Raw genomic sequence first — 115,343 nt, 5'->3', positions numbered from 1 at the left:
TGAACGGTGGATGAATTAGTTGAAAAAAACTAAATTTCATCTGCTATTTTTACCTGTTTACTCACCTGAGACTATTACCTGAAATCATACATTACCAATATACGTAGCAATAATTGGAAAAAGTGAATCAATTTATATCCGCCGCTTCACCCTTCTCAGGAAGACAAGTAAACAGTGAAAATGTAGCGGCATTATGAAAAGTTATTTTCTCAATACCAACATTAATAACTACTGGAGAAAGGTATATACCCTTCATCTTTCAAGCTGCTGCTTTGTTGGCTGCTTTCACGCCCCCCAGTCACAGAGTTATCTATGCTCCCGGGGATTCGTTCACTTGCCGCCGCGCTGCAACTCGAAATCTATTGGGTATAAATATTTGTCAATTTTTTATAATAAATATCACAAATTTAATATTAAAATATAAATATACCCGTCATCTTTCAAGTTGCCTCTTTGTTGGCTGCACTCACTCACCCCAGTCACATAGTTATCTATGCTCCTGGGGATTCGCTCCCTGGCCGTCGCGATGCATCTTGAAATCCATAGGGTATAAATTAATAAAAACATTCACAAATAAAACTTAGAAATAGTTTCCCGAATAAAAATTCAAAAAAATGGCCCACATTTCTGTGAGCCATTTTTATTTTTATGGCAGCTAATTACAGTGAATTAATTACGCAAATTTCCCCTTACCAATGGTTACATCCGTCCATGCTGTGGTAACCGCCATTCTCGCTTTACTATCCAGACTCCCAATAAAGCCATTATCACCCGCAGCCGGAGAAAAACTACTCATTGCCTGAACCAATGAATCAACTGCATTGTCAGAAAGTGCCGTAAATTCACGCTCGCCTGATTTGTCTTTATCCCCCATCTGCGTCACCAATTTGGCCCGATGGCCATTAAAGTAATCATTAAAGGTAACGGTACCCACCGATTCAAAAAGTCCCTGAGCGGTGTAAACGCTGTTGTCTTGAGTATGACGGTTCACTGACAGCACCAAATCATATCCACTGCGTTGGAACCACAGATTTTTCCAGTCAACACCGTTAAACAGGATCATATCTTCCGCGTTGATATCATTAACCTGGTTATCAATCACCTCTCCGCTGATTACAAAGCTATCTACACCTGCTCCGCCTTGGAAACTGTTCTGATAACCTCCCAACACCAACAAATCCTGACCATCACCGCCGTCAAACTGGCTGAACTTCGAAATCGCAGCGGCTATCAGGTGATCATCACCGTCTCCGCCATTAATCACCGCATGGTAGCCCATCAGTTTAATCGTATCATTGCCGGAATGACCGTCGATCCGGTTCTCATTACCAAACACTCTGGCAAAGTCATTGCCTTCACCTAAATCAACCCGATTGTTATTGCCGATGGTCACCGCATAGTCCTGATCGGCCCCAGTATCCACCCGGTTGTAGTTACCGGAAGTGACGACGTAATCCTGCCCGTTACCGGCACCAATGAAGCCGCCTTCACCAAAGACAAACATCTGGTCATTACCTTCACCCATAAACACACGGTTAATACGTCCGGCCACCACAGCGGTATCATCACCCTTACCGCCAAACATCCAGTTTTCACGCCCCATCAGAACACCCATATCATTGCCGTCACCACCGGCAAAGATGTTGGATGTTCCTAGTGAGTAATAAACATCATCACCGCGACCACCCCAGAAGTTGTTGTTATCGCCCAGATAGGCACCGAGATCTTTACCATCTCCGCCCCAGTTGAAGTTATAGTTCCCCAGTGACACATGAACATCACCATCTTTTTGCAAATGACCACTGTTACGCAGGAAATCAAACGTTTTCTGCTTCATATTAAGCAGATCCGCTGTCAGGTTCTCTTTTAGGTTAGTCACTAACAACTTCATCTCTTGTTGCTTATCGACGCTAAACATCGTTGCAAACAGGTTAGGTAAATTCAGTGAGTTAAAACCAAATGCACGTTCTGCTTTGCTATTAGCCTGAGCACTCTCTCCGTTGATGCTACCCACTGCGTTTTGTTCCTGATTTTCATCAGGCGCTTTCTCTATCAAGCCATGACTTTCCGCAAATGTACGAACCCCATCTTCTCCCGCGTTGATACCGGCTTCTAAACTATCCAGCAACTTCTCTGGATTAGTGAAAGCTTCCAGTTGATCACCGCCAAATTCGCTAATCACTTCCAGCATCTCGCGCAAAATCGCCTTACCATCAACAAGTTCGCCTGTACGGGAAGTAATTTTCCCCTCCGCGGTATAATCCACACCAAAGATATCCCCTAAGGTGGTATCTGCACTCACTCCCGCTAATCGGCCAAGCAGCTTATTCTGAAGCTGACGCGGCAAATCCTGCGGGGTATAGGTGAAAGTTGTACTCGCCATACCCGTTGTCGAGTATTGCTGAGTCATCAGACCAAACAGTGAACCCAGGTTGGTGTCTAAAATTGACTGGATATTATCACCGAACGTAAAGTTCCAGTTACCGGCCGTAACCTGAATATCAGCTCCTCGCCCGCCAACCGCAAAGTTGAAAGCCAGCTTCTCATTAGCCTGACGGAATTTATCTGCCCGGCTTATTTTGCTTGTATCGACACTATTATCATTTTCGCCTAGCCACTGGTTAAGTTTCTTATTCAGTGCTAATTCCGCATCATATTTTAAACCGCGGCTACTCCGCTCATGCTGAGAATCCAGCTCAATCAGTGTGTTATAGTCCACGCTGCTGGTTTGATCCAAGCCAGAAATATCCCGCACAAACTTTTTCGCGCCTGCAATTGTCCACTGCCTATCTTGTGCTGCTAACCAATCCTGCTCGTCACCGGAACGGGCAATACCTTGCAAGACACCAGCAACCCGGGCAGCACCATCAAATGGATTGACCAACGGCGGCGTTGGGATGGATTTATCCATCATCACAATCAGGTCATTACTGCGTCCTTGGTTGAAGCTGACATTACGATTACCAATAAACATCTGCGCCCCTTCAAGCGCCTGATAGCCATCAAGATCAAAGCTATGTTTGCTATCACCATCACCAATGTGAACCATCACATTGTTGTCACCGTAAGCCAGCGATTTAAAACCACCGGTTCCCACTTTAATGCCTACATTCGATGTTCCCCAATTGAGCGCAGTAAACTCACCGTCACCGACATTCACCTGGATATTTCCGGAGTAACTGAGCTGATTATGCGAACTATCGTTGGTATTAACCTTTTCACGTCTCTGTGGCTTAATGAAAACTTCGGCGTTATCGGCAATCGCGCCTTTAATCGCCATATCAGCCTCTGTGTGCCCCACTCTGGAAAGGTTGATATCACTTTCAGCAATACCGCGACGAACCTGTTCTGTATGAGTTATCAATTTATTCTCAGCATCCCAACTCAATACGATTTTGTTATCAGGCAAGTTGTTGACCCATTGGTTATTTTTGTCACGGGTAAATTTACGGCCTGTTGCGTCAACCGCAACTTCGCTACTACGGGCTGAAACATCACTGCGAATACCTTGTTTATCCAACTCGGTAATAAAATGACGGGCAAAACCATCCCGCTTATCATCACTAATCAGTGAACAGCCCACCAAACTAATGTGTTCGGGTTTGCTGATAGCCTGCTCGCCCAGCTTAGCCTCCTGATAAAACTGCTTTAGTTTCGTCGCCAATTCATCCGCGCTGTAACCACTCAGACGAATGTTATTCTGCTCTGACGTCTCACGACCATGACCGACAACCTGCCAGCGTAATTTGTTTGATAATTTAGACAGATCGCCATAAACAACACGATATTTACCGTTGGCGTCGAGTTGAATAACCACGCTGGAATCCGGGTGTTTACCCGCCAGATTAGCGGCTGCTCTGGCTGCTATCGGGTCATCCTCCATTTGAAGAATGATCTGACCCTCAAAGCGGGTTTCACGGCCATCAATCTGTGGCGTCACGTCCACCGTTTGCCAGCCATCAACTGGCTTGTTCAGATGACTGTCGTCGATAATCGTCGGCTCTACCTCTTTATTTTTGCCAGATAACCCATCTAAGTCTTCCATCGCAGGGCGGTTTTGCGGTTTTACCACCGCATACTTCTGATAAAACTCCTGAGTTTCTTTAAAAGCATTATCCAGCGCCTGATTTACCCACACCTTGCCATTTTCCCCGGCAATTTCTGCCAGATCCTGATAATTGGCGGTGTAGCTGTTCAGTTTCTTCTGACGCTCATCACCGGTTGCCTGTAATGCTTGGTAAACCGCCAGACTTTCGTTGACAGAGTGACCACCATCAAATACCAAAAATGCCAGCGTATTGAGATAGCTCTGCCCGGTTGGGAAATTAGGTTGCTTGCTGGCAATATAATTATTGAGGTGAACCATGATATTGGTCGAGCCAGACGCGCCTGTCACCACAGAGTGACCTTGCGCTAACGCATTACGCTCAAATTCAGTTTCCCGTCCAGGGACCAAAATTCGACCTGCCGCAACTTTTCTGCCATACAAAAAGTCGTCATGTTTGTTATTCGCCGGTTGGTAGGGCAATGCCGTACCATAATCATTGGTCTGCTTTTCCGTGATAACGACTTTGTGCGTCACATCCGTCCCGGTAGTCAGTTCAGTACTGGTTGAACGGGCTTTAGTGATCACATCCTGATAGAAAATATCCCCTTTTCTCTTCCAGTCAGCACTATCCATCCCCATTCCCGGAGTGGTCGCCATTTTTACCGCCAAAAACGGTACCTTAATCACCGAAAAACCATCATCAACCTTGGTCATCATGGTCTTGAAATTGGCAAAAGTTGGATCATCCAAGAATGTCGTTACCTCAGGCACTCGGCTGAACCAAGGGCGAAAATCCTTATCAATAGCCTTGGCAAAAGTTTGCATCTTGCCGGCAATTTTTTGGTCACGTTCCACGCCTTCAGGGTAAAAACGACTTATCCACTGCTCAAAGTCCTGTACCAAGAAGTTACCAGTTCGTTCAGCGGTATCTTTCGCCTCCGGTGATGCCGTTTTCACCAATTCATAAGCCAGTTCAGAATCAAAATGACGGCCAAACACGTTATCAATATATTGTCCGGTGGCCTTCTGTTTGTTGGCATCCGCCAATAGCTGCTGAGCCAACGTGTGCAATTCAGGATGCGTTTGCAACTGGGTAACAGCATCCTTAAATAATTCTTTGGTTTTTTCATTTGTTACTTGCCCGGTAAGCCAAAGTTCTCTGGCGCGTTCAATCAATGGCTTACCTTCTGGGATAGCTTCCTGTTGTAATCGGCTGACGAAAACGATAAGGCTTTCGCTTTCGGTCTTAGGGGCTTCCCGTTCCGCAGTAGAATTAATCTGGGTTAATGGCTTAATTTGTAAATCAATGAGACGATTAATTTCGCTTTGCGCAATATCACCTTTCAGGCCCACCACACGCCCGAAACCGTCGAAAGATACCTCCTGACCAAACTGTGTCACTTGCTCAGGGGCCACAGCGATTCCCAAAATTCCGGCTGACTCAGCTCTTTGAGCCTGAAGATGAGCAACCAACTCCCCCATCTCAAAACGCAGGCTTTTCACCAGCTTGCTACGTTGAGCAAATTCCTTGGGATCATGCTGCTGCCAATGAGCCAGCGCTTGTTCAAGCTGCAATACATGCTGTTCATCGGGCTGTTTGACGGTGCTGTTAAAAACTTCACGCACGGCCACCAGCGCCTTACTAGGCCGATCGGTATTTATCGCACCAAGACGTCTTTTAGTAGAATCAATAAACCGTTTGTCTCCCTTATTCAGTAAGACAAGCTCTAATTCTTTGAGTACAGAAGAACGAGAGTTAGGGTTATTTCCCCCTAATCCTTGCAGATCAATACCCGAAATCGTCGGCACTTTTCTGGTTAACTCTCTGGACTGATTTAAGGTTGATTCCACCGTGCCACCGGATGATGTCTCGGTAAACATGGAAGTAACCGAAGCCCCGGTATTTTTTGAACGGATGCCCTTGTTGAGCTGTAGCCGATTAACTGCCTGTTGTGCATCATTCAAAGCAGCCAAATCTTCTGCTGTTAATGTTAAATCTTCACTAATCCAACCGTCAGCTTCAGTTTTCGATGCAGGATCGATATGACTCTTCGATTTTTCCACTGCAAGCGGTGTATAAGCTTCCCCAGATAAACCGCTACCCGTTGCCCCGACCCGCTCTGGTTTGGCATCATCAGCCTGTTTCACGCTTTTGGCATTCTTCTGCGCCTGAGCCGCTTTATTTTCCGCCGCTGTACTGTCTCTTTCACCACGCTGTTTTGCCTTTTCATACGCGGTATTTGCATCACTCTCAGCTTTTTCGGCCCGCTGTTTTTGTAATAATGCCTCTTCTTTTCTCTGCTCTGCTTTTTGCTTAGCATCTGCAATATCTTCGTCTGCATTATCTATATTTTCGAGACTTTTTCCTAAACCTGCCTCTGATTTCTCCAGGGCTGTTTTTATTACGTCTCGTTTATTAATAAAATGCTGCCGTGCATCAGCTAATTTTTCCTGTGCCGTAAGTTTGACATCATTTAATTTATTCTGGGTGTTATCCAGATATCCAACAGCAAACCGATTACGCCACTCATCACCTGATTTGCCATCATAGTTCCCATAGTTATTAAGCGCATCCATCCCTTTAGTCATGGAGAATAGTTCTTTTGTGACCATTCTAGACTCTTCACTGATTGCATCACGCTGTACTTGACCATTGGTATTTAGCGCATCTTGATTGGTTGATTCTAGTTGGAATTGTGACTTTGAAATCGCTTTAAACTGTTTATCTTTCTCTTGTTCCAAGAGCTGACGGTTCATCTCAGCGTTTTCTTTATCGCTTAACACATTTTGCGCGGCTTTATCCTGCTTCGCATGTTTGATAACCGTATCAGCTTGCGGGGATGTCTGATCCTGAGCTGAACCAACATTATCTCCAATCTGCAAGGCATTCTGAATAACCTCAGAATCAGGCGTTTCTACCGGGGTTATTGTGCCACGCAAGTTATTAGCCAAATCGGAGCTAACTTCATCAATCTTATCCATCTGGAAGCCATCAAGGGCAGAAACTTCAGTTAAGTTAATCGCCTTCCGGCCTTTACTGACACCAGAAGTATTAGCCTCATCACCATGGATTAGATAATTAATCGCATGGCTACCTTCCACATTTAATACAGTTTGTTTAATATTTTTAAACAGATAAGGGAGATTGTTGCTTTGCGTGTTACTTTCTGCAATAGAAAGACTGTAAAAATCACCATTACCAATCTTAATCGCCACATTATTGCGAGCATAAGAGGCATTGAAACCCAGACCATCACCAATATGAATATTGGCATTACCTTTGCCTTTCATGATCGCAACATTAAGACCATCGCCAACTTTGGTATTGACGTTATATTCACCCCATACTGCATTGACTGAAACGCCATTACCCACCTTAGTATTCACATTCAGGTTGCCATGCGTCGCAGTTACGCTCAAACCATCCCCCACCGTGGTGGTGATATTCGCTTTGCCTTTCGCCGCAGTCACCTGCGTACCGTCACCCACTTTAGTCACGATATTGCCTTCACTCCACAAGGCATTAAAGCTGTCACCATTACCGACTTGAGTCACAATGTTGGCATCAGCTTTGGCAAGTACCACATTATTTCCATCGCCGACCTTCGTAATGATGTTAGCTTTACCCCAAGCTCCCGTGTAATCATCACCGTTACCCACATGGGTGATAATGTTGGCATCGCCCTGCACTACCGTGACTTCTCGCATTCCTCCCACTTTGGTAATGATATTGGCTTGACCTTTGGCGAAATTGTAGCGGTCGCCATTACCGACCTGAGTCAGGACATTAGCCTCACCCCAGACGGCGTTAATCCCTGTACCTTCCCCCACTTTAGTAATGATATTGGCTTGACCTTTCGCGAAACCAACTGTTGTGCCATCACCAACGTGTGTCATGATATTACCCACATCGGAAATAAGCAGACCGACCGCGGTCCCTTTACCTACTTTGGTCAGAATATTGCCTTTACCGAGTAGCACGGCGGCAGTCGTTGATGCTCCCACATGAGTAACAACATTAGCCTCCGCCGCTGCCACAACCCCCATAAAACCATCACCCACTTTGGTGACAATATTCGCCTCACCCAGTGCCAGTACGCCTGTTAAGCCTTTACCAGAATGCGTCATGATATTAGCCTGACCAAACATTGCCGCCAGCGTTGTACCATCACCCACTCTGGTCATCACGTTCAACTCACCAGCAAACAAACCAATACTTGCCCCACCACCATCGTGAGTGTAGATATTGGCATCACCAACCATTAAGCCGATAGTCAAATCATTACCCACTTTGGTCAGAATATTGGCTTCCCCGATCATAGCGGCAAATGTTTGACCATTACCGACATGGGTCATGACATTGGCCTCACCTATCATCGCGGCCAAGGTCATACCATTACCCACTTTGGTCGCAACATTACCTTCCGCCAGCATCAGAGCAACACTCATCCCATCCCCAATATGGGTAAACACATTGCCGGCAGCTATCATCAATGCCAGCGCCTTGCCATCCCCTACTTTGGTAAAGACATTACCCAGACCACCCATCAACGCCCATGCATCACCCTTACCAACGTGGGTAAAGATATTGCCAGCACCGATCATGGCCGCAATTGCGGTTCCATCTCCCACTTTAGTAAAGATGTTACCAGCTGCTGCCATAACCCCCAGTGTCTGACCGTCACCGACATGGGTCAGCACATTACCAATCCCAAACATAATGCCCGTGGTGTCATCATCACCTACTTTGGTCAGGATATTGGCGCCACCCAACATCACTCCTGTGGTACTCCCGCTACCAATGTGAGTCAGAACGTTTGCGCCACCGCCCATCAGCGCAACGGTATCACCTCTTCCTTTTTTGGTCAGGATATTGGCGCCACCCAACGCAATTGCCGTCGTGTTTGATATATCATTATCACTACTAATATGCGTGATAATGTTGGCTCCCCCGAGCATGCCGGAAACCAAATTACCTCGACTAAGCTTGGTCAATACATTAGCGCCGCCTACCAGTACCGAGGACAAACTCCCCTTACCCGTTTGAGTCATGACGTTAAAACCACCGGCACCTAACCAATTCGCGCTGCCATTACCTATTTGGGTATGGGTGTTGTAACCCCCTAACATCATCACCCGGCTGTCGCCATTGCCTTGATGGATTGAGATATTGCCAACCGCCAGAAGATGAGCCAGATACCGCCCATCACCAACACGCACCAGCACATTTGCTGCACCCGCGGCGTAAACATCCATTTCCCCATTCCGGCCCTGGTGAACAAGTACATTCGCCAAACCTGCACCACGGAATGTCAGCTTGCCATCTTTACCACTTTTCTCAATGATATTGGCAGCACCAGCGCCTGCAAAATGCGTATTACCGAATCTCGAACTATGAAGAATGATGTTAGCAACCCCATCACCTTCAAAATTAACATCGCCATTTATTACACTGGATTTAATAACGTTTCCGCCACCTATACCGCTAAAATTAACATCACCGGAGCTATCACCAATATTCGTAGATGATTGCACCAGTTCCTGATGACTATATTCTTCAGTATGTTCTAAATGTTCAGAGATACGGCGTACGGTATTGACTTGATATTGAAGCTTAGTCAGCGAGTATCCCCCCGCCTCCATCGAACGATAATCATTTTCGAGTGAAAAATCTTCATTGGCCAAATCACCGGTATGGTCGCCTGCTTTGTACCACGCACTGGCATAATATTTCAGCTCTCCGGTTTTAGCATCATTCGCCAGCTCCACCATGACCACTTTGGTGTATGACTCGACATATTTGGCGTAAACATAAGTATTTGGCCGACGATTCGATTTCACTGCCGAAACATCTAATATCAAACCATCAGAGTGGATTGAACGCCCATGCATTTTTGCATCAATTAATGTGACATCTTCTGCTTTAGCGGTAGTCCCGCTGGCATAAGTCACCCACTGATTTTCCTGCAAATCCTCTTCAACCGTATGCTGAATAATAACCGGTTGATGATGTTCAAAGATTAAATTGAAAAGACGGTAATCATCATCATTGCTTATATCATCAAATCCATTCTCTAAAGAGATATATTCCGTAGCCAGATTTTTGAGTTGATCACCATTTTTACACCATGAAGTGGCGTAATAATTAAGTTTACCGGTTTCAGGATCATTTCTCAGCTGAACCTTGCTGATCTTAGTAGATTTTTCGTCAGCAAACGCAAACAGATAAGTATTAGGCTCAATTGTTGATTTAATACCTGTCACTTGCTGAGGTTTATTGGCTCCCATCTTCGCCGTTGCTAATACAATTTCTTCCGCTTTAGCATATTCCAAAGCTTTATCATACGAATCGCTATCTTCACCTATTCTTGATATTTCATTGTAACCACCGGCACCAAAGAAACTAATATCACCATGCGCTATATCAGAATAAATTTGGTTATAACCACCTGCTCCTTCAAATTCAATATTACCGCTAGTCTGTTCGTATTTGTCTTTACTTTCTCGCAAGCGTTCAATACGGTTTGATGCTCCTGCACCATGCAAGATAATATTGCCTTCTCTCCCTTTACGAATAATGTGGTTATCAATCCCCGCACCTGTAAACTCAATATTACCGCTTTCAACCCGCGAGCTGATGCTATTTGCTGCCCCTGCACCAACAAATATCACATCTCCGTGGCTTGCTTCATAACGGTCATACCAAGTACGGTCAATTTTATTACCTGCTCCTGCGGCATCAAAGTTTAAATTCCCCTGATTAGTTTCGTGCCATAATTCGTTATAACCGCCGATACCTTTAAACGCCACATCACCGGATTGACCTTTACGACTCAGGCTATTATAAGCAGCCGCTCCAGAGAAATTTAGATTACCACGGCTTCCTCGGTGATCCATAGAAACACCCCCCGCCGCACCAGCAAATGAAATATTACCATTACCGTTTTTATCAATACTTGCGTAACCTGCGGCACCATGTACATTCAGATCACCGTCAATATTCACTATTTTTAAATATCCAGCACCACCATCTACGGTCTTATCACCAGAACTGGCATAGATTGTTGCCCCTAGCGAACCAACGATAATATGATCATTCCCTCCTTTGGCATAAATCTCCCCTCCCACTCCAATGGCAACAATATTATTCCCATCATCATCATCGTAATATTTTCCAGTGAAGAAATACTCTGTACTACGGTTTGATGACTTCCCCATAAACAATCCCTTAATTTAGTTGAGGTTAAATAGAAAACCACTGCATCGGACAGATACAGCAGTTGTTTTGAAAATCCAATTTCCCGCGGACGATACAAATCCTCTGACCTTCCCACGGCAAAAAAGCAATCAATTAGTTATCCCCTTCATCCTTCAAGTTGCTGCTTTGTTGGCTGCACTCACTCACCCCAGTCACAGAGTTCTCTATGCTCCCGGGGATTCGTTCACTTGCCGCCGCGCTGCGGCTCGAAATCTATTGGGTATATGCTTTATATAATCAAAGAATATAAGAGAGAAAATGCTTTTGTTATCACGAGTATCAAAGGTGACTTGTTCTAATTTTTTAAACATATTCCCCCCAAAAAAAGAAATTTATTCACAAAGACAACACAATATATCAGGAAATAAAAACATTAAGCCCAGAGATATAATGGGTTTATATATCTAAAATATGGTCAAATGAATAAGTAAAATAAAATAATATAGAGCAAAAACTCAAAATCAATATTTGTCCATCAGAAAGTCTGTTTACCCCCCATATATTGCCCCATATCCCCACATTGATGCAAAAAACGCAAATAAAATAATAAAAACAAAATTAGATCATAATACAAATTATAATATAACTAATTGTTTACGTTGATATTATTAAATAATTTCTTCATAAATCAAATTAATAACGTTAAATTATTAACATTGCTGCATTAGGAATATACAAAAATTTCACTTATTTCATTGAAATAAAGTATCTACAGTAAATAAAATAACAAATCATCTGCAAAAATATTGTCTAGCAATAATAGCCTAATTTTTTTATAAAAAAAATGAAATAAAGATAAATCATTAAAACATAATATTAACAAAGGAAATACAAAAATGTATCATAAATAAAAATTTATAGAAAATAGAATTAAAAACAAATTAACTGCTTATCCAGCGTTCCCCAAGCAGTGAAAGCTATCAGTTTACTTGCCATAGCATCGCAAAAGTCTGATGAATTATTGTACTTATGCTACTCAATAGATTTTAAGTTGCAGCGCAGCAGTAAGTGAACGCCACCAACAAAGCAGCAACTTGAAAGATGAAGGGGATAACAGATATCAACCCACTTTATATCAAGCAGGCACGAAAGTGGAAAAGTGCAAACTGTCATTTTCTATTCGAATATTTCCACTGCTCCGAGATATCGCACAGCTCTTGATAAAAATACCGCGATCATTTGCGATTCAAATAAAAATTCTGCTTTCTGGATGTAAGAATCTTTCTGGTACATAGAGATCAAAATCATTCAGGCGACAATATTCTTTCAATTGTTGCCCAGAGCTAATACCAATCTTTTTATATATCCATGCCGTATAGTTCTCAACTGTACGATGGGAAATATTCAATATTCGGCCAATTTGCTTACTGGTATAATGGTGCAAAGAGAGGAAAATAATATCCCATTCCCGTTGGGTAAATAAATCAGTAGGTGGCTGGAATATAATAGAGGCAGGGAGTTTTCCATGGTATAGACGGGTCAATGAATAATCTTGAGCTTTCCATAAGTGATATATGATCCCAATGCAATCACCATTTTCATGGTAAAGAGGGGCTTTTTCACAGAAATAAGACGATAAGGTTTTTACTTCACCCCAAATATGAGTTTCGAGCGAAACATATGATTTCTCTTCTCGCATTACCTTTCTATCATGAGCAATATATTCCTTTGCAAACTCAGCACCATCCCAAGGAAGTTCATCATCATAAAGTCCTTCAAAATCAAATGAATCAGAAAAATTTTTAATCGCATTCAATGCTTTATTGCCGTAAATGAAGCATGAGTTTTTATCTTTTATTCCCCAAGGATCATGACTTGCTGCTAATGTATTAATTATTTGAGGTGAAATAATCACTTTTTTACTCATATTATCGTCCCTTTATTTTCTTAATCTAAATCATATAATAAGTTAGTCAAAGGATATATATATTTGTCAATTTAATTATAAACATAAAAAAATAAAAATGCCAAATATTATTTTTTATAGAAATTATTTAAATGGTTCATTTGATTCACTAAAGATTGAACATATACAACATGACTATATGGGCTATATATTGGTATTGAAAACATAGAATGTGACATATACCCAATAGATTTCGAGTTGCAGCGCGGCGGCAAGTGAACGAATCCCCGGGAGCATAGATAACTATGTGACTGGGGTGAGTGAAAGCAGCCAACAAAGCAGCAACTTGAAAGATGAAGGGTATAAAGATTTTCACATTCGGTATTACATTGGAACTCGATTTGACTTGTCGATTTAATCGGCACTATCATTCCTGTTCTCACTCATTAGACCAGCGGAGCTTTTTAAGACGTCCATTAAAGTATTTCATACGCTTCCAATATTTCTAAAAATAACTAAACTTTTGAACGTCGTAGCGACCAAAAAACGCTTTTATGAATATTTGCAGTTCATATCTGAACTAATATGATTCTTTAGTGAACTTTTGGTCATTAGATGTAACATTTCAAACAATAATCATCTCTCTTCCTATCGGAGAATTTGCTGTGTTTAGAGAGGATTGACATCTCAGCACAGCCATTTTTTAGTATTCCGCATTAATGCGGACCCAGGGGAAAAGCTGTATACCCAATAGATTTCGAGTTGCAGCGCGGCGGCAAGTGAACGCAGCCAACAAAGCAGCAGCTTGAAAGATGAAGAGTATAACAATATAAAAACATTAGTCTGATAGACAGGAAGCAGATATGAGCATAGTACCTTGAATAACTAACCTGAGGAGGGAAGCAGGAATGATCGAAAGATCTGATTGGCATAAAGCTGATATTATTGCAGCACTTAAAAAACGAGGAACGTCTTTGTCTGCAATTTCAAGAGAAGCGGGGCTAGCATCATCCACTTTATCAAACGCTTTACATCGCCCATGGCCAAAGGGTGAACGGATCATTGCCACTTTTTTAAATTGTGAACCTTCTGAAATATGGCCAAGCAGATATTTTAAATAAATTATTATCCTCAAAAATTGGCCTTAACTTCTCGCAATAAAATCCGAAAAGGGAACTCATCGCCTGAGGTTTTAACAAATGTAAATTCTGTTTGTACCTCAGGCATAATTATTTATGGTGTTAACTGAGTTAAACCGGAAATCACCTTTTCAAGATACTGACGCGGGCAACCCAAATTTACCCGAATAAACCCTTTGCCCTTCTCGCCAAAGCTCCGCCCCATCGAAACCGCGATTTTAGCTTTCTGTAACAAAGCAAACTGGAGAGCATCATCATCCAGACCTAAAGCACGACAATCTAACCAAGCAAGATATGTGCCTTCTGCTTTAGTCATTCGGCACCAAGGAACAGTATGCATTATAGTTTGCTCGAACCAACGACGATTCTCCGCCAGATAGTTTTGTAGCCCATCAAGCCATAGATCGCCATGTTGATATGCTGCGGTAGCTGCGGTCATCGATAGTGCATTAAATACATCTAATCCATGGGCATTTAATCGATCATTAAAGGCACGCCGAAGCTCAGGATCAGGAATGAGAAAGTTAGATATCCGAAGCGACGAGAGTCCAAATGCCTTACTCGCTGAGGTAGCGACAATGACATTGCTATGCCATTCGCTCCCCAGATGCAAGACCGATGTAAATGTTTTCCCAGGTAAAACCAAATCAGCCCAAATTTCGTCAGAAATAACGGTTGTACTGTATTGCTTACAGAGTATTAATAGCCGAGTCAACTCGTCACGATCCCAGCATCGGCCAGTAGGATTATGTGGATTACATAACAACAGCAAAGGTGGTCTGTGTTGCTCTAACATTTGCTCTAAATGACCGTAGTCAATTTTATAACCCGCCGGGCTTTCAAGTAGAGGATTTTCAACAACTACCCTGTCGTTCATGGTGATAATTTTAGCAAATGAGCCATAATAAGGCCCTTGTACAATGACCCCCTCACCCGGCTTACTCAACATTTGTATCAGTAAAGCCAACCCAGGTACGACACCTTCTATTGAAGTGAACCAATCTCGGTATAAGGTCAATTGATGGCGTCTTGAAAACCAGTCTATCGCAGCCTGGTAATAGTGATCGTCGCGTTCGCTATAACCGAAAATACCGTGGCCTACTCGTGTGCGTAATGCTTGCAAGACTTCTTCCGGGCATTGGAAATCAAAATCAGAAATCCACATCGGGAGAAGATCTGTCTGGTCCAATTGTAAGTAACGACCTAAAAAGTCCCACTTAACAGATCCCGTATTGTGGCGATCGATTATTTGATTGAAATCATGCAGTTTCACGTTGTGTTTCCTCATTTTTTAAGGGACTTTCCGGAGCCACTCTTGCAATACCGAATCCCGTAAAACCATAAATAAGCGCAAAAAAGACAGCGGCGTAGCACTGAATAGCCCAAGGCAGAAGATCAAGCGTACTGACCCCCAGCGTAGTCGCCATGTAAATACCGGCAGCAGTCCAAGGGATCAACGGTTCTATGACGGTACAACCATCTTCTATGGTCCGTGACAGATTTTTATTATCCAGTCCCATACGATGATAAGCCCCTTTGAACAGCTCTGCCGGGATGAGGAGAGCCAACTTTCCGTTGCAGGTTGCGCCCGTTACCAGAATAGTTGTTGCCAAAGTTGCAGCGATAAGTTGCCCGGTGGTGTGAACAACTTGTAGAAGTCGGTTAATGATGACGGTCAAGGCACCAGTGAGTGCTAAAGCACCGGCGAACGCAAATGCACAAAATGCAAGCAGGACGGTACTCATCATCGAAGACATGCCCCCCCGATTGAGCAAACGTGGGACGTCGCTAACAACCCCGGTGATGTTGTATCCCTGATCAGAGAACATCGAGAGATTGAAACCACCTATCAACGCATTAAATCCCTGTTTAAGGGTGAGTCCTTGAACACCGATGCCAAGCACAATAGCCAATGCACAGGCAGCAAGCATGACGGGTATTACTGGACGTTTTGTTATTGCTCCCCACAAAACCAGTATCGGTGGCAAAATCAGCAATAAATTGAAGTGATACAGGCTTTCAAGAGATTGAACAATTTCCATGACTTTTTCAGGTGTTGCCACACTACCTACTGAGCTTGTGTGACCTGCGATGAGATAAACCACTGCCGCTAAAACAAAGCCTGGGATAGTGGTATACATCAGGTGTTGAATATGGCTGTAGAGATCGGTATCGGCGACAATGGCCGCAAAGTTAGTTGAATCAGATAACGGTGAAATTTTATCGCCGAAATACGCGCCTGAAACAACCGCACCAGCGGCGGCGGCCAAAGGCACATCAAGACCCGCGGCAACACCCATTAGAGCAACACCGACTGTTCCTGCCGCCCCCCATGATGTGCCAGTGCAAACTGAGATAACACTTGTGATAAAGAAAGCAGCAATGAGTATATATTGAGGACTTATCAGCTTTAACCCCCAATACACCATGTAAGGAATGGTTCCGCTGAACATCCAAGTCCCAATTAACCCACCTACGCAAATCAGTATCATCATCACCGGCATCGCTTTGGCTAGCTTTGCCACAATAGCATCGATAACGTCATTCCAACGGTAACCTTGCCAATACGCTAAAGCAGCCGCTATTCCTGCTGATACAAGCAATAAGGACTCAATGCGCAGTCCCAATTGACCATAGCCAATAATCAAAAGTAAGAGCATTGCTACAATCGGCAATATAGCAAGCCCTAAATTAAGCTGTTTCTTGTTATCCATTTAAAATCCCTGTTGAGGATAGGTTATTGAGATAGAATAATAAATTTGTTCCGAATGAGATGTGAGGGGTGTTACTCGTTCATGTAATTAGTTTCATGAAGTATGAATATGTGATCTGTGTTCCACTTTTTACTCTTATTTCGTCTGGCACGCTTTCTTACTTTATCGAAAAAACAGAATCTCTAATGACAAGTTTGGCTGAAAACATATTCATTTGTGGAGCCACTTCTTTTTTGGCATTGAGCTGTAATGCTAAATTAGCGGCCCTCTGAGCCATTCGTTCTATTGGATTGTGTACCGTCGTTAAAGGTGGATAAAGATATCGGGCTGGGACAATATCATCAAATCCAACAATCGACAGTTGTTCTGGTAAATTGACTTTTCGTTGATGTAGATATCTCATCATACCGGCAGCCATAACATCATTGAACGTGACTACCGCAGTAAAACCAATACCGCTCTCTAAGAGCTTTTCTGCTGCCAGTTCCCCACCTTTTTCGTTGAATGGAGCGCTAATAACCCAACTACCAGGGACTGTGATACCCGCATTAGTCATTGCAGCACGATACCCTTCCAGGCGGAGCCTTCTATTATCGATCGGTAGATCTGCTGTGACACAAGCAATTTTGCGATGACCATTTTGCAGCAGATGGTTAGTCGCGGCTTGAGAAGCGCTGACATTATCTAACCAGATGCACCGGTTGGCGATAGCAGGAAAATATCGATTGATAATCACTAATCCTGGCGTATGAGCGGCATAACGTAATACATCTATATCACTCATTCCACTAACATGAGCGACTATTGCTTCACACCCTTGGTTAATTAAAAAATCTAAGGCAGATTTCTCAAGTCCGGCTTGATATCCACCACTACAAACCATCAGTTTTACCCCTTCCTTTCGAGCAACTTCTTCAACACCGCGCGCTAAAAGGGAAAAAAAAGGATCGGCCAAATTACCGGTGAGTAAGCCCAACATATTCCCGCATCTTTTTGCTAGTGCAAGCGCTGCAAAATTTCTGTGGTAGTTAAATTCACGCATTGCTCTCTCTACACGTTCACGCGTACCTGGTTCAACGTAAGCAGTGTTATTGATAACTCGGCTTACAGTGGCGACGGATACTCCAGCTTTATGTGCTACGTCTTTCATTGTAGCCATATTTCCTTCCTCAACAGCTATGCATGATAAATGTGGAACGGCATCATATCCCAATTTATTCAGATTATCTTGAAAGGATTGATATTTCTCATTTCAAGTGAGTAATATTTATCAGACTCGCCTGAATAATCTGTTTTTAACATGATTCAAAATCACTCATTCTCCCTGTCACTTTATCAAGGAAGGCTGATAAAGTGACAGAATGTCTGGAAACACAAGCATCATCCTTTATAGTAAAAAATGTCCTATAGATTGAAAGTATTTAGGCGGGACATAGAGATCATAACTATTTTTTTTGCACAATTGTCTTAATTCAATAATTGAATTGATTGATAACTTTTCATAGATATTTTTAAAATACCTTTCCAAGGTACGACATGAAATATTCATTTCATCAGCAATACATTTATTGCTAACACCACGACAAAATAAAAAAATTATTATCCATTCTTTCTCTGTCAATATATCATTAGGAGGTCTCAGTTTAACCGAGACAGAACTATCATTTTTAATGTAATTATATACTGAAAAATGGTTTATTTCTCTGGTGTGACAAATTATTCCAATACATTGATTATTTTCACCCATTAGTGGATATTTTTCACAATGATAGGATTTAAGTTGCTGACTATTGTCTTGAAGATAAGCCCCAATAGATGATATTTTCTGCATAGATTGTAAGACCTTACGATCATGCTCTTCAAAAAAATGAGTAAGATGATTAAACGGTGTAGGTAATTCTTTATCAGTATATCCTGTAACATCAAAGTTTTCAGGTAACTTATTTACTTTAATAAACACTGGGTTTGCATACATAAACCGAAATTCTTTATCTTTTACAAACCATGACTCATGACTTTTATCCCACATATGTGTTAACTGAGGGGTAATTTGACTCATATATAACCTTCAAAAAATTATCAAATATAAATAAAAAAATATTACAATAGTAATGAACAAAAACAGTGATTCGCTCTATGATGAATTACCCAATAATCAAAAGTAATAACATTGCTACGATTAGCAGTATATCTAGTGCCAGAATTAGTCACCCATTTTATTTAAACTTCAGTTTCATCTGAATCATTGCAATAAGATAATGAATTTGTTTCGCATAGAATGTGAGGAAAGTTTGCCATTCATGTAATCGGTTTCATGAAGCATGAATATGTGATCTATGTAACAATTTTTGCTCTTACTTTATGTACGATGCCCTTCTCTACGCTATAGAGGTAGGCTCTACTGGGAAGGAAAATTTATGTCCCGAGATTATGTAACTCTGACACCACTGATCTGGGAACCCATCAATCCATATAGGCGGTTACATTTCCAACCAATACGACTGGTTATTTGATTTTATTATCTGGCATTTATCTATTCTTATTTAAAGCCCCAAATCAGATTATGAAATCATATATACCCTATGGATTTCAAGATGCATCGCGACGGCAAGGGAGTGAATCCCCGAGAGCATAAATAACTCTGTGACCAGGGTGAGTGAGGGCAGCCAACAAAGAGATAACGTGAAAGATAACGGGTATAGAAATGGAGGTTTTATTTTATTACATTAATTCCGCATGACCCTATCATTTTTATTTTTGCTGCTTACGGTTATCTCCCGCTTTAATTGTGAATGACGCAATTTGTTTAAAACGCAAATTGCGCCATTAGCAATGTACTTTATTGGATATTACTTGCAAATTTAATGTTGAAGTCTGGTTGTATATACCCAATAGATTTCGAGTTGCAGCGCGGTGGCAAGTGAACAAATCCCCAGGAGCATAGATAACTCTGTGACTGGGGTGAGTGAAAGCAGCCAACAAAGAGGCAACTAAGGATGAAGGGTATATGTAAATTAAGCTGTGCTTATATTGGACTAAATCTACCAAGAGATAGGACTGTGCCATGAATAAAGAAGAGATTATCAATACCTGGCTGACAGGTTTGTCTGGTGGGCAGTGGCAGTTGCTGAATAATGAGTGCAACCTGATTGGCGAAGACAGTTTGCATTATGCTTCCATCATCAATTACCCAAAACGTATGGTAGCAATGTTTCCGCTTCCCCCTTCATCACAACCAGGATCGGCTTCTCTGCATACCAGACTCTTGCAGCTGAATGCACATCCTGATGTAGTCGGTATCGCCTCTTTTTCTCTGGCCGCAGACAACGCGACTGTAGTTCTGAACCTGTCACTTCCCGATCATGCGTTATTCAACTGTGATCTGGATGAGTTCTGGCAAAGCGCGCTGAGTTTACGAAACGCGCTGTTTCAAGCCATTAGCGAGTAGGGGGAAATATGTTTAGGGCTAATCAATCACACACGACTTCCCAGCGGCCAGCCGCAAGCATTGTAACGCAGATGGAACAGGTACCTTCGGTTACCACTTCACGGGGCAGTAACCAGCCGACTCTCATTAACCAACCAGCAAAAATGCCACCGTTGCAGCAGGCTATCGAAGAGTTTAACAAAGCCGTGATGCGGGCGGCTAAATATGAAGGCAGTGTCGAAAATATTATCCGCGATAAGGTCAATCGCCTTTTCCCAACAGCAGACAAAGCGCTGAAAGAAAAAGTGGTCGCTCAATCGGTTGAAAAAGTGGCGGAAGCCAATCAGGCATTCGAGTTTAACCATCTCGGTAACGATTTGCTTGAGTTCCCGGCGGTGGAATATATGTCCAGATCTTTTGTCCGCCGAGTTTTGGAGCATCTGGCAATAGCCCAGGCTAAAGATCCGTCTCTGACAGTTCCCAAGACCAATGAAGATGCCGGGATCGGTTTTCTACAAGGGTGGAGCAATGACGATGTAGCATGGGCAAAGCAGCTGAACGCGGTGTTGAACGAAAGCAAAATCAATGCCCGCGTGCTGACCACGCTGGCTTACAGTCACATCAGGCCATTTCGCGATCCCGCTCTCCTGCGCAAGATGGGAGACGCTATCAATCAGCAGTTGTTGACCGATAAAGAATCACACCCACGGCTGGATATCTTTCAGGGACACTCAGCTAATTCTGAGCCCAAGTTTGCAAAACCGATAACCACCCAGCCTCACGGTTGGCCCTGGCTAAAATACGCCGACTGGAATACAGCGGAAGCATTGGGTAATAAAACCCACATTGATCTTATCGGCAGCAGGCAAAATGGCGATCCGCATAAGGGAACCGGTTTCAAGTTTCAGGGGATGCAGCAGGCGATCAAACCAACACCGTATCGCCGGAATTCGTTTTCACTCAGTGAACGGTCTGAGCATGAATCTGGCTATGGCGGTTTTGTTATCAATGACAAATCCTTGACCTCGATAGACACCGATCAGCCGATATCTGTGAACTGGCGTCAGCAGAATATGGATAAAAAACTGCCGATGTTCTCCGGCCCGTCGAGCACTACCTCTTATATGTATGAAATTGCTCGGTTACTGAATCTGCCCGCTTATGAAGCTCAGTTATTCAGGGCACTTTTGCTGGGCTGGATGATCCAGGCGAGGGATCACAGTTTTACCGAGATCATGGGAGCGCTGGATGCGTATGCCATGGAATCTAATCAGCATGGACCCGCTGTAGTGGACAGCGATGAGAAAATGGCCTGGCATGCGAGGCAGACCGGCGACTGGTTGAGCGCCTACGAAAGTTTGGTAACCGAGGATATCAATCTTCCCGCCATGGAAGCCAAGACCATCATCCTCAATGGGCAAGAGATCCATCTGCCAGCACTGGAGCCGGTTAAAATTGATCAGAAAACATTTGACCAGTTTATTACTCAGGGCAAGGGCTATCCGTCTCAATATGGCTCAGACGACTCTCTGCTGAAGCTAGGGCAGGCGATACAACTCGGTCAGGAAGCGGAAGATGAGGCTGGGCTAGCTTCAGAAAAAATCCTGTATGCACCACAAGATATGGAAACCCTAAAACTCTACAATCCCCAAAAGCGGGTATTACCCGTGCGGCCTGAGCGCACTGAACCCGGCACACCCTTGCTTGACGCAACCAAAGATGAGAAGGTTACGAAATGGCTCGATGAGCTGCCACCAGAAAGACGCGCATTCCTGTTGAACAGCGCTGCCTCTTTGCTGGCTGAATCAACCCAGCAAGATTCACTCAGTAATGTGTTCCATTATGGCGGCCGTAATGACGTGTGGGAGACGTTCCTGACAGTAAAAGAGACCAATATGCTGGCCGAAAAGCTGAAGCTGGATTCGCTGCAAAGCGGCGAGAAGCCGTTTATTCATCTGCTCGATTTGGCGGCAGCGAAAAATACACCTCAAGAGCGCAAAGCAACGATCCTAACGGCTATTGGTGGCCTCAAAGACAACCAGGATGTGTTAATCAAAGGAATGATGCTGGCGGTGACTCGCTTCTATACTGCCAATGGAGCCAACGTGATCAACCCAGGTTATGGCGACTTTGCGCCTCCAAAAAATGATGAAGAGAGGGAGATCCGGTTACAATCCTTACTCAAGAGAAATCAGTACCGCACTTCTACCCAGCGTACTCAGGCTAAAAATGAATATAACCAGACGGTCGAACTGCTGCGGTCGGCACTTGAGTCGCCTATGTTTGAGCGCTATTCCGGCAAGGTCTGGCATGGCTCTCACGTTGCAGTGGCGGACGCCATACTGGAGAAGAGAACCGGCGCCAAGTTTCCGGGCTTTATGAGTACCACTTACGATCCCAATGTTGCGCAAAGTTATATGGACAAAGGGGCGCTGCTTGTGGTGAAAGCCGCTGAAGTAAACGGCTCTATTGTAGAAGGGATCAGTAATGCCCCCAATGAAAAGGAGGTCCTGTTTCCAGCCGACACATCGTTCAAGGTCGAACAGAGTTATACCATGCATCTTAAAAAAGATTACCCGCCGACCCACCAGTCAATGATGAAACGGAGGATGTTTGATCTTGAGGTTGCCAAGGGCCAGCGTCAGCCTTATGTCACGATGCGAGTAACAACGCCGGAGATGGACCAATTAGGCCAGACTGACCGGAGTAACCTTGCGGGAGGGCGTGAGTTGAAAGAGCTAATCGCACATATCGAAAAGAACGGCCCCAGCATGGATACCGACAAAATAAAAGTAGTAGTGATGATCCCGGAAAACAGGACTGAGCCGCAGAAAAAACGGGTTTCTGACAGAGCAATTCACGCCGGGTTTGATTACCAAGAGAAAGGGTTAGCAGTAGAAGAGAATGAGAAACAGGCAAAAAGGGTGACCAAGAAGCCGCAGGCTCTACTGGCCGCCCGCTAACAGGGTAAACACCCCATGAAAATCCATGAAGATCTTTTTTGATTTTAAATATGATGACTAGAACCTGCCCCTGCCTTACGCCGGGGTAGTTGTTTTTACCCTACTCCGTCTGCATCAGACCACCCGGATAATACTTTCTCCAATCAATAGCAGCACTGAGGTTAAATGGCTCAATGCTCAGTCCTTCCAGACACAGCTAAAGAATCGCGCTGAGATTCAGCATACCCAGGACCTTGCTCCAAGTGCTGTCAAAATGCTCCATGGCCGTCTGTTGGCGGCGGTATAACAGGATATCGCGATCCAATTGCTACTTGTAGGCGTTGAATAAATAATGACGAATTTCAGGCCGGTTATTTATTAGCGAATGGTTATATCTGATTATTTTAGATTTGATATTTCAGGTGGTTGGGGTTTAACAGCACTGCGAAATGCTCTCCCCTAAATTATTATTGAGAACAGGTGGAAACAAGTCACTATTGTTTTAGCTTCATGAAAAAGGCAGCATTAGAGGGATGTAAAGTTGATCCGATAATAATTACCTAAAAACTATATCACTAACGGTCTCAGGTAATAGACGAGGGTAGAAAGCCAGGGAAGACACTTAACAATACGACATCCGGTAGCTAATTAAGTAGTGATGTTTTTGAGAATTCGAGTAATCTATTATCCTAACTACTGCACTAAAATAACACCCAAACGTTAACAATTTTACCGAAATATTGTCTAAAATTGCTCTTTACTTACACACAGAAGTAAATAAAACAAATTAATAAAATAAACCATTAATCATTAGAACAAATAATTATTCATAAATTAATAACAAAGAAAATACTAAATTTCTGATATAATTTACGCTTATCTACTATTGATTATACACATTTTCTCACCCCAAGATGTTCCATATCAGGAACAACAATGAGTGCAACAACCGCTCCTAGCTATTTTTTCAACAGACCATTAAAATAATTTTCATACAAAATAGTCATTTTGGTTATATTCATTTCCGTTTAAAATTTCACTGTTGAATAGTAAAAAATAAATTAATAAATATATGATTTTTGACGAGCAAGTTATTATATTCTATTATACAACCAGATCACTTGAAGTATAATCGGCCAACTAACCATTCAGATAATGACTTAAATAAAAACGCAGGAGTTGTTATGTCAAATATAAAAAACCAACCCAATAACATCACCCCACAGTTCATTCTCATGTGGGAAAGAAGTGATGAACCTTGGGGAGCCAAAGATCTCCAGTCAAGATTTATCTATGCCAATCCCGCTTTTTATCAATTACTTAACCTACCTAAAGATTTCGATATTGCCGGGCTTTCAACCGGGGAATTACCCTCACCGATTGCAGAATATGCTGAAGAATTCCACCATCAGGATCAAAAAGCCATTCAAACGATGCAACGAGTCACTTCACTGGAAACTCATCAATTTGCAGAAAATAATGTTAAACAAACTTACCTCTGCGACAAATACCCACTTTGTGACGACGACGGTAACTGTATCGGAATCATTTTGCATATGTACAAAACTCAAGATTTTTCTGTTTCTTACTATTATGAAAAGAGATCTCCAAAAACGCTAGAATTCACACCGCCTAACGATATATTAACGCAAACTGAGTGGGAAATTCTCTTCCTCACCCTTCGTTCACTGGATGAAGAGAGCATTAGTAAAGAACTAATGATCAGTACAGAAGATGTCGTAAATTATATTCAATCAATTTACCAAAAATTCAATTTACCACGACATATAGAATTAGCCGATTTCTGCAAAGAAAATAAATTTGATCGCTATGTTCCTGAAAGATTTGTCACTATTGGTAGCAGAGAATTATAAATTTATTACTAATCATCAACTATACAATAGGGTTTAATCATGGATAAATTCAATATGTCGACAATACATCCTCAAGTCATTAACACAATGCAGCAAAGTAATGACCCTTGGGGAATCAAAGATAAAAATTCACGCTTTATTTATGGCAATCTGGCACTTAAACATCTAGAAAATGTTCCAGATTCATTTGATTATGAAGGACTTTTTGACGATGAAATTCCTTGGGACGGCGCTGAGTTTGCAAAAGAATTCGTTATTCATGACAACAGTGTCATGGAAAAAGGAGAAAGAATATGTTCACTGGAAACACATGTGTTTGGGAGAGAAAAAATCTTAAGTTCCTATTTCCAGGAAAAACATCCACTATATAATGATGAAAATGAATGTATCGGCATCATTTTCCATGCATGGAAAGCTCAGGATTTCTCATTAACCCGTTTATACCATGGTAAACTCCCTGCATCTATTTTATTCCAACCACCTACTGATTTATTTACTCAACGGGAATGGGATGTTATTTTCCTTTCACTACAAAAATATACCAGTAAACAAATGGGTAGGATATTAGATATTTCCTATCGGACTGTCGAAGTCCACATGTCACGAATATATAAAAAAGTGGGTGTTAACTCTATTTATCAATTAGAAGAATATTGTCGCCTGAATGATTTTGATCTATACGTACCAGAAAGATTTGTACACCCAGAAAGCAGAATGTTTATTTAAAATCCCAAATCACAATGGAGTTATTATGAAGAAAAATTTCACAATATCGCCTCAAATTATCAATACAATAGAAATCAGTAATGAACCCTGGGGAATAAAAGATAAAAATTCATGCTGGATTCATGGTAATATGGTATTTAAATCCATTCAGAATTTTCCACATTCATTTAATTATGAAGGGCTGTATGACAATGAGCTCCCTTGGGGTGGAGCCGAGTTTGCAAAAGAATTTATTAACCAAGATAAAAGAGTGATGGAAAAAGGAGAAAGAACATGCTCACTTGAAACACATACATTTGGAAAAGAGAAAGTTATGTCATCTTATTTTTCAGAAAAATCCCCACTATATAATGATGAAAATGAATGCGTCGGTATTCTTTTACATGCCTGGAAAGCGCCAAATTACTCATTAACCAGCCTACATCAATATTATGATGAGCTACCTGCATCCATTATTCTCTATCCACCAACAGCTCTGTTTACTCAACGGAAATGGGATATTATTTTCCTCTTTTTGCAGAAATACAGCAAAAAACGGATTGGGAAGATATTGAACATTGCTTATCATACGGTTGAAACACATATGGCTAAGATATATTACAAGATAGGTATTAATTCCAGTCAACAATTGGAAGAATACTGTATAGCTAATAAATTTCACCACTATGTACCAGAAAAGTTTTTATTGTCCTGAAACGATATTATTTTATGCATCGTAAAACCCGGTCCTTTAGCAATTATCGCAAAAGACCGGGGAGAGGGTATTGTGATCATAGGATAAAATATGATCTTCATTTTTACTCATTAAAACTGGATTTATCTAATATTTCAGTTGAAACCTTCTCAAAAGAAGTAAAACAGGTTTCAAAATCGTGAAGCTGCTCATTATAAACCATAGGGGCTACATATGCTTCGAAACGTTGGACGTATTTTTCATGATTTTTTATCAGTGACAACGCATATCTCATTTCATCAAGTGGATTGTCAATAAATTCCGGCTGTTTATTGCCATATCTAGCGACATCTTCATATATACCTGTTATCTTTCAAGTTGCCTCTTTGTTGGCTGCACTCACTCACCCCGGTCACATAGTTATCTATGCTCCTGGGAATTCGTTCACTTGCCGCCGCGCTGTAACTCGAAATCTATTGGGTATATATATCTGTGTTCATCACGTTTAATAACCTCACCAGCAATACTAAAAACCCCATCAGCAACAATAAGAGAAAGAAGTTGTTCATGAAAACATTTTCGTATTCTTTTCCGTTCTGAACGGCTAACAGATTGCCAGTCAAGGTCGCTGTAAGGTATGACCTTAAGATCAACATCTTCAGACATTCTCATGATTTTAACTTGTGATTTAGATAATGCTGTGCCCCCACTAAAAACGATAGCAAACACGTCAAATTCAGCATTTTTTTTGCCAGACAGTCGTACAGAGAGGGATTTTTTCATCTTTTCCTTCGAAAAGGTACTTCCCGCCAGCACAAAACGGGAAGGGAATCCCGACGGGGCGTTAGCCCCGTATCGTGTTTCGTAACGTCGAGCATCATCACACAAACTCGCAAAATGAAAATGAGATCCAAGAACGGACGGGTTGTCTGCCTCTCGCATGGGTCAAACCGCAGCCAGTCAGCAGCAGTAACACCGCGGCGATCACCAACACGATTTTAAAATCGATAGTTGACATAACGTCCTTCTTTGTTTTCATTACTATCTACCGTAATGCCTTGATAATTCCCCAAATTCACGGTGATATTGTCAGGTACTGTCGTTGGATGACTTTCAACCTTAAGCCCTAAGACCCCGGTTAGCCCCAGCTGAACAGGCATACCACCCAACACTGGTGGCGGTAGTATCCGGGTCGGCAAGGTCAGTTGTAATCTAGCCAGGTAACGCCAGCCAAGATAAACCCGCAACAACACCTGAAAATCCGTGTGCAACTGCCCGCCCGGCAGCCAACCTCGCGCTTCTTCCGGGCAATCCGTATGCAATGCCACTAATAGCTGACTGTTAATATCAGTGCCCGTTCTGCCCAGCACGGTACGCTGCGACAGAGAAACCGGATGCGTATCTGAAAACTCTGCTGGGTGCGTCAGGTGGACTTGCCGGCGACAACAGGCAGTCACCACCGTTCGGGTCCGCGGTGCCAACAACGCGACCAGCGCAGAGATACCTTCAGCGGTACGGGTCGGCAGACGCATAACGCTAAGTAACGCCAGAAAACGGGACATCGGCGTGGCTATATTCTGTCGGCTGCCCGATATACCTAAACCAATCAGCCCCAGTAAACACTGAGATGTCCCATCCGTTCCCCCGGCTGCAAACGTGGCGGGATAGGAAGAATATTTACGCCAGATACGGTAAAACTGGGTGAATATCCGGTGGTTAAAGATATCCAGAAAGGTTTCCATCGCGTCATACCCTTCCCGACGCTGGGCAATATCATCCAGATAAGCGGTCGGCAGCGGTGAATCCACCCCGTACAAACCAAGAAATGTAGTTCTGGCCGTCGGTGGGCGTTCCGGGTGTTCGCGGTCAGTTACCAACGCTTTCAACTCACTGACCGGGAAGCCCATGCCCGGATGAGGCCGGAAACGTATCGCATCATCGGCAGGATTCGCTGTACTCCCCAAAGGGGGCCCGTCGGGAACGGCCCGTTCAATTATCTGACAGAATGAATAAAAATCGAGTGTCGATATATTGGCCTTCAGGGCGGCCATCAGCCGGGAATGTGCGGACAGTGGAGTTCTTCCCATAACAGTCGTTCCCCCGTAGGTTGCAAAATTAAAGTGAGCCGGTTAAACAGATGAATATCGGTGTAGAGAGCAAAGAAACGGCTGAGCATTTCTCCAAACAGGCAGATATCACCGGTACCGGAAAACCCATTGCGATCCAAGGTCACTTCAATGTGTACCCCTCGGCGCAGACACCCCTGCTCGAACCGCTCGATAAGCGAATGTTTCACCGCCACAATCGCCGCAAGACGGCGAGCGTTCATCTCATTGTCAGCCCAGTCATACAAAGCCAACGTGCCGCGCAACACTTCCGGGTTGTCCATCATACTGAGAAAGTTGGAGCCAAGATGACTGAGTATCCGCCAATGGAAGCGATCCTGATTCGGCGGATAACAAGGCAGCGTCGGTTCACACAAATTACGCACAGTCAGACCCGCCAATGGGGGATTAACCGGCGTATCCAGTAACGTATCCTGCAAGGCCTGACGAGGGAGTTGCCCGTTGGTGCCGGTCAGTGTCAGTGATAAGTTTTCCTCTTCATATGGTTTATCATCATCAAAATCCTCCCCGCCCAGAATCAGCCAGGTGTCATATAAACCTGATGGTCCCCGTTTTACCCGCGTATGGTAATAACGCTCCGGCGCATCATGCCGCATCATACCGCCTTTATGACGGAAACTACTGAACGGCACATACCCCTGTTGACCGCCGCGTTCCGAAGAGACCACCGCATCCACCGAATAAATCTCAGTGTGTCCGTCTTGAACACGCATCGGACGCAGCAAATACTCGGTTTGCAACGGGGACAATCGCAGCGGGTCGGATTCCAGCGGAAACAGGTTAATCACCGGTGTACAGTGCAAACGGATATGTTCCGCCGAAAACGGCAGATCACCGGGCCAGCTTTCACCCAGTACCACATCCAACTCAAACCACGGCGTACTCTCAGGGATAGTCAGTGTTTCCAACCCACAGAGCGCCACAAACATAAATTTTTCCCGAAAAGTAAAATATTCCAATAGCAATTGATAGCCACTGAACGCACTTTCCCCTTTCGGCCATAACCTCTCCGTATCCCCAAATCCCAACGGCGAGAATCCACCGGCAAATGGCTGGCGGTCAGGCTGGCCCGGCAAACGCAGATAAAGTTGTTGTGTCTGAAGCGTGAATGCCTGATGCAATGCACAGGCTAGCGGACTATCGGCACTCAGGTATAGCGGCAAACGGCGTAAATCAACTTGGCGCCAGTCTACCAGCGTCCCACAATCAAAACGCAGGCGGATAACAGAACGCCCGTCCGGTTCAGCCTGTAGCGAGGCAACTGTCAGCGCCAACGGCAACAGTTGAACAGCCTGAGTTGTGGTATAACGGCAGCGGGTCCGGTGTGGGCCAATCGGCTGCGATAGCACCTCAAACCCCTTTTGCACCGGCACTGACTTTTTCATCTGTGCCCAATCCGGGTTCAGTTCAATAATCGACAGCGAAGGAATAGTACGCAAGTAATGCGGCCACAACAGACTAACCAGCCCTTCCGTCAACTCTGGGAGGTCATCATCCAGTTTCTCGCGTAAACGCCCCATCAAAAAGGCAAAGCCTTCAAGCAAACGTTCTACATAGGGGTCACGGATGCCAACCTTATCCAGATTCAGCATCGCAGCCCGATCAGGGTAAGCCTCAGCAAACTCTTTACCTGCTTCACGCAAGTAGCGCATTTCTGCCTCATAATAGCGCAGGGTTAAATCATCCATAGGATTGTTCTCATGGTTGTCAAAAAATAGAGTTACCGGTTCTGCTCGAACCGAAAAGTGATAAAACATCTTAAGAAGGAATATGATCTTGGCCGACTCGACCAGTAACATCAGCCACATCCCCTACTTTTCCAAACTAGAGCTATCTGCCTTTATTCCGCCGCCCAGTCCTCATCAGTCGTCTCGGCTGGCCTCTCTTGACCCGGTGCCACCTCAAAAATCGCCTTCGGCAACTGAAAGCCCCGCAGTTTCAGCAACGCCAGCGGGCCACTCCCCATTTCCGTGCGTAAAATCCACCTCAGCGGCAAACCATCCGGGGCCATAAACGTTAACCGATAACGACTCTCATCCAGCCTCTCCACTTTCGCCTGCGCCAGCCAGCGAATTAGCCCCCAGTTCCCCTGATAATCCCCAAATAAACGGGACCCCGCATTCACACTCATCCAGCTCAGCATCACCCCCGGTCGGTAAGTCTCCCCCGGCCAGCGAAAACGCTGCCAGCTTTCCATCTGGTTAAAGTAACGCAGCGGCTGGCCGTCTATCGTCAGGTCAGTTTCCGCCACATCCCGCACCGCTCTCGCCCGCAGCTCAAACCGTAACCCCTGACTGCCATCCGCAAACAGCACATCCGATAACTGACTCAGCTGATTCACCGCCTGCAAAAACCGCGGGTTAATCCGCAACCCCTGACTGTTCACCTCATCCACCCTCCAACGGTTGCCCGCTTTATGCAGTATCCCGCCTAGCTGACGGTTCAGAAACTGCTCTATCCGCCCCGAATCCGACCGGATAAACTGCCCCAGCATCGGTAACGACACTTCACTCTCCCCGCCAGCAAACGGATAACGCCCCGCAAACGCCCTGTTCCAGCTGGCCACTATCGCCGTCTGCCACTGCGTATTCAGATTCGCCGCCGCCGGGTTCAGTACCCCCTGCCACGCCTGCGTTAACGGCTGCACGAACAGCGTCTGACCCAACCCCTGCCATTGTTCCCCCAGACTGGCCGCTATCAGACGCCCATAACCCTGCGTCTCTGTCAACGCCGTGCTTTTCCCGGTAAATACCGCCCGGGCCAGCGTATTCGCCATGGCCGGCGGGTCATCACTGGTGTTCATCTGTTGCAGTGTCAGTCGCACCTGTGTGACCCGCGTCAGAAAGGTCTGTAAATTCAGGCTGCTATCCGCCTTCATTCCCCCGTCCGTCTGACTGTCTCCCATCAATGCCCGCAGTGGCCCAAAGGTCGCCGCCATTGGTCCCGGCGTGCCTGCCGCCTGCGGGACAATCCCCGGGGGCGTTTTTTTATTCCACAGCGCCTTCGCCGATTTCACCAGTGAATCCGATAACGTGGCGCCTTGCTGACCCGTTTGCCCCTGATACGCCACCGTGTTCATCAACGCTATCAGCGGGGACTGACGCGCATCCGCCATCAGGGTTAACTGGTCGACCACCGCCGACAGACTCTGGGCTGTATTCCAGCGCAGGCTGTTCAGAAACGTCTGCCACGCCCCGGCAAAATCCGTAAAGTAACGTTCGGTCAGCCGGGCTTTCAGCTCCGCCGGTGACACCGCCGCCGGGACGGTCTGATGGCGGTCACTCAGCACCCAGTCAATCGCGTCGCGTCGCGAAGCCACCGCCTTATCAATCGCTGTCTGTATCTGCCCTTCCCATGCCTGACGGGTAAACATCCCCGGCACCACTTTATCCGTGGTAAACAACCGCGCCGCTTCCGTGTCGCCGGTCATCTGCCTCAGCGTCAAATCCGCATAATCCTTCGCCACCGATTGCAGCATCTGCTGGTAGAGCGTGGCATCCGCATTGTGACGGCTTAACTGGGTCAACAGTTTCTGACGCACCTGCCGGATTAAATCCGTATCCGGGGTGATTTTCCATGCCGGATGGGCCGCCAGATTGTGCGCGTAAAAATCCCATAAATCCGGCGCCACACTCAGCCAGATACCCGACGCAATCCCGGCCCGGGCCGGCTCATTTTCACTGAGTATCCGGGTTAAAAATGCCCCCTCCGCTTTCTCCGGACGGGCCATCATCAGGTAGGCCTTTAACAGGTCATGACCGGCTGTCGCCCGATTCGCCCACAGCGGACTGTTCGGTGGTAAATTCACCAGCGCTCTCAGTTTCGCCTGCAACACCGCCGCGGCTTTATCCCGTATCAGCCGGTTATTCACTTCGGTGTAATCCGGCATCACCCTCGCCAGCAGCGTCTCATTCTGATTCAGACCAAAACGCTGATACCAGGGCGCCCCGTGTTCCACCCGGGACTGCAACCGGCCCACTTCATTGCGCAGCGTGTTTAACGCCATCAGTTCAGCCCCGGATGCGGCCGGGTGCGTTTTCAGGTCCGCCACCGCCGCCTGGACGACCATTATCTGGTCGCGGTTGCTGAAAAATGACAGCACCATACCCGCCCCCCACAACAACGCCAACGCCATCAGGCCGTGATAAACCTGCCGTTTTTGAACCCATCCCAGCCGTCTGCCGGGGGCCTGTCGGCAGTCACTGAGTACCCCCTGCCATACCGGGTCCGGCAGCCAGCTCTGGGGCGCGCCATCTTGATTGACTCTGACCGGCAGACTGAACATCAGCCCCCGCAACAACACAACATCCGCATATTCCTGCAATACCGGCGTCAGCACATCACGCCAGTGAGCCATTCCCTGCTTCTCCAAAGTAGACGACAGGCGATACAGAAAATCATGGGCATTTTTTGCCAGCAGTTGCTGCATGCCCTGCCGGCGCATCGGGTCAATCAGCCGCTGTAATTGTGCCGCCACCGCTTCCGGTGTCGTGCGTTCCGGGAAAAAGCAGCCCACCGGCTGAGTGACACGGTCTTCCTGCGACCAGACACTGTGACACACCTGCCACAGATAAACCGGTGCCTGCCAGCGTAACTGCTGGGCCTGTTTCTGTAACATCCGCAGCGCCTTGTCCATCAGGACCGGCTGGGCACTCTGGGTTTCGGTCAGCGCCCAAACCACCCCATTCAGTGGCCGGAAACGGCGCAACCGACGCAGGGCCGTCAACTGGGCAGCATCCGGCTCACTCTGCACACTACCGCCGTACACCAACAGCGTGCGATGGCCCTCCAGCCAGTGTCCGGCAGTCAGCCCCGGCGCAATCGCCTCCACCTGTTCCCCCTCGCCCATCACCAGCAAAATACGCACTTTGAACCACCAGAACCGACCGTAACGGCGGTGCAGGCGGGCACCTAATTCACTGTAATTATACGGTTTGCTGACCGGCAAAAGTGGCCGGGTATCTGGCTTCGCATCAGTCACTTTGCTTTTGACAAACAATGTGACCGTGATAAAACCCAGCATACTCACCACCACCATAAACCCCCAGGCTATTCCACAAACCCGTAACAAATGATTAAACGTCTCGGCATCCGTGGTTTGGTGCTCTCCCCAAAACCACCATCCCAGACCCGCTAACGACACCAGCAGGGTAATGGTTCCCACCAGTAAGATGAGCGTATTCACCACCGAAATCGGTTGTAATTTATTCTCTTGCAGTTTCATAAGATTTCACTATTCCAAACACTAAAGTATGTTGAGGATCGCGGGCTAACCAGCCACACGGCTGGCCGGTGTTTTCTGCCGAGATAGCCGCCAAAGTTTGCACCACCACCGCTTCCATTCCACCAATATTGCCCCAATTGAGATCCTGTACATGTTGAGTGACATTCCAGCCGGTCTTTTCCAGTGCAAGCTCGTCCGGCTGAGAAAACAGAAAACAGGGTTCCGGGGGCTGCGGGATATCTGCCTGTACCAGCGCCCGGTCAGCGACTTCAACCACCTGTTCGTCATCCTGAGCCTGAAAATATTCCCCGCGGGTCAACACCACGTTGCCGGTTTTTTTCAGTAACCAGATAAAAGCCGCTTCACCGGCAGGCAAGGCTGATTCCGCTTCACTGGCAACACATTGACAACCGGCGCACAAAATAGTCGCCTGACTGCCCGTTGCCGCATTCAGCCGGTCAATCATCTCATCCAGGGTATCAATGCCGCGCCAGTATTCCGGTTGTTCGGGTAACTCCACATCAGGAAACTGCACCGCCATCTGGGCGGCAAACCCTTGCCAGGCCACGGCAGAGCCGAGCCAGTAACAGTGCAACGGCGTACACTTCAGCGGTTCCTGATGTTGGCTCTGCCACTGATTCACCGCCATTTTCGCCAGTTGGATTTCCCGTTGTTCGATGTCAACGACCCCGGAACGCCGAAGACGGACCGCTTGACCCTGCGCCTCCGTGATCGGTTCTGGGCGACGATGACTATCGGACTGATTCGTCACTCTCAGCCACTGCGCCGGTGTGGTACCCAGCGCACCTACCAGCACATATTCAGCCAACGCGACCTGTTGGCGATGTTTACGCCACCAATGTTGCTGCACCCACTCAACCTGTTGCTGATAAATCCAGGCGTTATGCCGGGCAAAACGGTAAAACAGCCAGCGGAATAGCAGACATAACAGCCATAACGCCGCCAGTCCGGGGATCATGGCATACCAGGCTAACGGGTCCGCCACATCCGGTCTTATCAGCGCGACCAGATTACTGACCAATAAGGCCAAACCTGCCCCCACGCCCAGCCAGCGTTTAACTCGGGGCGGTGAAGCCTGACGATACGGCGGAAAAGTAGGACACGCTTTCATGACACCACCTGATAATCGGGACCGGAACTGACCAGCGTGCAGCCACATGCACAACGATGACCGTCTAAGGCCACAGGCTTGCCATCAATCAGGCAAGCGGCACTGCCTTGCGCAATGGTGGTCATGCCGTGATGGTTGCACTGAACAGGATCGCCTTGACAGGCGATCGGTTGACCAAAACAGAGATAGTGGCCGGATAATACCTTTCCACCGTACTCGCGCAGGCTGTCGCCCTGACGGATAACCTGCTTCATTGCTCAGGCCCCCCTGGCGGGGTCAGTTCCAGCGTCCGGCCGGCCCAACGCGCTTTGAGCTTATCTTTGACGATTTGCATTCGCCGCTCTTCGATAAACTGTCTCTGTTGACGGCTCACCTTTCCCACATGATGGGTGAATGCCTTCGTCTGCTCCGCGTCCGGTAACATGGGGATCAATTCCTCGGTGGATAAATCGTGTACGCTCACTTCCAGCTGGGTGGCGTGCACTTCGCCGATGGCATCCGCCAACATGTTGCCAACTTTTTTCCGTTTAAAGATAAGCAAGGCACTGCCAACCGGGGATGTGGCACCAATCACATTGCCGCCCACCGTCAAAAGCGACAGCGGTTTATTACATATTTCGCCGCAGTAAATCACCCGGTAACGGAAATACCCCCCCTCCGGCTCTCGCGTATCCAGCGTGGAGTACATAAACCAGGCGCGGGAATCATGTACCTGATTGTCATACAGGGCCACCAGTAATGACTCCGGAGTGGCCTGTTGGCTGGTTTTCCTTGCCGGCTCGGGCGGGAAAAGCCGTTCGACCAACGCCTCTCCCGCCGCTTTCATTTGCTGATATTCCCTGTCCTCATTATCACTGTTCAGCAGATAAAGGGCGTTGCCCAGAATGTCTTCGACCACAAATTGCTCCACACTGTGTATTCCACGCCGTTCTCCCCGGTAATCACTGCTAAATTCCGCTGCGGCTTCCCGCAACTGTTTTTGCGCGATTTCTGGGTCAAAATCTGGTACCCCTGGCACCAGCACCGGGGGTTCCTTACCGCCTCTAATAATGTATTCAAGCTGCTGGGCCTGGCGTTTCTTTGACACGGCCGCCTTCTCGGCTTTCTGCGCCTGCTCACTCTTCGCATAATGCGCCTTATCGGCATCACGGTTAGGGGCAGCAAGAAAAAACGGCGTACTGAGTAGCGTCCCGCCGGCGTAACGGTTGATTCGCCAGGCCGTCAGCCAGTCCATCTGGGTTTCCATCGCCTGCTCCAGCGCCACAGCTGACCGTACCGGTTCAAAACGGGCGGCCTCTTCGGCGGACAACGGTTGCTCGGGCATATCAAGCTCCAAAGTGACTTTGCGCCAAGCGTTGAAGCGCTCAGATAATGTTGCTGAAACAAAAAATTCGGAACCAAGATCAAGCGGCATTGAACGCCAAATATCTTGAGACAATTCTGGTGGCAGAGCATTTTTTGGAACTTTCAGCGGCGCACCAACTTCAAACGCGGCTGCATACATCTCATGCAAAGCAATCTGGGATAAAAGGAGACCATCGTTTTCCCCTATCGCCTTACCTTGATCTCCCGGTGGATAGCCCCCACCTAAATCAGAATGTACACCGGGATAAATCACCTCGGTACTGCCGGTCGGGTAGGTTCCGTCTGACCGCCGAATGGAATCCATCGGGAAACTCAGCCGTTGCTCATGAGTCGAGACCAGATGCACACAGCGTTTCACCAACCCACCATAGGTATCCTCCGCCGGCAGTTCCTGTGTGCCGTCCGCCCAGGCCATATGGCCCTCAACAACAGGAACCATATGGCTCATCCCGACCGACGCCACCGTGTCAAACAATCCAAGAAACTCCACACTGATCGGCAGGTTACAATCCGGGTCGGTTTCACCTTTATGTTGCAGACACTGAGCGGGTTTCTGGTTATCCCCTGTTGGCGGCGGTAACAGTTCGGTCAGCCAGTTAACAAACGTCCGTGCCTCCGCTGCCCCACGGGAAAAACCATATACATACAACTTCATCCCCAGCAATTTAGATTTACCCCGTCCCGGCTGGCTGCGCGCTATTTTTAGTTCACGTTTAAGGCGAGCAAACTGCTGATAAAACTCGCTATAACGATTAGGCCCGCCCCCCAAGCCCAGCGTGTGCCATGTCGTCGCCATCGCCTCAAGGGATTTTTGACTTTCACTGTTGGTCATCTGTTTTTGTGTCAGGCTAAAACCAAGGACATCAATCAGCCTCAGCAACGCCCAGTTGATCCGGTCCTCACCCCGGTCAGCAAAAGCCAGTCCCCACGTGCTGTAATCCAGATCATTAATCTCCGGGAAAGGGGTACCCACACCGGGAATATAATATTTAAAGTACTTGCCGCCAGTGCTGTTAATATCATCCAGCAATGGCTTACCTGCCGCACCACCGGCATAACCGGCCCCAATCGTCGCCTGAAACAGCCGAACAATATTAGTTGGATGATGAGGAACCGCCTGATAAAGGTCGTTATACAAATTATTGCCGGTGCCATCAAAAAACAGGCTGACATGTAATGTCTTACAACAAGGTGGTACCACCCGGCGCTCTGCCGCCAGACACAGTTCCTGATAGTAGGCTCTTTCCTGACTGGTCTGCTGGCGACAATTTTTCCAGACTAGATAGCTCTCGTTAGGCAGCCGCCCCTGAGTCGGAAAAGGGGCAGGCAACCAGACTGTATCTTTATGATTTATTTCGGACATACTTTCGGCTCCTTCATTTCTAAAGGTTCTTTTATCGGGTAGTTCGGGCTACCGTAGGCGTCACAAGAGGTCGTGACTTTTATCTGATCACAAGGCAAGAAGTGCACCGTAATCCCGCAGGTATCTCCCCCATTCTGATAATAGGGTACCGGTACTATCCGGCTATGCTGGCGTTTATAAGTGTCCATTTTCTTTTGCCAAGCTAAATATTTCTCATCATCTCCAAAACCAGGAAAACCATCCATTTCCCCCACTCCAGTTTCCCAATCCACCCGAACCGTCATCCCCGGTTTCCATTTCGCTGGCACACTATAGCAACAGCCCCCACCCCCACCCTGATACGGCCCGATAATATCGATACCCGGCGTATCATCCACACTGAACCGATTAATTGCCCATTGGGTATGGTTAATCGCGATAATCACGCCGGCCTGCGCCGGAAACTGGCTACACGCTGCCAGTAACAGGCATAAAACCCACCACTTAAACCGATGTTTTTTCATTTTCCTCTCCTTCAATAAGGAATAATTTGGCTTTGAGAGAGCTGTCTGTTTTATTTCGGACATACTTTCGGCTCCTTCATTTCTAAAGGTTCTTTTATCGGGTAGTTCGGGCTACCGTAGGCGTCACAAGAGGTCGTGACTTTTATCTGATCACAAGGCAAGAAGTGCACCGTAATCCCGCAGGTATCTCCCCCATTCTGATAATAGGGTACCGGTACTATCCGGCTATGCTGGCGTTTCTGGGCATCGATTTTTCTCTCCCATTCCAAATATTTCTCCCAATTTGCATATCCGGGAAAATCGTCGGAGAAAGCGACACCAGTTTCCCAATCCACCCGGACCGTCATCCCCGGTTTCCATTTCGCTGGCACGCTATAGCAACAGCCTCCGCCACCACCCTGATACGGCCCGATAATATCGATACCCGGTGTATCATCCACACTGAACCGATTAATTGCCCATTGGGTATGGTTAATCGCGATAATCACGCCGGCCTGCGCCGGAAACTGGCTACACGCTGCCAGTAACAGGCATAAAACCCACCACTTAAACCAGTGTTTTTTCATTTTCCTCTCCTTCATTAGGGAATAATCTGGCTTTGAGGTGCTTAAGCACAAATGATGCCCGGTCGTCATCCAGTAAGACCTGAACATCTGATGCTTCGACCATCAGGGCATAGCAGTGGTTAAACAGGTGTTCACATGTCGTTTCCGAGTAGTCGCCCGGATTCAGTTGTGGCATCAGCAGGTGCGCATCAGAAACGCATAAGAGATGCTCCAGTTGCTTATCCGTCAGATCGATTTTCGCTAGGGTTGTCTTAACTGACCCTGAATCCCCCACCCCTAAATTAAACTGCGGGTTCCCATCCCTATCCAGCCAGCTCCAAAACAACGCAGGCCGAAGAAATTGCTGACGCTGTTCCTCATCCAAAACATGGGACAACAGCACCGGAAAAATACGGGGGTCAAAAAAGCGTAAAATCCCTGCCTGCCCCGCGTAAGCTGCGTCCACACACTGGATTAGGTGTTGCGACAACAGGTCAAATGACCAACGGGAGCACAAAAATAACAATAACGGTTGACGACCCAACGATAGAATCACCTCCTGCATCCATTGCCGCTGATCGGGTTGGGTCAAATCGATCCGAAGCAATATCGGGGCTTCATCCTTCTCCCCTTCTTCCGGCAACCCCTGAAATAGTGAGCACCACTTAATCTCAGGTGAAAAACTTTGCAACGCCGGGATCAGGGAGAATCCGCCTCCGGACTGATCCACAATCATATCGAGATAATGCATCCCGCTATCCTTTGCCGACGCCTCCAGGATGGCATGCCAGTCGGTTATTTGATCATCATTCATTGGTTATTTCCTCAAAACAAACCCTTGTGCCATCTCCTGCGCTTTTTTTAAGCACTCTTTACACACAGATTCCGGCAGGTCAGGTAACGGAAAATCCTGTTTTGCCGGGGCGTCCATTTTGTGCTGCCCTTTCAGGCTTAGCAGGCCAGGCCCATGAATTTCAATTTCTCCTGCCGGAGTAAGACGGATATACGCGCCCCCACACGCCAGTGTCAGGCCATTTTTAGCGATAACCTGTACTTGCCCCTGCGTTGACTTGACGGTGACATCCTTTAACGCGGTGAGACCTAACACATCCCCGTGGGATTCCATCGTGAGCGGCCCTTTCCCCGAGACCAGACGCATGCCCTCGGTTTGCGCCAGCAAAGAGATGGCCTGAGTGGCATTCATTCCAATGCGACAGGCACTGGCAATATGCACATCGCCCGCACTTTGGGCATAGAGCGCCTGACCACTGTGCACCATCACAGTCTGCGGACTGACAACCCCGATACCCTCTGGTGCACTCAACAGCATCGCCGCCGTTTTTAGACCATCCGCACTCTGTAGATAAGCCTTAAGGCTGTCGGTATCCGGCTGAGGATTCAGATGGGTTTGGGTGAGCGTGCCCCATTCCATCACCTGATTCACCGCCCCTTTGACCAGACTAATTGCCGCCTGCATCTCCAGCACCGGTCCCCCGGCAGTGGCTTGTTTATCCGCACTGATAAACAACCCCTTACCGGCGCGGATTGCGCCCCAGTCATCGGTACGCAGCTCAAAGCCTTCGCCCCGTTTATTCGGGTGTGGACGCTGGCTGTCCACCAGATGCCCCAGATTGAGCTGGCTCTTGCCACCGTATTCAGTACTGAGTTTGATGTGCTCCTTCCCGCGCTCGTCATCCATCCGCAATTTGTTATTCGCCGGCGTGCGCAGGACGTTACGTTTGTAGTTGTACAGCGTGACGGGGTCGGGGTGTTTCGAGTCATGCAGTGCGTGAGCAATATAAGGCCGGTCCGGGTCGCCCCCTTCAAACGCAATCGCCACTTCCGTGCCAATCAGCAACGGCCAGTGAAAACCGTAGGTGTCACCCGCGTAGGGCCGGGCTAATCGCACCCACAGGCTCTCCCCCCCCTGCGGCCAAGTCGCCCGGTCAAAGTCAAATGACACCCGATACAACCCGTCTTTGTCGATATCCCCGTACCGGTCATTCACGGTGGTACTGCTTACCCGCGCCGGCAGCGTGCCCGCCATCACCGGCTTCGGAATTAATGCCGGACGAAAACACACGGTTTCTGAATAGGGGATGGCGGTAAACGCCATGACAAAACTTGCATCCCGGCGGGCGCTGCTGGTTATCTCGGTGATAATCACCCCTTGACGAAACACTTCAGGGGCCTCACCCTGCACTTTCAACTCCTGCCCCGGTACCAGCGTGGCCGAGGTGGTTAATCCCCGCAGCCGGGTCTGTTGATTCAGGTAGCGCTCATGGTGCAGCCGGGCATAAAACACCCCGCTTTCCGCTTCCGGTTCAATGGCGTAACGGTTTCCCAGCACCCGGTAGTGATTGATGTAATGGTACGCTTCCCCGTAAACCGTCGGGTCTCCCCGCGTCACATCCGCCTCCACATCCATCCCGTATTGCGGTTGCGCGTCGCGGTAGTTGTAATCCCGGGTCAAGATTTTCCCTTCCACTACCTGATGCGCGGTTTCCATACCCCACACCGCATCTGTGTCCCGGCCATGCATGCCTGACGGGTCCAGGGCCGGCAGGTAGACGTTAAACTGGTAGTGACGCTGTTTGTCGTAAAACTCCACCACGTCAATTTTCAGCCGTTCGTCCGCCGTCAGTTTGTACCAGATACCCACTTCCGCCAGCAGCCGCTGCACAAATCGCAGGTCATCCTCGCCGTACTGCATCACCTGCTCCCGCTTCGGGTAAGTGCGCGCCAGCGTGAACAGAAAATCCTGTCCCCGGAAGCCGTGCCGCTCCCGCAGGATTTTTTCTACGATTTCTGGCACCGACATATTCTGGTAAATCGCCGACTGATGACTGTTCGCCAACAGCGCCAGCCGGGGCACCAGTGTCACTTCATACCGGCTTTCGTCATGCGAGGTAGACAGCAATCTGAAACGGCTAATCACACCGTAAAGGGTACGCAATGGCATGGGCGGGATTATCGGCATGCCCCGGATACCGGGATTCACCCGCGGCGAGTGCAGGGTAAACGCCGCTTTATGCATCAGCATCTGCCCCGGCTCAATCGTTTTCACCGGGCTGGTGAATTCAATGGTGTAACAAAAAGGCTGGCTTAACGCTTCCCGTCCGGTAAAGGCCAGGATATCCAGCGGCGCGGTGTTCTTCCGCACATCGAGTTTGTAGCGACTGTGCTCAAAGATAAGCGCCGGGGTTGAAACAGTCATGGCTGGCTCTCCGTTTCAGTGAAGATCAGAGTGATTTCACTCTGTGCCCATGTCTGGCAGAGTGCCGCTGCCGCGTTCAATGCCCGCGCACAATAGGGATTTAAGCGACACAATAATAATGAAGTCGATACCGTATCCATATAAAAGTTCCAGTGTTGATAAGAGGTCAGGCCGCATTCAAGGAGTAAGCCGTTTTGCCATAGCTACCGCACGGCTGAAGCTCATCCGTGATTTTTTGCTCAGAATGTGCCCGTCCTCGGGTAAAAATTATCTGTCTGGCGGGATTCTTCCGCCCAGTTCTGCGTTTAACCGGCGCGGCAATAACGCCGCACCGATTGAGTTAAATGGCTGCCATTCCTCCGATATAGCAGCCGGTCAAAGTATTACGCCTGATTACGCTCATTCCACGCATCCGAGTGAATGATGTTGCCGTCTTTGTACGTCCAGGTGATTTTTTCGTAGCGGAACTCAATTTGTTCCAGATGGTTGTGTTTCTCTTTGGCAGGATCTTTGATGTCATGCATCAGCGGCGCCACTTTCACCACCTTCACGTTGTCCAGTCGGGTGTTGAAATATTCTTTCTCCTGACCCGCATCATCAATTGTGTACCACTTGATTTCTGCGGATTTCAGGGTTTGGCCAGAGGTGACCGCTTTATACAAATAAGGGGTTGAAGCATCGACTTCTTTCGTGAACACTAGCGGGGCGTGCACGCGGGTTCCGGTCAGCTTGCCAGTATTGTTGTCCGTCGGAATATGCAATGCATGTTCCAACGCCACAATTTCGATGCTGCCTTCACGGTTCTGTACATCGACAGAACCTTTGATGTCCGCACCACCGTCATCTTTCAACCACAAATAAGCGGGGATAGCCATAATATTACTCCTGTTTTTGAGTGTGTGATGTCGCCTGCACCGGCGACGTTATTGTTGATAAAGAGCCTGACACGGGTTGCAGTCGCTGGCAGGCGACTGCGTTAGGTACCAGACGGATTTCAACTCTGCGGTTGGCAGCTCGCCCCGCAGCCGTTGAATTGGTGGCGACTGGCCGCGTTGCACCTTCGCCAATAACAGCACGCCACAATAGTGGTCATTCCACAACCGTTACACCTGACCGGATCGCCCTGACGGATAACCTGCTTCATTGCTCAGGCTCCCCTGGCGGGGTCAGTTCCAGCGTCCGGCCGGCCCAACGCGCTTTGAGCTTATCTTTGACGATTTGCATTCTCCGCTCTTCGATAAACTGTCTCTGTTGACGGCTCACCTTTCCCACATGATGGGTGAATGCCTTCGTCTGCTCCGCGTCCGGTAACATGGGGATCAATTCCTCGGTGGATAAATCGTGTACACTCACTTCCAGCTGGGTGGCGTGCACTTCGCCGATGGCATCCGCCAACATGTTGCCAACTTTTTTCCGTTTAAAGATAAGCAAGGCACTGCCAACCGGGGAGGCGGCACCAATCACATTGCCGCCCACCGTCAAAAGCGACAGCGGTTTATTACATATTTCGCCGCAGTAAATCACCCGGTAACGGAAATACCCCCCCTCCGGCTCTCGCGTATCCAGCGTGGAGTACATAAACCAGGCGCGGGAATCATGTACCTGATTGTCATACAGGGCCACCAGTAATGACTCCGGAGTGGCCTGTTGGCTGGTTTTCCTTGCCGGCTCGGGCGGGAAAAGCCGTTCGACCAACGCCTCTCCCGCCGCTTTCATTTGCTGATATTCCCTGTCCTCATTATCACTGTTCAGCAGATAAAGGGCGTTGCCCAGAATGTCTTCGACCACAAATTGCTCCACACTGTGTATTCCACGCCGTTCTCCCCGGTAATCACTGCTAAATTCCGCTGCGGCTTCCCGCAACTGTTTTTGCGCGATTTCTGGGTCAAAATCTGGTACCCCTGGCACCAGCACCGGAGGTTCCTTACCGCCTCTAATAATGTATTCAAGCTGCTGGGCCTGGCGTTTCTTTGACACGGCCGCCTTCTCGGCTTTCTGCGCCTGCTCACTCTTCGCATAATGCGCCTTATCGGCATCACGGTTAGGGGCAGCAAGAAAAAACGGCGTACTGAGTAGCGTACCGCCGGCGTAACGGTTGATGCGCCAAGCCGTCAGCCAGGCCATCTGGATTTCCATCGCCTGCTCCAGCGCAACCGATGATCGTACTGGCGCAAAGCAGGCAGCCTCTTCAGCGGACAGCAGTTGTTCGGGCATATCAAGCTCCAAAGTGACTTTGCGCCAAGCGTTGAAGCGGTTGACTAGTTCAGGTGCAATTGCAAATTCGTCACCAACATCAGGTGACATAGAACGCCAAGTATCACTGATTAAATCTACAGGCAAGACATCTTCAGGTACTTTCAAAGGTGCACCAGAATCAAACGCCGCGGCATACATTTCATGCAAGGCAATCTGTGATAACAAAAAGCTATCCCCTTTTCCTATCGCCTTACCCTGGTCTCCCGGGGGATAACCGCCCCCCAAATCAGAATGTACACCGGGATAAATCACCTCGGTGCTGCCGGTCGGGTAGGTCCCGTCGGAACGACGAATCGAATCCATCGGGAAACTCAGCCGTTGCTCATGGGTCGAGACCAGATGCACACAGCGTTTCACCAACCCGCCATAAGTTTCCTCCGCCGGCAGTTCCTGCGTGCCATCTGCCCAGGCCATATGGCCTTCAACAACAGGAACCATATGGCTCATCCCGACCGACGCCACCGTGTCAAACAATCCAAGAAACTCCACACTGATCGGCAGGTTACAATCCGGGTCAGTTTCGTTTCTCGCTTGCAAACACTGCGACGGCTTCTGATTTTCCCCTTCGGGGAGCGGCAACAGTTCAGCTAGCCAGTTAACAAACGTCCGCGCCTCCGCTGCTCCACGGGAAAAACCATACACATACAACTTCATCCCCAGCAATTTAGATTTACCCCGTCCCGGCTGGCTACGGGCTATTTTTAGCTCACGTTTTAAACGGGCAAACTGCTGATAAAACTCGCCATAACGGTTATGCGCGCCCCCCAAGCCCAGCGTGTGCCATGTCGTCGCCATCGCCTCAAGGGATTTTTGACTTTCACTGTTGGTCATCTGTTTTTGTGTCAGGCTAAAACCAAGGACATCAATCAGCCGCAGCAACGCCCAGTTGATCCGGTCCTCACCCCGGTCAGCAAAAGCCAGTCCCCACGTGCTGTAATCCAGATCATTAATCTCCGGGAAAGGGGTCCCGACACCGGGAATATAATATTTAAAGTACTTGCCGCCAGTGCTGTTAATATCATCCAGCAATGGCTTACCTGCCGCACCACCGGCATAACCGGCCCCAATTGTCGCCTGAAACAGCCGAACAATATTAGTTGGATGATGAGGAACCGCCTGATAAAGGTCGTTATACAAATTATTGCCGGTGCCATCAAAAAACAGGCTGACATGTAATGTCTTACAACAAGGTGGTACCACCCGGCGCTCTGCCGCCAGACACAATTCCTGATAGTAGGCTCTTTCCTGACTGGTCTGCTGGCGACAATTTTTCCCGACCAGAGAGTGCTGGGTAGGCAGCCGACCATCAATGGGGAAAGGGGCGGGTAACCAGACTGTATCTTTATGCTTTATTTCGGACATACTTTCGGCTCCTTCATTTCTAAAGGTTCTTTTATCGGGTAGTTCGGGCTACCGTAGGCGTCACAAGAGGTCGTGACTTTAATCTGATCACAAGGCAAGAAGTGCACCGTAATCCCGCAGGTATCTCCCCCATTCTGATAATAGGGTACCGGCACTACCCGGCTATGCTGACGTTTTTGAGCATTGATTTTTTCCCTCCACACCAAATATTCGTCCCATTTGCCGAAACCGGGAAACCCTTTCATAGTTCCTACTCCGGTTTCCCAATCCACCTTGACCGTCATCCCCGGTTTCCATTTCGCTGGCACGCTATAGCAACAGCCCCCACCCCCACCCTGATACGGCCCGATACTATCGATACCCGGAGTATCATCCACACTGAACCGATTAATCGCCCACTGGGTATGGTTAATCGCGATAATCACGCCAGCCTGCGCCGGAAACTGGCTACACGCCGCCAGTAACAGGCATAAAACCGACCACTTAAACCGGTGTTTTTTCATCTTTCGCTCCTTCAATAAGGAATAATTTGGCTTTAAAAGACCTGTCTGCTTTATTTCGGACATACTTTCGGCTCCTTCATTTCTAAAGGTTCTTTTATCGGGTAGTTCGGACTACCGTAGGCGTCACAAGAGGTCGTGACTTTTATCTGATCACAAGGCAAAAAGTGCACCGTAATCCCGCAGGTATCACCGCCATTCTGATAATAGGGCACTGGCACTACCTGGCTATGCCGGCGTTTTTGAGCATCGATTTTATTTTTCCATGCATAATATTTTTCTCTATCCGCAAAACCAGGAAAACCATCCATTTCTCCCACTCCTGTCTCCCAATCCACCTTGACCGTCATCCCCGGTTTCCATTTCGCTGGCACGCTATAGCAACAGCCCCCACCCCCACCCTGATACGGCCCGATACTATCGATACCCGGAGTATCATCCACACTGAACCGATTAATCGCCCACTGGGTATGGTTAATCGCGATAATCACGCCAGCCTGCGCCGGAAACTGGCTACACGCCGCCAGTAACAGGCATAAAACCGACCACTTAAACCGGTGTTTTTTCATCTTTCGCTCCTTCAATAAGGAATAATTTGGCTTTAAAAGACCTGTCTGCTTTATTTCGGACATACTTTCGGCTCCTTCATTTCTAAAGGTTCTTTTATCGGGTAGTTCGGACTACCGTAGGCGTCACAAGAGGTCGTGACTTTTATCTGATCACAAGGCAAGAAGTGCACCGTAATCCCGCAGGTATCTCCCCCATTCTGATAATAGGGTACCGGCACTACCTGGCTATGTTGGCGTTTCTGGGCATTGATTTTTTCCCTCCAAGCCAAATATTCATCCCATTTGCCGAAACCGGGAAACCCTTCCGTAGTTCCCACTCCAGTTTCCCAATCCACCCGGACCGTCATCCCCGGTTTCCATTTCGCTGGCACGCTATAGCAACAGCCCCCACCCCCACCCTGATACGGTCCGATACTATCGATACCGGGATTACCATCCACACTGAACCGATTAATCGCCCACTGGGTATGGTTAATCGCGATAATCACGCCAGCCTGCGCCGGAAACTGGCTACACGCCGCCAGTAACAGGCATAAAACCGACCACTTAAACCGGTGTTTTTTCATCTTTCGCTCCTTCAATAAGGAATAATTTGGCTTTGAGAGAGCTGTCTGTTTTATTTCGGACATCATTTTCAACGGTTCTTTAATTAGTCTGGCGAGACTATCCCGCCCAGTTTTGCGTTTAACAGGCGCGGCAATAACGCCGCGCCTGTTGAGTTAAATGGCTGCTATCCCTCCAACATAGCAGCCAGTCAGGGCATTACGCCTGATTACGCTCATTCCATGCATCCGAGTGAATGATGTTGCCGTCTTTGTACGTCCAGGTGATTTTTTCGTAGCGGAACTCAATTTGTTCCAGATGGTTGTGTTTCTCTTTGGCAGGATCTTTGATGTCATGCATCAGCGGTGCCACTTTCACCACCTTCACGTTGTCCAGTCGGGTGTTGAAATATTCTTTCTCCTGACCCGCATCATCAATTTTGTACCACTTGATTTCCGCGGATTTCAGGGTTTGGCCAGAAGTGACCGCTTTATACAAATAAGGGGTTGAAGCATCGACTTCTTTCGTGAACACTAGCGGGGCGTGCACGCGGGTTCCGGTCAGCTTGCCAGTATTGTTGTCCGTCGGAATATGCAATGCATGTTCCAACGCCACAATTTCGATGCTGCCTTCACGGTTCTGTACATCGACAGAACCTTTGATGTCCGCACCACCGTCATCTTTCAACCACAAATAAGCGGGGATAGCCATAATATTACTCCTGTTTTTGAGTGTGTGATGTCGCCTGCACCGGCGACGTTGTTGTTGATAAAAGGCCCGGCACTTGTTGCAGCCGCTGGCAGGCGGCTGCGTTGGGTACCAGACGGATTTCAACTCTGCGGTTGGCTGCTCGTCCCGCAGCCGTTGAATTGGTGGCGACTGGCCGCGTTGCACCTTCTCCCTGTACAGCAAAGCAAGCGAGCGGAATATCGCTGGTTTGTAGTAACCAGTCGCGTACCGCTTCTGCCCGCGCCAGTGACAGTGCCCGGTTTTTCGCGGCATCGCCGGTAGAATCGGTATAGCCAGTGATCGCTATTAACCAACCTGGCTTAGCGCGAATGTTTATTAGCGCGTTAACTAATACTTTGGTCGAGCCAACTTTCAGTTTCGCCTGACCAACATCAAACAGCGCCAAACTGTTCAGGCTGATGGTCTGCGGGACGGCTGTCGTTACTGGCTTTTTCTCCGACGGTTCAGCGACATCACTGGCAATAGCCGCCTGCAACCTCGGACGTAACCGTTCGCCCTGATACAATCCCAGTCCCAGACGCCACGGCACCCCATCGCGGTAATATGCCTCAAGCAATTTGTCATCCGCCCGCAGTACCGCAACCGCCTGTGCTCGGTGGCCCTTTTCCGTGATAGCAAGAGATTGATAATGCAACAGATCCCCCTCCACCTGACGCAATAACTGTCGGTTATGCCAAGCTGAACAGCTCAGCGCGGTAATCCCGGCCAGCAAAAAGAGTCCTAATGCCATGCACTGCGCCCGCTGTACCGGTGTCAACCCTGTCCCTGTTGGCAACAGGCGCAGTGCCCAGTCCGGGAAAGGCAGTACCGAGATAGCTTTCGTCGTATCTGACCGGCTGGACGGGTTGCCCGCCCCTTTTAGTGCCGTTCTGCTTTGCCACCATTGTTGCCAGACATGGTCGGTTAACCGATGAGGTAACACCGGCACAAATGTCAGCATCATGGCCTGTGGCGGACAAGGTGGCAGACCATCCTCTGGGGTCACACAAGCCGGCAGTATGTATTCTTTCATCCAGTCAGCCCAACCGGTCAGTTCGACCCCGCGCTGAAAACGCGCCATCTGTTCTGTTAACGTGCCTTGTCTCAGCCAGTTCGCTAACGACTGAAAAGCGGTTTTCTCCTGCCAGACCGTAACGTTGGACTGTCCCGCCAGCCACTCAAACCACGTTGGATCAGGTTGCTGCAAGGCATCAGCTAAATAACCGGTCAACAGTAAAGGAAGCGGGATGCCATGCCGCTGGCGCACCTGAGAAAGCTGCCAACGCAGTTCCCGTACCCGACCGGCCAACATTGCCGCATCGCGGTATTGCTGCGGATTGAACACTGCCATCACGCTCAACTGCCCACCCCAGGATGGCCGGGCAGCCAGCAAAGTTTCTACTCCATCAGACAGCGACATTCCAGATGGCAAGCACAACCAGCAGCCCTGTGGCGTCTGACGTAGCCACTCCTCACCAAATAGGCCGTCTAGAATGTCACTGCATACCAGCACCACCGGTTGACGGTCACTTTCTGGTGGCAGCAATGTTGACAGATCATCATGCTGTTGCCGCCGCCGGGATCGTTCGGTATAAATTCCCCCAGTCAGGGTGATAAGCACGATGATGACCACCCCCATCCACTGACCTGTGGGTGATAAGGGCAGCCAGATCAAGCAAAGCAACAGCGCTAGTCCCGCCCCCCATGCCCACAGACCCCGTTGCAGCAAGAGACTCATCGTATCGCCTCCGGTAACAGCGTTGCCAGATACTGGCTTAGCCCCCACCAGACACCGGTCAGCACTACCGCCGTCACAACCATCCGACGAGCAACGGCATACCGCCAATCACCAGACCGAGACGCACAATCCAGTAGGGGCGAAGACTGAACAGACCCGAAAGGGATAACCTGCTCATTTAAGCGAGTTATCAATTGTTCCCGAACCTGAGGGGTATCTTCCCGACCATCGCCTTCGAACCCCAACATCAACACCCGATGAAAACAGGTCAGCACCGTCTTATCAGGAGCCGGTTCATGCAAAACGGTGCGTATCCGCTCATACAATTGGTTGCCCGCCTCCGCAGTATCAAAGAAATAAGCCTGTAACGAGGCAGCACGCCAGGCCGTATACCCCGCATCCTTCGCCCGTTTTAGGATGGTTTCATCCAGCAGGGCACACTGGGCATAACTGATATGCTCAATTGCGGACTCGCTGACGTCCGCATCACGCAGTTCCTGCCGAACCCGTTCTATCTCGCCGGTACAGTGTTGCCATACCGTGTCCCCCTGCTTTACCGGTACGTCCTGACACAAGGCTGTTACCAGCAGGTAGCTGTTTTGCAACAAGGCATCAATATCCGGTTGCCGTTTTTTTTGAGTCGATAAATGTGATGAATTCATGTCCGCAGTACCGCAAACAGTTCAAGTTGAATCTCACCCAAGATACTGGGCACGTAAAAGGCGCAGGTTCCTGCCGCCAGCATCGCTTTAGCCGCCGGATGGCTCAGATCGAAAGCAAAATATTGGTTTTCCAGCCGCAACGGAACCGCCGCCGGCACATGGCTTAATGCCACCAGCGGGATTCCGGTCAGTGCCCGGTTAATCATCCGATCAACATCATCCGGCGCACCGGCTTTACACAATAGAGGAAACCGAGTTTGCAATTGATGGGCTGGCATTGATGAGCGGACCGAAAGATAAAAATCTGCCGCTTCGCACAAGCGAGCATCATGCAAGGTTCCCAGCCATTGCTGTTCTCCCTGTTTTCTCAGCTCAATCGCCACCATGCGCGATGGCAAGCTGGTTTCCAGCAATTGGCTCAGCAAGTCAAACAACGGGGGAAACACTACGGTCAGGTTATCGTGCTGATAACGAGGGATCACTCCAGCATCATGGTCCAGCGAAAAGGTCAACAGACTGCCAACCAATTTGACCATTTCACGGTAGAACAGCTCCGGATGCACATCCGCGTGGAGCAGAAAATCACTCAGCACCGGTTCATAACTGTTCAGCGCATTGAGCAACCAAAATAATGAGACATCCGCCACGGCAAAATCCGCCATCCGTTCGTTACTCTCACGGCGCATTCCCATCAAGCGAGCCTGTTTGGCCCTTAGCTGGGTCAGCAACCGATCAAGCCGATTTATCAGTTCGGCATTCGCCCCGACACGCAGTAATGGCGGCACAAACTGCGTATCAAAGGCCCAGTTACCCTGAGCGTCACGCAACAGACGAGCGACCGGGCAGGTGAGATATTGTCCATTTTCCATGCTGTCAAAACGTAGCGACAGGGCATAACGAGCCGCTGCCATCGATTCACTACAGTCACCGAATTCATCCTGTACCGACACCCATTCCTGCCGGTAACGTACCGGACGGTCAGCCTGTTCATCTGGCTTAAGACAATTGCCTCCATTAGCATAAGTGTGCGGCAGTGCCAACAACACGGTAACCTGTTGCGTATCAGCTGGCAGGACCGCCGCCAATGTTAGTACCGGCGGTAACCTGTCAGCCTGATCGGTATCAATCAACGATCCATCAGCAAAACGTACACACAGGTGATCGGCCTTCAGCTGTCCCAGCGACAGAGCATCTTTATCAAACCCAGCCGTTTGCACACCCCAAGGATGCACCCACCCCAGACGGGCAATACGATCGTTAGTGTAAGCTTCCCAACGGGCCTGCTGCTGAAACTGTTGTGGCGACAAAATGGTCCCCGTCACCCAGAGCGGACGATCAATTTTCATGCGGTTCCTCCTTTAGCCTTTCGCTTTTGGCATCTGAGAAACCAGCGACAGATTGACGTCAAGCCCTTCTACTTGGAAGTGCGGTACCGTATATAACTTGACCCGGAAAAATCCCGGATTGTCGTCAATATCCTCAACGATTACCCGTGCTTCACGCAGTGGATGGGATGCCTGCAAATCGTCAGACGGATCGGTCATCTCTGTCACCAACGTGTTGATCCAATTGTTCAGTTCAACTTCCAGCAAACGTCGATCCTTAGTGGTGCCAATGTTCTCCCGCTGGATCAACTTTAGATAATGGGCAATGCGAGACAACAGGAAGATATACGGCAGACGCGCATTGATGCGGCTGTTAGCCGTCGCTTCATTGGTGTCATATAATGCCGGTTTTTGCGTTGAGTTAGCTGAGAAGAAGCAGGCGTAATCGCGGTTTTTATAGTAAGAGAGTGGAATAAAACCCAAATTGGCAAATTCAAACTCACGGGTTTCCGGGATCATCACTTCTGAAGGAATTTTAACCTGACTACCGGTCCCTAAATCGTAAAGGTGGATTGGCAAATCAGGGACCGCCCCACCCGCCTGTGGCCCACGGATTTGCACACACCAACCGTTTCCGACAAAGCTTTTCACCATGTTAGCGGCAAAGGCAAAAGCGGCATTGGTCCACAAATATTTATTGTGGTCCGGCCCTTTAACGTGTTCGATGTAATTAAAGGTTCTTACCGGTACCGTATCCGGGCCGTAGGGCAGACGCCCCAATACCCTCGGTAATGTCAAGCCGATATAACGGGCATCGTCGCTGTCACGGAAGGATTTCCATTTGATATATTCAGCGCGGTCAAAGTAGCTACCAATGTCTTTAATGGACGCGACCTCTTCCATAGTTTCCTTGCCGAAAAAGGCCGGGCCAGCAGAAGCGATAAAGGGCATATGCGCCGCTGCCGCCACTTTAGCAATATTGCGCAACAGAGCAATATCTTGCGATCCGGCATCAAATTCATAGTTGGCAATCACCGATCCGATAGGTTCACCGCCCGGGGTATCGTATTCCTCAATGTAGGTATGGCAATAGAAACCACTTTGAACAATTTCCGGCGCATCATCAAAATCTTGCCGCAAATCGTCCTTAGTCACATCCAGCACTTCAATTTTGACGTTCTGACGGAAATCCGTCCGGTCAACCAGAAATTTCAGGCCCCGCCAAGCCGCTTCCACCTGTTGGAATGCCGGATGATGCATGACAACATCCAGTTGACGACTAATTTGACTATCCAGTGCATCGATATGCTGATCCAGCAACGTTTTATCCAGCCGCTTAACTTTTTGCGCTGACTCTTTCAACAGTGTGAGAAAAACGCTGACCGCCGCGGTGACCCGCTCATCCGCCGTCACATCGGCCAGTGCATCGTTATTCTGAAAACGGTCGATATCACTCAGTCGTTCAACTGGCTGTAAATGGATTTTTTCAAATAAAGATTGATAAATGCCACCTTGACCGTGGGTCGTCGTCGCCACAGCAGATGTCATCTGTTCTTGTACCGCCATTAATTTATCCTTAACTTAAATTTCGGAAAAATGAGATGATTAAAAAAATAGTGTGATAATCAGTCTTCCTGCGGCGCCAATGCCGCCAGTTCCGCTCGCAGTTCATCGCTCAGCTGGTCATCTTGGAGAATATGCTCCAGCTCGCGGCGAAACGTGGCATTGTCGAGCAGGTTGGATTTCAGGTCGCGCAATAGATTGCGCATAGCAAGCAGCGCCCGCAGGTGCGGAATTTGGCGAGCTACCTGCTCAGGTTCAAAGTCTTTTATTTGCCGGAAAGCCAGCGCGATATTCGCCTCACTTCCGTCACCAGCCAGGGTATTTTCAACCGTCAGGTTAAGAGCTGGACTGAATTCAGCCAGTACGCTGTCAAAATTGTTTTTGTTAATAGAAACCTTTTCCCTTTCCGAAAGAGGACGTTGTTCCTGTCCGTTGCTGTAATCGCCCATCACCAATAATTTCAGGGGCAATTCCACTTTTTTCTGTGCACCGCCCGTATGCAAATCTAATTTGATATTAATACGCGCTTTGGGGATCTCATTTTGAAAACTTTGTGCCACAAGCCACTCCTCAATAATAAAATGAAATGAAAGACATGATGGACATGCCATAACAGATTTCAGAAATAGAAAACCGGATTCAGATATTTCAAGACAGGTCGTCAACCAAGAAGTAAAAAATAAGAGAACACCGACATTGCTCACTGGGATAAATAAAAGCATTAACCCAACAAGCTATTTCTTGCATAAGGCAATTCTGTGAACAGACTTAAATTAAATCAAGCTAATTTTTATCAAAAAGCACTTTTTGTTTAAAACCAATAATATGTAAATTCCAGTAAAGAAGGTAAAAGAAATATAATTTATAAACTGAACATAAACGAGATTTAATTTGTTTTAATAAAATATTGCCTTTATTTTAATAATGTGAATCAGATTATTTTCTCTATTATAACAAGATGATTTATGGACAACGATAATATAATCACTTGATTTTATGAGTAAATACAGCCAACAAAGCAGAAACTTGAAAGATGAAGGTTATATAAACATTCCATTTTAAACCTGGCAATTTAATAGCAAAATAGGAGTAAAAAAGAATGATTATCAGTTATATTATGCAAGTGAGAATATTATTACGATATCGTCTAAATTTTTTTACTATGAGCGCTACTCTTATTTATTTGCACTTCGATAATCAGACAAATAAGTATGAAAATGTTGTAAATTAACACCACCGCAAAGTGAACTCTCTTTCAATTCAAGGTTGTCACTGTGCAGATTATTTATTTCATAAGCTATAATTAAAAGAGAATAAACGTATTTTAGGAAGTTAATTCGAAGACTATACCCTATGGATTTCAAGATGCAGCGCGACGGCAAATGAACGAATCCCCAGGAGCATAGATAACTATGTGACTGGGGTGAGTGAAAGCAGCCAACAAAGCAGCAACTTGAAGGATGAAGGGTATATATATTTTCAAACTAAATTTGTTGCATTATTGATCAGCCATTAACGAGTTAGTGGTAAAAACATCATGATGATTTCGGTTATCTCTACTCTTTATTCTGCAAGCCAATGGAGCAGTGGTAACACGCCTCAAGCCGGCAAGTGGATGTGTGAAGAAATGATTGACCCGATAAGCCATCAGATCAGCTACGCGTTTTCCTGGGTTAGTGAGCAAACGGGAAAAATCGTGACCTGGACTGAGAATGAGATAAAAGCCCAGTGGCAGACCGTACAACAGGGTTCAGATCTCACCCTGGAAGAGCTAAAAAACATCAGCTGGAGGCAAATATTGAAAAAAGTCAGCGAGGAAATGCTGGAAGTAGTTTTGATTATTGCCGAAGTCACCGTTGTTATCCTGGTCACCGTTGCCGTCGCTGCCGCGCTGATTGCGTTGATAGAAATTTTAACTGCCGCCGCCGCAGTCAGCGCCACCGCGTTAGCCGCCGTCCTGGCAATATTGGCGAATGCAACATTCACCTCCGCTTCATAATTAACGGAGAAAATCATGGAAACTTCAGATTACTTTGCCCAACTGAGATCACAACTGACCACTTTTCTTTTTCTCAATGCCGATGGACTGACTGTTTCCCGTCTGGATCTCTCAATTACCCTGTTTTTTAAACAGGGCTACACTCAGGAGAAAAAACAACGCATTCTGACCTGTTATCGCCATTTTCGCGAAGAATTTTGCTAAAAAACCGAGCTTGAATTTACGGGATTGTGATATCACTATTTTTAAACGAAGCTGAGGTTACATTACAAAATAGTGATGTAATAACATAGAAATTTAAATAATTAATTCAACAAGATAAAAGATGGGCGGATTTTCCCTGTGCAGAAAGTAACTTTACAGCCTTCTTATCGAAAGAGACGAAAATTTCTCCTCCGAGCCAACTACCATCATATGCAATTACTCCATCTGCAAAGTCACCGCCACAATCAAGGACCATAAGGCCCGCTTCAACAGCAGGTCGATTAAGAACAACGTTCTCTATGTTCAGTAAGGCTCGGATCGCAGCAGAAAGATCCTCGCGTGAGGTTTGGTATTGACGGTCCAAAACCCAAACAAACTCACACAAGGATTGCAAACTCACGGCTACGATCTCTGCATTGCACAACAGTTCAACAGCAGCACTAGCCTGCTCTACATCATCGGCCACATAAGCCCGAAGCAGCACATTCGTATCTGCCGTAATCTTCATTCCTTACCGCTCCCTGCTACCTTACCCGCATCTGCTATTGCATCATTAATTTCTTCAATGGTAAGAATCCGACCATTCGTCTTCCCTTTCAAGAATCCGTGAAGACTCCGAAATGAACCTTTCGGGCGAGTGGCCTTTAATTCCACCCGTCCATCGGGCAATAAATCCAGCTCTATTTTTTCGCCTGGCCCAATCCCTAGATGCTGGAGCACGTCCTTCCTAAACGTGACCTGCCCCCGCGCCGTTACAGTAAGTGTTGCCATAGTCTGCTCCTCATAATAGGTAGATACACTAGAAAAGTAATGCAATAATTCATTACTGTCAATCCACGATCCTTTATTCAGTCAAGTTCACTACTAGAATACAGGGCGTTGGAGTTATATAAATTGTTTATACCCGTTATCTTTCAAGTTGCCTCTTTGTTGGCTGCACTCACTCACCCCGGTCACAGAGTTCTCTATGCTCCCGGGGATTCGCTCCCTGGCCGTCGCGATGCATCTTGAAATCTATTGGGTTTATAACTGGAAACAGCCAGAGAATGTGCTAGATCTCGGTATCGAAAAAAGGCTTCTTTGTACAATAAATGCCAAAATCAGCACCGAAGGGATCAATATTTCCAAACCTAATTAAAGCGATAACATAAGGCTATCTTAGTCTTTTACTTGCCAGTTCATACGCTTCATTCCGTTCGCGTTTACCCACTGCGACAACAGCAATAATCAACACATCATCTATGACCTCATAAACCAAGCGAAAACCAGAAGCGCGTAATTTTATTTTATAGCAATTCGGCATGCCGCGAAGTTTAGCTGATGGAATATGAGGCTCAACACAACACTTCTTTAACTTTTTAGCAAATTGTTGCTGGATTGATTTATCAAGCCGGTTCCACTCCTTAAATGCATCTTCCCTGAATTTCACGTTATAGGTCATAGATAATGATCCAAATCTACATCGACCAATACCTGTTCTCTACGCTCATTTACGAGTCGAACAAGTTCTTGATCGTCCAAAGCATCAAGTATCTGTTCGTAAAGTTCTGCAGGAATGCAATAAAATGCTGGCTGGTTACGATTCAGGATCGCAACTGGGTATCCAGCCCCAGAGTTAACGGTTGCCATCGGGTTCTTTTTAAGTTCACTAATGCTTGCACTAGTATCTGACAAAATTATGTTAGCCATATAAACACTCCAAAAGACTTGTTAATAGGTCTTAAACTAGCTCTTTTTGTTGAAAAAAACAACAACAAAGACCATTTAACCGCTCTTTTTAATGAGTACAGAACGATGATCCAAAATCAGCACCGAAGTCATCAACATTCGGTGCTGTTTATTCAGAATTCAGAATAAAGTGTTCGGCTGCTATAAGAATCTTTCACCGAACAACTTTACCATCAGCAGATAACGATCAATATCGCACCCTGTTCCGGCAATATCACTGACATTACAACGCTTCTGCCTCACAATTTATTGCCAACGCCCTGCTTAAGGTTTTAGCCAAAATCGTTTTATTTTCACTATCTTCCATCAAACTAAAATGGTCACCCGGTACAGAAGTGAGTTGTAGCGAAGAATCGGGCACTATTTGTTCCCAACCTAACGATGGCTCGATATTTAAGGACTGTAGTGCAACATCAGTAACGAAAGGTATCTGTGGATAAGATTCCATTGCATAGAATTGATGTAGCTTTATCGCTAATGCTTGTGGTTCATAATCTTTGACCATTTGTACATAATTTCCCATCTGTTCCCACCGTTTTGCAATTAAGTCAGGACGCAGATTTGACGGATACAATTCCAGTTCCTGCGCGGCTGCAATAAATTGCACCAAGTCCAGTTCATCCATTTTCTGGTGCAACGCCTCAATCTTCTGGGGATGTTCATCCACTGATTGCCTTGCCAATTCCGCAAGGAATTGAAGTTTCGGTTGAACAACACGCGTCTTGAAGCGGTGAGGCGCTGGCGTGTCAATCAAACCTAAGAAATTCACCGTTTCACCCGCATTCAGAAGCTGCTGAGCAATGGCATAAGCTAATACGCCACCAGAAGAGTAACCATATATTCGGTACGGCCCTTGCTGTTGAACCGCCTTCATAAAGGTGATCATTCTGGTAGCTAGTGCCTCAATAGTCGATGCTGGTTCTTCATTAATCGACGGCCAAGGTAACGCATAAATCGGGTAATCCGACTGTATATGCTGAGCCAGTCCGAAAACATAGGAATAATCATCCATCCCGCTAGGAACAAAGAATAGCGGCGGTTGAGTTCCGTCAGGTCGCACCGGTATCGCACTTCGTTGCGATGGAGATAGCGATTCTGATGTGATTTCTGCTACCAGTTCAGCCAACACAGGGAATTGGAACAGATTATTCAATGTGCAAATCAAACCTCGCTCCGCAGCAAGGTTTATCATCCGCATAGCAAGCAGCGAATGTCCACCCAGCGTAAAGAAATTGTCGTATCGGCCTATCTGCTTAACCCCCAGTAACTTACTCCAGACATCTGCCAGCACGATTTCAACTTCACCTCGCGGCGCTTCATAGATTTGACGAGCAAAAGCAGTCTGATCAGGCACGGGTAACGCCCGGCGATCCAACTTGCCGTTAGGTGTTAAAGGGAATGCATCCAGACGCACAAAAGCTGTCGGCACCATGTAGTCAGGCAACAGCGTTCTCAGGTGACTATGTAAATGGGTTGCCAATCCGTTATCTGCTTCTGCCACCACATAAGCAACCAGCCGTTTGTCCTGTCCATCACCCTGAGCCAAAACAATAGCCTCACGCACCGCAGGATATTCAGTCAACCGGGCTTCGATTTCACCCGGTTCAATCCGGAAACCGCGAATTTTCACTTGCTGATCGTTACGGCCCACAAACACCAGATTGCCATCCGGTAAGTAACGTGCCAAATCGCCAGTTCGGTACATGCGGGCATCCGGTATGTCACTAAACGGATCAGTCAGGAAACGTTCCGCAGTCAAGTCAGAGCGATTGAGATAACCACGCGCCACACCGATACCACCGAGATACAATTCCCCCACCGCTCCCAGCGGTACTGGCTGGCCGTAAGTGTCCAACAAATAAACACAGGTGTTGGCTGTTGGGCGTCCAATCGGGATTAATGCCTCGGTATAATCAGACGGGCAACGCCAGGTAGTGGCGCACACGGTAATTTCTGTCGGACCATAAGCATTGAACAAGGTTGCTCGACTACGCAGCGCCTGAAGCAGCGCTGTACCCGGTGCTTCACCACCTAATATCAAGGTCGGTTTGATAGTTATCTCCGGTAAATCAGCACCATCCCGCAGCAGAGCCGGTGTCAGACAAGCGTGAGTCACCGCCTGTTGCTCCAGATAATGCCAGAGACGGAGTGGGTCCTGACGAACGGTATCGGCAGGAATGTCCAGCGTGGCACCACCGCACAACGCCATCATGATTTCCCAGACGCTGGCATCGAAACCAAATGAGGCAAACTGCAACATCCGACTATTGGCACGAATACCAAATTGGGTGATTTTATCCCGGATGAGGTTAACCAACCCGCGATGTTCAACCATCACCCCTTTTGGTGTGCCCGTCGAGCCAGAAGTGTAAATCACATAGGCCAGATGCCGCGAGGTTAGCGTAGGGACTTGCGGGTTGTTGTCTGGCTGGTCAGGCAGAGTATTCGGATCAAGTACAGTGAGTTCTGCAAGCGCTTGTTCGCCCAATGCAACACGTCCAATATTATCCGCCAGTACCACTGACGGGGCCGCATCATTCAGCATATAAGCCAGACGATCGCCCGGATAAGTTGGGTCTAACGGCACATAGGCTCCACCAGCCTTTAGCACCGCAAGCAATCCTACCACTCTTGCTGATGAACGGGTCACACAAATTGCCACCCGCTGATCCGGTGTTATCCCCAATGCGATTAATTGATAGGCCAATCGGTTAGCACAGGCATTCAATTGCGCATAGCTGAGGGTTTGTTCTTCATACACCAGCGCCGTCGCATCCGGTTTTTTCTCCGCCTGCTGTTCAAACAGTTGATGAATACATAATTGGTCAGGACACGTGATTTCCGTCGCATTCCAAGTTTTCAGCAACAAATTCCTCTCTGCTACTGGCAAAATTTCCAGCGCCCTAACTGGCGTTTCCGGGGCTTGTTCAAGTGCCGCCACCAAACTTTCCAGCGCCTGTTGCATATAGCCGCACACACGTTCCGCATCAAATGGCTGGGCAATTTGAGCTGTCAGTCCCAACGATTCACCAAAATCTTCTACTGACAGGGTAAACGGGTAGTTGGTCCGCTCCTTCGCACCAAGGAATTCAACACCATTCATAATTTCATTCGAAGCCGCCAGCAATGCATTATGCCGATAGTTCAACAGGGTGCTAAAAAGTGGGGTTCCACCTTGTACACCACTGCAACGCTGGGCCAGTGCCAGTGATGCATGTTCATGCTCCAATAATCCAGCCAACCGACTATGAGCGGCCTGTACACTATCTCGAACCGAAGTATCATTTATGTTCAATCGTAGCGGTAGGGTATTGATAAACAGTCCCATGCCGCTATCAGCCCCTTCACCTGCCGCCATGCGCCCAAACAGCACGGTGCCGAACACCACCTGTTCCTGTCCGCTGGTACGCGATAATACTTGTGCCCAAGCCAGATGACATAAAGCCGCCAGACTGACGCCAAGACGCCGGGCCTGACCACGTAAGCGGCCATTCAGCTCAGCTGTCAGCATCCGGTGTGATTCGGTTATCTGCGAACCATCATGACGTACCTCCGTCAATCCGAATGGCAGCGTGGGTTCGTCCACCCCAGCCAACATGTCGGTAAAGAAGCGAGTGTGTTCTTCCTGACTCATCCCCAACCGGGCCTGAGCCACCAGATTGCGGAAAGGTGCCGGAGCCGGCAGGTTATTCTCCTGCCCAGCGAGATACACCCGAACTTCGCTGTCCATCACATCCAGCGCTGTATGGTCACCAATCAGGTGGTGCATCAGTTGCAATACAATCCAGCGGCCATCAGTCTCTTGCGCTACCACAAAGCGTAAAAGCGGAGCCTGACTTAAATCAATACGATACTGACGTGGATCAAAAAGTTGGGCTAACTGATCGCTGATCGGCCCATCAGTCGGATTCAACGCCAGTTCAGTCACTTGCAATTGAGCCTGACGATAGACCACTTGAGCCGGAACAGAGATTCCTTCCCAAATAAAGGCCGTGCGCAGGATATCATGGCGATCAACCACCTTTTGAACCGCAATCAGGTAACGATCCAACAAAGCGCGGTCAGCAAAGGCCATTTGCCCCGCCAACAGATACGGGTCACCCTCATTTGCTAGTAAATGGTGGAACAAAATGCCGTCCTGTAACGGCGACAAGGCATAGATATCCTGAATATTGGTGATCCCGCCCGGCACTTGCTCGACAATGTGATCAATTTCTGACTGGGTGAGATCAATCAGCGGTAATATCTCCGGCGTCAACGCTGTCGTGGCCGACGTAATAACATTAGCAGGAACGACCTTAGCCTGATTCCGCTTCAAGGTTTGAGCCAGTTCAGATAACACCGGAAATTGAAACAGATCACGCACTGCCAGCGACAATCCAACGTTACGCAGACGTTCAACCATCCGCACCGCGAGTAATGAATGACCGCCCAGAGCAAAGAAGCTGTCGTGCCGGCTGATCTGCTCAATCCCCAATAATTCACGCCAAATAGTCGCCAGTGTCGTTTCGGTCTCCCCTTGCGGCGCGGCATAAATCTGACGGGCAAAATCATTATGATCAGGCTCCGGCAATGCCCGGCGATCCAGCTTGCCGTTAGGCGTTAGCGGGAATGCATCCAAGCGTACAAAGGCTGCGGGTACCATGTAATCAGGTAAAACTATGCTTAAGTGAGTACGCAAGCGGTTAACTAACTCGTCATTCTCTGTTGCTACTACATAGGCAACCAGACGTTTTTCTTGTCCATCCCCGAATGCCAATACCAGCGCTTCGCATACTGCTGGATGTTCTGTCAGACGGGCTTCAATTTCACCCGGTTCAATCCGGAAACCACGGATTTTAATCTGCTGATCATTACGACCAACAAACACCAGATTGCCGTCCGGCAGATAGCGAACCAAATCCCCGGTTCGGTACATCCGTGCATCAGCTGCATCACTAAATGGATCAGTCAGGAAACGTTCATCAGTTAGTTCAGGACGATTGAGATAACCACGCGCCACACCCACACCACCAATGTACAATTCACCTACTGCTCCCAGTGGTACCGGTTGGCCATAGTCATCCAACAGATAAACACGCGTATTGGCTGTCGGACGCCCAATCGGAATAGCCCCTTCTATATAGTTTGCAGGACAGCGCCAGGCAGTGGCACAAACGGTTATCTCGGTCGGACCATAGGCATTGAACAACGTTGCCCGACCACACAGCGCCTGAAGCAGCGTCACGCTGGGCGCTTCGCCACCCAGTATCAATGTTGGTTTTATCGTCATCACTGGCAAATCAGCCCCATCCCGGAGCAGAGCCGGTGTCAGGCAAGCGTGGGTCACTGTCTGTTCTTCCAGATAACGCCAGAGATTACTCGGATCTTGACGCACTGCGTCAGCAGGAATAGCCAAACTTGCACCACCCCCTAACACCATCATGATTTCCCAGACACTGGCATCAAAACCAAATGAAGCAAACTGTAACACCCGGCTATTGGGGTGAATATCGAACTGAGCGATTTTATCTTGGATAAGATTGACTAACCCACGATGCTCAACCATTACTCCTTTCGGTGTGCCAGTAGAACCCGAGGTGTAAATCACATAGGCCAGATGACGAGCAGTCAATGCGGATACCTGTGGGTTGCTGTCCAACTGATCAGGTAGCAAATTCGGATCAAGTACCATTAATCCCGAAAGCATCGGGTCATCTAACGCGGTACGTCCAACATGATCCGCCAGCAAAATAACCGGCTCCGCATCGGTCAAAATATGTGACAAACGTTCGCCCGGATAAGCTGGGTCCAACGGCACATAAGCGCCACCCGCTTTCAACACGGCCAATAATCCCACTACGCGCGCCGGAGAGCTGGCTACACAAATCGCCACTCGCTGATCGGGTGATACGCCTAATTCAATAAGCTGATGTGCTAACCGGTTAGCACGTGAGTTCAATTCGGCATAGCTGAGAGTTTGGTTGTCATAGATCAGCGCCGTCGCATCGGGGTTTCTCTCCACTTGCTGCTCAAACAGTTGATGAATGCACAATTGGTCAGGATATGATGCTTCGGTTGCATTCCAAGTTTTCAGCAACAATGTACGTTCAGTTTCAGGCAAGATTTCCAGCGTCTGTACCGGCGTTTCTCCGGCCTGTTCAAGCGCACCCACCAGACTTTCTAACGCCTGTTGCATATAACCGCATATCCGTTCTGGATCAAACGGCTGTACCACCTGAGCCGTTAGCCCCAGATCGGAACCGCCATCCTCTACCGACAAGACAAACGGGTAGTTAGTCCGCTCCTGAGCGCCCAAGAATTCAATTCCGCTCATGATTTCATCTGGCGTCACTGGCTGCGTATTATGCCGATAGTTCAACAGCGCATTGAAAAGCGGTGTACCACTGGCTACTCCGCTGCAACGTTGAGCTAGCGCCAAAGAGGCGTGTTCATGCTCCAACAATCCAGCCAATCGGGTATGTGCGGTGCGGACGCTGTCTCGCACCGGGGTATCATCCATATCCAGCCGCAACGGTAACGTATTGATAAACAATCCCATACCGCTATCAGAACCTTCACCTGCCTGCATACGTCCAAACAATACGGTGCCGAACACCACTTGCGCCTGCCCGCTGGTACGCGACAATACCTGTGCCCAAGCCAAATGACACAAAGCCGCCACACTGACGCCCAAACGCCGAGCCTGATCACGTAAGCGATCATTCAGCCCAGCAGTTAGCATTCGATGCGACTCCACCACTTGGGTACCGTCATGGTGTATTTCCGTCAGCCCGAATGGCAGTGTTGGTTCATCCACTTCAGATAACATGTCGGTAAAGAAACGAGTATGCTCTTCCTGACTGATCCCAAACCGGGCCTGAGCCACCAAATTGCGGAAAGGAACCGGCGCAGGCAAGCTGTCTTGCTGTCCGGTAAGATATGCCTGCACTTCGCTGTTCATCACTTCCAGCGTGGTATGATCACCAATTAAGTGATGCAGCAATTGCAGTAGAATCCAGCGACCATCGGGCTGCTGCGCGACCACAAAACGCAGCAACGGCACCTGACTCAAGTCGATACGATGCCGACGTGGGTCAAAACGTTGGGACAGTTGATCACTGATAAGCCCGTCAGCCGGATCAAGTGTCAACTCAATCACAGATAAAGGGGCCTGACGGCAGACCACTTGAGCCGGAACGGACAATCCCTGCCAAACAAAAGCCGTGCGCAGAATATCATGGCGGTCAACAACCTGCTGAACGGCTGCCAGATAACGGTCCAGCAACTGCCTGTCGGCAAAAGCTTGTTGGGTGATTAGCAGATAAGGGTCGCCCTCGTTTGCCAGCAAATGGTGGAACAAGATGCCATCCTGTAACGGTGATAAGGCATAGATATCCTGAATGTTGGTTATTCCTCCCGGCACCTGCTCAACGATGCGGTCAATTTCAGGCTGAGTCAAATCAATCAACGGTAACATCGCCGGCGTCAGTACAACCGTATCCAGTGTAATGCTGTTGTCAGGCACCCTGATTTCACGATGTTGCTCTAAGGACTGAGCCAGTACACTCAATGTCGGATACTGGAATAGTGCCTGTACTGATACTCCCAGTCCGATACGTCGCAAACGTTCAATCATTCTCACCGCAAGCAACGAGTGACCACCCAAGGCAAAAAAGCTGTCATGCCGGCTGATTTGCTCAACTTCCAGTAATTCGCTCCAGATAGTCGCCAAGGCTGTCTCAATTTCTCCTTGCGGTGCCTGATAAACCTGACGAGCAAGGGCATTCTGATCAGGTACTGGCAGAGCCCGACGATCCAATTTGCCATTCGGCGTCAGCGGGAAGGCATCCAGACGCACAAAGGCTGCTGGCACCATATAGTCAGGCAAAATTGCACTTAGATGTTCACGCAACCTCATTGCCAACCCATCGTCTGCTTCTGCTACTACATAGGCAACTAATCGCTTATCCTGCCCATCACCCAATGCCAATACCAGCGCTTCACTCACCGCTGGGTATTCGGTCAGCCGGGCCTCAATTTCTCCCGGCTCAATGCGGAAACCACGGATTTTAACCTGCTGGTCATTACGGCCCACAAACACTAAATTGCCATCCGGCAAGTAACGGGCCAAATCCCCAGTTCGGTACATCTGTGCACCTGTTTTATTACTGAACGGATCAGTCAGGAAACGTTCAGCCGTTAATTCTGGGCGATTGAGGTAACCACGTGCCACTCCCGCACCACCAATATATAACTCACCGACCGCTCCCAACGGTACCGGCTGACCGTGTTTATCCAACAGGTAGAGTCGTTTATTGGCCGTTGGGCGCCCAATCGGCGTTAACCGCCCCATATAGTCTGGCGGGCAATCCCAGGTGGTAGCACAAACGGTTGTTTCCGTTGGTCCATAAGCATTGAACAGATCAGCTTGGTTACACAATGCTTGAAACAGTGTCAAACCAGGCGCTTCTCCGGCAAATATTATCGTGGGCCTGATGGTTATCGCCGGTAAACCAGTACCATCATGGAACATAGCCGGTGTCAGACAAGCATGCGTCACGGTCTGTTCTTCCAGATAATGCCACAGGCGACCTGGGTCCTGACGGACTGTCTCAGTAGGTATAACCAAGATGGCCCCACTGCTCAACGCCATCATGATTTCCCAGACACTGGCATCGAAACCAAATGAGGCAAATTGCAACATCCGACTGGCCGCATCAACGTTAAATTGCGCGTTCTGAGTCAATGTCAGGTTAACCACACCATGATGTTCAACCATTACCCCTTTCGGCCTGCCGGTAGAGCCAGACGTATAAATCACATACGCCAGATGCCGGGAAGTCAGCTCAGGTACCTGTGGGTTGCTGTCCGGCTGATCTGGCTGGATATTCGGATCAAGCACCGTCAGCGTTGCCATCACCTCTTCCGACAACGCTGTTTGTCCGGCATTATCCGCCAACAAAATAGCCGGGGCTGCATCAGTGAGCATATAAGTCAGACGTTCACCGGGATGAGTTGGGTCCAACGGCACATAAGCGCCTCCCGCTTTCAATACGGCTAACAAACCGACTACCCGGGCAAGTGAGCGTGCCGCACAAATCGCTACCCGATGATCCGGTTTTACTCCGAGTACAATAAGCTGATGAGCCAGCCGATTAGCGCGAGCATTGAGTTCCGCATAGCTCAGCGTCTGATTTTCATATTTCACCGCTATGGCATCTGGGGTTTTCTCTGCTTGTTGTTCAAATAATTGGTGAACACACAACTGTTCAGGATACGGCTCTTCGGTCGCATTCCAGCTTTCCAGCAATAACGTCCGCTCAGTGGATGACAAAATATCAACAGCGGTGACACATTGCTGAGGATTGCTCACCATTGCTCGCAATATGGCCTGCAAATAACCAACCTGTCTTTCAATCGTTTTTGGGTCGAACAACGCAGCAGAATAGGTTAATTCCCCCATCACTTCGCCATCCTTCTCCGCCAATTCCAGTTGCAGATCGAATTCAGAGATACCGTATTCCTGACCCATCGGCGTCACTGACAATCCTGGCAGTTGCCATTCCGCAGTTTCCTCTTCCTGCCAGGTAAACATGACTTGAAACAACGGTGTATGTTCTGTGCTACGTGGCGGTTGTACGATCTCAACAACTTGTTCAAAGGGCAGATCTTGATGATCTTGTGCTGCCAGCGTCGTTTGTCGCACACGTTGGAGCAGCGTTATCATATCCGGCATACCTGATAAATCGATGCGCAACGCCAATGTATTGATAAAGAACCCAATTAGCGACTCAATTTCCCGCCGGTTACGATTGGTACTCGGTATGCCGATCACCAGATCATCCTGTCCGGACAGACGCGACAACAATGCAGCCCAGGCGGTCAACAGTGTCATAAACAGTGTCGTGCCATGTTGTTGTCCCAGATGTTTCAGAGCTTGTACCAACGAGGCATCAAAATGCACGGGTATCCGGCCTCCGGTAAATGACTGCTGGGATGGTCGTGGTCGATCGATCGGCAATTCAAGCAATACCGGCGCATCTGCCAAAACACGGAGCCAGTAATCACGCTGAGTCTGTAGCCCTTCACCTGAGAAGGTTTTCCGTTGCCAGGCAGCATAATCAGGATATTGAATCATTAATGGCGGTAATGGATCAGGCTGTTGACCCAAACACGCGGCGTAAAGTGCGCTCAGTTCTGATTTCAATATCCTTACAGACCAGCCATCAGAAACAATATGATGCTGGGTCAGCAAAAATACATAATCATCGTTCGCCAGCTGTACCAGAGCGGAACGGATTAACGGCCCACGAGCCAAATCAAACGGCATTTCAGCTTCTTGTTCACACAGGTATTTAAGCTGTTCATCCACGTCAGACGCTTTACGCAGATCATATTTTTTCACCGGCAGACCCAATTCCGCCGGCAATAGCTCAACCTGAGGTTGCCCATTAACAGTGATGAAGACCGAACGTAAAGCTTCGTGGCGGGCAAACAGGCTATTCAGCGCCTGCTGCCAAGCATTGATGTCAAGCTGACCACGCAAACGCAGTGCTAAGGGAATATGATAGGTATCACTAACACCCTCAAACTGGGCCAAGAACCACAGACGCTGTTGAGCAAATGACAACGGTAGCTCGCCGTCATGGGGTGTCGGTGCGATAGCGGGCAACACATGACTCTGTTCACTAAGCCGTGTACTCACAGCCTCAGCAAAAGCCATCAAAGAGGATGATTGAAATAATGTGGTTAGCGGCAGCTGGACCCCGAAATCAGCCACGCGGTTCATTACTCGTACCGCCAGCAACGAATGGCCGCCCAGTGCAAAGAAATCGTCATGCCGGCTGATTTGCTCAATCTCCAGCAACTCACTCCAGATAGCTGCCAAGGCAACTTCAATCTCCCCTTGCGGTGCTGCATAGAGCTGACGGGCGAAGGCGTTCTCCCCCGGCACCGGTAATGCCTGACGATCCAGCTTGCCGTTCGGCGTCAGCGGAAATGCATCCAAACGCACAAAAGCGGCTGGCACCATATAATCAGGCAAGATGGTACTCAGGTAAGCACGCAAACTGTTCACCAATCCATCATCCGCTTCAGCCACGACATACGCCACTAAACGCTTAGCCAGTCCGTCACCCAACGCCAATACCAACGCTTCACGGATTGCAGGATGCGCTGTCAATTGAGCTTCGATTTCTCCCGGCTCAATCCGGAAACCGCGAATTTTAATCTGCTGATCATTACGGCCTACAAACACCAAATTGCCATCTGGTAGGTAGCGAACCAAATCGCCAGTGCGGTACATCCGCGCATTGGCAACCTCACTAAATGGATCGGTAAGGAAACGTTCGTTTGTCAGATCAGGCAGATTGAGATAGCCACGCGCGACACCCGCTCCACCAATATATAACTCGCCTACGGCTCCCAACGGCACTGGCTGACCATGAGCATCCAGTAGATAAACCTGTGTATTAACCGTCGGACGCCCGATAGGAACCAACATATCCTCATAATCTGACGGACACCGCCAGGCGGTGGCACAAACCGTTATTTCTGTCGGGCCATAAGCGTTGAATAATATTGCCCGGCTGCTCAGTGTCTGGAGCAATGCGGTACTGGGAGCTTCTCCGCCCAGTATCAAGGTGGGTTTTATTGCTATCATCGGTAAATCAGTACCATCCCGAAGCAGGGCCGGTGTCAGGCAAGCATGCGTCACCGTCTGTTCTTCCAGATAACGCCAGAGGCTACGCGAATCCTGACGAACCGTGTCGTCAGGAATGGCCAAACTAGCCCCTCCACCGAGGGTCATCATGATTTCCCAAACACTGGCATCAAAGCCAAATGAAGCGAACTGCAACATCCGACTCTCAGCACAAATATTAAACTGAGTGATTTTGTCTCGAATAAGATTGACCAACCCACGATGTTCAACCATTACCCCCTTCGGTGTGCCGGTCGAACCAGAAGTGTAAATCACATACGCCAAATGGCGGGAGGTCAACGCAGGTACCTGTGGATTGTTAACCGGATGGTCTAGCAGAGTATTTGGATCAAGGACGATCAGCCCTGAAACCACTTTCTCACCTAATGCCGCACGTCCAGCATTATCTGCCAGCAAAATAGCCGGTGTTGCATCAGCCAAAATATGTAACAAGCGCTCACCGGGATAAGCTGGGTCCAAAGGCACATAAGCTCCCCCCGCCTTCAGTACCGCCAACACCCCGATCACCCGCGCCGGTGAACTTGCCAGACAAATCGCTACCCGCTGCTCTGGTGTTACACCCAGAGCAATCAGTTGATGAGCCAACCGGTTAGCACGGGCATTCAGTTCCGCATAACTGAGAGTTTGTTCTTCATACACCAGTGCTGTTGCTTCAGGATTTTTTTCCGCCTGTTGTTCAAATAACTGATGGATACACAACGAATCAGGATAGGAGACTTCGTTTGCATTCCACGTTTTCAGCAATAAAGTACGTTCAGTTTCAGGCAAAATGTTCAGTGTCCGGACTGGCGTTTCCGGCGCCTGTTCAAGCGTATCAGCCAGACTTGCCAGCGCCTGTTGCATATAACCGCATATCCGTGCTGGATCAAACGGTTGTACCACTTGAGCTGTCAGTCCCAGAGTTGCGCCTCCGTCTTCTACCGACAGTACAAACGGGTAGTTGGTACTCTCCTGTTCCCCAAGGAATTCAATTCCGCTCATCATTTCATGCGGAGTTATTGGCTGTTCATTATGCCGGTAGTTCAATAGGGCACTAAAAAGCGGCGTACCGCTGGCAACCCCACTGCAACGCTGGGCCAGCGCCAATGAGGCATACTCATGATCCAGCAATCCGGCCAACCGGCTATGTGCTACTCTGACACTCTCCTGCACCGGAGTTTCATCCATATCCAGCCGCAACGGCAAGGTATTGATAAACAGCCCCATTCCACTGTCAGCCCCTTCTCCCACGGCCATACGCCCAAACAGGACTGTGCCAAATACCACTTTCTCTTGACCACTGGTACGCGACAGAACCTGTGCCCAAGCCAGATGACATAAGGCAGCCAGACTGACGCCGAGACGTCGAGCCTGACCACGCAAGCGATCATTCAGGATTGGTGATAGCAACTGATGCGATTGTGTCACCTGTGAGCCATCACGATGCACTTCGCTGAGTCCAAATGGTAGTGTCGGCTCATCCACTTCCGCCAACATGTCAGTAAAGAAACGAGAATACGCTTCCTGATCCCCTCCCAATCGAGCCTGAGCCACCAGATTACGAAAAGGGACTGGAGCGGGCAGTTTATCCCCCAGACCGGCAAAGTATGCTTGAACTTCCCGGTGCATCACTTCCATCGTCGTATGATCGCCAATGAGATGATGCTGCAATTGCAGGGCTACCCAGCGGCCATCTGTTTCCTGTGCCACGACAAAGCGCAACAATGGTGCCTGACTCAGGTCAAGACGATATCGACGCGGGTCAAAACGTTGTGACAATTGCTCACTGACTGAGCCGTCAGCCGGGTCCAGCATCAGTTCGGTCACTGATAATTGCGCTTGACGCCAAACCACCTGAGCCGGAACGGATAATCCTTCCCAGATAAAAGCAGTACGCAGGATATCATGGCGGTCAACCACCTGTTGAACCGCCGCCAGATAACGATCCAGCAAAGTCCGGTCAGCAAAGGTCATCGGATAGATCAGCAGATAGGGATCACCTTTATTTGCCAGCAGATGGTGGAACAGGATACCGTCCTGCAACGGCGACAAGGCATAGATATCCTGAATATTAGCGATTCCGCCCGGCACTTGTCCGACCATGCGGTCAACGTCAGGCTGAGTCAAATCAATTAGCGGGAACATCTCTGGTGTCAACGTCGTAGTCGCTGGCGTAATAACATTAGGCGGCAACACGAAAGACTGATGGTGCTCCAATGTTTGGGCAAGTTCCAACAGTACCGGCGACTGGAACAGGTTACGTGCCGCCAGCGTTAACCCAAGCTGACGCAAACGTTCAATCATTCGCACACCTAGCAGTGAATGGCCGCCCAATGCAAAGAAACTGTCATGGCGGCTAATCTGCTCAATCCCCAGTAATTCACGCCAAAGAGTTGCCAGTACAGTTTCCATTTCCCCTTGTGGCGCGGCATAAACTTGACGGGCAAAGGCTTCTTTCCCCGGTGCCGGCAACGCTCGGCGATCCAATTTGCCGTTTGAGGTTAACGGGAACTCATCCAAACACACAAAAGCCACCGGTATCATGTAATCAGGTAACCGGGCATTTAGATGATCACGCAGACTGGCAGCTAATTGGTCATCCGCTTGCGCCAACACATAGGCAACCAGATGTTTGTCCTGCCCCTCTCCTAACGCCAGCACAACCACTTCACGCACCGCAGGGTATTCTACCAACCGGCTCTCAATTTCCCCCAGTTCAATCCGAAAGCCGCGAATTTTGACCTGCTGGTCATTACGGCCAAGGAACGCCAGATTGCCGTCCGGCAAGTAACGAGCCAAATCTCCAGTGCGATACATTCTCGCATCCGGTGAATCACTAAATGGGTCGGTCAGGAAACGTTCAGCCGTCAGCTCAGGCCGATTAAGATAACCACAAGCCACCCCATCCCCACCCACATAAATCTCACCAATCTCTCCTAAAGGTACCGGCTGTCCCTCAGCGTCCAGCAAATAGACTCGCGTATTAGCGATCGGCTGACCAATAGGGATATTGGTTGTTCCCTCCGGTAACGGTTCAATACGGTATGTCGTGGTAAAGGTAGTGCCCTCCGTCGGGCCATAGGCATTTAATAACTGTTGTGGCGGACTGTGGCGCAGTACTTGAGCAATAACATGCGGATCGAGGACATCTCCTCCGACTAACAGAATTCTAAGCTGAGGCAACACCGGGGACAGTTCCGTTGCCAGCCGGTTAAACAACCCGACACTCAGCCACAGAATAGTAATGTGATGTTGTTGTAATACTTGCACAAAATCTGGCGGGGTCAGTAAGGTGAGGTGGTCGATAACCACCAGCGCAGCACCATTAAGCAAAGGTGCCCAAACTTCAAACGTGCTGGCATCAAACGCAGGATTAGCGGCGAAGGCAATCCGGTCATCCTGCCCAATTTCAGCATAACCATTATTAATGACCAGTCGGACAACGGCTCGGTGAGGCACTACCACACCTTTTGGCATGCCAGTCGAACCAGAGGTGTACATGATATACGCGGCTTGGGTACTGGAACACGGTAAGTCAGGATTGAGATAATCTTCCTCCCTGCCGGTAGTTATCTCATCAGACAAACGAAAGAGCGGAACAGCCAGGTCAGTTGGAACATCAAACAGCATATCGGTAAGCAATAACTTAGCTGAGCAATCGCTTATCAGCCAATTCTTTCGTTCGTCCGGTACGCTGGGGTCTATAGGCATGTAAACAGCACCAACCTTAAGGATAGCCAACTGTGCCACCACCAAGGCAATGGATCGTTCTAACAGAATTGCAATATGGTCATTCGGCAGAATTCCTTGTTCAATCAGGCGATGAGCCAACCAATTAGCCTTAGCATTCAGCTCCGCGTAGCTAAGGATTTGTTCTCCCGCTATCAACGCCGTAGCTGCCGGGGTTTTCGCTGCTTGTTGTTCAAACAACTGATGAAGACACAACTGGTCAGGATAAGGTGTTTTAGTCGCGTTCCAAGTTTCCAGTAACCGTGTGCGTTCAGCTTCAAGGGTACTTCCCTTTCTCACGATGCTCTCTTTCATTTACTTACTACCTCAACGAATCTGTTAGATATTTGAAAACTGTTATTCCCAGCAACCATCACAAATGTTTTTCTTTTACTTTTAGGAGAAATAGCAACGAGCAAGCCAGACATCGAAAGATGCTCAAGCAATATTTTCCCTCAGGCGCTGGATGTCATATTCCGGTTAATAGCCGCATAATTAACAATTCTGCAACGATAATTTTCCTAACCGCGGAATAAACAGTTCATCTGGTTAACCGAAAAAAGTACTCCATTTTTGTTTCTGTTTTTTAGATAAGCGTCTTTAATCTGCTGCAATTTTTTATTTGCCGACGCTAAACTCCATAACTAAATAAAAATGGATCTATTGGCTATATATACTGGCATGAGTGCTAAATCCTTGCTGTATTTTGTCCATTTGGCATGCCCTTCATCTTTCAAATTGCTGCTTTCACTTACCCCAGTCACATCGTTATCTATGCTCCTGGGGATGCGTAAACTTGCCGCCGTGCTGCAAATTGAAATCTATTGGGTATATTAATATCTGATGTAAATTATTTCAGGAAAAACCAGATACCAGAAAGATAAATTCAATCTCCTGATTCTTAATTAACAATGAGTTTACTTTGATAATTATCTGCAAGGCAGCTACTCTCCCTCCCAACAAGAAACACAACAAAAAACCATATTTATCATTAAGTTAATGCTTGTTAATGTATATCTTAACATATGAAAATATAAACTAGCTTCATTACATATTATTTTATAATAATCAAATTATACAACTGATGTAAACGCTAATTATATTTAACACCGAGAAGAAACAATTTCAAACTAAAACTAATTTTTATATATATTTTTTCGTAATAATAAAATAATACGACCAATGTATATGTCAGTTATTTTTAATATCATAAATAAATAATTTTAAATTAAAAATAAATTATTTGTTTATTGTTTTTAGGAAATAAAATCACATAATTAATTACTTATTCAAATGTATCTTTCAATTCTATCTAACAACAAAATGAATGACACTAATTTCAGATTAAAGTCAAATTAATTTGACAGAATTTATCCAAGGACGATTTGATCCGTAAAACGAATGTCGCTATTTATTCTCAATAATGCGGTTATTCACTGCTATTAAACAGTGGCATCCAAAGGCGTATCAATGTTAAAGACAATAAAACAAACTTAATGTTCATAAATTCGAATTTTTTTGTATATTTTTAAGTTAAATCTATTTCATTATTGATCGCCAATTAACTCGAAAGTGTTATTGTACGTAATAATAAGCATCGGTAGTTTTTGCAAAGCTACATGAAACAACATAACATTGCACTTGATAGTTGAACTTGCTATGAATTAGACTGAGCGACTTTCGTGGAGAAAAAAATGACAATAATTATCATTATTATCTCTGTCGTTATTTTAGGGCTTATTAGCTGGGGGATCACCATTTATAACCGCCTGGTTGCCCTGAAAAATCAGACAGACAATACATTTGCCAATATCGATGTTATTTTAAAACAGCGGGCAGATCAGATCCCGCAGCTTGTGACTGTGCTGGAAAAGTCAATGGAACATGAACGTGATATTTTCACCCGGTTAAGTGACGCACGGCAGGGATATTTTAATGCCAATACCCTCACAGATAAAATCAAAGCCTCTAATGAAATGACCAATGCGTTCCGATCTGTACTAGCCATCGCTGAGAATTATCCGACACTGATTTCAGGCTCCCAGTTTTCACAGTTGCAAACAGCGGTGACAGATCTGGAAAATAAAATTGCTCATCGCCGAGAAATGTTTAATGATGCCGTAACGGAATATAATACGGCGATTTATCTATTTCCCGATCTAATTTTTGCCCGCATGTTCCATTATCGGGAACTACCTTTACTAGAGATCCGTCAGGAAGAAAAAGCCTATGATGGTATCAAGTTTAAATAAGTCAGATGATAAATCCTGCGATAGGTAATTTTAGCTATGGTCTCTTTTATTTTTGCTTTTGTTATTGCCTGCGTATTAATTTATACTATCTATTTCATTTTGAAAGAAACTGTAGGATTTAAATGGCTCCGCTGGCTTTCCATTCCTTTAATTGCAGGAATCATTGCCATTTGCTATTTCGATGATCCTTTTGGACATTTTTTCAATGTATTCATTGGCAGCCTGCTTTTTATTTTTGTCCTGCCGATTCTGATAAATATCATTTCGTTCGGAAAAAGTGCGGCAAAATATTACAGACAAGCCAGACAATCTGATGAATCTGCCAGCAAGGCAACTTGGGAAATGATTTTAGGTTCGGCAGCTATTGCTATTTTGCTAATTAGCTTTTTTATTTCACCCTATGCCTTATTTGGCTTATTGTTCCTGCTATTTATCCATAGCCGATTAAAAACAACGCCGGAAAATAAATTTCTTAAATTTCAACAAATTATACCAACATCAAAAATCCGTTCAATCGCTATGGGCTTGGTAGAAATAGAAGGAAAAATAACAGAGGGAAAACAATTCAAAAGTCCACTGAGTAAAAAGTTATGTTATGGCTATCGTTATTATGAATATAATGTCAGGACGGATTCTAAAGGCAGTAAACGTTATTCTCTGCGCCATTCAGAAGAAAAAATTAGTCAATTCACGTTAACCGATCATTCAGGATCAGTCCGTATTGAGGCAACACCAGAAACGCTGACATTTGTTAATTTTTCTCTTTATCAGAATTATGAAATCGGTTCCATATCTTACCAAGAGTACCTGTTATTTCCGGATGAAGAATATCTCATTATTGGTACAGCGGTTGAAAAAGACAATCAGGTTGTTATTACTCAGGCCGCGCCTCACCAATTACTGGGGATTGCCTCGACGAGATATTTGGACACCTGGAATGAAGTTGCACCAATGCGCCGTAATCTTGCTATTACCGTCATTAGTGCAGCAATATTAATTGCCTTTATCCTGACTGTTCCCTATGAATATCACTCTCATCATTTAACGGTTTTCTATCGGGAATCTCCGCTACTGAAATGGTTATTTTAGAGATAACAACAATGGGTAAATATATTCTATCTGCTCTTATTCTGATCGTTATTCAGCTTGTCGCGGTTCGTTATCTGCTGGGGATTTTTAATAAAATCGTTCTATTAAAAACATACCGCGATAAAGCATTTGCCAATATCGATGTTTTACTGAAAAAGCAGGCTGATTTAATTCCACAGCTTATCACCATCGCGGAACAGGTAATGGCTCATGAAAAATCGCTCTTTCTGCAACTATCAGAAGCCAGAAAAAATTATCTCAGTACAAAAATAATTGATGAAAAAGTGATGATAGGTAATACATTAGAACATCAGTTGTCGTCATTGCTGATGCGGGCAGAAAATTATCCAGCCCTAATCAGTCAACCGACTTTTCAACATTTGCAGGCGCAGATCACTCTGCTGGAAAATCAGATTGCAGACAGACGTGAGTTCTTTAATGAAAGCGTTACCCTTTACAATACGGGTATCCGGCAGTTTCCCAATATAATTTTTGCCTGGATATTAAGATATAAACCCAATAGATTTTAAGTTGCAGCGCGGCGGCAAGTGAACGCATCCCCGGGAGCATATACCCAATAGATTTCAAGTTGCAGTGCGGCGGCAAGTGAACGCATCCCCAGGAGCATAGATAACTATGTGACTGGGGTAAGTGAACGCAGCCAACAAAGCCGCAGCTTGAAAGATGAAGGGTATAGATAACGATGTGACTGGGGTGAGTGAGTGCAGCCAACAAAGAGGCAACTTGAAAGATGAAGGGTATAGATAACGATGTGACTGGGGTGAGTGAGTGCAGCCAACAAAGAGGCAACTTGAAAGATAACGGGTATAAACCCAGTTCGATGTTAAACCCCACGCAAGGATGAAATCCATGTTTACTATTCCATTTGATTTATTCGGATTTGTTGATGCTATCCGTAGTAACTCGGGTGTTTTAATAATCACCGCAATTTTCGGCCCTTTGGTGGCAATATTTTGCCTGGCTCCCTTTGCCCGGATACCGGGCATTAGCCAAGTTATTCAAACACTGTCTGTCAGTTTATTAACATCTATCTTTGTCAATTTACTCTGTGTCATTGTCATCTATTTAGCCTTCACAAAAGATATTATCCGCTTGTTTTGGAGCCTGATTGTTGTCCAGATAGCTTGTCTGTCTTTTTGGTTTAGCAATAAAAAAGCCGTGCTTAAACTGGCTGAACAATATAGCGCCATACGTCAGCGACATCCGGCAATAGAAGAAGAAACGGAAACGGAAATTGGAACGGAAAAGAAAAGCAAGGCGAAGCAAAGGAAAAAAAAGCGGAAGAAATAAACTGATCTTTATTTAACCCCAGCCCTGTGTAAATGATAGTCTCACAATTAGTCGTGCCTGAAGGCCTCTACGATTTTGTTTTCTTTGCCAAAAACTCTGATCGCACCTCAGGCACTTTAGTTCCCTTTTACAAGCGACGATTATTTATTCTATTTTGGAAGAAACACTTAGCAATATTAGCTCTCACATCATCACCAGTTGCCGCTAATACCGTCAGTTCCACCAGTTCCGGCGCTCTTTGAACGATAACACCGTTTTTTTTCAGAAAGAATAAGGCTGCTGTTAAAGCAGTACGTTTATTTCCATCAGCGAAAACATGACCTCTGGCAATGGCAACAAGATAATAGCTAGCTATCTCAAACAAGTCAGTCAACGCTTCATATTCACACAATGCTTGAATACGATACAGAACAGCATCAACTCGACCAGTATCAACTACACCATGCAGGCCACCATATCGATCAACTAACTCTTCTCTGATATAACAAATCTCATCGAGAGAAACGTGAAAAATCATCGGTCACTCAGTTCCCTAAGTTCAATGTCAAACTCGTCAAATATTGCCGCCACATCCTGCTTTAATTTATTGGCTGCAAACTCACGATATTCAGCTTCCGAAATGAGTACTGCCTTACCAAATGATTTGTGACGAATGATAACCGGCTCACCGCTAACCGCAGTTTTGTGAATATCGGACAATTTTGCCCTAGCATCCGTGAAGTTGATAATTTTCATAGCATCACCTGTACAGTTGAAAGGTACATATCATAGCACAAGAAAAAATAAACTGGATGTACTCAACGAACGGGAAATTCAATAGCATACTCAAGAACAACCTATTATGTTGCTTCATCAATATCTTAAGTATGCTATTTACTTTTATACCCGTTATCTTTCAAATTGCCTCTTTGTTGGCTGTGTTCACTTGCCGCCGCACTGCAACTTGAAATCTATTGGGTATATGACGACTTGTTTACTTACTTATAGCGGAATTAATCAGGCAAATTTTCCTTTTCCTATCATGGTATCCGTCCACGCGGTGGTAATGACAGCTTTCGCTTTACTATCCAAATTTTCAATAAAACCATTATCACCGGCTGTCGGAGCAAAACCGCTCATTGCCTGAATCAAGGTATCAACCGCATTGTCGGAAAGTGCCGTAAATTCACGTTCTCCAGAAGAGTCCTTCTTATCCATCTGAGTCACTAATTTGGCACGATGACCATTAAAGTAATCATTAAAAGTGACTGAACCTACCGATTCAAATAGGCTCTGAGCCGTTTTATCCTGAGTACGGCGGTTCACCGATAACACTAAGTCGTATCCACTACGCTGGAACCACAGGTTTTGCCAATCAATTCCGTTAAAGACAATTATATCTTCCGCATTGATATCATTAACCTGATTGTCAATCACCTTGCTACTGACCACAAAGCTGTCTACACCCGCCCCGCCCTGGAAGCTGTTGTGATAACCACCCAAAACTAACAGATCCTGACCATCACCACCGTCAAACTGGCTGAACTTCGAAATAGTAGCGGCTATCAGGTGATCATCACCTTCTCCGCCATTAATCACCGCATGATAGCCCATGAGTTTAATTACATCGTTACCTGTGTTGCCATCAATTCGGTTGGCATTACCAAACACCCTGCCAAAGTCATTGCCTTCCCCTAGCTCAACCCAGTTGTTATTGCCGATAGTCACGGCATAATCCTGATCTTCCCCGGTATCCACCCGGTTGTAGTTACCGGAAGTCACAACGTAGTCATGCCCGTTACCGGCATCAATAAAACCACCTTCACCAAAGACAAAAGATTGATCATTACCCTCGCCCATAAAGACTTGGTTAATGCGTCCAGCAACCACTGCGGTATCATCGCCATTACCGCCAAACATCCAGTTTTCACGCCCCATCAGAACGCCCAAGTCATCACCTTCACCACCGGTAAAGATGTTGGAGGTGCCGATTGAGTAATAAACATCATCACCACGGCCACCCCAGAAGTTGTTGTTATCGCCCAGATAAGCACCGAGATCTTTACCGTCACCGCCCCAGTTGAAGTTATAGTTCCCCAATGACACATGGATATCGCTGTCCCCTTGCAGATGACCGCTGTTACGCAAGAAATCAAACGTTTTCTGCTCCATATTGAGCAGATCTGCGGTTAGATTCTGTTTTAGATTGGTCACTAACGATTTCATCTCTTGTTGTTTATCTTGGCTGAATATCGTCGCGAACAAGTTAGGTAAGTTCAGCGAATTAAAGCCAAGTGCATGCTCTGGTTGGTTATTGGTCTGAATATTCCCTCTGTCGATGGCAACCGGCACGCTCTTTTCCCGATTCTCATCAGGCGCTTTCTCTTTCAGCCCATGACTGACAAGAAATGATTCAACACCATCTGCACTCATATCAGCGTTCTGTTTTAAACCGTCAATCAATTTATCCGGATCAGTGAAAGCACGTAGTTGATCACCACCAAATTTATGAATAACTTCCAGCATCTCTCGCAAAACAGCCTTGCCATCGACCGATTCACCAGTACGGGCAACAATCTGGCCCTCCGGTGTGTAATCCACACCAAAAATATCCGCTAAAGTGGTCTCTGCATTCACACTGGCTAACCGACCAAGCAGTTTGTTCTTAAGCTGACGCGGTAAGTCTTGTGGCGTGTAGGTAAATGTTGTCTTCACCATGCCCGTTGTTGAATACTGCTGCGTCATCAAACCAAACAGAGAACCTAAGTTGGTATCCAGAATCGATTGAATATGATCACCGAACATAAAGTTCCAGCTACCGGTTGTGACTTGAATATCCGCCCCTTGACCACCTACCGCAAAATTGAAAGCCAGTTCCTCATTGGCCTGACGTAACTTATCCGCACGGCTCATTTTGCTCGTTCCAGTATTGTTACCGTGACCACTTAACCATTGGTGGTATTTCTTATTCAATGCGGCTTCTGTGTCACTTTTCAAACCACGGCTACTGCGTTCATGCTGCGAATCCAGCTCAGTCAGTGTCTTGTAGTCCACACTGCTAGTTTGGTCTAAGCCAGACATATCCTGCACAAATTTCTTTGCACCAGATAACGTCCACTGTCGGTCTTGCGCCGCCAACCAATTCCGCTCTTCTCCAGAACGGGCAATCGCTTTCAGTACACCAGTAATACGAGCCGCACCATCAAATGGATTGACCAGTGGTGGCGTTGGGATAGATTTATCCATCATGACAATCAAGTCATTACTGCGCCCCAGGTTGAAACTGACGTTGCGATTACCAATAAACATCTGTGCCCCTTCAAGTGCTTGATAACCAGCAAGATTAACGCTGTGCTTACTGTCACCATCGCCAATATGAACCATCACATTGTTATCACCGAAAGCCAGCGATTTAAAACCGCCGGTACCCACTTTGATACCCACGTTCGATGTTCCCCAGTTGACCGCAGTAAACTCACCATCACCCACGTTTACCTGTATATTCCCGGCGTAACTCAGCGGCTTATCCGATTGAGGATTTGAACCTAACTCTATCCTGTTTTTGCGCTTCCCTGGTGCGGTGAAAATATGAGAGTTATCCGCAATTGCCCCTTTGGTTACTGAATCAGCTTCTGTATACCCCACCCTGGCAAGGTTGATATCGCTTTCAGCCACACCACGGCGCAATTTTTCTGTTGTAGTCGTTAGTTCACCCTGTTCATTCCAGCTTAATACCAGTTTGTTATCGTTCAATTTGTTAACCCACTGATTATTTTTATCGCGGGTAAATTTACGCCCAGTTGCATCAACAGCCACTTCACTACGACGCGCTGAAACATCACTACGGATGCCCTGTTTATCTAAAGCAGTAATAAAACGATAGGCAAAGCCGTTCCGCTTATCCTCACTAATCAGTGAACAACCTACGATGCTGATACGATCAGGTTTGCCTGCCTGCTCAAAGCTCTGACTGAACTGTTTCAGTTTTATTGCCAATTCATCGGCACTGTAACCACTTAAGCGCGTGTTATTGTATGCCGATTCATCACGGCCATGGCCAACAATCTGCCAACGTAACTTTCCTGATAGGCTGTCAGGATCACCATAAATGAGATGATATTTACCGTCGGCATCAAGTTTAACCACCACACTGGAATCTGGGTGTTTACCCGCCAGATTGATCGCGGCTTTTGCTACGATAGGGTCATTTTCCAGCTGAATAATGATCTGACTATCAAAACGCGTCTTATGATCACCTCGCTTTTGCAGCGAGTTCTTCACCACACTCCGATGTTTATTTCGAGAACCGGAGAGTGTCGATACAATCCTATCGGCATATTGGCTCATTAAAGCACCGCTCTCTCCATGACCGTAAAAGGTTTGTTCACCCGACACTCGATAACCAGAGGCGCTCAATCTTGCACGCAGTTTTTCCCCCACATGTCCTAAACCTTGATTGTCAGTTAATAACATGATTGGCGTATTGATCGGCAAGCCTTTGAGGTTTTTTTCCACTGAAAATTGTCCATTCATCGCTTTTGCCAACGCCCCAATCATGCCGACAGGGTTTGGTACGTCGTGCGCGGTTAGGGCTTTGGTCATACTCGACATCGGTCTGTCGAGTAACAGACCTGACACGGCTTGATTATTTTGCGCTGCATATCGGGCAAGATCAGCCGCCACCGGTCCTCCGACAGAATAACCATGAATAATGATATTACCCGGCTTGATACCGCGATCTTGCACCAAATAGCGGAACATCGTCCGGGCATCCTGATAGAACCCTTGTTCACCGGGGCTACCATCACTACCACCATATCCGCGCATGTTGATAGCAAGTATGTCAATGCCCTGCTTTTGATAGTGACTTTGGATATCATGAGCTTGCTCTTCCGCAGATAAACCTGAACCATGAAGAAAAAGCACGACTTTTTTCTCAGCTGCCGCCGAGGTATTACCCGGTTCTATGTCACCCTGATGATAATATCCAGTTAAACGTCCCTCTTCGCCTTTTAGGGTGATTTTGCTTGATTGACCATTAGCAACAGCATCACGAAGAATTGTCTGTGTCTCATCACTGATATAGCGGCGTTCTTCTTTAAAACCATACAGCTCGTTGTTAAAGAATCGGATCAATGGATTTAAAGAGGCTTTATCCCGTGGCGGAGTACCGTCGTCTTCAATGAATACCGACTCTGACGCTCCATTTTTACCCGATAGCGCCTGCAATGCTTCCACCGGAGCATCATTATGCTCTCTCTCAGGGGTATTTTCTCGATAAAGGTGTTGGGTCTTCTCAAATGCACTATTTAATGCCTGATTGATCCATCGTTTTCCTTTATCTCCCGCGATCTCCATCAGATCCATATAACTGGCGGTGTAGTTCTGGAGTACCTGCCTGCGCTGATCACCGGTCTCCTGCAACGCTTTGTAAACCACCAAACTTTCATTAACCGAATGACCACCATCAAATACCAGGAACACCAAAGTATTAAGATATGCCTGCTCCTGCGAGAAAGTAGGCTCCTGACTAGCAATATGGTTATTGAGATGAACCATGATATTGGTTGAGCCAGATGCTCCCGTCACCACGGAATGCCCTTGTACCAGAGCATTACGCTCAAGCATTGTTTCTTGTCCAGGTGTCAGCACTCGGCCTGCCGCCACTTTTCTGCCATACAGAAAATCTTCATATTGATCACCGGATGGCTGATAAGGCAGTGCAATGCCATAATCATTGGTTTGCTGTTCAGTTAACTTCACTTTATAAGTAACATCCGCCATATTTGTTAATTTACTACTGGTCGAACGCGCCTTATAGATCTCATCCCGATAGAAAATATCCGCTTCCGCCTTCCATTGAGATAAATGTAATCCCATACCATCAGTGATCGACATTTTTACCGCCAGAAACGGAATTTTGATCATTTCAAAGCCGTTATCCACCTTAGTCATCATGATTTTAAAGTTATCAAAGGTCGGTTTTTGCAGGAATGTAGTCAGTTCAGGCACCCGACTGAACCAAGGACGAATATCCTTTTTAATTCTTTCGGCAAAAGCTTGCATCCTGATCGCAATCTGCCCGTCGCGGACGGTTGAATCAGAAGTACTTTGCATATACAGCTCAAACTCCTGCACCAGAAACTGACCTATCCTCCTGGAGGTGGCGATCGCATCCGGTGACGCGGTTTTCACCAATGTATGCGCCAACTCAGAATCAAAACGACGGCCAAATAAGTTGTCAATATATTGGGTGGTCGATTTTTCTCTGTGAGCGTCAGCTTGTAATGACAATACCAAACCATGTAACTCAGGGTATGCCTGTAAGGCTGATCGCATCATTAAATAACTGAATGATTTCCCGAGATGTGACTTGTCCGGTGAGCCAGAGTTCTCTGGCCCGTTCTATCAAAGGCCCCGCTTCCGGGATATTCTCGGCCTCCAATCGGCTCATGAAAACAATAAGGCTTTCACTTTCAGTCTTAGGTGCTTCTCGTTCAGCGGTTGAATTCTTGCGAGTTAAAGGGGTAATTTTCCATTTAATAAGTTGATTAATTTCGTCTTGGGTGACACTACCTTTTAAACCGACAATACGTCCGGTTCCATCAAAGATGACTCGCTGCTTAAGCTGTTCAGCATGTTGAGGTGCCACAGCAATCCCAAGCACACCGGCAGATTCAGCGCGCTGGGCCTGCAAATGTTCCATCATCCGACCCATTCTAAAACGTATTAAGTTCACTTGACTGACACGCAGAGCAAATTCCTTTGGGCTACTCTGTTGCCAATGAGAAAGTGCCTGCTCAAGCTGCAACACATGCTCTTCATCAAAATGGCTCATCGTTTTATAGAAAATATCACGTACAGCAGCCAGCGCTTTACTCAGCTGCCTTTTCCGCCCTAATGTTCGTACATGAGGGTTGATAAATAGCTTATTTCCCTCTTTCAATAAATTAAATTTTGCATTTTCAAATATAGCGGAATTATGCTGTTCGACTTTAGGATCATCTCCCAACGATGCCAGATTAATGCCTGAGATCCGCGGCACTCTTCTAACAAGTTCACTTGAACTATTCGACGTTGGCATCACTATGTTGTCAGATTGTACTTTAGCAAACTTTGAAGTAGTTAAAATACCCGCATTTTCCGCGCGAATACCGGCATTTATCTGTAGACGATCAATCGCTTGTTTGGCATCATCCAACGCTTGTCGCTCTTCTTCAGTCAATCCCTTGTAGAATTTTTTTTCAGCTTCCGGTATTAATTCGGGATCAATATAACTCCCTGTTTCCCCCGCTCCTGTCGATTCGTAGGCTTTGCCAGACAAACCACTACCACCGGCACCGGTACGATCAGGTTTGGCATCGCCCTGTTTTGCCCCTTTAGCATCTTCTTGTACCTGAGCAATCTTATTTTCAGCCGCAGCAATATCACGTTTACCCCGATATTCCGCCCCCTGATAGGAGATATTTGCGTCATTTTCCGCCTTTTCGGCCCGCTGTTGCTGCAATAATGCTTCTTCTTTTCTTAACGCTGCTTTTTTCTGAGCCTCTGCAATATCTTGTTTTGCTCTGGCATGGTGCTGCTCGCTTTGTGCTACTCCGGCTTCGGATTTCTTAACCGCTTCTTTTACTTGTTGTTGGTTATCCGCAATAGACCGTTGAGCATTGGCTAATTTTTTCTGGGTAATAAATTTGGTGTAATTCAACTCATCCTGGGCACGGCTCAAAAATTGGGAAGCAAACTGATTGCGCCACAAGTCACCTGATTGACCACTGTAATCGGCATAGTCATCAAGCACATCCAAACCTTGCGTCACGGAAACCAGTTTATCAGTCTCCGCCCGCGCTTCTGCTGCTATCGCATTACGCTGTGTCAGCCCATTTTGGCTAAGTGCTGCCTGATCCGTTAATTCTAATTGGGATTGCGATTTCGCAATCTCCGCCAGTTGTTTCTCTTTTTCTTGTTCTAATAGTTGGCGATCTTTTTCCGCTTTTTCTTTATCGCTTAACGCATTTTGCGCCGCTTTATCCTGTTTCACATGTTTGGTAATAATATTGGCTTGTGGGGAGCTCTCAGATTTTGCGATAACGTTATCCAGAATATAGCCTACGCCATCATTTAAACCGGTTCCTGTAAACTCAATTCGATTACTACCTGCCTTTGCTGTCAACTCTAGTGTTTTATTTTGCCATTGCGCGGCGTCGCCAAAAGTCGAGAATACAAGTTTGCCATTCCAGAAAACATCCATACCATTGTCGGCTGAATAAGCATCGGGACGATTGGCAAAATCAAAGCTCAGCGAAATGACTTCCCCTTCAGAACGGTTTTGCAGATCCTGATAAATAGTCGTGTTTCTATCAACATCAAGTTCACTGACTCGTTCGCCATAACCGGTATTATCAACACTCGCTGGACTATATGCCGCAATATCATTGGTTGATTGCCAACCTAATTTACGTTGCTTAAAGTCATCATTGGCAATCAGTGACGCCTCAGATTTCACAACAATTTTGTCTAAGATATAACTAAATCCATCATCCGAGCCGGTACCTTTAAATTCAATCCGGTTAGTACCCGCGTTTGCCATTAAATCGAGTTTTTGAGTGCGCCATATAGCTCGCGGTCCAGAAGCTGAGAATACAGATTTACCATTCCACAACACCATTATTCCATTGCCACTCAGATCACGGTCCTCCATCTCTAAATGACTCATAAAATCAAAAGACAATGAAACCACTTCTCCTTCAGACAAATTTTGTAATTCCCGCCAAATTACGGTGTTTTTATCAACATCAAATTGGCTGACTCGTTCACCATGACCGGTATTATCAAGACCGTAAGCACTCGCCGGGCTATATGCTTCTATATCATTGGTTGACTGCCACCCCAACTTACCTTGTTCAAAGTTACCATTGACGATCAAATTTTCACTCTGATCTGGCACCGATAGCGTTTTTTGACTCAAGGCACCTTCTATTGAACTTACGTCAGGCAGCTCCACCGCTGTTACTTCCCCATTGAGACGATGGTTTAAATCTGAACTTACCGGCGTAATTTCATCCAGTTGAAAACCATCAATAGCAGAAACTTCTGCCAAATTAATCGCACCTCTGCCTTTATGGGTGCCAGAGGTATTAGCTTCATCCCCCTGAACCAAATAGTTGATTGCCTGACTGCCTCCCACACCCAATGTCGTCTGTTTGATATGCTCAAAAAGGGAAGGAAGTTTATTGCTTTCGGCCACAGAAAAACTGTAAAAATCACCGTTTCCGATCTTAACCGCCACGTTACTGCGTGCATAAGAGGCATTGATACCCAGGCCATCTCCAATATGGATATTGGCATTACCTTTACCTTTCATAACAGCAATATTAAGACCATCGCCAACTTTGGTATGAACGTTATATTTCCCCCACGCCAGGTTAACCGAAACACCATTACCCACTTTGGTATTCACATTAAGATCACCCTGCGTTGCGGTCACACTTAAGCCATCACCTACCGTTGTCGTGATATTAGCTTTACCTTTTGCCGCGATAACCTGTACGCCATTTCCCACTTTGGTGACAATATTGCCTTCGCTCCATAAGGCATTAAAACTGTCTCCCTGACCCACTTGGGTGACAATGTTGGCCTTGCCTTTAGCAAGCACCACATTGCGTCCATCTCCCACCTTTGTGATAACGTTAGCTTCTCCCCAAGCTCCAGTGTAGTCATCACCATTACCGACATGGGTAATGATATTGACATCGCCCTGAATTACCGTGACTTCCTGCTTATCTCCCACTTTGGTAATCATGTTCGCGTTACCTTTCGCGAAGTTATAACGATCACCATCGCCAATCTGAGTCAAGACATTCGCCTCACCCCAAGCCGCATTTACCCCAGTGCCATCGCCAATTTTGGTAATAAGATTGGCTTTACCTTTGGCAAAACCCACCGTCGTGCCCTCTCCAACATGGGTCATCACGTTACCCACATCGGAAACAAGCAGGCCGACTGTGGTACCGTCCCCCACTTTGGTCAAAATATTGCCTTTGCCAAGCAAGATACCGGCGGTTGTCGCGTCGCCGACATGCGTAATGACATTCGCTTTCGCCGCCGCAACAACGCCCATAAAATCATCGCCCACTTTGGTAACGATATTGGCCTCACCCAGTGCTAACACGCCCGTTAAGCCATCCCCCACATGGGTCATAATATTGGCTTTACCAAACATGGCCGCCAGTGTTGTACCCTCACCGACTTTGGTCATCACGTTCAATTCACCGGCAAACAAACCGATACTGGTGCCATTACCCACATGCGAATAGATATTAGCTTTCCCTATCATTAAGGCGGCTGTCAGGTCATTGCCAACCTTCGTCAGCACATTGGCACCACCAATCATGGCAGCAAAGGTATTGCCATCCCCTACGTGGGTAAAGATGTTAGCCTTGCCAATCATCGCAGCTAAGGTCGTGCCGTTACCCACTTTGGTCGCAATATTGCCTTTTGCCAGCATCAGCGCAACACTCGTGCCATCACCAATATGGGTAAACACATTGCCCGCGGCTACCATCAATGCCAACGCATTACCATCACCCACTTTGGTAAAGACGTTCACCGCCCCACCCATTAACGCCCATGCATCCCCTTTGCCGACATGGGTAAACAGGTTGCCCGCCCCCATCATGGCGGCGATAGATGTTCCATCCCCTACTTTAGTGAAGATATTTCCTGCCGCTGCCATGACACCCAATGTCAAATCGCCGCCAACATGGGTAAACACGTTGCCAATGCCAAACATGATGCCGGTCGTGTCACCTTGTCCAACTTTGGTCAAGATATTCGCCCCACCTAACATAATGCCCGTTGTATTACCATCACCAATATGTGTGAGGACGTTTGCACCACCGCCCATTATCGCTAGTGCATTACCTTTCCCTTTTTTAGTCAGGATATTGGTTCCGCCCAACGCTATTGAGGTGGTGTTTGACGTTTCAGTCTTATCACTGAGATGCGTGATAATGTTGGCACCACCGAGCATACCGGAAACCAGATCACCCGTGCCGAGCTTAGTCAGCACGTTAGCGCCGCCCAAAAATACTGAAGAAATATGCCCTTTTCCTGCCTGGGTGATAACGTTAAAACCGCCCGCCCCGAACCAGTCCGCGTTACCATCACCTATTTGAGTATGCGTGTTGTATCCCCCCAACATCCGTACTCGGCTGTTACCGTTGCCCTTGTGAATTGAGATATTGCCATAAGCCAGAAGATGAGCCAGATATCGCCCATCCCCAACCCGCACAAGAACATTTGCTGCACCACCAGCATAAATGTCCATTTCTCCATGTAGATTGTGGTGAACAAGGACGTTTGCTAAGCCCGCACCACGGAACGATAGATTGCCCTCTTCACCGTTTTTCACAATGACATTCGCACCACCACCGCCGTCAAAATAGGTATTGCCGAATGTAGAATTGTGCAGAATAACGTTAGCCATCCCCGCTCCAGTGAAATTAATATTACCGTGCGTCACGTTGGACGTAATAACATTTCCACCACCTGCACCGTTGAAATAAATATCACCAGAGCTATCCCCACCACTCTTTGATGATTCGATAAAATCTTGCTCAGAATAACTTTCAAGATCCGTCAAACAATCAGCAATATCATCTGCTACATTTAAATCATAGTGAAGCTGACTTAACGTATAACCAGCCCCTATTGATCGATAACCACCAGGATAGGAAAAAGTTTCGTTCGCTATACGGCTAGTATGGTCACCTTTTTTATACCAAGATCTTGCAATATATTTCAGTTTTCCTGTTTCATAATCATTTGCCAGCTTAACCTCAACCACTTTGGTATAAGGGTCCAGAAATATGGCATATATATAAGTATTCAACTGATCATTTGATTTAACCGGAGAAACATCGATTTTCAGTCCATCAGAAGAAATCGCATACCCTCCCATTTTGGCACGACCCAGTGTGACGTCTTCCGCTTTAATGTTGTTACCATCAGCATAATTTACCCATTTATCGGTTAATAATGACGCCTCAACTCCCTGTATCGTGGTTTCTTGTCGATATACAAAGTTAATATTGGCAAGCGTAATAGCCCCTTCCTCTTTAACCGGGATAAATCCATTATTTACATTAATATTTTCCTTAGCAATATCCTTAAGATGATCACCCGCCTTATACCAAGCAGTGACATAATAACGGAGCTTTCCAGTATCAGGATTATTTTGCAGCCGCACAGCAACAACTTTGGTATTAACGTCATTGGCAATAGCAAAGAGATAAGTATCAGGCTCTACAACGGATTTAACTGCTTTAACTTGCCCGGATTGTTGAATCCAGCGTCCCTCCATTGTTGCTGATGTCATAATAATATCTTTAGCCTGAGCAAATGCTATTTCATTTTTCGCACCTGTTCGAGTAATTTCGTTATAAGCCCCTGCACCAGTAAAATGAATATTACCGTGAGCAACATCAGAATAGAGTTTGTTATAACCACCCGCACCTTCAAGAATAATATTGCCATGTGTCTGTTTATATCCATCTTCACTATGGCGTATTCGTTCAATGCGATTTGCTGCCCCCGCTCCACGTAAAATAATGTTACCCTTTCTGCCTTCACGCACAATATGGTTATCAGCACCAACGCCATTCAAAGTAATATCGCCACTTTCTATCCGCGAATCGATACTATTTGCAGCGCCTGCGCCATTAAATGTCACATCTCCTTGAGTACCTTGATAATCATTAAACCAGATACGGTCAATTTCGTTAGCACCTCCTGCACCAGCAAAATAGATATTTCCCTGATCAGTTTCATGCCATAATTGATTATATCCACCAGCCCCTTTAAAACTGGTATTACCAGACAAACCTTTACGAGTCAGTTTATTATAGCCAGCAACACCCGAATAATATAAATTTCCTGTTTCACCCGTATGATTAATAAAAGCTGCACCGGACGCGCCCGAAAATGACAAGCCGCCATTTCCCGTTTTACGAATACCGGTATAACCTGAAGCGCCCTTTACCGAAAGTTCACCATTTGTATGGTATACATCGACCTTTAATGAACCAACAGTAATATCATCATCTCCGCCATAAGCATAAACGTCACCACCAACACCAATAGCAACAATACTATTACCGTCGTTATCGTCGTAATATTTTCCAGTAAAGAAGTATTCTGTACTTCTATTTGATGATTTACCCATCAATAGCCCTTTAATTTATTATTGAGGTTAAGAAAAAAACCACTGCGCCTAGCGGATAGAGCAGTTATTTTGAATATTTAATTTATCTCGAAACAGTGAAAACCTTTTAACATTTTAACCTTTTAACCTTTTAACATTTTAACCTTTTAACCTTTTAACCTTTTAACCTTTTAACCTTTTAACCTTTTAACCTTTTAACCTTTTAACCTTTTAACCTTTTAACCTTTTAACCTTTTAACCTTTTAACCTTTTAACCTTTTAACCTTTTAACCTTTTAACCTTTTAACCTTTTAACCTTTTAACCTTTTAACCTTTTAACCTTTTAACCTTTTAACCTTTTAACCTTTTAACCTTTTAACCTTTTAACCTTTTAACCTTTTAACCTTTTAACCTTTTATACCCGCTTAACTTGAAGATGCAGGATTCAGAATCTGAAAATTGTCATTAATACGGCGTGACAGACTCCCGGCAAGTTCCGGTAATATTTCCGTAAAAAAGTGATGTATTGCCTGCCTGAACAAGGCCGCCGAGGCGAAGTAACGATTATTTCTGACTTGTTCATTCATCACTTTCCACAGCCTTTCTATCGGGTTCAGATTTGGGCTGTAGGGCGGTAAGTAATGAAGTTCAATATTCATCACATAAGCCCAGTCTTTCACCAACTCACTCCGGTGATAACCGGCTCCGTCAAGGATAATATGAACCTTCTGACTGACCGGATAGGTTTCACGCAGGGCAATGAAGAATTCTGCGATGTGATAACTGTCGATACGATCATATTCGTGTACGACTGTTTTGCTGATATCGGCCAGATTCAGGGCTCCCATCAGGTTCAGACGGGTACGGCTTCCCGTGGTTTTCACTACGGTTTTCTGGCCTTTACGCATCCAGCCATAAGCCAGTTTCGTCCCCTGAGTGGGATGGACGCCATCAATGAACAGGATGGGCTCATTGTCTCCGGCTTCCTGCTTGAGTTTCCCGTAGGTTTCTATAAAGGCCCGCTGCTGTTCCGCGTTGAACTTGTGTGGCACGCCGGTCGGTTTTTTATAACTAAATCCATTGTGGTGCAGCCATTTATTCATGCCGGGAACGGTGTAACTGATATTCCACGCTTCTTTGACAAGGTGGATAACCGCCTGTGTGGTGGGCAGAAGATTCGCGGTCAGATAAGCGATAAGTTCCTTCGTCTGTGTTTCGCTGAGGTGGCTCTGAGAGCCGCCATTGTCGGGCTTGAGTTTGCGGTGATTAAGGTAATCGCTGATATGACGATTAACGGTCATTTCATGCAGGCGCAGGGCCTGAGCGATCATGACAGAGCTCCAGCCCTCAGAGGCCAGCAGGACCGCTTTGATACGATCACACTCCCGCTTATCACGGCAGGTGTGATGAAGGTGTTCAAGTTCGGCTTTTTGTTCGTCGGTAATGAATATTTTCATGACGGATACCCTGAACCTCATTTGGGCGAAAATCAAGCAGTTTCAATGAGCACGGGTATAACCTTTTAACCTTTTAACCTTTTAACCTTTTAACAGTAAAAACATTAATAAAAAAGTCAACTAAATACCCTTTAAATAATTTATTTAGTTCAAGATAACTTTATCTCTATTTAATTAAATAAACAGAAAAACATCACTATTATCATTCATAGTAAAGATTATTTACATAAATTTATTAATAAAGTGTATATACCCTTCATCTTTCAAGTTGCTGCTTTGTTGGCTGCTTTCACTCACCCCAGTCACAGAGTTATCTATGCTCCTGGGGATTCGTTCACTTGCCGCCGCGCTGCAACTCGAAATCTATTGGGTATATAATAGAAAAACACCACATTCAGAAAAGTTTCAAGCTGATACATTTATAAACACCTTTTAAAAATCTATCAATTAAGATAAAGAAAAATTAAAAAAGATATTTAATGCAGATATGTTTTTCCACGAGAATATGGAAAATACAGGAGATACAATAGATTAACGAATAAACTAAAATATAAATTTCCATTAATGACGATCAATTATTTTATTCCACTCTTATGAAAACATTAAACATTATAACCATGAAAAAAGTATAAGTAAATGAGATAATAATATCCTACTGTTTTAGTAGGAAACAATAATAGCCAATAAAATTATTTCAGTTTCACCGTGTCTATTGGAATACTCAATATACGCTTTTTCTTTGATCACGGTAATATCGAGAGTATTCAATACATAATCTCAGCAGTTTCAGAATAATTGACTTGTTTTACGTCGTTGATAAAGACGGTTAAACCTGCATAGAGAAATGACCCATTTCTCAATGAGCCACTCTTTATTATTAAACAAAGAACCACTGCACCTGACGAATACAGCGGTCGTTTTGAACATCAAGTTTCCCTCGGACAGTACAAGCCTTCTGGCCTTTCCATGGTAAAAAGACACGGCGGCGTAAATCCCTGGCAACTTCACGCCCGTGACCAAAAGGTGCAATCATTTCGGGAAAAAAAATATGTGGACCTGAGCGCCAATCCATATGATTAATCTCTCTTTCTCCCGAGAGTAATTGTTCCCGGTTTTGTTCAGATAAAAAAGCCCAATTACAGAAAGCAATTGGATGCCCATGTTCATCTTCATAGTAGCAAAACTGATTAAGTTCAAATGCAGGTAAAATACGTTGCTGCCACTCGGACACTAAGTATCTCCGATGCAGAGGAGAATGCTGACTCAATAACATCACTCCTCCGATCATTGCCTGTATTCCTGCGGTATTCAGTTTCACTGGCTGATGTATAATCGCCATGCGTTATTCAACCATCAGATGTTATTTTTCATTTTTAGCCGCACGTTTCTTCGCATTAGCGGGTTCTTCTGCCGTAACTTCAGCTTCTGATGCAGGTTGTTCTGCCGGTAATTGCGGAGTTGGTAAAAACCCTGCCGCTATCAATTTATCAAATTCAGCCGCCATACGTGGATCTTCTAACATATTTTTAACCATCGAGACCATATACATAAATCCCGATGCTGGCATATGAATAACCTGTTTCAATTCAAGTTCATTGTCATTTTCCGCCATTATTCCATTCGCCATACGATTAGGTTCCTGACCAACAAAATAAAGAGAGAAAACGCCTTTGTTATAATTGACGCTAGAGATAGTTTGTACAAATTTTTCAGACATATTTATTTACCAAAAAACAAACAATTTATTAATAAGATTGTACAATATGTACAACAGTGAAAACATTAAACTCAAAGATACTATGGGATTACCTGACTATAAATGCTTTTAAATGAACAAATCAAATAAAATAATATCGAGCAAAAATTCAAAGACAATATTCATATACCAAAAAGTCTTTTTACCCCCCATATGTCGTCCTATTTACCCACACACTGTTATCAACAACAAATATAAGATATTAAAGTGATAATTAAATGACAACATAACAAACAGGCAACATGATGCTCTGTTTTTATTCATATTCTATGCAAATTCTAAAGATGTTTTTTCATGAATGAGATTGAAAAATTAACCCTATCATCATTAAAGTTAATATTGATGATATGTAATGGAAAAAACAATATCACTGATATTGATCACTTAAAAAACGCTAATTGTTACCAATCTTATATAAGAGATATAGAGAAAAAATTTAACTTATCTCTCGTCAATAAGCAATCTGCCAGAAAAAAACACGATGATATACCATTACCCGCAATCTTGTTTGATAATAATGGCCTACCTTTTGTTTTAGCCAAATCGAATAAAGAAAACGCACTCATCCAAAAGGTAAATAAAGAAACCCCAGAAATATGGCCTGCTAAAAAACTTATGGAAGAATGGAATGGCAAATGGATTAAGATAAAACAAAAACAATCTAAATTTGATATTAGTTGGTTTATTCCAGAGTTTTTGGCACAAAAGAAAAACCTAGGTGAAATATTACTGTTTTCTTTTGTACTACAAGTTCTTGCACTCATTTCACCCTTAGTCATTCAGGTCGTTATGGATAAGGTATTAATCCATCAGGCATTATCAACCCTTGATGTATTAATCTTTGGTTTAATTATCGCCGGAATAATCGAAGTGATTTTACGAGGATTACGCGAATATCAATACGCTCATACCGCAAACCGTATCGATATCAAATTAGGATTAAAGCTGGTTCGGCATCTATTTGGCCTGCCTTTACTCTTTTTTAAATCCCGTCAAGTAGGCGCGATTGTTACACGGGTTCGTGAACTGGATACCATCAGGGAGTTTCTCACTGGTTCAATGTTCACCTTATCCGTCGATATGCTGTTTATGTTTGTTTTCATCTACGTGATGAGCCTGTTATCCAGTACGCTAACCTGGGTTTTTATCGCAACAATTCCTTTTTATGCCATTCTGGCATGGTGGCTAACACCTCGCATGGAAAAGGCCGTTGAAGAACAATTCACTCATGCAGCAATCAATACCTCTTTTCTGACCGAAACGGTTTCCGGTTCCGAAACACTTAAAAGCCTGGCAGTAGAACCAAGATTTGTTCGCCGCTGGGATAGCCAAACCGAGCAGATGATTGATACCAGTTACGCAGTACAGCAACTTGGTAATCGCTCAAATCATATTGTTATGCTACTGCAAAAAGTCACCAATGCCGCAATTCTCTGGTTAGGCGCATCAGAAGTTTTATCCCTGCAAATGACACTGGGTCAGTTGATCGCCTTCAATATGATGGTAAACCATACTTCCCAACCATTAGCCCGGCTGGTGGAACTTTGGGGACAATTTATCAGAACACGGGTAGCTGTAGATAAATTAGGCGATATGTTAAACCTACCAACCGAGCAGCAGTCCGGACAACAACAAGTCGCTCTGCAAGGGGCAATCTCATTTAACCAGGTTGTCTTTCGTTATCAACCCGATATTCCTCCAACCATTAAAGGATTTACCCTTGATATAAGAGCCGGAGAAACCATTGGTATTGTGGGCACCTCCGGTTCAGGCAAAAGTACGCTGGCACGTTTATTACTCCGCCTTTATTCGCCGGAAACAGGTGCAATCACCTTAGATGGAATTCCATTGCAAAATATAGGTATCGAAACACTCAGACAGCAAGTTGGCGTTGTTCTACAAGAAAATTTCTTATTTAACAAAACAGTATATGAAAATATTGCCCAGTCAAAACCCGATATTAACCTGGAATCAGTGATTAAAGTTGCCAAACTGGCAGGTGCTCATGACTTCATTCTCAGGCTACCAATGGGATATGACACCATCATAGCAGAAGGCGGGCAATCCTTATCTGGCGGTCAACGTCAGAGGCTTGCTATTGCTCGGACTATACTTGCAGACCCCAAAATTCTCATTCTCGATGAAGCAACCAGTGCGCTTGATGATGAATCACAATCACTCATTCAATCAAATATGGCAGAAATTGCACAGGGCAGAACCGTCATCACTATCGCACACCGGCTTTCAACCGTGCGTAATTGTGATCGCATTATTGTTCTTAATCAGGGGGAAATGATTGAGCAAGGTTCTCATGAGCAACTGCTTAAACACGGCAAGCAGTATCGGAAGCTCTGGCAACTGCAACAGGAATTGAAACAGGAGGTGCCTTATCATGATTAAGGCTTTTAAGGATAAAATTAAAACACGGTTGTGCTTTCTCCCACAACACTATGACTTCTTACCAACACATTTAGCGTTATCGCAGCGTCCACCCTCACCTTTCGCCCGCTACACCGCAATCATGCTCAGTGTCAGCATTATCATCGCTTTGCTCTGGGCATATCTGGGTAAGTTGGATGTTCAGGCAACCGCGACTGGCCGCCTGATTGTCTCCGGTCGTTCTCAGATAATTCAAGCGTATGAACAAAGCCGTGTGACAGCTATTCATGTCCAGAACGGACAGCGGGTCATTAAAGATGATCCACTGCTGACATTAGATACACTTGGTGTCAATCAAGATATTGCCAAGTTATTCAAACAGATTGAATATCAAACCCATGAAAAGATTCGTTACCAAGCTTTGACTGAGAAACAAGAACCCGCAGAACAGGGATTGTTTCAAACATTGCCAGCATCTCAGCAAGCACAAGTTGTCGAAAACTATTCCCGTGAAAAAAGAGAATATGAAGCTGGTATAACAAATCTGAAAGCAGAGATGAACGTGAATCTCGCTTCTCAACAGGCTCGAAAAAGTGACATTAATGCACTCACCAAGCTTCGGCAGAATATCAGCCAGCGTTTAAAGGCACGCCAAACCTTGAGTGAAAAACAGGTGATCAGTAAAGTTGAATATCTTGAACAAGAAAAAGAGTTCCTGGAGACAGAACGTCTGATTGCCCAACAAAATTCTGAACTTCATGTTCTGCAATCGCAATATATTAACCTGGAAGAACGACTAAACGGCCTGAAAGCGCAAAAAGAGCGCGAATGGTTCGACAAAAGAAAACAGTCCGAAGTTCAACTGGTCGTTTCAGAACAAGATCTTTCAAAAGCTCAGGCGCGGGAACAACTGGAAATCATCCGTTCCCCTGTCACAGGGACCGTTCAGCAACTCAGTGTGCATACATTAGGTGCGGTACTGCAACCCGCACAAAACTTAATGGTGATCGTTCCTGATGACAATGTGCAATTGGCAGAAGTGCAAATTTTAAACAAAGATGCCGGATTTGTTCATCCAGGACAACAAGTCACCGTTAAGGTAGATGCCTTCCCCTACACGCGTTATGGCACTATCGACGGTGAACTGTTGAACATATCCAGAGACTCAACCACTGATGAACAATTAGGGCTGGTCTTTCCTGCGCAGGTAAGTCTTAAAAGTAATCATATTGCCATAGACAATACAAAGGTCGAAATTACCCCGGGTATGTCAATTGTCGCCGAAATCAAAACTGATCAACGCCGCGTTATCGATTATCTCCTGAGTCCTATCAGAGAGTATCAGTCTGAAGCACTGAGGGAGAAATAATCGTGAACATCTTGCTACCTTCGACTACCATCAGCGCCGATGATGATGTCCATAATAATCAAGCGCTGGATTGCATCGTCTATGTGGGGAAACAATTTCATAAATCCGCCACTGCCGATCAACTTCAACACAGCCTTGGTTTTGATTCTCTCTATCTGAGTGATTTACAACTACGTGAAGCAGCCAACGCCATCGGACTGCGCAGTAAAATTGAACGTTTAACTGCTAATACAGGACCGACTTTACCCTTACCAGCATTGATTGAATTAGAACAACAGTGGTGGGTACTTATTGAAATTAATAATGCCAATATAACCGTTCTTAATCCTGTCACTAAACAAACGCGATTATTTTCTTTACCCGTTGATAATAAAGAAAATACTTATAAGATTCTTTTAATCGCAGATCAGGAATTAACTAAGAAGCACGTTAAATTCGGTTTGGGTTGGTTTTACCCCTCAATTTTCCGACAAAAAAGTCAGATAAAAGATCTATTTTTGTTTGCTATTTTCCTTCAGTTATTTGCGCTGGTTAGCCCGATACTGTTTGAAAATATCATTGATAAGGTATTGGTAGGACGAAGTTTATCCAGCCTTCATGTATTGGGCATGGCGATGCTCGCTATTGCCCTTGCAGAACCCTTATATAGTTTCATGCGTAATACTGTATTTGGGCACATGGCAAGCCAGATAAACTCTGAGCTTTCCGGACGACTATATCGTCATTTGACCGGCTTACCGCTGCAATATTTTAAGCAACGACAAACAGGGCAGATTATCGCCAGAGTCAGAGAAATGTCGCAAATTCGTCAGTTCCTGACGGGTTCTACTCTGATGCTATTACTGGATTTAATCTTCATTATCATGTTCATTGGCATCATGTTTTATTACGCCCGAATACTGACCTGGATCGTCATTGGTTCGCTCTTCGTTTATTTCATATTCTGGATAATCGCCGGGCCGATTATTCGTCGCAAAGTAGAAGCAGAGTATGAAAGTGATGCTGATGCAACCAGCTTTCTGACTGAAACAATCACCGGGATTGAAACCATTAAAACCACTGCCACTGAAAATCGTTTTTTGCATCATTGGCAACGTATTCTCAGTCAGCAATTGACCAAAAGCTTTACTGCACAGAAAAGTGGCCTAATCGCCGGACAAGGCATCGATTTTGTCCAGAAATTTACTACGGCGATCCTCTTATGGTGGGGGGTGACGGAAGTCCTACGCGGTGAACTCACACCTGGACAGCTCATTGCTTTTAATATGCTTGCCGGACATGTCACTCAACCTATCCTCCGACTTGCACAAGTTTGGCAGGATTTTCAGCATACGTTAATCGCCTTGAAGCGTGTGGGCGACATTCTTGATGAACCTATGGAGAACAGTAAACAGGGATTGGCTTCCGTACCTGAACTGGAGGGTCAGATTGAATTCAGAAACATTCGCTTCCGCTATCATGATGACACACCAGAAGTTCTGGCAAACCTCTCATTATCCATAAAATCTGGCGAATTCATCGGCATCACCGGCCCCTCTGGTTCAGGGAAAAGTACTCTTACCCGTTTGCTACAAAGGCTATATGTCCCTCAACATGGGCAAGTCCTGGTTGATGGTATGGATTTAGCCATTGCTGATCCTGTCTCTTTACGCCGCAATATGAGTGTCGTACTCCAGGAAAGTATCCTGTTTTCCGGCAGCATCACCGATAACATCCGACTATGTAAACCCAATGCGACCGATGCAGAAGTCTATCGAGCTGCTGAGTTATCCGGCGCTATTGAATTTATTCAATCTCTTCCTCACGGTTTCGCACATCCGGTCGGGGAAAAAGGTTCAAATCTCTCAGGTGGCCAGAGACAGAGAATCGCATTGGCAAGGGCACTTCTCGTCAACCCAACTATTCTGATCCTTGATGAAGCTACCTCAGCATTAGACTATGAATCCGAAGCGGCAATTATGGCAAATATGGATGAAATATGCCGTGATAGAACTGTCATTAGCATAGCTCACAGGCTTAATACGATTCGCCATGCCGATAAAATCTGTGTGTTAGATCAGGGACAAATCGTCGAATTTGGTTCACATGACCAACTGCTTCAGCAAGGGGGTTTATATGCCCAGTTGTGGAATCAACAAGTTGGTAAAAGTTAAACCGTCGCAATCCAGCTTAATTTTCAACAGAAGGTGAATGAATTTTGACTCAATTTGTATCTATTTCTATTAATTTGTGCAAAAAAATAACTTAATGTAACTAAATCATTTAAATTGTAACATTAAGTTATTAATATGTTAGGTAAATCAAATGTTTTTATACATCTTAATTTTTAAGTCGGAGAATTCTTATGGACAGGAATCCAGTTTCTTTAAGCGCTTTAGCATTTTCAGGAGGATCTCTGACTTCTATTACTGGCCCAATAGAGATTTTAACTCTTGCCGCTCATTTAGCCGGAGCGCCGGAGCCAGAAATAAATATCGTCACACAGGATAATCAGGATGCTGTTGGGCTGGGAGGAGTGCGATTAAAACCCAATAAACTTATCAGAGAGATTAAACAAACAGATATTGTGCTAGTGGGTTCAATTGGCATCCCTGACAACGATTTGGATTCTTGTACCCAAGAAACCTTAGATTGGCTCCAAAGAATGGAAGAAAGAAATATTCCTATTGTCTCTATCTGCTCAGGTTCGTTTGTACTGGCTAAAGCTAATTTACTCAATAATCGCAAAGCCACCACACATTGGTTGTTAACCAACTCATTTAAGGATATGTTTCCGCAAGTACAGCTACACTCGGAAATAAAAGTCACTAGAGATAACAATATTTTCTGTACTTCTGGCACTTATGAATACAATGATGTCATGATGCACATTGTCGAACAGATATATGGTTACAATACTCGAGAAACCTGTAGCCAACTTATATTTGGTAATATGGAAGGTGCCCCGCCGCATACTTTGGCAAGTTTTGTACCTTACCGCCAACACTCAGATACACTTATCCACAAGCTACAGGATTGGATGCATTCTGCTCCATCAGACATATTATCTGTTGGCGATTTGGCAAATAAAATTCACCTGTGCGAAAGGCAAATGAAGCGACGCTTTAAAACAGCAACTGGCCAAACACCTATTCAATATATCCAGCAAATCCGGTTATCCCTGGCAAAATACCGGCTAGAAAAATCAAATAAAACCATAGAAGAAATTAGTCATGAAGTTGGCTATGAAGATACTCGTTATTTTAGAGAGTTATTCAAGAAACTTAATGGGGTAACACCTATAGAATACCGCAAAAAATACCAGTACCGTTAAAGCAGGTACTCACTGACAATCCCTTACGGATAAACAATGACACGACTTTTTATCTTTGTTAGGCAGTGGCGATACATTAGAAGCTGGGGTATCATGGCGTGCTATATTTTATGGTATACGCCCTTTAGTAATTGAATTTATGGCAAAAGAACAAATGGACCGCACCACTCTGGATTTGTTCGCAGATGAACGCAGACCGGGGCGCCCAAAAACCAACCCACTTTCCAGGGATGAACAGCTTAGAGTCAATAAACGTAATCAGCTTCGCCGCGATAAGGTGCGGGGCCTGCGTCGTGTGGAGCTGAAAATAAATGCTGACGCAGTAGATGCACTGAACTTTCTTGCGCAACAACGCAATATCAGCCGCAGTGAACTCATTGAGCAAATTCTGTTGGCCCAGTTAGCAGAAAGTGACATCACTACGTCATAGCATTGAAAATGCCAGCACCACACAAATTTGACAGAATTGTCCTTACTGTTTGGTCAAAATAGAGCTTTATTTTTTATTAATGCAATCAGAAACTTTCTGCTGATTTCGACATTTTATATACGTATATCTCAAACAGAAATACACAAATAAAACAAGAGGTTATATCATTTTATGGCAATTATAGGTATATTCTTCGGCAGCGATACCGGCAATACAGAAAATATTGCCAAAAAGATCCAGAAAATTCTGGGTTCTGATGTTGCTGAAGTCCATGATATTGCCAAGAGCAGTAAAGAAGATATCGAACAGTTCGATATTCTGCTGCTAGGCATCCCTACTTGGTACTACGGTGAAGCACAGTGTGACTGGGATGATTTCTTTCCGACTCTGGAAGAGATCAATTTTGACGGGAAACTTGTCGCCCTTTTTGGCTGTGGAGATCAAGAAGATTACGCAGAATATTTCTGTGATGCTATGGGAACCATCCGTGACATCATAGAGCCTCGCGGAGCAATTATTGTTGGTCACTGGCCAACTGCGGGTTATCACTTCGAAGAATCAAAAGGTCTGGCTGATGATAACCACTTTATCGGTCTTGCTATCGATGAAGACCGCCAACCAGAATTAACAGACGAACGAGTCACTTCCTGGACTAAGCAGATCCGCGAAGAGATGAGCTTGTCAGAAATTCTTGGAGAATAAGAGCCTACCTCAGTAGGCATAACTGGTGCAGGCCATTCTTATCAATGGTGAAATGGACAGCGTGCAAAATCCTGGAGCGTACCCGTAGCATGTGAGGCACGATTCGCTTTTCTCACTCTGCGAGCCGCATAAAGTTCTTTCAAAAGGCGATTCTTTTTGCCCGAACACTGCCCAAATTCGCTCTTTATAACGAAGAATGGTAAATAAAATAGCCTAATAGCATGGACAGTCAGGCTATTTCTGCGTTTTACAAATGATTATTCTGGCAAAATGTGTAATGATAGTTATGGTTAACGTGGTTTTCATTTTCATTAGCCATGCCTATATACCCAATAGATTTCGAGTTGCAGCGCGGCGGCAAGTGAACGCATCCCCAGGAGCATAGATAACTATGTGACTGGGGTAAGTGAAAGCAACCAACAAAGCAGCAACTTGAAAGATGAAGGGTATAATCATAATCTGATAACTAACTGGTACTTTTTGAAGTATCGCTACGTTCACTTTACTGAGTAACAGGACTGAATCCGCATGACCGACAACAATAAGGCATTAAAAGATGCTGGACTTAAAGTAACACTTCCTCGTCTGAAAATATTGGAAGTATTACAAGATCCTGAATACCACCACGTCAGTGCGGAAGATCTCTACAAGAAACTGATTGATAACGGTGAAGAGATTGGCCTTGCTACTGTCTACCGCGTGTTGAATCAGTTTGATGACGCCGGGATTGTCACCCGTCATAATTTCGAAGGTGGCAAATCGGTTTTTGAACTCACTCAACAGCATCACCATGACCATTTAATCTGCCTGGACTGTGGTAGAGTCATTGAATTCAGTGACCAATATATCGAAAAGCGCCAGAAGAACATTGCTGAGCGTTATGGGATTAAACTTTCAAACCACAGTCTTTACTTATATGGTCACTGCTCTGCCGGTAATTGCCGCGAAGATAGTAGTGCACACGACGAGAAGTAATTCACTCCTGATCCGCTAACTTTTATCATAGAAGGGAACCCAGCAGGGTTCCCTTCCTAATGTTGCATCATCATGCCTTCACATTATCAATCCGGCTGTAACGTTTACCATCCGGGCTGACAGAACGGATTAACACATCATCTTTCACTTTCGGGCGTTTATGGTTGTCATACACTTTCCAGCTATTACCACCATCAGTCGAATACTGGATGACCAACCCCGGCAAAGCAATATTGGCATTCAGAACACCGCGTTTTATCTTGGCACCTGGAACCGGTAAACGGTAAGCAATTCCGGCTCTATCCAGTTTGATAAGCTCTCGTTGCCCTATCAGGTTAGCAAACCGTGTCCAGTCATGATTAAGCGCATCAATATCAACTTTATATGTTTCGCCTTTCTTATATTCCTGACCGGGAACATAATCTTGTTCCCAACTAGCACGGTGCCAGGCTCGTTCTGCTAGCGGTAACAAGCGCGGAAAAATCATATATTCCATCTGCTCATCAGTACGAACCGTTTCACTCCATCCCTGCCCTGAAAGCCCATAAGCACCCGGCCAGGGTTTATCACTTTTCGCACTAAAGGCATTACCATCACGGTCAACGGAAGTTTCAGCATTTTGCGGCATATTATTAGGCGCAAAACTAAAAATCTTGGCTTCATCATTAAAACGGGTTGCCCAATAATATCCACGCTCTTTTGGATGAACTTCATACGGCATATCCAAATAAACATAATCTGGATTGGATACAATCACTTCATATCCTTTATTTGCCCAATCATTAACTGAATCAAACCCGCCCCAGTAAAGAGCATCCCAGAAATTTACACCAACACGTTTAGTCGCAAAATCTTTCGCATCAGTAGCATGTTTCAATCCATCCTGCCACGCCTGCATTCTTTCAATACCATTGGCATTCACAATCTTGCTCACTTCAATTGCGAAGTAGCTGGCAAGATGTTCAATATCTTTCACTACGCCTTGTTCTACCATCTTCTGACAAGCCTGAGATTTAGCCCACGGCTTATCTTCTATGCTCTTATCAATGATACCTTTACCCGGTTCTATAGGACCATTTTTATCCTGAAAACCATCTCCCAGACGAATATTCTTCGCTTCATCACCACCAAAATGCCACGTTTCCAATGGTAGGCCCGCCGTTTTGTGCATAGCCGCAATTTCGCTGATGACTTTCTCAACAAATCGTTTTGAAGAATCCATGCATGGGTTCAAATAACTACGACGATCATAAAGTTGAACAGATGTTGCTCTGGTCGTATCAGTTGGGTCCAGCAAGCGATATTCATTCGCCCCTTTCACATTCCCCTGAGCCATCAACTTGTTATAGCGAGCTTCCATAGAAACCACTGCGGCGCGGGCATGAGCTGGCATATCAATTTCAGGAATAACGTCGATATAACGGGCTTTGGCATATTTCAGAATATCAATGTAATCCTGACGGCTGAAGAACCCGCTACCCATATTGTTGTTATCAGGACCGGAACCCAGTTGTGGTAACAAACATTTGGTTTCACTCAAATCATGACAACGCTGACTACCAACTTCTGTCAACTCTGGCAATCCTGGGATTTCAATGCGCCAACCTTCATCATCAGACAAATGGAAATGGAATTTATTCAACTTGTAACTTGCCATTTGGTCAAGCAAACGTAAGACAGCTTGTTTACTGTGGAAATTGCGCCCTACATCAAGGAGAGCACCACGATACTCGAAACGTGGAGCATCTTTTACCCTCAAGGTAGCAATCTTCCCGCTGCCATCAGTAGGAATCAATGACAGCAGAGATTGAAGGCCGTAAAACACCCCAGATTGATCAAAAGCAACGATCTGAGCACCATTCTGGCTAACATTCAGGCGGTAAGCACCTTTAGACTTCCAATCGTCAATAAAATCTGAAGAGACAATTTGTGTCGTAACCGGATAGCCACTGTTCTCTAACCTAATTCCCTGATCAGTAAAACGCTTTCTAATAAGAATAACCGCCTCGTCATTCAAACCACCTAGCTCCAGCCTAACACCACCCGATAAATCGGCATCCTGCGCATAAATTTGAATTTCCCTTGGTGTTGGGATAATTTGCCCGCGCAGATTTTCTAATCCAATTTTTTTGACCTGTAAATTCTTGGCATAACGATTCTCAGGTGTCATGAGAATGTTATTATCTGCTTTTGTACGTTTCCATTGATCATCAGTGAAAGCAGATAAAAATTCGCTAAGATCTTCCGTATCCGTATTAACAAGTACTTTAGGTCTCGCATCACCTGACGTCGCATACCAACGGGGCAGAAAGTCAGTACTATAAATCTGCCAATATTCTCCAATAATAGGTAGTTTTACCTGCTGATTCGCTTTAATACCGGTAAATTTTTCCGTTGGTTCCAATTTATGTAAATCACCAGTGATACGCGTAATTTTAAACTGCTCATTATCTACACTCAGAACTTGACGGATACTATGGAAATAAATCGCCCAGTCAGATGAGTTAATCGCCTGATTACCATTTGTTAAAGTAATATCAACTCGATTACAAGTAGCCCAATCTGCCCCCAGTACAGCACAGTCAACACCATGACTGCCTGCCTGATTATCAATAACCTTATAATTAACCTTTAATTGACTTAGTGAATCAACCAACTGCTGCGCTGCATCAGTGGCATATGCAGAACCCATAAGTCCAACAGTTGCAGTTAATGCTGCCAGTGTACGCAATTTAAATTTCTTCATTGTTACCTCTTTCAAAACACAAAAATTGTTTAAGGTAAGCCACTGCCCATAAACGCTAAAGCAGCGACAAGGGGCCATTAAAAGACAGTAAATGGCATGATAACGTTGAATTGAATCTCTCTTTCATCCGGAAAATATTGCCAAAACCACTATCACAATCTAGAAATATCCATATGATTGTCATACATAACGTAATACACTTTAAACACCATACTTGACCATAAAATTAATTTCTTTTTAACTAAAACCAATCACGCAAAAAACTGTGAAATAAAACACTAATTGAAAAAAATTTAAAACCATTTAATCAGCATATATACCCAATAGATTTCAAGTTGCCGCGCGGTGGCAAGTGAACGCATCCCCAGGAACATAGATAACTATGTGACTGGGGTAAGTGAAAGCAGCCAACAAAGCAGCAGCTTGAAAGATGAAGGGTATACACAGATTATTTTTCGCCTCATTAACTATCAATAATAAAAAATGTTTTTTTTGCATAACATGACAAAGAGCACATTAATAAAAATACATTCAAAACTATATATGAATTTGATATTAAAATAAAAAAACAATACGACACTAAAAATTTAATAATATAACAACCACATTAAAAAATAGCTTTTCCAATATAAATATTTTCCAACAAAAATAAATACAGAATTATTTATCAATGATAATATTTTAGTAAAAACTCATTAATATCAACTTATTTAATCTATTATAATGATGGATGAAAAACCATAAAATCAAGAATAAGATAAAATTTATAAAATAAAAAAGCGCAACAATTAAATTGTCACGCTTTTTAAATTCACCAGAATTTAATTAATCCTGAGAAATTTTTGCCCAAGTATCACGTAAACCAACGGTACGGTTAAATACCAAATGTTCTTCACTAGAGTGACAACTATCAGCACAGAAATAACCTTCACGCTCAAACTGATAAGTTTTTTCTGACTTAGCATCAGCTAAACTTGGCTCAACAAATCCCTGACGAATTACCAACGATTCAGGGTTAATAGTCGCCAGAAAATCATCTTCCGCACCTGGGTTTGGTACACTGAACAGACGATCATACAGGCGGAATTCAGCAGGAACAGCATGAGTAGCACTAACCCAATGAATAACACCTTTCACTTTACGACCATCTGCTGGATCTTTATTCAAAGTCTGCTCATCATAACTGCAATAGATTGTCGTGATATTGCCGTCAACATCTTTTTCAACACGTTCCGCTTTGATGATATAGGCGTTACGCAAACGAACTTCTTTACCTAATACCAGACGCTTATATTGACGATTCGCCTCTTCACGGAAATCTGCCCGATCAATATAGATCTCACGGCTAAATGGCACTTCACGGCTGCCCATCTCTGGTTTATTCGGATGGTTAGGCATACTCAGCATCTGCCCCCCTTCTGACCTATTTTCGATCACCAATTTAACTGGATCGAGAACAGCCATGGCGCGAGGTGCATTTTCGTTCAGATCATCACGGATACAGGATTCCAATGCAGCCATTTCCACATTATTATCCTGCTTGGTGACACCAATACGACGGCAGAATTCACGGATGGAAGAAGCAGTATAACCACGACGACGCAAGCCTGAGATAGTCGGCATACGTGGGTCGTCCCAACCTTCAACAATCTTGTCAACCACTAGCAGATTCAATTTACGCTTGGACATCACGGTATATTCAAGATTCAGACGCGAGAATTCATACTGACGTGGATGACAATCAATTGTGATGTTATCCAGCACCCAGTCGTACAAACGACGGTTATCCTGAAATTCCAGCGTACACAGCGAATGTGTAATACCTTCCAGGGCATCAGAAATACAGTGAGTAAAATCGTACATCGGGTAGATGCACCATTTGTTACCAGACTGATGGTGCTCTGCAAATTTAATACGATACAGAACCGGATCACGCATCACAATAAAGGGGGATGCCATGTCAATTTTAGCACGTAAGCAAGCTTTACCTTCGCCAAATTCACCGGCGCGCATTTTTTCAAACAGAGCCAAGTTTTCTTCAATACTACGATCACGATACGGACTATTTTTACCCGGCTCTTTCAGCGTTCCACGATATTCGCGGATCTCTTCCGGACTCAATTCATCAACATAAGCCAGACCTTTATCGATCAATTCAATCGCATACTGATACAGCGTATCAAAATAATTAGAAGAATAGCGAATATCACCACTCCACTCGAAACCTAACCACTGAACGTCATTTTTAATAGAATCGACGTACTCAACATCTTCTTTAACCGGGTTGGTATCGTCAAAACGCAAATTACACTGGCCCTGATAATCCTTTGCAATACCAAAGTTCAGACAGATAGATTTCGCATGACCAATATGCAGATAACCATTTGGTTCAGGCGGAAAACGGGTATGTACGGATGTATGCTTACCAATTGCCAAATCTTCGTCAATAATCTGACGAATAAAGTTCGTCGGGCGGGCATCTGCCTCACTCATTGTTTTTACCTCAATAATGCCAAAAACTCGTCACATAACCGCCTATAATCCAACAAGCAGTGACGAGAAACAACCGTTTGTGCATGCAAAATCGCGATTCAGGGCAAAATTGAAACGAAAAAGCAAGAAGGGCAGCACTCTTCCCGTTACATACCTCCAACTTATATATTTCAATAAGTTTATACCCGTCATCTTTCAAGTTGCCTCTTTGTTGGCTGCACTCACTCACCCCGGTCACAGAGTTCTCTATGCTCCCGGGGATTCGCTCCCTGGCCGTCGCGATGCATCTTGAAATCCATAGGGTATATACCCTTCATCCTTCAAGTTGCTGCTTTGTTGGCTGCTTTCACTCACCCCAGTCACATCGTTATCTATGCTCCTGGGGATTCGTTCACTTGCCGTCGCGCTGCAACTCGAAATCTATTGGGTATATATTCACCTAATACGTTGATTAATTCGTTTGCTTGACATCCACGCGCACCGTTTACGTCAGCACTCGCTGTATATCCGCATGCCCAACACGCGAATTGACTTTGTGACTGTCGGTTTTCTTTCTGATGTGAACACAACTAGCGGAAACTCTGGGCTTATGCTTCCGTGGGTTCCAGTCAGAATTGGTAGGCTTTCAGAATGAGCATATTCATTCAGTATGTCCTGTCGTCTTTCCGCAATATTACATGATGGTTATTTTCAATGCAGAAATACCCCTCCCGCCTTACATCGGCGGGAGTACCCTTTTTGTTAATGAACCACCATAACCTTGCCATCAACGATAGAAAGATAAGGATTATAGAAAAAAACATCATCACCTTTTTCTAATTCTATCGGTGAAACTCTGTCGTAATCATATTCAAAACGAAATATTCGGTTGTTTTTGTAGGTATAAAATTCATATTTATCCCAGCTAATAGGAACAGCTTTATAACCTTTTTCAAAAAAACCTTTAAAATCCATAGAATTCCACATAAAATCAGGTGAAGCACCTCTCTCTTTCCCCATTATTTCCCAAGCTACTTTTGTCATTGACCTAATTTTTTTGAGGTCTTGCTGAACAAAAGCTTGTTGTAGCTCTTCATAAAATACTTTGACTTTGGGGATGTCAGCTTTCGTAACAGGTGTGGCTTTTATCCACTCCCAATCAGGTAAATCTTCTGCGTAAAAATCTTTAGTGGCTTCTTTTGTGTCGTCTTCGTAATGACGTTCCGTCTTACCAAAAGTATTTACTGGAGATGGATAGAAATCTTTATCTACAATAATATTTCCATCCTTGTCCACAATTAGCTTGATACCGGTGACCGTTTGTTCTTCGCCAAATTGATTCACTTTTTTTAGAAGTACCGAACACCACATATCAGGAGTCGGTTTCTTCTCCGATTCACCCCATAGTGCATTATGCATAGATACCGTCAGGGTATTTTTACCGTTTTCCAGAATAGAGCTGATGGTTTGTCCTGCTGAGTAATTACCTCCAGCAGAATCACCACTATCCATCACCAAAATATCGTTAACTTTTGCCAAACAAAAAGCCGCATTGGTATTAAAATTGATGGTGTAATTGACTTTCATTGTTTCCTCAGCCTGAGAGCAAGAAATAACGTTTGCACATATGCCAAATATTAGCGCTAATTTTTTAATCCAAAGACCAACGCCATGTCGATTCTTTTTTAGATAGTGCCGGGTAAATAGTCCATTTTTCATTTTTTAATTTAGTCTCCTCACTTTTTTTGGACGTAGCAGTTTTATTACCTATTCCTGGCTTACCCTTCTTTTTATCAGTTTTACCCACTTGAACAGCATATCCCATAGACGCGATGGCAGTGATGCCATCGTGATAAAGAATGAAATCCAATTTTTTTGGATCAGTATCGTCGATACCCAGATATGCTTCGGCTTTAATCATCGCTTCTGCTTTGAAGTAACCGCTAAGTCCCCAAAAACCGACACCAACCTCAATATTGGTTTTACCTGTTATCGACCCCACAAGTTTAGCTTCTTTTTTATCATATCCCCATTCCCCTGTTTCATCAGTCTTAAATCCAAATCCTGCGATAATAGTAAAGTCAAAAATGATATTAAGTTCCGCTTTTGCATAGGCGCCGCGTCCATCCTGTTTTACACTAACTTCCTGAGCAGCAGCCTCTTTTCTCACTTTAGCTAATACGGTATCGACTTTATAAACAGCAGCAAATGCCTGAAGTAAATCCAGGGTAATTTTGAAGCCAAATAACGGTGAACCTTTTACCTCAAACTCATATTGCGGAATAATCTTCTGAGAAGGCATTCGTTTGATGCAGCCTTTACCTTTAATCGAAATAACAGGATAAGTTAATTTGCATCCAAGGAGAGGATATTCGTTGCTACCACCATTTTGCAAGACATAATTAATCTTACCTATACCACGATCAATATCACTCAATACTTTGATTTTATTGGTCTGCTCCTTGAACTTTTGTTCCAACTCGCGTGACCATTTAGTCTCATCTTTGCCTAACGTTGCGGTAATACTACCTTCAATTTTAATCCCTTTATTAGAGACATATTTCCCTGTTTTTTTCGTCCATCCACTATGATCTGGCTTATATCCAGACTTCTTATTTTCCGTTTTCATCAACTCTTTTCGTTTTTCATCTGATTGTATTTGTACTGATTTATCGAAACTAATTTTGATATCCACATCCACTGATCGAGGAAGAATCAGAGTAAAACTTGAGCTAAATAGATGACGTTTACCAACAGTAATAACATCATTCATCGCTTTTATACGGGAATTAATAAGTTCAATCCCCATATATTGCTGAGAAAAAACAGGAATAAAAGGTTTATCATCACACTCTGCCATACTTAATCGATATATTTGATTATATCGAGGATCGGTCAGTAAAGCCTCTCGATAAAGAAAACTACTAAGTAAGGTGATAGGATTTCGTTCAGAATAATCGAAATTTTTGCATCTTTTTGTGTAACGTAATGAACCTTCATAAGATTGTTTGGGTGTAAACCGAATAACCACCCGTCCATTTTCATCAAAAACATAACCGACTGGACAATCTTGGTTTTTGGAAATACAACTTTTAGAAATTGAACTAAGGAGAAGTTTTACAGGCTTAGAAATATTATTAGCCGGTTTAAACTCAACCAAATGACTAAATTTTTTATTAAATGCTTCTTGTCGATATACCCCTTTTTGTTCCCCGAATTCAATAGTTGCTTCAAGGGTACATGAGTCAGGAATACCACAGGTCTGACAGGCTGATCCTGCAACACCAGAATGAATTTTTGCCATCTTTGTAACTCCGTTTACTGGAAAACATCTGATTTAATATTAACTTGGTATACCACGTTACAACAAAAACAATGGCATCAAGCATAAAGAAAAAACACCCTGATGTGAAATTATTATTTTCTTTTCTGAGGAGACATTTTATCTAAATAGCTTTGTTAAATAGAACGCTTATGATCATATTTACATAAAACGGTTACACGAAATCGTCAATATGTAGCAATAATAAACGAAGCTATTTAGAACTCATTTTATTTACTATGCCAAACTATCCATTTTGTGGCACATATCAACAATTACATTTCAGGTCTATTTTATTTCACCGGAAAAATACCAAGATTAATTTTTTATGATCTATCTGACAGAATTCTGCTATTTATCCGCAGAGAAAGTTTTTTTCACCTTATTTTTATTCTTGTCACGGGATTTATAACAATTTTAATGGGAAGGTGCTCCCCTTCCCATTATTCACTTTATCAAAAATTTTTTAATAACGCTTAAAAATCTATTTGTTGTTTATCTCAGTATATCAAACAACTTTGTCTGTCCAGCTTCTACCGGACCTCTTGCCAGAATATTAACACCGATATAATCATCAATATTACTGACAATAACCGGACTAATCATAGATTTAGCATTGGCATTCAGATAATCAAGATCCAAACTCAGTACAGACTCTCCAACTTTCACTACTGCACCTTCATTCACTAATCGTTTAAAACCCTTACCATCAAGAGAAACCGTATCAATACCCACATGTACAATCAATTCCACACCTTCCTCAGTTTCAATACAGAAAGCATGATTGGTATCGAAAATTTTCACAATCGTACCGGACACTGGTGCAAGCACAATATTCGATGTTGGCTCAATAGCAATTCCATCACCGACAATTTTGCTGGAAAAAGCTTCATCAGGAACGTCTTTCAAATCAATTAGTTGACCACTGACTGGCGCAACTAGAGTTAGGAAAACCTCACCTTTATTTTCAACCTTCTTCTTTTTTAATATTATCTCAGGTTGATGATTTTCAGTCACAGCGGCTATCGAGCCCTTTGCCAAAACATCACGCATCGCACTGGCAATCAATTCTGCCCGAGTACCAACAATAATTTGCACACTTTGTTTATTCAGACGAATAATACCGGAAGCACCAAGGCGTTTGACCAAACTATCATTGACTTGATCAGCATTTTTTACAGACAGACGTAAACGGGTAATACAAGCATCGATACCCTCCAAATTATCTGAACCACCAATTGCTGCAACATATTGATAAGCTTCATTATGGATATCATTAGCTGCTACTTTATCGCTTTTATTTACATCAATTTCATCACCGGAAGCAAGTTCACGTCCTGGAGTCATCAGATTGAATTTTTTGATAGTAAAACTGAATACAACATAGTATAGGCAGAAGAATACCAAACCTTGTGGGATCAACATGTACCAATGTGTCGCCAATGGGTTACGGGAAGAGAGTACCATATCCACCAAACCAGCACTGAAACCAAAACCAGCAATCCATTGCATTGTTGCGGCAATAAACACAGAAATGCCTGTTAATATCGCATGCAGCACATAAAGCACCGGGGCAACAAACATGAAAGCGAATTCCAAAGGCTCAGTAATACCGGTAAAAAATGCAGCGAAAGAACCCGCTATCATAATACCGGCAATTTTGGCTTTATTTTCAGGACGTGCACAGCGATACATCGCTAATGCCGCACCAGGCAAACCAAACATCATAATTGGGAAGAAACCAGCCTGATAACGGCCTGTAATACCCATAATTGCAGTACCATCTACAATGGATTTCTGACCACCAAGAAAGTTAGGAATATCGTTGATACCAGCAACGTCAAACCAAAAGACAGAATTCAATGCATGATGCAGACCAACAGGAATAAGCAAACGGTTGAAGAAGGCATAAATACCGGCACCGGTAGCACCGAGATCTTTAATATTTTCACCGAAAGTTACCAGCACGTTATAAACCACCGGCCAGACATACATCAGGATAAAAGCAACCAAAATCATTAGGAAAGAGGTAAGGATGGGAACCAAACGGCGACCACTGAAGAACGACAACGCTTTCGGCAGTTCAACACTACTAAAGCGGTTATACAACTCGGCGGATATAACACCAACCAAAATACCAACAAACTGGTTATCAATTTTGCTAAAGGCTTTTGGCACATCGTCAAGCGGAATCCCCAGGATCATAGATACGGCTGCCGGAGAACAGAGCGTAGTTAACACTAAAAAACCAACAAACCCCGTCAGGGCCGCTGCACCATCCTTATCTTTAGACATACCATAAGCTACACCAATAGCAAACAACGATGGCATATTCTTAATAATGGCTTCACCCGATTTAATCAGCAAAGCCGCCAATGCATTATCAGCACCCCACCCTAGCGGGTCGATCCAGTAACCTATCCCCATTAATATTGCAGCAGCAGGCAATGTAGCAACCGGCACCATTAATGCCCGCCCCACTCTTTGCAAATAACTCAGAATATTCACCTTACTCCCCCTTATTATCCTCAATTATTGGAGTCTTTAACGCTTATGAAATTAAGCAATAAGAACATTTATTCTACAATTTTCAGTGTAGGAATTTTATTTTTCGTCGCAAATTAATTAATGGAAATATGTGATGAGAATCACTATATCACTCATAAATATGGTCAAAATGCTAGCTAACACACAAATCTTATTTTATCATGAAAAATATCTTACTACATGCAGTGTCTCTGTTACTGAAAATAGTTTAGTATCTTATACATAGAGGTTAACTGACTGAATGATGTATAACGCTAAAATTTAATTATGATGATTTCTTTGTCTTAAGAGGTAGTTATGAGGCTAATCCCCCTAACGAATGCAAGTGATGTTGGTAAATGGTCTGCACACTATATCGTTAGCAAAATCAATGCATTTAACCCAACCGCAGAACACCCTTTTATTTTGGGATTGCCAACTGGCAGCACTCCCCTGGCAACTTACAAGGAATTGATTACTCTGCACAAAGCAGGAGAAGTCAGTTTTAAATATGTCGTCACATTCAATATGGATGAATATGTAGGTATCTCGGAAGATCACCCACAAAGCTATCATAGTTTTATGCACCATAATTTCTTTAATCATATTGATATACAAAAAGAAAATATAAATTTACTCAATGGTAATGCACCTGATGTTGATGCAGAATGCCAACGTTATGAAGATAAAATTAAGTCTTACGGTCAAATTCATCTGTTTATGGGGGGAGTAGGAAATGACGGTCATATTGCTTTCAATGAGCCCGCATCATCCCTGACTTCACGTACCCGTATCAAAACTCTAACGATAGAGACCCGCACTGCCAACTCTCGTTTCTTTGCTAATGATATTAATCAGGTACCTAAATATGCCCTGACCGTAGGTGTCGGTACGCTAATGGATGCAGAAGAAATTATGATCTTGGCAACAGGTCTGAACAAAGCACAGGCAATTCAGGCTGCAATTGAAGGCAATATCAACCATATGTGGACAGTAAGCTGCCTGCAAATGCACCCTAAATCCATCATTGTCTGCGATGAGCCAGCAACCATGGAGCTGAAAGTAAAAACGGTGAAATACTTCCACCAGTTGGAAGCAGATATTATCGACAAATTTGCTAGCAAAAAATAAGAATCCACATCAGCCTAAAACTCATTTAGGCTGATTACCATAGCAATCTCAATTTATATTCTCAATCATCATCCCCCGATCCCATTAGGAGGCTAATAAGATGTATGCTTTAACCAACTGCATTATATATACTGGTCATGATCGACTGGATAATCATGCTGTTATAATTGCAGACGGCTTAATTACACAAGTTTGCCCAACACAAAAGTTACCTGAAAATA

65 protein-coding genes and 6 pseudogenes (1 of these 71 only partly in view) are annotated in these 115,343 nt (G+C 45.5%); 21 read left to right on the top strand and 50 right to left on the bottom strand.

The genetic code is table 11. The annotated features are described in order from the left end of the window. Nucleotides 1–673: 673 nt before the first annotated feature. Nucleotides 674–11,266, bottom strand: a complete 10,593-nt coding sequence (gene rtxA, locus BDD30_RS22575) for an MARTX multifunctional-autoprocessing repeats-in-toxin holotoxin RtxA (protein WP_015835149.1) — start codon at nucleotides 11,264–11,266, stop codon at nucleotides 674–676. 1,226 nt (nucleotides 11,267–12,492) lie between these two features. Beyond that, nucleotides 12,493–13,173, bottom strand: a complete 681-nt coding sequence (locus tag BDD30_RS22565) for a helix-turn-helix transcriptional regulator (protein WP_015835150.1) — start codon at nucleotides 13,171–13,173, stop codon at nucleotides 12,493–12,495. 887 nt (nucleotides 13,174–14,060) lie between these two features. Between BDD30_RS22565 and BDD30_RS22555 the strand changes: the two genes are divergently transcribed. Beyond that, on the top strand, nucleotides 14,061–14,273 hold the full coding sequence (locus BDD30_RS22555) for a helix-turn-helix domain-containing protein (protein ID WP_036771320.1): 213 nt from the start codon (nucleotides 14,061–14,063) through the stop codon (nucleotides 14,271–14,273). A gap of 112 nt (nucleotides 14,274–14,385) precedes the next feature. On the opposite strand, the gene BDD30_RS22550 is transcribed toward BDD30_RS22555, so the two are convergent. From BDD30_RS22550 to BDD30_RS22535, 4 genes are all read right to left on the bottom strand, one after another. After that, a complete protein-coding gene (locus BDD30_RS22550; RefSeq protein WP_041382178.1) occupies nucleotides 14,386–15,579 on the bottom strand; it encodes a MalY/PatB family protein in 1,194 nt (397 codons plus the stop codon). Next, on the bottom strand, nucleotides 15,551–17,005 hold the full coding sequence (nhaC, locus tag BDD30_RS22545; protein ID WP_015835152.1) for a Na+/H+ antiporter NhaC: 1,455 nt from the start codon (nucleotides 17,003–17,005) through the stop codon (nucleotides 15,551–15,553). Before nhaC ends, BDD30_RS22550 begins: the two co-directional genes overlap by 29 nt. A 157-nt stretch (nucleotides 17,006–17,162) precedes the next feature. Beyond that, nucleotides 17,163–18,164, bottom strand: coding sequence for a LacI family DNA-binding transcriptional regulator (locus tag BDD30_RS22540; RefSeq protein WP_015835153.1), 1,002 nt, complete (start codon nucleotides 18,162–18,164; stop codon nucleotides 17,163–17,165). 228 nt (nucleotides 18,165–18,392) lie between these two features. Further along, the gene (locus tag BDD30_RS22535) at nucleotides 18,393–19,064 is read right to left on the bottom strand and encodes a helix-turn-helix transcriptional regulator (protein ID WP_015835154.1); all 672 of its coding nucleotides are present in this window, start codon (nucleotides 19,062–19,064) and stop codon (nucleotides 18,393–18,395) included. Nucleotides 19,065–20,069: 1,005 nt separating this feature from the next. On the opposite strand from BDD30_RS22535, the gene BDD30_RS22525 reads away from it, so the two are divergent. The 5 genes from BDD30_RS22525 (at nucleotide 20,070) to BDD30_RS22500 (ending at nucleotide 26,668) form a co-directional block, all read left to right on the top strand. Then, on the top strand, nucleotides 20,070–20,453 hold the full coding sequence (locus tag BDD30_RS22525; RefSeq protein ID WP_041382181.1) for a hypothetical protein: 384 nt from the start codon (nucleotides 20,070–20,072) through the stop codon (nucleotides 20,451–20,453). An 8-nt stretch (nucleotides 20,454–20,461) separates the two neighbouring features. Further along, nucleotides 20,462–23,395 carry an ADP-ribosyltransferase gene (locus tag BDD30_RS22520; RefSeq protein ID WP_081461601.1) on the top strand — a complete coding sequence of 978 codons (2,934 nt, stop codon included), beginning with the start codon at nucleotides 20,462–20,464 and terminating at the stop codon, nucleotides 23,393–23,395. A 1,163-nt stretch (nucleotides 23,396–24,558) separates the two neighbouring features. Next, the gene (locus BDD30_RS22510; protein WP_015835156.1) at nucleotides 24,559–25,248 is read left to right on the top strand and encodes a PAS domain-containing protein; all 690 of its coding nucleotides are present in this window, start codon (nucleotides 24,559–24,561) and stop codon (nucleotides 25,246–25,248) included. 39 nt (nucleotides 25,249–25,287) lie between these two features. Then, nucleotides 25,288–25,974: a helix-turn-helix transcriptional regulator gene (locus tag BDD30_RS22505; protein ID WP_015835157.1), complete on the top strand. Its 687-nt coding sequence runs from the start codon at nucleotides 25,288–25,290 to the stop codon at nucleotides 25,972–25,974. A 25-nt stretch (nucleotides 25,975–25,999) separates the two neighbouring features. Continuing rightward, nucleotides 26,000–26,668: a LuxR C-terminal-related transcriptional regulator gene (locus BDD30_RS22500; protein ID WP_015835158.1), complete on the top strand. Its 669-nt coding sequence runs from the start codon at nucleotides 26,000–26,002 to the stop codon at nucleotides 26,666–26,668. Nucleotides 26,669–27,091: 423 nt separating this feature from the next. Here BDD30_RS22500 and BDD30_RS22495 read toward each other — a convergent pair whose 3' ends face one another. From BDD30_RS22495 to tssB, 24 genes and pseudogenes are all read right to left on the bottom strand, one after another. Further along, entirely contained in the window at nucleotides 27,092–27,589 is a 498-nt protein-coding gene (locus tag BDD30_RS22495) for a nucleotidyl transferase AbiEii/AbiGii toxin family protein (RefSeq protein WP_015835160.1), read from the bottom strand. 56 nt (nucleotides 27,590–27,645) lie between these two features. Continuing rightward, nucleotides 27,646–28,734, bottom strand: a complete 1,089-nt coding sequence (tssG, locus tag BDD30_RS22490; protein ID WP_041382186.1) for a type VI secretion system baseplate subunit TssG — start codon at nucleotides 28,732–28,734, stop codon at nucleotides 27,646–27,648. After that, nucleotides 28,698–30,461 carry a type VI secretion system baseplate subunit TssF gene (gene tssF, locus BDD30_RS22485; RefSeq protein WP_041382900.1) on the bottom strand — a complete coding sequence of 588 codons (1,764 nt, stop codon included), beginning with the start codon at nucleotides 30,459–30,461 and terminating at the stop codon, nucleotides 28,698–28,700. The genes tssG and tssF overlap by 37 nt, the downstream gene beginning before the upstream one ends. 152 nt (nucleotides 30,462–30,613) lie before the next feature. Next, the gene (locus BDD30_RS22480; protein ID WP_121302813.1) at nucleotides 30,614–33,997 is read right to left on the bottom strand and encodes an ImcF-related family protein; all 3,384 of its coding nucleotides are present in this window, start codon (nucleotides 33,995–33,997) and stop codon (nucleotides 30,614–30,616) included. Next, nucleotides 33,978–35,129, bottom strand: coding sequence for a hypothetical protein (locus BDD30_RS22475; protein ID WP_015835164.1), 1,152 nt, complete (start codon nucleotides 35,127–35,129; stop codon nucleotides 33,978–33,980). Before BDD30_RS22475 ends, BDD30_RS22480 begins: the two co-directional genes overlap by 20 nt. Further along, nucleotides 35,126–35,383, bottom strand: coding sequence for a PAAR domain-containing protein (locus BDD30_RS22470; protein ID WP_015835165.1), 258 nt, complete (start codon nucleotides 35,381–35,383; stop codon nucleotides 35,126–35,128). Before BDD30_RS22470 ends, BDD30_RS22475 begins: the two co-directional genes overlap by 4 nt. After that, nucleotides 35,380–37,857, bottom strand: coding sequence for a T6SS phospholipase effector Tle1-like catalytic domain-containing protein (locus BDD30_RS22465; protein WP_015835166.1), 2,478 nt, complete (start codon nucleotides 37,855–37,857; stop codon nucleotides 35,380–35,382). The genes BDD30_RS22470 and BDD30_RS22465 overlap by 4 nt, the downstream gene beginning before the upstream one ends. Beyond that, a complete protein-coding gene (gene tli1a, locus BDD30_RS22460) occupies nucleotides 37,845–38,360 on the bottom strand; it encodes a Tli1a family immunity protein (RefSeq protein WP_015835167.1) in 516 nt (171 codons plus the stop codon). Before tli1a (BDD30_RS22460) ends, BDD30_RS22465 begins: the two co-directional genes overlap by 13 nt. Before the next feature lie 50 nt (nucleotides 38,361–38,410). Further along, nucleotides 38,411–38,926, bottom strand: a complete 516-nt coding sequence (tli1a, locus tag BDD30_RS22455) for a Tli1a family immunity protein (RefSeq protein WP_015835168.1) — start codon at nucleotides 38,924–38,926, stop codon at nucleotides 38,411–38,413. Next, nucleotides 38,907–39,656: a toxin Tle1 chaperone Tla1 gene (gene tla1 / locus BDD30_RS22450; protein WP_071823793.1), complete on the bottom strand. Its 750-nt coding sequence runs from the start codon at nucleotides 39,654–39,656 to the stop codon at nucleotides 38,907–38,909. Before tla1 ends, tli1a (BDD30_RS22455) begins: the two co-directional genes overlap by 20 nt. Nucleotides 39,657–39,722: 66 nt before the next feature. Next, nucleotides 39,723–42,122 carry a type VI secretion system Vgr family protein gene (locus BDD30_RS22445; protein WP_015835170.1) on the bottom strand — a complete coding sequence of 800 codons (2,400 nt, stop codon included), beginning with the start codon at nucleotides 42,120–42,122 and terminating at the stop codon, nucleotides 39,723–39,725. After that, a complete protein-coding gene (locus tag BDD30_RS23840) occupies nucleotides 42,119–42,262 on the bottom strand; it encodes a hypothetical protein (RefSeq protein WP_015835171.1) in 144 nt (47 codons plus the stop codon). Before BDD30_RS23840 ends, BDD30_RS22445 begins: the two co-directional genes overlap by 4 nt. 243 nt (nucleotides 42,263–42,505) lie before the next feature. Further along, nucleotides 42,506–42,997 (bottom strand): Hcp family type VI secretion system effector, encoded by a 492-nt coding sequence (locus BDD30_RS22440; protein ID WP_015835172.1) that lies wholly within the window; start codon nucleotides 42,995–42,997, stop codon nucleotides 42,506–42,508. 4 nt (nucleotides 42,998–43,001) lie between these two features. Next, nucleotides 43,002–43,196: pseudogene (locus tag BDD30_RS22435) on the bottom strand (OmpA family protein); the annotation flags it as partial. Nucleotides 43,197–43,262: 66 nt separating this feature from the next. Then, nucleotides 43,263–45,740: a T6SS phospholipase effector Tle1-like catalytic domain-containing protein gene (locus BDD30_RS22430; RefSeq protein WP_015835174.1), complete on the bottom strand. Its 2,478-nt coding sequence runs from the start codon at nucleotides 45,738–45,740 to the stop codon at nucleotides 43,263–43,265. After that, complete coding sequence (gene tli1a, locus BDD30_RS22425) at nucleotides 45,728–46,243, bottom strand: Tli1a family immunity protein (protein WP_015835175.1); 516 nt, start codon at nucleotides 46,241–46,243, stop codon at nucleotides 45,728–45,730. Before tli1a (BDD30_RS22425) ends, BDD30_RS22430 begins: the two co-directional genes overlap by 13 nt. Nucleotides 46,244–46,293: 50 nt before the next feature. Next, the gene (gene tli1a, locus BDD30_RS22420) at nucleotides 46,294–46,809 is read right to left on the bottom strand and encodes a Tli1a family immunity protein (RefSeq protein ID WP_015835176.1); all 516 of its coding nucleotides are present in this window, start codon (nucleotides 46,807–46,809) and stop codon (nucleotides 46,294–46,296) included. A gap of 50 nt (nucleotides 46,810–46,859) precedes the next feature. Continuing rightward, nucleotides 46,860–47,375, bottom strand: a complete 516-nt coding sequence (gene tli1a / locus BDD30_RS22415) for a Tli1a family immunity protein (RefSeq protein WP_041382189.1) — start codon at nucleotides 47,373–47,375, stop codon at nucleotides 46,860–46,862. Nucleotides 47,376–47,571: 196 nt separating this feature from the next. Further along, nucleotides 47,572–48,063, bottom strand: a complete 492-nt coding sequence (locus BDD30_RS22410; RefSeq protein ID WP_015835178.1) for an Hcp family type VI secretion system effector — start codon at nucleotides 48,061–48,063, stop codon at nucleotides 47,572–47,574. A 4-nt stretch (nucleotides 48,064–48,067) separates the two neighbouring features. Continuing rightward, nucleotides 48,068–49,819 (bottom strand): OmpA family protein, encoded by a 1,752-nt coding sequence (locus BDD30_RS22405; protein ID WP_015835179.1) that lies wholly within the window; start codon nucleotides 49,817–49,819, stop codon nucleotides 48,068–48,070. Next, a complete protein-coding gene (gene tssL / locus BDD30_RS22400) occupies nucleotides 49,816–50,481 on the bottom strand; it encodes a type VI secretion system protein TssL, short form (RefSeq protein WP_015835180.1) in 666 nt (221 codons plus the stop codon). Before tssL ends, BDD30_RS22405 begins: the two co-directional genes overlap by 4 nt. Continuing rightward, complete coding sequence (gene tssK / locus BDD30_RS22395) at nucleotides 50,478–51,827, bottom strand: type VI secretion system baseplate subunit TssK (protein ID WP_015835181.1); 1,350 nt, start codon at nucleotides 51,825–51,827, stop codon at nucleotides 50,478–50,480. Before tssK ends, tssL begins: the two co-directional genes overlap by 4 nt. Nucleotides 51,828–51,839: 12 nt before the next feature. After that, on the bottom strand, nucleotides 51,840–53,372 hold the full coding sequence (tssC, locus tag BDD30_RS22390) for a type VI secretion system contractile sheath large subunit (protein ID WP_015835182.1): 1,533 nt from the start codon (nucleotides 53,370–53,372) through the stop codon (nucleotides 51,840–51,842). Nucleotides 53,373–53,431: 59 nt separating this feature from the next. Beyond that, nucleotides 53,432–53,980 (bottom strand): type VI secretion system contractile sheath small subunit, encoded by a 549-nt coding sequence (gene tssB / locus BDD30_RS22385; RefSeq protein ID WP_121302815.1) that lies wholly within the window; start codon nucleotides 53,978–53,980, stop codon nucleotides 53,432–53,434. Nucleotides 53,981–54,906: 926 nt separating this feature from the next. Here tssB and BDD30_RS22380 point away from each other — a divergent pair. Beyond that, the gene (locus BDD30_RS22380) at nucleotides 54,907–55,368 is read left to right on the top strand and encodes a hypothetical protein (protein WP_041382192.1); all 462 of its coding nucleotides are present in this window, start codon (nucleotides 54,907–54,909) and stop codon (nucleotides 55,366–55,368) included. 15 nt (nucleotides 55,369–55,383) lie between these two features. Beyond that, a pseudogene (locus tag BDD30_RS22375) lies at nucleotides 55,384–55,566 on the top strand (hypothetical protein); the annotation flags it as partial. A gap of 112 nt (nucleotides 55,567–55,678) precedes the next feature. Here the strand turns inward: BDD30_RS22375 and BDD30_RS22370 are convergent. From BDD30_RS22370 to BDD30_RS22350, 5 genes are all read right to left on the bottom strand, one after another. Next, nucleotides 55,679–56,080 carry a type II toxin-antitoxin system VapC family toxin gene (locus BDD30_RS22370; protein WP_015835185.1) on the bottom strand — a complete coding sequence of 134 codons (402 nt, stop codon included), beginning with the start codon at nucleotides 56,078–56,080 and terminating at the stop codon, nucleotides 55,679–55,681. Continuing rightward, nucleotides 56,077–56,343 carry an AbrB/MazE/SpoVT family DNA-binding domain-containing protein gene (locus BDD30_RS22365; protein ID WP_015835186.1) on the bottom strand — a complete coding sequence of 89 codons (267 nt, stop codon included), beginning with the start codon at nucleotides 56,341–56,343 and terminating at the stop codon, nucleotides 56,077–56,079. The genes BDD30_RS22370 and BDD30_RS22365 overlap by 4 nt, the downstream gene beginning before the upstream one ends. 382 nt (nucleotides 56,344–56,725) lie before the next feature. Beyond that, nucleotides 56,726–57,013: a type II toxin-antitoxin system RelE family toxin gene (locus tag BDD30_RS22360; protein ID WP_015835187.1), complete on the bottom strand. Its 288-nt coding sequence runs from the start codon at nucleotides 57,011–57,013 to the stop codon at nucleotides 56,726–56,728. Next, entirely contained in the window at nucleotides 57,010–57,261 is a 252-nt protein-coding gene (locus tag BDD30_RS22355) for a type II toxin-antitoxin system Phd/YefM family antitoxin (protein WP_015835188.1), read from the bottom strand. Before BDD30_RS22355 ends, BDD30_RS22360 begins: the two co-directional genes overlap by 4 nt. A gap of 262 nt (nucleotides 57,262–57,523) precedes the next feature. Further along, nucleotides 57,524–73,027, bottom strand: coding sequence for a non-ribosomal peptide synthetase (locus BDD30_RS22350; protein ID WP_015835189.1), 15,504 nt, complete (start codon nucleotides 73,025–73,027; stop codon nucleotides 57,524–57,526). Between the two features lie 1,379 nt (nucleotides 73,028–74,406). On the opposite strand from BDD30_RS22350, the gene BDD30_RS22345 reads away from it, so the two are divergent. From BDD30_RS22345 to BDD30_RS22330, 4 genes are all read left to right on the top strand, one after another. Continuing rightward, nucleotides 74,407–74,964, top strand: coding sequence for a LemA family protein (locus tag BDD30_RS22345; RefSeq protein ID WP_015835190.1), 558 nt, complete (start codon nucleotides 74,407–74,409; stop codon nucleotides 74,962–74,964). 36 nt (nucleotides 74,965–75,000) lie between these two features. After that, the gene (locus BDD30_RS22340) at nucleotides 75,001–76,053 is read left to right on the top strand and encodes a hypothetical protein (protein WP_015835191.1); all 1,053 of its coding nucleotides are present in this window, start codon (nucleotides 75,001–75,003) and stop codon (nucleotides 76,051–76,053) included. A gap of 11 nt (nucleotides 76,054–76,064) precedes the next feature. Beyond that, complete coding sequence (locus BDD30_RS22335; RefSeq protein ID WP_015835192.1) at nucleotides 76,065–76,583, top strand: LemA family protein; 519 nt, start codon at nucleotides 76,065–76,067, stop codon at nucleotides 76,581–76,583. 340 nt (nucleotides 76,584–76,923) lie between these two features. Next, nucleotides 76,924–77,364, top strand: a complete 441-nt coding sequence (locus BDD30_RS22330; protein ID WP_041382197.1) for a hypothetical protein — start codon at nucleotides 76,924–76,926, stop codon at nucleotides 77,362–77,364. 127 nt (nucleotides 77,365–77,491) lie between these two features. Here the strand turns inward: BDD30_RS22330 and BDD30_RS22325 are convergent, their stop codons facing one another. The 7 genes and pseudogenes from BDD30_RS22325 to rtxH form a co-directional block, all read right to left on the bottom strand. Beyond that, nucleotides 77,492–77,881 carry a type II toxin-antitoxin system death-on-curing family toxin gene (locus BDD30_RS22325; protein WP_015835193.1) on the bottom strand — a complete coding sequence of 130 codons (390 nt, stop codon included), beginning with the start codon at nucleotides 77,879–77,881 and terminating at the stop codon, nucleotides 77,492–77,494. Then, complete coding sequence (locus BDD30_RS22320) at nucleotides 77,878–78,099, bottom strand: type II toxin-antitoxin system Phd/YefM family antitoxin (RefSeq protein ID WP_015835194.1); 222 nt, start codon at nucleotides 78,097–78,099, stop codon at nucleotides 77,878–77,880. The genes BDD30_RS22325 and BDD30_RS22320 overlap by 4 nt, the downstream gene beginning before the upstream one ends. 261 nt (nucleotides 78,100–78,360) lie before the next feature. Then, complete coding sequence (locus BDD30_RS24485) at nucleotides 78,361–83,685, bottom strand: alpha/beta fold hydrolase (RefSeq protein ID WP_071823738.1); 5,325 nt, start codon at nucleotides 83,683–83,685, stop codon at nucleotides 78,361–78,363. Nucleotides 83,686–85,828: 2,143 nt separating this feature from the next. Beyond that, nucleotides 85,829–90,565 (bottom strand): annotated as a pseudogene (rtxA, locus tag BDD30_RS24480) (MARTX multifunctional-autoprocessing repeats-in-toxin holotoxin RtxA); the annotation flags it as partial. 404 nt (nucleotides 90,566–90,969) lie between these two features. Beyond that, the gene (locus tag BDD30_RS22310) at nucleotides 90,970–92,001 is read right to left on the bottom strand and encodes an IS630 family transposase (protein ID WP_041381472.1); all 1,032 of its coding nucleotides are present in this window, start codon (nucleotides 91,999–92,001) and stop codon (nucleotides 90,970–90,972) included. 877 nt (nucleotides 92,002–92,878) lie between these two features. Further along, on the bottom strand, nucleotides 92,879–93,340 hold the full coding sequence (gene rtxC, locus BDD30_RS22305; protein ID WP_015835196.1) for an RTX toxin-activating lysine-acyltransferase RtxC: 462 nt from the start codon (nucleotides 93,338–93,340) through the stop codon (nucleotides 92,879–92,881). A 21-nt stretch (nucleotides 93,341–93,361) separates the two neighbouring features. After that, the gene (gene rtxH, locus BDD30_RS22300; protein ID WP_015835197.1) at nucleotides 93,362–93,718 is read right to left on the bottom strand and encodes a protein RtxH; all 357 of its coding nucleotides are present in this window, start codon (nucleotides 93,716–93,718) and stop codon (nucleotides 93,362–93,364) included. Between the two features lie 333 nt (nucleotides 93,719–94,051). Here rtxH and BDD30_RS22295 point away from each other — a divergent pair, with 333 nt between their 5' ends. The 7 genes from BDD30_RS22295 to fur all read left to right on the top strand — a co-directional run bounded on the left by BDD30_RS22295 (nucleotide 94,052) and on the right by fur (nucleotide 102,925). Next, complete coding sequence (locus tag BDD30_RS22295; RefSeq protein WP_015835198.1) at nucleotides 94,052–96,157, top strand: peptidase domain-containing ABC transporter; 2,106 nt, start codon at nucleotides 94,052–94,054, stop codon at nucleotides 96,155–96,157. Then, entirely contained in the window at nucleotides 96,150–97,505 is a 1,356-nt protein-coding gene (locus BDD30_RS22290) for an HlyD family type I secretion periplasmic adaptor subunit (RefSeq protein ID WP_015835199.1), read from the top strand. Before BDD30_RS22295 ends, BDD30_RS22290 begins: the two co-directional genes overlap by 8 nt. A gap of 11 nt (nucleotides 97,506–97,516) precedes the next feature. Beyond that, the gene (locus BDD30_RS22285) at nucleotides 97,517–99,658 is read left to right on the top strand and encodes a type I secretion system permease/ATPase (protein ID WP_015835200.1); all 2,142 of its coding nucleotides are present in this window, start codon (nucleotides 97,517–97,519) and stop codon (nucleotides 99,656–99,658) included. Nucleotides 99,659–99,849: 191 nt separating this feature from the next. Then, complete coding sequence (locus tag BDD30_RS22280; RefSeq protein ID WP_015835201.1) at nucleotides 99,850–100,818, top strand: GlxA family transcriptional regulator; 969 nt, start codon at nucleotides 99,850–99,852, stop codon at nucleotides 100,816–100,818. Nucleotides 100,819–100,957: 139 nt separating this feature from the next. Then, nucleotides 100,958–101,248: a LexA regulated protein gene (ybfE, locus tag BDD30_RS22275; protein ID WP_015835202.1), complete on the top strand. Its 291-nt coding sequence runs from the start codon at nucleotides 100,958–100,960 to the stop codon at nucleotides 101,246–101,248. 171 nt (nucleotides 101,249–101,419) lie between these two features. Continuing rightward, entirely contained in the window at nucleotides 101,420–101,950 is a 531-nt protein-coding gene (fldA, locus tag BDD30_RS22270; RefSeq protein ID WP_015835203.1) for a flavodoxin FldA, read from the top strand. 528 nt (nucleotides 101,951–102,478) lie between these two features. After that, on the top strand, nucleotides 102,479–102,925 hold the full coding sequence (gene fur / locus BDD30_RS22260; RefSeq protein ID WP_015835204.1) for a ferric iron uptake transcriptional regulator: 447 nt from the start codon (nucleotides 102,479–102,481) through the stop codon (nucleotides 102,923–102,925). A 70-nt stretch (nucleotides 102,926–102,995) separates the two neighbouring features. Here the strand turns inward: fur and BDD30_RS22255 are convergent, their stop codons facing one another. From BDD30_RS22255 to nagE, 8 genes and pseudogenes are all read right to left on the bottom strand, one after another. Then, entirely contained in the window at nucleotides 102,996–105,671 is a 2,676-nt protein-coding gene (locus BDD30_RS22255; protein ID WP_015835205.1) for a beta-N-acetylhexosaminidase, read from the bottom strand. Nucleotides 105,672–106,496: 825 nt separating this feature from the next. After that, nucleotides 106,497–108,164 carry a glutamine--tRNA ligase gene (gene glnS, locus BDD30_RS22250; RefSeq protein WP_015835206.1) on the bottom strand — a complete coding sequence of 556 codons (1,668 nt, stop codon included), beginning with the start codon at nucleotides 108,162–108,164 and terminating at the stop codon, nucleotides 106,497–106,499. Nucleotides 108,165–108,174: 10 nt separating this feature from the next. Next, complete coding sequence (locus BDD30_RS23300; RefSeq protein ID WP_147408148.1) at nucleotides 108,175–108,402, bottom strand: hypothetical protein; 228 nt, start codon at nucleotides 108,400–108,402, stop codon at nucleotides 108,175–108,177. 133 nt (nucleotides 108,403–108,535) lie between these two features. Continuing rightward, nucleotides 108,536–108,730, bottom strand: a pseudogene (locus tag BDD30_RS24475) (hypothetical protein); the annotation flags it as partial. Between the two features lie 175 nt (nucleotides 108,731–108,905). After that, on the bottom strand, nucleotides 108,906–109,862 hold the full coding sequence (locus BDD30_RS22235; RefSeq protein ID WP_147408147.1) for a hypothetical protein: 957 nt from the start codon (nucleotides 109,860–109,862) through the stop codon (nucleotides 108,906–108,908). After that, nucleotides 109,795–111,447: a hypothetical protein gene (locus BDD30_RS22230; RefSeq protein ID WP_041382200.1), complete on the bottom strand. Its 1,653-nt coding sequence runs from the start codon at nucleotides 111,445–111,447 to the stop codon at nucleotides 109,795–109,797. Before BDD30_RS22230 ends, BDD30_RS22235 begins: the two co-directional genes overlap by 68 nt. Before the next feature lie 513 nt (nucleotides 111,448–111,960). Next, a pseudogene (locus BDD30_RS25135) lies at nucleotides 111,961–112,413 on the bottom strand (glucose PTS transporter subunit IIA); the annotation flags it as partial. 77 nt (nucleotides 112,414–112,490) lie between these two features. Next, nucleotides 112,491–113,973, bottom strand: a pseudogene (gene nagE / locus BDD30_RS22225) (N-acetylglucosamine-specific PTS transporter subunit IIBC); the annotation flags it as partial. A 336-nt stretch (nucleotides 113,974–114,309) separates the two neighbouring features. Here nagE and nagB point away from each other — a divergent pair. Further along, nucleotides 114,310–115,122 (top strand): glucosamine-6-phosphate deaminase, encoded by an 813-nt coding sequence (gene nagB, locus BDD30_RS22220; RefSeq protein WP_015835210.1) that lies wholly within the window; start codon nucleotides 114,310–114,312, stop codon nucleotides 115,120–115,122. Between the two features lie 100 nt (nucleotides 115,123–115,222). Then, nucleotides 115,223–115,343, top strand: the 5' end (the start) of a protein-coding gene (nagA, locus tag BDD30_RS22215) for an N-acetylglucosamine-6-phosphate deacetylase (RefSeq protein ID WP_015835211.1). It continues 1,040 nt past the right edge of the window; only the first 121 of its 1,161 coding nucleotides appear in the window; the start codon lies at nucleotides 115,223–115,225; its stop codon lies off the right edge, out of view.

The organism is Photorhabdus asymbiotica (genome assembly GCF_003634575.1).
GTDB lineage: Bacteria > Pseudomonadota > Gammaproteobacteria > Enterobacterales > Enterobacteriaceae > Photorhabdus > Photorhabdus asymbiotica.
The sequence above is the reverse complement of the archived record's forward strand: the minus strand, read 5'-3'. Positions and strand labels throughout refer to the sequence as shown.

Excerpts from the sequence above, each read along its gene's own strand:
- tla1 (WP_071823793.1), bottom strand. The coding sequence starts at position 39,656 with ATGCATTATCTCGATATGATTGTGGATCAGTCCGGAGGCGGATTCTCC.
- BDD30_RS22535 (WP_015835154.1), bottom strand. The coding sequence starts at position 19,064 with ATGAGTCAAATTACCCCTCAGTTAACACATATGTGGGATAAAAGTCAT.
- BDD30_RS22565 (WP_015835150.1), bottom strand. The coding sequence starts at position 13,173 with ATGAGTAAAAAAGTGATTATTTCACCTCAAATAATTAATACATTAGCA.
- BDD30_RS22355 (WP_015835188.1), bottom strand. The coding sequence starts at position 57,261 with ATGGCTAACATAATTTTGTCAGATACTAGTGCAAGCATTAGTGAACTT.
- BDD30_RS24485 (WP_071823738.1), bottom strand. The coding sequence starts at position 83,685 with ATGATGCGATCAGCCTTACAGGCATACCCTGAGTTACATGGTTTGGTA.
- BDD30_RS22525 (WP_041382181.1), top strand. The coding sequence starts at position 20,070 with ATGAATAAAGAAGAGATTATCAATACCTGGCTGACAGGTTTGTCTGGT.
- tli1a (WP_041382189.1), bottom strand. The coding sequence starts at position 47,375 with ATGAAAAAACACCGGTTTAAGTGGTCGGTTTTATGCCTGTTACTGGCG.
- rtxH (WP_015835197.1), bottom strand. The coding sequence starts at position 93,718 with ATGTCTGAAAAATTTGTACAAACTATCTCTAGCGTCAATTATAACAAA.
- BDD30_RS22440 (WP_015835172.1), bottom strand. The coding sequence starts at position 42,997 with ATGGCTATCCCCGCTTATTTGTGGTTGAAAGATGACGGTGGTGCGGAC.
- fldA (WP_015835203.1), top strand. The coding sequence starts at position 101,420 with ATGGCAATTATAGGTATATTCTTCGGCAGCGATACCGGCAATACAGAA.
- BDD30_RS22480 (WP_121302813.1), bottom strand. The coding sequence starts at position 33,997 with ATGAAACTGCAAGAGAATAAATTACAACCGATTTCGGTGGTGAATACG.
- BDD30_RS22380 (WP_041382192.1), top strand. The coding sequence starts at position 54,907 with ATGATGATTTCGGTTATCTCTACTCTTTATTCTGCAAGCCAATGGAGC.
- tssG (WP_041382186.1), bottom strand. The coding sequence starts at position 28,734 with ATGGGAAGAACTCCACTGTCCGCACATTCCCGGCTGATGGCCGCCCTG.
- tli1a (WP_015835176.1), bottom strand. The coding sequence starts at position 46,809 with ATGAAAAAACACCGGTTTAAGTGGTCGGTTTTATGCCTGTTACTGGCG.
- BDD30_RS22280 (WP_015835201.1), top strand. The coding sequence starts at position 99,850 with ATGGACAGGAATCCAGTTTCTTTAAGCGCTTTAGCATTTTCAGGAGGA.
- BDD30_RS22370 (WP_015835185.1), bottom strand. The coding sequence starts at position 56,080 with ATGAAGATTACGGCAGATACGAATGTGCTGCTTCGGGCTTATGTGGCC.
- fur (WP_015835204.1), top strand. The coding sequence starts at position 102,479 with ATGACCGACAACAATAAGGCATTAAAAGATGCTGGACTTAAAGTAACA.
- tssK (WP_015835181.1), bottom strand. The coding sequence starts at position 51,827 with ATGAAAATTGATCGTCCGCTCTGGGTGACGGGGACCATTTTGTCGCCA.
- rtxA (WP_015835149.1), bottom strand. The coding sequence starts at position 11,266 with ATGGGGAAGTCATCAAACCGTAGTACAGAGTATTTCTTCACTGGAAAA.
- BDD30_RS22365 (WP_015835186.1), bottom strand. The coding sequence starts at position 56,343 with ATGGCAACACTTACTGTAACGGCGCGGGGGCAGGTCACGTTTAGGAAG.
- tli1a (WP_015835175.1), bottom strand. The coding sequence starts at position 46,243 with ATGAAAAAACACCGGTTTAAGTGGTCGGTTTTATGCCTGTTACTGGCG.
- BDD30_RS22495 (WP_015835160.1), bottom strand. The coding sequence starts at position 27,589 with ATGCGAGAGGCAGACAACCCGTCCGTTCTTGGATCTCATTTTCATTTT.
- BDD30_RS22470 (WP_015835165.1), bottom strand. The coding sequence starts at position 35,383 with ATGAAGCAGGTTATCCGTCAGGGCGACAGCCTGCGCGAGTACGGTGGA.
- BDD30_RS22290 (WP_015835199.1), top strand. The coding sequence starts at position 96,150 with ATGATTAAGGCTTTTAAGGATAAAATTAAAACACGGTTGTGCTTTCTC.
- BDD30_RS22335 (WP_015835192.1), top strand. The coding sequence starts at position 76,065 with ATGGGTAAATATATTCTATCTGCTCTTATTCTGATCGTTATTCAGCTT.
- BDD30_RS23840 (WP_015835171.1), bottom strand. The coding sequence starts at position 42,262 with ATGGATACGGTATCGACTTCATTATTATTGTGTCGCTTAAATCCCTAT.
- BDD30_RS22235 (WP_147408147.1), bottom strand. The coding sequence starts at position 109,862 with ATGAAAAATGGACTATTTACCCGGCACTATCTAAAAAAGAATCGACAT.
- BDD30_RS22540 (WP_015835153.1), bottom strand. The coding sequence starts at position 18,164 with ATGGCTACAATGAAAGACGTAGCACATAAAGCTGGAGTATCCGTCGCC.
- tssF (WP_041382900.1), bottom strand. The coding sequence starts at position 30,461 with ATGGATGATTTAACCCTGCGCTATTATGAGGCAGAAATGCGCTACTTG.
- BDD30_RS22310 (WP_041381472.1), bottom strand. The coding sequence starts at position 92,001 with ATGAAAATATTCATTACCGACGAACAAAAAGCCGAACTTGAACACCTT.
- BDD30_RS22465 (WP_015835166.1), bottom strand. The coding sequence starts at position 37,857 with ATGTCCGAAATAAATCATAAAGATACAGTCTGGTTGCCTGCCCCTTTT.
- BDD30_RS22555 (WP_036771320.1), top strand. The coding sequence starts at position 14,061 with ATGATCGAAAGATCTGATTGGCATAAAGCTGATATTATTGCAGCACTT.
- rtxC (WP_015835196.1), bottom strand. The coding sequence starts at position 93,340 with ATGGCGATTATACATCAGCCAGTGAAACTGAATACCGCAGGAATACAG.
- BDD30_RS22360 (WP_015835187.1), bottom strand. The coding sequence starts at position 57,013 with ATGACCTATAACGTGAAATTCAGGGAAGATGCATTTAAGGAGTGGAAC.
- BDD30_RS22405 (WP_015835179.1), bottom strand. The coding sequence starts at position 49,819 with ATGAGTCTCTTGCTGCAACGGGGTCTGTGGGCATGGGGGGCGGGACTA.
- BDD30_RS22330 (WP_041382197.1), top strand. The coding sequence starts at position 76,924 with ATGTTTACTATTCCATTTGATTTATTCGGATTTGTTGATGCTATCCGT.
- BDD30_RS22350 (WP_015835189.1), bottom strand. The coding sequence starts at position 73,027 with ATGAAAGAGAGCATCGTGAGAAAGGGAAGTACCCTTGAAGCTGAACGC.
- BDD30_RS22505 (WP_015835157.1), top strand. The coding sequence starts at position 25,288 with ATGGATAAATTCAATATGTCGACAATACATCCTCAAGTCATTAACACA.
- BDD30_RS22510 (WP_015835156.1), top strand. The coding sequence starts at position 24,559 with ATGTCAAATATAAAAAACCAACCCAATAACATCACCCCACAGTTCATT.
- tssL (WP_015835180.1), bottom strand. The coding sequence starts at position 50,481 with ATGAATTCATCACATTTATCGACTCAAAAAAAACGGCAACCGGATATT.
- tli1a (WP_015835167.1), bottom strand. The coding sequence starts at position 38,360 with ATGAAAAAACATCGGTTTAAGTGGTGGGTTTTATGCCTGTTACTGGCA.
- BDD30_RS22340 (WP_015835191.1), top strand. The coding sequence starts at position 75,001 with ATGGTCTCTTTTATTTTTGCTTTTGTTATTGCCTGCGTATTAATTTAT.
- tssB (WP_121302815.1), bottom strand. The coding sequence starts at position 53,980 with ATGGCATGTCCATCATGTCTTTCATTTCATTTTATTATTGAGGAGTGG.
- BDD30_RS22295 (WP_015835198.1), top strand. The coding sequence starts at position 94,052 with ATGAATGAGATTGAAAAATTAACCCTATCATCATTAAAGTTAATATTG.
- BDD30_RS22325 (WP_015835193.1), bottom strand. The coding sequence starts at position 77,881 with ATGATTTTTCACGTTTCTCTCGATGAGATTTGTTATATCAGAGAAGAG.
- tssC (WP_015835182.1), bottom strand. The coding sequence starts at position 53,372 with ATGGCGGTACAAGAACAGATGACATCTGCTGTGGCGACGACGACCCAC.
- nhaC (WP_015835152.1), bottom strand. The coding sequence starts at position 17,005 with ATGGATAACAAGAAACAGCTTAATTTAGGGCTTGCTATATTGCCGATT.
- BDD30_RS22230 (WP_041382200.1), bottom strand. The coding sequence starts at position 111,447 with ATGGCAAAAATTCATTCTGGTGTTGCAGGATCAGCCTGTCAGACCTGT.
- glnS (WP_015835206.1), bottom strand. The coding sequence starts at position 108,164 with ATGAGTGAGGCAGATGCCCGCCCGACGAACTTTATTCGTCAGATTATT.
- BDD30_RS22320 (WP_015835194.1), bottom strand. The coding sequence starts at position 78,099 with ATGAAAATTATCAACTTCACGGATGCTAGGGCAAAATTGTCCGATATT.
- BDD30_RS22445 (WP_015835170.1), bottom strand. The coding sequence starts at position 42,122 with ATGACTGTTTCAACCCCGGCGCTTATCTTTGAGCACAGTCGCTACAAA.
- tli1a (WP_015835168.1), bottom strand. The coding sequence starts at position 38,926 with ATGAAAAAACACTGGTTTAAGTGGTGGGTTTTATGCCTGTTACTGGCA.
- BDD30_RS22500 (WP_015835158.1), top strand. The coding sequence starts at position 26,000 with ATGAAGAAAAATTTCACAATATCGCCTCAAATTATCAATACAATAGAA.
- BDD30_RS22345 (WP_015835190.1), top strand. The coding sequence starts at position 74,407 with ATGACAATAATTATCATTATTATCTCTGTCGTTATTTTAGGGCTTATT.
- BDD30_RS22520 (WP_081461601.1), top strand. The coding sequence starts at position 20,462 with ATGTTTAGGGCTAATCAATCACACACGACTTCCCAGCGGCCAGCCGCA.
- BDD30_RS22255 (WP_015835205.1), bottom strand. The coding sequence starts at position 105,671 with ATGAAGAAATTTAAATTGCGTACACTGGCAGCATTAACTGCAACTGTT.
- BDD30_RS22430 (WP_015835174.1), bottom strand. The coding sequence starts at position 45,740 with ATGTCCGAAATAAAGCATAAAGATACAGTCTGGTTACCCGCCCCTTTC.
- ybfE (WP_015835202.1), top strand. The coding sequence starts at position 100,958 with ATGGCAAAAGAACAAATGGACCGCACCACTCTGGATTTGTTCGCAGAT.
- nagB (WP_015835210.1), top strand. The coding sequence starts at position 114,310 with ATGAGGCTAATCCCCCTAACGAATGCAAGTGATGTTGGTAAATGGTCT.
- BDD30_RS22410 (WP_015835178.1), bottom strand. The coding sequence starts at position 48,063 with ATGGCTATCCCCGCTTATTTGTGGTTGAAAGATGACGGTGGTGCGGAC.
- BDD30_RS22475 (WP_015835164.1), bottom strand. The coding sequence starts at position 35,129 with ATGAAAGCGTGTCCTACTTTTCCGCCGTATCGTCAGGCTTCACCGCCC.
- BDD30_RS22550 (WP_041382178.1), bottom strand. The coding sequence starts at position 15,579 with ATGAGGAAACACAACGTGAAACTGCATGATTTCAATCAAATAATCGAT.